The organism is Clostridioides sp. LIBA-6822, from assembly GCF_056688955.1.
The window spans coordinates 1-115,343 of record NZ_CP196996.1; the positions used below are offsets into that span (position 1 = coordinate 1).

115 protein-coding genes (1 of these 115 running past the window's edge) are annotated in these 115,343 nt (G+C 25.3%); 26 read left to right on the forward strand and 89 right to left on the reverse strand.

Annotation, left to right across the window (positions count from 1 at the left end; all coding sequences use genetic code 11):
• The coding region (locus ACTG48_RS20690; RefSeq protein ID WP_102822251.1) for a replication initiator protein A at positions 1-1,185 on the forward strand (1,185 nt) is incomplete at its 5' end.
• Positions 1,186-2,217: 1,032 nt separating this feature from the next.
• Positions 2,218-2,418: a hypothetical protein gene (locus ACTG48_RS20695; protein ID WP_479918812.1), complete on the forward strand. Its 201-nt coding sequence runs from the start codon at positions 2,218-2,220 to the stop codon at positions 2,416-2,418.
• A gap of 56 nt (positions 2,419-2,474) precedes the next feature.
• On the opposite strand, the gene ACTG48_RS20700 is transcribed toward ACTG48_RS20695, so the two are convergent.
• The 6 genes from ACTG48_RS20700 to ACTG48_RS20725 all read right to left on the reverse strand — a co-directional run bounded on the left by ACTG48_RS20700 (position 2,475) and on the right by ACTG48_RS20725 (position 7,504).
• Positions 2,475-2,861: a hypothetical protein gene (locus ACTG48_RS20700; protein WP_021383350.1), complete on the reverse strand. Its 387-nt coding sequence runs from the start codon at positions 2,859-2,861 to the stop codon at positions 2,475-2,477.
• 19 nt (positions 2,862-2,880) lie between these two features.
• Positions 2,881-3,585, reverse strand: a complete 705-nt coding sequence (locus ACTG48_RS20705; protein WP_021383423.1) for a geobacillin-26 family protein — start codon at positions 3,583-3,585, stop codon at positions 2,881-2,883.
• An 87-nt stretch (positions 3,586-3,672) separates the two neighbouring features.
• The gene (locus ACTG48_RS20710) at positions 3,673-4,092 is read right to left on the reverse strand and encodes a hypothetical protein (RefSeq protein ID WP_102822253.1); all 420 of its coding nucleotides are present in this window, start codon (positions 4,090-4,092) and stop codon (positions 3,673-3,675) included.
• A gap of 78 nt (positions 4,093-4,170) precedes the next feature.
• Entirely contained in the window at positions 4,171-4,875 is a 705-nt protein-coding gene (locus ACTG48_RS20715; RefSeq protein WP_021383420.1) for a DUF4367 domain-containing protein, read from the reverse strand.
• On the reverse strand, positions 4,868-5,416 hold the full coding sequence (locus tag ACTG48_RS20720; protein ID WP_021383439.1) for an RNA polymerase sigma factor: 549 nt from the start codon (positions 5,414-5,416) through the stop codon (positions 4,868-4,870). Before ACTG48_RS20720 ends, ACTG48_RS20715 begins: the two co-directional genes overlap by 8 nt.
• Positions 5,417-5,512: 96 nt before the next feature.
• A complete protein-coding gene (locus ACTG48_RS20725; RefSeq protein ID WP_021383351.1) occupies positions 5,513-7,504 on the reverse strand; it encodes an AAA family ATPase in 1,992 nt (663 codons plus the stop codon).
• Positions 7,505-7,702: 198 nt separating this feature from the next.
• Between ACTG48_RS20725 and ACTG48_RS20730 the strand changes: the two genes are divergently transcribed.
• Positions 7,703-8,233 (forward strand): helix-turn-helix domain-containing protein, encoded by a 531-nt coding sequence (locus tag ACTG48_RS20730; protein ID WP_021383392.1) that lies wholly within the window; start codon positions 7,703-7,705, stop codon positions 8,231-8,233.
• Positions 8,234-8,269: 36 nt separating this feature from the next.
• On the opposite strand, the gene ACTG48_RS20735 is transcribed toward ACTG48_RS20730, so the two are convergent.
• Together ACTG48_RS20735 and ACTG48_RS20740 are read right to left on the reverse strand one after the other, a co-directional pair.
• Positions 8,270-13,624: a DUF960 family protein gene (locus ACTG48_RS20735; protein ID WP_235684374.1), complete on the reverse strand. Its 5,355-nt coding sequence runs from the start codon at positions 13,622-13,624 to the stop codon at positions 8,270-8,272.
• 27 nt (positions 13,625-13,651) lie between these two features.
• Positions 13,652-14,614, reverse strand: a complete 963-nt coding sequence (locus ACTG48_RS20740; RefSeq protein WP_172693291.1) for a hypothetical protein — start codon at positions 14,612-14,614, stop codon at positions 13,652-13,654.
• A gap of 380 nt (positions 14,615-14,994) precedes the next feature.
• On the opposite strand from ACTG48_RS20740, the gene ACTG48_RS20745 reads away from it, so the two are divergent.
• Positions 14,995-15,363, forward strand: coding sequence for a BlaI/MecI/CopY family transcriptional regulator (locus ACTG48_RS20745; RefSeq protein WP_021383418.1), 369 nt, complete (start codon positions 14,995-14,997; stop codon positions 15,361-15,363).
• Positions 15,364-15,375: 12 nt separating this feature from the next.
• Entirely contained in the window at positions 15,376-16,617 is a 1,242-nt protein-coding gene (locus tag ACTG48_RS20750; RefSeq protein ID WP_021383427.1) for a M56 family metallopeptidase, read from the forward strand.
• A 46-nt stretch (positions 16,618-16,663) separates the two neighbouring features.
• Here the strand turns inward: ACTG48_RS20750 and ACTG48_RS20755 are convergent, their stop codons facing one another.
• The 12 genes from ACTG48_RS20755 to ACTG48_RS20810 all read right to left on the reverse strand — a co-directional run bounded on the left by ACTG48_RS20755 (position 16,664) and on the right by ACTG48_RS20810 (position 25,589).
• On the reverse strand, positions 16,664-17,419 hold the full coding sequence (locus tag ACTG48_RS20755; protein WP_021383434.1) for a hypothetical protein: 756 nt from the start codon (positions 17,417-17,419) through the stop codon (positions 16,664-16,666).
• Between the two features lie 305 nt (positions 17,420-17,724).
• Entirely contained in the window at positions 17,725-18,522 is a 798-nt protein-coding gene (locus tag ACTG48_RS20760; RefSeq protein WP_021383349.1) for a hypothetical protein, read from the reverse strand.
• 80 nt (positions 18,523-18,602) lie between these two features.
• Positions 18,603-19,286, reverse strand: a complete 684-nt coding sequence (locus tag ACTG48_RS20765; RefSeq protein WP_021383416.1) for a ThiF family adenylyltransferase — start codon at positions 19,284-19,286, stop codon at positions 18,603-18,605.
• 4 nt (positions 19,287-19,290) lie between these two features.
• On the reverse strand, positions 19,291-19,662 hold the full coding sequence (locus tag ACTG48_RS20770) for a hypothetical protein (RefSeq protein ID WP_021383437.1): 372 nt from the start codon (positions 19,660-19,662) through the stop codon (positions 19,291-19,293).
• A gap of 23 nt (positions 19,663-19,685) precedes the next feature.
• Positions 19,686-20,297, reverse strand: coding sequence for a hypothetical protein (locus ACTG48_RS20775; protein WP_021383417.1), 612 nt, complete (start codon positions 20,295-20,297; stop codon positions 19,686-19,688).
• Between the two features lie 14 nt (positions 20,298-20,311).
• Positions 20,312-21,001 (reverse strand): prokaryotic E2 D family protein, encoded by a 690-nt coding sequence (locus ACTG48_RS20780; protein WP_021383400.1) that lies wholly within the window; start codon positions 20,999-21,001, stop codon positions 20,312-20,314.
• Positions 20,982-21,767 carry a hypothetical protein gene (locus ACTG48_RS20785; RefSeq protein WP_021383367.1) on the reverse strand — a complete coding sequence of 262 codons (786 nt, stop codon included), beginning with the start codon at positions 21,765-21,767 and terminating at the stop codon, positions 20,982-20,984. Before ACTG48_RS20785 ends, ACTG48_RS20780 begins: the two co-directional genes overlap by 20 nt.
• Positions 21,767-22,054 (reverse strand): hypothetical protein, encoded by a 288-nt coding sequence (locus tag ACTG48_RS20790; protein ID WP_021383382.1) that lies wholly within the window; start codon positions 22,052-22,054, stop codon positions 21,767-21,769. Before ACTG48_RS20790 ends, ACTG48_RS20785 begins: the two co-directional genes overlap by 1 nt.
• 11 nt (positions 22,055-22,065) lie before the next feature.
• The gene (locus ACTG48_RS20795; protein ID WP_021383394.1) at positions 22,066-22,740 is read right to left on the reverse strand and encodes a hypothetical protein; all 675 of its coding nucleotides are present in this window, start codon (positions 22,738-22,740) and stop codon (positions 22,066-22,068) included.
• Positions 22,741-23,080: 340 nt separating this feature from the next.
• Positions 23,081-23,614: a hypothetical protein gene (locus ACTG48_RS20800; RefSeq protein ID WP_021383391.1), complete on the reverse strand. Its 534-nt coding sequence runs from the start codon at positions 23,612-23,614 to the stop codon at positions 23,081-23,083.
• Between the two features lie 241 nt (positions 23,615-23,855).
• On the reverse strand, positions 23,856-24,506 hold the full coding sequence (locus tag ACTG48_RS20805) for a YiiX/YebB-like N1pC/P60 family cysteine hydrolase (protein ID WP_021383440.1): 651 nt from the start codon (positions 24,504-24,506) through the stop codon (positions 23,856-23,858).
• Positions 24,507-24,554: 48 nt separating this feature from the next.
• Positions 24,555-25,589, reverse strand: a complete 1,035-nt coding sequence (locus tag ACTG48_RS20810; RefSeq protein ID WP_021383355.1) for a YncE family protein — start codon at positions 25,587-25,589, stop codon at positions 24,555-24,557.
• A 338-nt stretch (positions 25,590-25,927) separates the two neighbouring features.
• On the opposite strand from ACTG48_RS20810, the gene ACTG48_RS20815 reads away from it, so the two are divergent.
• Together ACTG48_RS20815 and ACTG48_RS20820 are read left to right on the forward strand one after the other, a co-directional pair.
• Positions 25,928-26,287 carry a hypothetical protein gene (locus ACTG48_RS20815; protein WP_021383381.1) on the forward strand — a complete coding sequence of 120 codons (360 nt, stop codon included), beginning with the start codon at positions 25,928-25,930 and terminating at the stop codon, positions 26,285-26,287.
• Positions 26,253-26,705, forward strand: a complete 453-nt coding sequence (locus ACTG48_RS20820; protein WP_021383353.1) for a BlaI/MecI/CopY family transcriptional regulator — start codon at positions 26,253-26,255, stop codon at positions 26,703-26,705. The genes ACTG48_RS20815 and ACTG48_RS20820 overlap by 35 nt, the downstream gene beginning before the upstream one ends.
• A 96-nt stretch (positions 26,706-26,801) precedes the next feature.
• Here the strand turns inward: ACTG48_RS20820 and ACTG48_RS20825 are convergent, their stop codons facing one another.
• The 9 genes from ACTG48_RS20825 to ACTG48_RS20865 form a co-directional block, all read right to left on the reverse strand.
• Positions 26,802-27,380: a hypothetical protein gene (locus ACTG48_RS20825; protein WP_021383346.1), complete on the reverse strand. Its 579-nt coding sequence runs from the start codon at positions 27,378-27,380 to the stop codon at positions 26,802-26,804.
• A 33-nt stretch (positions 27,381-27,413) separates the two neighbouring features.
• Entirely contained in the window at positions 27,414-27,926 is a 513-nt protein-coding gene (locus ACTG48_RS20830; protein WP_146026535.1) for a hypothetical protein, read from the reverse strand.
• A gap of 187 nt (positions 27,927-28,113) precedes the next feature.
• Entirely contained in the window at positions 28,114-29,994 is a 1,881-nt protein-coding gene (gene ltrA / locus ACTG48_RS20835) for a group II intron reverse transcriptase/maturase (protein ID WP_158245566.1), read from the reverse strand.
• Positions 29,995-30,689: 695 nt separating this feature from the next.
• Positions 30,690-31,007, reverse strand: a complete 318-nt coding sequence (locus ACTG48_RS20840) for a hypothetical protein (protein ID WP_102822257.1) — start codon at positions 31,005-31,007, stop codon at positions 30,690-30,692.
• Between the two features lie 228 nt (positions 31,008-31,235).
• Complete coding sequence (locus ACTG48_RS20845) at positions 31,236-31,574, reverse strand: BlaI/MecI/CopY family transcriptional regulator (protein WP_479918813.1); 339 nt, start codon at positions 31,572-31,574, stop codon at positions 31,236-31,238.
• A 77-nt stretch (positions 31,575-31,651) separates the two neighbouring features.
• Positions 31,652-32,233 (reverse strand): hypothetical protein, encoded by a 582-nt coding sequence (locus tag ACTG48_RS20850; protein WP_172693292.1) that lies wholly within the window; start codon positions 32,231-32,233, stop codon positions 31,652-31,654.
• 177 nt (positions 32,234-32,410) lie between these two features.
• Positions 32,411-32,758, reverse strand: coding sequence for a helix-turn-helix domain-containing protein (locus ACTG48_RS20855; protein WP_172693293.1), 348 nt, complete (start codon positions 32,756-32,758; stop codon positions 32,411-32,413).
• A 2-nt stretch (positions 32,759-32,760) separates the two neighbouring features.
• Complete coding sequence (locus ACTG48_RS20860) at positions 32,761-33,108, reverse strand: helix-turn-helix domain-containing protein (protein ID WP_021383402.1); 348 nt, start codon at positions 33,106-33,108, stop codon at positions 32,761-32,763.
• Positions 33,109-33,345: 237 nt separating this feature from the next.
• Positions 33,346-33,693: a helix-turn-helix domain-containing protein gene (locus tag ACTG48_RS20865; RefSeq protein ID WP_172693294.1), complete on the reverse strand. Its 348-nt coding sequence runs from the start codon at positions 33,691-33,693 to the stop codon at positions 33,346-33,348.
• A 165-nt stretch (positions 33,694-33,858) separates the two neighbouring features.
• Here ACTG48_RS20865 and ACTG48_RS20870 point away from each other — a divergent pair, with 165 nt between their 5' ends.
• The gene (locus ACTG48_RS20870; protein ID WP_102822258.1) at positions 33,859-34,446 is read left to right on the forward strand and encodes a hypothetical protein; all 588 of its coding nucleotides are present in this window, start codon (positions 33,859-33,861) and stop codon (positions 34,444-34,446) included.
• A gap of 34 nt (positions 34,447-34,480) precedes the next feature.
• On the opposite strand, the gene ACTG48_RS20875 is transcribed toward ACTG48_RS20870, so the two are convergent.
• From ACTG48_RS20875 to ACTG48_RS20890, 4 genes are all read right to left on the reverse strand, one after another.
• The gene (locus tag ACTG48_RS20875; protein ID WP_021383344.1) at positions 34,481-34,630 is read right to left on the reverse strand and encodes a cyclic lactone autoinducer peptide; all 150 of its coding nucleotides are present in this window, start codon (positions 34,628-34,630) and stop codon (positions 34,481-34,483) included.
• Complete coding sequence (locus ACTG48_RS20880) at positions 34,602-35,210, reverse strand: accessory gene regulator ArgB-like protein (RefSeq protein ID WP_021383425.1); 609 nt, start codon at positions 35,208-35,210, stop codon at positions 34,602-34,604. Before ACTG48_RS20880 ends, ACTG48_RS20875 begins: the two co-directional genes overlap by 29 nt.
• Before the next feature lie 86 nt (positions 35,211-35,296).
• A complete protein-coding gene (locus ACTG48_RS20885; protein WP_021383438.1) occupies positions 35,297-36,607 on the reverse strand; it encodes a sensor histidine kinase in 1,311 nt (436 codons plus the stop codon).
• Positions 36,604-37,335 carry a LytR/AlgR family response regulator transcription factor gene (locus tag ACTG48_RS20890; RefSeq protein WP_172693296.1) on the reverse strand — a complete coding sequence of 244 codons (732 nt, stop codon included), beginning with the start codon at positions 37,333-37,335 and terminating at the stop codon, positions 36,604-36,606. Before ACTG48_RS20890 ends, ACTG48_RS20885 begins: the two co-directional genes overlap by 4 nt.
• A gap of 303 nt (positions 37,336-37,638) precedes the next feature.
• On the opposite strand from ACTG48_RS20890, the gene ACTG48_RS20895 reads away from it, so the two are divergent.
• The gene (locus ACTG48_RS20895; RefSeq protein ID WP_172693297.1) at positions 37,639-38,325 is read left to right on the forward strand and encodes a hypothetical protein; all 687 of its coding nucleotides are present in this window, start codon (positions 37,639-37,641) and stop codon (positions 38,323-38,325) included.
• Positions 38,326-38,708: 383 nt separating this feature from the next.
• Here ACTG48_RS20895 and ACTG48_RS20900 read toward each other — a convergent pair whose 3' ends face one another.
• A complete protein-coding gene (locus ACTG48_RS20900; protein WP_021383398.1) occupies positions 38,709-39,509 on the reverse strand; it encodes an ATP synthase subunit B family protein in 801 nt (266 codons plus the stop codon).
• A 441-nt stretch (positions 39,510-39,950) separates the two neighbouring features.
• On the opposite strand from ACTG48_RS20900, the gene ACTG48_RS20905 reads away from it, so the two are divergent.
• Positions 39,951-40,529, forward strand: a complete 579-nt coding sequence (locus ACTG48_RS20905; protein ID WP_102822259.1) for a DUF1989 domain-containing protein — start codon at positions 39,951-39,953, stop codon at positions 40,527-40,529.
• Positions 40,530-40,707: 178 nt separating this feature from the next.
• Here ACTG48_RS20905 and ACTG48_RS20910 read toward each other — a convergent pair whose 3' ends face one another.
• The 4 genes from ACTG48_RS20910 to ACTG48_RS20925 all read right to left on the reverse strand — a co-directional run bounded on the left by ACTG48_RS20910 (position 40,708) and on the right by ACTG48_RS20925 (position 44,997).
• Positions 40,708-40,920 (reverse strand): hypothetical protein, encoded by a 213-nt coding sequence (locus ACTG48_RS20910; protein WP_235684378.1) that lies wholly within the window; start codon positions 40,918-40,920, stop codon positions 40,708-40,710.
• A 140-nt stretch (positions 40,921-41,060) separates the two neighbouring features.
• Positions 41,061-43,451 (reverse strand): CRISPR-associated helicase Cas3', encoded by a 2,391-nt coding sequence (cas3, locus tag ACTG48_RS20915; protein ID WP_235684379.1) that lies wholly within the window; start codon positions 43,449-43,451, stop codon positions 41,061-41,063.
• Positions 43,452-43,630: 179 nt separating this feature from the next.
• On the reverse strand, positions 43,631-43,774 hold the full coding sequence (locus ACTG48_RS20920; RefSeq protein ID WP_158245590.1) for a hypothetical protein: 144 nt from the start codon (positions 43,772-43,774) through the stop codon (positions 43,631-43,633).
• Between the two features lie 137 nt (positions 43,775-43,911).
• Positions 43,912-44,997 carry an Rpn family recombination-promoting nuclease/putative transposase gene (locus tag ACTG48_RS20925; RefSeq protein ID WP_102822261.1) on the reverse strand — a complete coding sequence of 362 codons (1,086 nt, stop codon included), beginning with the start codon at positions 44,995-44,997 and terminating at the stop codon, positions 43,912-43,914.
• A gap of 1,221 nt (positions 44,998-46,218) precedes the next feature.
• Between ACTG48_RS20925 and ACTG48_RS20930 the strand changes: the two genes are divergently transcribed.
• Complete coding sequence (locus tag ACTG48_RS20930) at positions 46,219-46,509, forward strand: hypothetical protein (RefSeq protein ID WP_102822263.1); 291 nt, start codon at positions 46,219-46,221, stop codon at positions 46,507-46,509.
• A 284-nt stretch (positions 46,510-46,793) separates the two neighbouring features.
• On the opposite strand, the gene ACTG48_RS20935 is transcribed toward ACTG48_RS20930, so the two are convergent.
• The 5 genes from ACTG48_RS20935 to ACTG48_RS20955 all read right to left on the reverse strand — a co-directional run bounded on the left by ACTG48_RS20935 (position 46,794) and on the right by ACTG48_RS20955 (position 56,782).
• The gene (locus ACTG48_RS20935; protein WP_102822264.1) at positions 46,794-47,315 is read right to left on the reverse strand and encodes a hypothetical protein; all 522 of its coding nucleotides are present in this window, start codon (positions 47,313-47,315) and stop codon (positions 46,794-46,796) included.
• 111 nt (positions 47,316-47,426) lie between these two features.
• The gene (locus ACTG48_RS20940; RefSeq protein WP_158245591.1) at positions 47,427-48,167 is read right to left on the reverse strand and encodes a peptidoglycan recognition protein family protein; all 741 of its coding nucleotides are present in this window, start codon (positions 48,165-48,167) and stop codon (positions 47,427-47,429) included.
• A 21-nt stretch (positions 48,168-48,188) separates the two neighbouring features.
• A complete protein-coding gene (locus tag ACTG48_RS20945; RefSeq protein WP_330400438.1) occupies positions 48,189-48,611 on the reverse strand; it encodes a phage holin family protein in 423 nt (140 codons plus the stop codon).
• A 181-nt stretch (positions 48,612-48,792) separates the two neighbouring features.
• Positions 48,793-55,896: a glycosylating toxin TcdB gene (gene tcdB, locus ACTG48_RS20950; RefSeq protein WP_172693299.1), complete on the reverse strand. Its 7,104-nt coding sequence runs from the start codon at positions 55,894-55,896 to the stop codon at positions 48,793-48,795.
• Positions 55,897-56,227: 331 nt separating this feature from the next.
• The gene (locus ACTG48_RS20955) at positions 56,228-56,782 is read right to left on the reverse strand and encodes an RNA polymerase sigma factor (RefSeq protein ID WP_102822211.1); all 555 of its coding nucleotides are present in this window, start codon (positions 56,780-56,782) and stop codon (positions 56,228-56,230) included.
• Between the two features lie 308 nt (positions 56,783-57,090).
• Between ACTG48_RS20955 and ACTG48_RS20960 the strand changes: the two genes are divergently transcribed.
• From ACTG48_RS20960 to ACTG48_RS20970, 3 genes are all read left to right on the forward strand, one after another.
• On the forward strand, positions 57,091-57,852 hold the full coding sequence (locus ACTG48_RS20960) for a response regulator transcription factor (protein WP_054269367.1): 762 nt from the start codon (positions 57,091-57,093) through the stop codon (positions 57,850-57,852).
• Positions 57,853-58,111: 259 nt separating this feature from the next.
• Positions 58,112-59,494 carry an ADP-ribosyltransferase gene (locus ACTG48_RS20965; RefSeq protein WP_102822212.1) on the forward strand — a complete coding sequence of 461 codons (1,383 nt, stop codon included), beginning with the start codon at positions 58,112-58,114 and terminating at the stop codon, positions 59,492-59,494.
• A 41-nt stretch (positions 59,495-59,535) separates the two neighbouring features.
• The gene (locus ACTG48_RS20970; RefSeq protein WP_102822213.1) at positions 59,536-62,181 is read left to right on the forward strand and encodes a binary toxin-like calcium binding domain-containing protein; all 2,646 of its coding nucleotides are present in this window, start codon (positions 59,536-59,538) and stop codon (positions 62,179-62,181) included.
• A gap of 299 nt (positions 62,182-62,480) precedes the next feature.
• Here the strand turns inward: ACTG48_RS20970 and ACTG48_RS20975 are convergent, their stop codons facing one another.
• Positions 62,481-63,596, reverse strand: coding sequence for a tyrosine-type recombinase/integrase (locus tag ACTG48_RS20975; RefSeq protein ID WP_102822214.1), 1,116 nt, complete (start codon positions 63,594-63,596; stop codon positions 62,481-62,483).
• Between the two features lie 431 nt (positions 63,597-64,027).
• Here ACTG48_RS20975 and ACTG48_RS20980 point away from each other — a divergent pair, with 431 nt between their 5' ends.
• Both ACTG48_RS20980 and ACTG48_RS20985 read left to right on the forward strand, forming a co-directional pair.
• Positions 64,028-64,396, forward strand: coding sequence for a BlaI/MecI/CopY family transcriptional regulator (locus ACTG48_RS20980; RefSeq protein ID WP_235684380.1), 369 nt, complete (start codon positions 64,028-64,030; stop codon positions 64,394-64,396).
• On the forward strand, positions 64,397-65,524 hold the full coding sequence (locus ACTG48_RS20985) for a M56 family metallopeptidase (RefSeq protein ID WP_102822216.1): 1,128 nt from the start codon (positions 64,397-64,399) through the stop codon (positions 65,522-65,524).
• Positions 65,525-65,678: 154 nt separating this feature from the next.
• Here the strand turns inward: ACTG48_RS20985 and ACTG48_RS20990 are convergent, their stop codons facing one another.
• Positions 65,679-65,924, reverse strand: a complete 246-nt coding sequence (locus ACTG48_RS20990) for a helix-turn-helix transcriptional regulator (RefSeq protein ID WP_021383412.1) — start codon at positions 65,922-65,924, stop codon at positions 65,679-65,681.
• Positions 65,925-66,035: 111 nt separating this feature from the next.
• Here ACTG48_RS20990 and ACTG48_RS20995 point away from each other — a divergent pair, with 111 nt between their 5' ends.
• Positions 66,036-66,245 carry a hypothetical protein gene (locus tag ACTG48_RS20995; RefSeq protein ID WP_021383397.1) on the forward strand — a complete coding sequence of 70 codons (210 nt, stop codon included), beginning with the start codon at positions 66,036-66,038 and terminating at the stop codon, positions 66,243-66,245.
• A 22-nt stretch (positions 66,246-66,267) separates the two neighbouring features.
• Here ACTG48_RS20995 and ACTG48_RS21000 read toward each other — a convergent pair whose 3' ends face one another.
• Entirely contained in the window at positions 66,268-66,513 is a 246-nt protein-coding gene (locus tag ACTG48_RS21000; protein WP_021383410.1) for a helix-turn-helix transcriptional regulator, read from the reverse strand.
• A 456-nt stretch (positions 66,514-66,969) separates the two neighbouring features.
• On the opposite strand from ACTG48_RS21000, the gene ACTG48_RS21005 reads away from it, so the two are divergent.
• Both ACTG48_RS21005 and ACTG48_RS21010 read left to right on the forward strand, forming a co-directional pair.
• Positions 66,970-67,422: a hypothetical protein gene (locus tag ACTG48_RS21005; protein WP_021383436.1), complete on the forward strand. Its 453-nt coding sequence runs from the start codon at positions 66,970-66,972 to the stop codon at positions 67,420-67,422.
• 47 nt (positions 67,423-67,469) lie between these two features.
• A complete protein-coding gene (locus ACTG48_RS21010; protein WP_102822218.1) occupies positions 67,470-67,817 on the forward strand; it encodes a hypothetical protein in 348 nt (115 codons plus the stop codon).
• A gap of 173 nt (positions 67,818-67,990) precedes the next feature.
• On the opposite strand, the gene ACTG48_RS21015 is transcribed toward ACTG48_RS21010, so the two are convergent.
• The gene (locus ACTG48_RS21015; RefSeq protein ID WP_021383390.1) at positions 67,991-68,212 is read right to left on the reverse strand and encodes a LexA family protein; all 222 of its coding nucleotides are present in this window, start codon (positions 68,210-68,212) and stop codon (positions 67,991-67,993) included.
• 59 nt (positions 68,213-68,271) lie between these two features.
• Positions 68,272-68,493: a hypothetical protein gene (locus tag ACTG48_RS21020; protein WP_021383424.1), complete on the reverse strand. Its 222-nt coding sequence runs from the start codon at positions 68,491-68,493 to the stop codon at positions 68,272-68,274.
• Positions 68,494-68,733: 240 nt separating this feature from the next.
• On the opposite strand from ACTG48_RS21020, the gene ACTG48_RS21025 reads away from it, so the two are divergent.
• The gene (locus tag ACTG48_RS21025; RefSeq protein ID WP_479918814.1) at positions 68,734-68,943 is read left to right on the forward strand and encodes a hypothetical protein; all 210 of its coding nucleotides are present in this window, start codon (positions 68,734-68,736) and stop codon (positions 68,941-68,943) included.
• A 438-nt stretch (positions 68,944-69,381) separates the two neighbouring features.
• Here the strand turns inward: ACTG48_RS21025 and ACTG48_RS21030 are convergent, their stop codons facing one another.
• From ACTG48_RS21030 to ACTG48_RS21050, 5 genes are all read right to left on the reverse strand, one after another.
• A complete protein-coding gene (locus ACTG48_RS21030; protein WP_172693300.1) occupies positions 69,382-70,410 on the reverse strand; it encodes a hypothetical protein in 1,029 nt (342 codons plus the stop codon).
• A gap of 93 nt (positions 70,411-70,503) precedes the next feature.
• Positions 70,504-70,818: a hypothetical protein gene (locus tag ACTG48_RS21035; protein ID WP_172693301.1), complete on the reverse strand. Its 315-nt coding sequence runs from the start codon at positions 70,816-70,818 to the stop codon at positions 70,504-70,506.
• A gap of 82 nt (positions 70,819-70,900) precedes the next feature.
• Entirely contained in the window at positions 70,901-72,160 is a 1,260-nt protein-coding gene (locus tag ACTG48_RS21040; protein WP_021383369.1) for a hypothetical protein, read from the reverse strand.
• Positions 72,161-72,181: 21 nt separating this feature from the next.
• Positions 72,182-72,484, reverse strand: coding sequence for a hypothetical protein (locus ACTG48_RS21045; protein WP_172693304.1), 303 nt, complete (start codon positions 72,482-72,484; stop codon positions 72,182-72,184).
• Positions 72,485-72,502: 18 nt separating this feature from the next.
• Positions 72,503-72,706 (reverse strand): hypothetical protein, encoded by a 204-nt coding sequence (locus ACTG48_RS21050; RefSeq protein ID WP_172693305.1) that lies wholly within the window; start codon positions 72,704-72,706, stop codon positions 72,503-72,505.
• A 307-nt stretch (positions 72,707-73,013) separates the two neighbouring features.
• Here ACTG48_RS21050 and ACTG48_RS21055 point away from each other — a divergent pair, with 307 nt between their 5' ends.
• The gene (locus ACTG48_RS21055; protein ID WP_172693306.1) at positions 73,014-73,484 is read left to right on the forward strand and encodes a helix-turn-helix domain-containing protein; all 471 of its coding nucleotides are present in this window, start codon (positions 73,014-73,016) and stop codon (positions 73,482-73,484) included.
• A gap of 120 nt (positions 73,485-73,604) precedes the next feature.
• Here ACTG48_RS21055 and ACTG48_RS21060 read toward each other — a convergent pair whose 3' ends face one another.
• Both ACTG48_RS21060 and ACTG48_RS21065 read right to left on the reverse strand, forming a co-directional pair.
• Positions 73,605-73,982 (reverse strand): BlaI/MecI/CopY family transcriptional regulator, encoded by a 378-nt coding sequence (locus ACTG48_RS21060; protein WP_021383393.1) that lies wholly within the window; start codon positions 73,980-73,982, stop codon positions 73,605-73,607.
• Between the two features lie 221 nt (positions 73,983-74,203).
• The gene (locus ACTG48_RS21065) at positions 74,204-74,533 is read right to left on the reverse strand and encodes a CPBP family intramembrane glutamic endopeptidase (protein ID WP_420314849.1); all 330 of its coding nucleotides are present in this window, start codon (positions 74,531-74,533) and stop codon (positions 74,204-74,206) included.
• Here ACTG48_RS21065 and ACTG48_RS21070 point away from each other — a divergent pair.
• A complete protein-coding gene (locus ACTG48_RS21070; RefSeq protein WP_228846498.1) occupies positions 74,505-74,645 on the forward strand; it encodes a hypothetical protein in 141 nt (46 codons plus the stop codon). The genes ACTG48_RS21065 and ACTG48_RS21070 overlap by 29 nt on opposite strands.
• Before the next feature lie 288 nt (positions 74,646-74,933).
• Here ACTG48_RS21070 and ACTG48_RS21075 read toward each other — a convergent pair whose 3' ends face one another.
• The 15 genes from ACTG48_RS21075 to ACTG48_RS21145 all read right to left on the reverse strand — a co-directional run bounded on the left by ACTG48_RS21075 (position 74,934) and on the right by ACTG48_RS21145 (position 97,633).
• Positions 74,934-75,569 carry a hypothetical protein gene (locus ACTG48_RS21075; RefSeq protein ID WP_102822224.1) on the reverse strand — a complete coding sequence of 212 codons (636 nt, stop codon included), beginning with the start codon at positions 75,567-75,569 and terminating at the stop codon, positions 74,934-74,936.
• Positions 75,570-75,635: 66 nt separating this feature from the next.
• Positions 75,636-76,649, reverse strand: coding sequence for a S1 RNA-binding domain-containing protein (locus ACTG48_RS21080; protein ID WP_102822225.1), 1,014 nt, complete (start codon positions 76,647-76,649; stop codon positions 75,636-75,638).
• A gap of 20 nt (positions 76,650-76,669) precedes the next feature.
• Positions 76,670-78,943, reverse strand: coding sequence for a VirD4-like conjugal transfer protein, CD1115 family (locus tag ACTG48_RS21085; RefSeq protein WP_172693308.1), 2,274 nt, complete (start codon positions 78,941-78,943; stop codon positions 76,670-76,672).
• A gap of 139 nt (positions 78,944-79,082) precedes the next feature.
• Entirely contained in the window at positions 79,083-79,946 is an 864-nt protein-coding gene (locus ACTG48_RS21090; protein ID WP_131793141.1) for a hypothetical protein, read from the reverse strand.
• Between the two features lie 378 nt (positions 79,947-80,324).
• Positions 80,325-80,921, reverse strand: coding sequence for a RusA family crossover junction endodeoxyribonuclease (locus ACTG48_RS21095; protein WP_172693310.1), 597 nt, complete (start codon positions 80,919-80,921; stop codon positions 80,325-80,327).
• On the reverse strand, positions 80,914-81,375 hold the full coding sequence (locus tag ACTG48_RS21100; protein WP_172693311.1) for a YopX family protein: 462 nt from the start codon (positions 81,373-81,375) through the stop codon (positions 80,914-80,916). The genes ACTG48_RS21095 and ACTG48_RS21100 overlap by 8 nt, the downstream gene beginning before the upstream one ends.
• 10 nt (positions 81,376-81,385) lie before the next feature.
• Positions 81,386-81,823, reverse strand: a complete 438-nt coding sequence (locus ACTG48_RS21105; RefSeq protein ID WP_021383343.1) for a hypothetical protein — start codon at positions 81,821-81,823, stop codon at positions 81,386-81,388.
• A 15-nt stretch (positions 81,824-81,838) separates the two neighbouring features.
• Entirely contained in the window at positions 81,839-82,225 is a 387-nt protein-coding gene (locus tag ACTG48_RS21110; protein WP_172693312.1) for a hypothetical protein, read from the reverse strand.
• 115 nt (positions 82,226-82,340) lie between these two features.
• Entirely contained in the window at positions 82,341-82,676 is a 336-nt protein-coding gene (locus tag ACTG48_RS21115) for a helix-turn-helix domain-containing protein (RefSeq protein ID WP_021383376.1), read from the reverse strand.
• Positions 82,677-82,921: 245 nt separating this feature from the next.
• Entirely contained in the window at positions 82,922-93,229 is a 10,308-nt protein-coding gene (locus tag ACTG48_RS21120) for an immunoglobulin-like domain-containing protein (RefSeq protein ID WP_172693313.1), read from the reverse strand.
• 119 nt (positions 93,230-93,348) lie between these two features.
• Complete coding sequence (locus ACTG48_RS21125) at positions 93,349-93,570, reverse strand: hypothetical protein (protein WP_146026533.1); 222 nt, start codon at positions 93,568-93,570, stop codon at positions 93,349-93,351.
• 19 nt (positions 93,571-93,589) lie between these two features.
• Positions 93,590-93,982, reverse strand: a complete 393-nt coding sequence (locus ACTG48_RS21130) for a hypothetical protein (RefSeq protein ID WP_172693314.1) — start codon at positions 93,980-93,982, stop codon at positions 93,590-93,592.
• A 13-nt stretch (positions 93,983-93,995) separates the two neighbouring features.
• Positions 93,996-95,522 carry a coiled-coil domain-containing protein gene (locus ACTG48_RS21135; RefSeq protein WP_172693315.1) on the reverse strand — a complete coding sequence of 509 codons (1,527 nt, stop codon included), beginning with the start codon at positions 95,520-95,522 and terminating at the stop codon, positions 93,996-93,998.
• Between the two features lie 87 nt (positions 95,523-95,609).
• Positions 95,610-96,209: a hypothetical protein gene (locus ACTG48_RS21140; protein ID WP_102822231.1), complete on the reverse strand. Its 600-nt coding sequence runs from the start codon at positions 96,207-96,209 to the stop codon at positions 95,610-95,612.
• 98 nt (positions 96,210-96,307) lie between these two features.
• The gene (locus ACTG48_RS21145; protein ID WP_021382332.1) at positions 96,308-97,633 is read right to left on the reverse strand and encodes a hypothetical protein; all 1,326 of its coding nucleotides are present in this window, start codon (positions 97,631-97,633) and stop codon (positions 96,308-96,310) included.
• Positions 97,634-98,015: 382 nt separating this feature from the next.
• On the opposite strand from ACTG48_RS21145, the gene ACTG48_RS21150 reads away from it, so the two are divergent.
• On the forward strand, positions 98,016-98,198 hold the full coding sequence (locus ACTG48_RS21150) for a hypothetical protein (RefSeq protein WP_021382331.1): 183 nt from the start codon (positions 98,016-98,018) through the stop codon (positions 98,196-98,198).
• A gap of 124 nt (positions 98,199-98,322) precedes the next feature.
• Here the strand turns inward: ACTG48_RS21150 and ACTG48_RS21155 are convergent, their stop codons facing one another.
• The 3 genes from ACTG48_RS21155 to ACTG48_RS21165 form a co-directional block, all read right to left on the reverse strand.
• Entirely contained in the window at positions 98,323-100,098 is a 1,776-nt protein-coding gene (locus ACTG48_RS21155) for a DUF8193 domain-containing protein (RefSeq protein WP_172693316.1), read from the reverse strand.
• 87 nt (positions 100,099-100,185) lie between these two features.
• On the reverse strand, positions 100,186-101,226 hold the full coding sequence (locus ACTG48_RS21160) for a cell wall-binding repeat-containing protein (protein WP_172693317.1): 1,041 nt from the start codon (positions 101,224-101,226) through the stop codon (positions 100,186-100,188).
• A gap of 23 nt (positions 101,227-101,249) precedes the next feature.
• On the reverse strand, positions 101,250-101,852 hold the full coding sequence (locus tag ACTG48_RS21165; protein ID WP_172693318.1) for a hypothetical protein: 603 nt from the start codon (positions 101,850-101,852) through the stop codon (positions 101,250-101,252).
• A gap of 213 nt (positions 101,853-102,065) precedes the next feature.
• Between ACTG48_RS21165 and ACTG48_RS21170 the strand changes: the two genes are divergently transcribed.
• From ACTG48_RS21170 to ACTG48_RS21180, 3 genes are all read left to right on the forward strand, one after another.
• Positions 102,066-102,275: a helix-turn-helix domain-containing protein gene (locus ACTG48_RS21170; protein ID WP_021382327.1), complete on the forward strand. Its 210-nt coding sequence runs from the start codon at positions 102,066-102,068 to the stop codon at positions 102,273-102,275.
• 438 nt (positions 102,276-102,713) lie between these two features.
• Positions 102,714-103,385 (forward strand): helix-turn-helix domain-containing protein, encoded by a 672-nt coding sequence (locus ACTG48_RS21175; RefSeq protein WP_172693319.1) that lies wholly within the window; start codon positions 102,714-102,716, stop codon positions 103,383-103,385.
• Positions 103,379-104,278: an IS3 family transposase gene (locus ACTG48_RS21180; RefSeq protein WP_235684371.1), complete on the forward strand. Its 900-nt coding sequence runs from the start codon at positions 103,379-103,381 to the stop codon at positions 104,276-104,278. The genes ACTG48_RS21175 and ACTG48_RS21180 overlap by 7 nt, the downstream gene beginning before the upstream one ends.
• Positions 104,279-104,725: 447 nt before the next feature.
• Here ACTG48_RS21180 and ACTG48_RS21185 read toward each other — a convergent pair whose 3' ends face one another.
• The 16 genes from ACTG48_RS21185 to ACTG48_RS21260 form a co-directional block, all read right to left on the reverse strand.
• On the reverse strand, positions 104,726-105,274 hold the full coding sequence (locus tag ACTG48_RS21185) for a hypothetical protein (RefSeq protein ID WP_172693320.1): 549 nt from the start codon (positions 105,272-105,274) through the stop codon (positions 104,726-104,728).
• Positions 105,265-105,708 carry a DUF4320 family protein gene (locus tag ACTG48_RS21190; protein WP_172693321.1) on the reverse strand — a complete coding sequence of 148 codons (444 nt, stop codon included), beginning with the start codon at positions 105,706-105,708 and terminating at the stop codon, positions 105,265-105,267. Before ACTG48_RS21190 ends, ACTG48_RS21185 begins: the two co-directional genes overlap by 10 nt.
• A gap of 11 nt (positions 105,709-105,719) precedes the next feature.
• Positions 105,720-106,583, reverse strand: a complete 864-nt coding sequence (locus ACTG48_RS21195; RefSeq protein WP_172693322.1) for a secretion protein F — start codon at positions 106,581-106,583, stop codon at positions 105,720-105,722.
• A 13-nt stretch (positions 106,584-106,596) separates the two neighbouring features.
• Positions 106,597-107,538, reverse strand: a complete 942-nt coding sequence (locus tag ACTG48_RS21200; RefSeq protein WP_172693323.1) for a hypothetical protein — start codon at positions 107,536-107,538, stop codon at positions 106,597-106,599.
• 14 nt (positions 107,539-107,552) lie between these two features.
• On the reverse strand, positions 107,553-108,935 hold the full coding sequence (locus tag ACTG48_RS21205; protein WP_172693324.1) for an ATPase, T2SS/T4P/T4SS family: 1,383 nt from the start codon (positions 108,933-108,935) through the stop codon (positions 107,553-107,555).
• On the reverse strand, positions 108,935-109,702 hold the full coding sequence (locus ACTG48_RS21210; RefSeq protein WP_021382321.1) for a CpaE/TadZ family protein: 768 nt from the start codon (positions 109,700-109,702) through the stop codon (positions 108,935-108,937). Before ACTG48_RS21210 ends, ACTG48_RS21205 begins: the two co-directional genes overlap by 1 nt.
• Positions 109,703-109,712: 10 nt before the next feature.
• Complete coding sequence (gene cpaB, locus ACTG48_RS21215) at positions 109,713-110,471, reverse strand: Flp pilus assembly protein CpaB (protein ID WP_021382320.1); 759 nt, start codon at positions 110,469-110,471, stop codon at positions 109,713-109,715.
• Positions 110,472-110,481: 10 nt separating this feature from the next.
• Positions 110,482-111,039 (reverse strand): prepilin peptidase, encoded by a 558-nt coding sequence (locus ACTG48_RS21220; protein WP_021382319.1) that lies wholly within the window; start codon positions 111,037-111,039, stop codon positions 110,482-110,484.
• Between the two features lie 11 nt (positions 111,040-111,050).
• Entirely contained in the window at positions 111,051-111,317 is a 267-nt protein-coding gene (locus ACTG48_RS21225; RefSeq protein WP_021382318.1) for a hypothetical protein, read from the reverse strand.
• Positions 111,318-111,439: 122 nt separating this feature from the next.
• Positions 111,440-111,637 carry a hypothetical protein gene (locus tag ACTG48_RS21230; protein WP_172693325.1) on the reverse strand — a complete coding sequence of 66 codons (198 nt, stop codon included), beginning with the start codon at positions 111,635-111,637 and terminating at the stop codon, positions 111,440-111,442.
• A gap of 16 nt (positions 111,638-111,653) precedes the next feature.
• The gene (locus tag ACTG48_RS21235) at positions 111,654-112,049 is read right to left on the reverse strand and encodes a hypothetical protein (RefSeq protein ID WP_154106800.1); all 396 of its coding nucleotides are present in this window, start codon (positions 112,047-112,049) and stop codon (positions 111,654-111,656) included.
• 305 nt (positions 112,050-112,354) lie between these two features.
• Entirely contained in the window at positions 112,355-112,558 is a 204-nt protein-coding gene (locus ACTG48_RS21240) for a hypothetical protein (RefSeq protein ID WP_021382315.1), read from the reverse strand.
• 435 nt (positions 112,559-112,993) lie between these two features.
• Complete coding sequence (locus ACTG48_RS21245) at positions 112,994-113,182, reverse strand: hypothetical protein (protein ID WP_172693326.1); 189 nt, start codon at positions 113,180-113,182, stop codon at positions 112,994-112,996.
• Between the two features lie 10 nt (positions 113,183-113,192).
• The gene (locus tag ACTG48_RS21250; RefSeq protein WP_479918815.1) at positions 113,193-113,963 is read right to left on the reverse strand and encodes a hypothetical protein; all 771 of its coding nucleotides are present in this window, start codon (positions 113,961-113,963) and stop codon (positions 113,193-113,195) included.
• A gap of 39 nt (positions 113,964-114,002) precedes the next feature.
• Positions 114,003-114,980 carry a hypothetical protein gene (locus tag ACTG48_RS21255; protein ID WP_172693328.1) on the reverse strand — a complete coding sequence of 326 codons (978 nt, stop codon included), beginning with the start codon at positions 114,978-114,980 and terminating at the stop codon, positions 114,003-114,005.
• A 225-nt stretch (positions 114,981-115,205) separates the two neighbouring features.
• On the reverse strand, positions 115,206-115,343 hold the 3' portion of the coding sequence (locus ACTG48_RS21260; RefSeq protein WP_021382309.1) for a C40 family peptidase. The gene runs 1,665 nt beyond the window's last position; 138 of the gene's 1,803 nt are visible here — the last part of the coding sequence; its start codon lies off the right edge, out of view; it ends in the stop codon at positions 115,206-115,208.

Below are 115,343 nucleotides of genomic sequence, written 5' to 3' on the forward strand. Positions count from 1 at the left end.
ATGGGAGATTATTTTACAGTAGAAGAAGATTTAAAACAATTACATATACAAATTCCAAAAGCTTTGTTTTATGAGGATAAATATATTAAGCCATCTGACAAGAAACCTCTTTCAGTTCAAGCTAAAATACTATATGGATTTTTATTAGATAGAACTAAGTTGTCCCTTTCAAATCAATGGTATGATGATAAAAATAGGTTATTTATTAAATGTGATCAGATCTCTATGAGTGAATTTTTAGGAGTAAGTGAGAAAACTGCACGTGGTTATAAAAATGAACTTATAAATTTTGGATTATTAGAAGAAGATAAAACAGGGCAAGGCAAATCTAATCTTTTATATCTTAAACAGGTTGATGTTAAAATAAATAAACTATCATTGTATATAGATAAATTTAAAGATAATGTTGAAGAAAAACGCATACTTGAAAGAGAAAGAATTTTAAAATATAGAGAAAAAGAAGAAAAAAATAAGTCCATAAACCTTAAAAATACTTTGAACGGTAGTTTTTACCGTTCAGAGAAAAAACTAAAAAAAATCTTGAACGGTAAAAACTACCGTTCAAGAACAGTAAAAACTACCGTACAAGAACGGGAAAATTTACCGTATAGTAATACTGATTCTAGTGATACTGATTTTAAGGTTGTTGTTGATGAAGAAAATAAAATCAATAAAATTGAAAATCTATATGTTAAATTAAAAGTTGATAAAGAAGTAAAACCAGGAATGAAAAAATTGATAGAAAAAAACATTGATAATTTAGATATAGAAATTTGGGAACAAATTTTTATAAATGTTTCTGAAAATGATATTAAGAAAAAATACAGCTACATAAAGAAAATATTAGAAAATTTAAAAGAGAAAAATATTAAAACAATTAAAGAATTTGAAAATGATAATAGATTATATAATGAACAAAAATCTAAGAGAAAATATTCAAAAAATAAATTTGATAATTTTAATGGAAGTTTAAAAAATAAAAATGAAAATTATATTAATGAAAAAATAAAAGCCTCTCAAGATGTAAAGTATGGAGAAAAAGAAGATATTTTAGAAGAGGATGATAATATTAATAAAAAAGTTTATGAAAAGGCAGTAGAAGATAAATGGAATTGTGGAGCACCAATTAAAAAAATTGCAATAGAATATGCAATAAAATATAATTTACCATATCCCAAAGAATAAATTTATATTTTATTAAGTTACTTTACTTGTATTATGTCAAATACAACTTACTTATGTATAGAAAGATTCTTCAAAAGTTTATATTCTATCTCATATAGTAAAATTAGATTAATTAGTGTTCAATTTGAAATGGGGGAATAGACTTTTATGTATTACAAAGAAAAAGACAAATATACATATTACATAATATTTATAATTGCCTTTCAGATAACGCTCACATTTTTAATGAGTTATTATTTGAAATCTCTTGATAGAGATATGAATATAGAGATATCTTTTATATTGTCTGTATCTTTAGTATTAAGTGAATGTTTTTTATTTACAATTTTATTTGGGTTAATAAAACGAGAAAAAATTAGCCTTAACACTGAATTTTCAAAAGAATTTAGGATTTTTCGGATATGTTTTAATATTCAAATTTTTGAAATTATGTATTTTTTCCTTTTTATAAATTATGATTTAGAATTTTGGTCTTTAAAAATTGGATTTTTTATAGAATTTCTATTTTTTCTTTTAGCATATTTTATTATTATATCATATAATTTTCTTAAAAAAGATGCTAGAAATGTTGTAACTAATTATTTATTGAGACTTGAAGAGTGCTTTCCTATTATTTTAGGCATTATGATTATATTAGAATTAAAATTAAGAGGTCTTTATCCTGGTAATTTTATTACTTATTTATACCTCTTATTGATTTTCATTTCAAGTATTGTAACATTTAAGAGCTTAAAAAAGAGATCTCTTAATAGAACAAATACAGGTTTTGAAGCTATTTTATCTATTTTAATTTTTTTAATGATAATTATTGTATTTTTTATATTGATTCTTTTTCTAATTATACTGTTACAAATAAAATCTAATTCATTACAAGATGATACTAAACTTTTTTGTTATGCTTTTACTCTAATTATAGCAATATATATATATATATTACTATATGCATTTTCTGATTTATTTAAGTTTAAATTTTTTGAACTAACAAAACTCTTAATCTACTTAATACTTTTTTTATCTTATATTCTTATGAAATTGGAGTTTTTTCATACAGATATTTTAAATAAAGCTTTTAAAATTATATCAGAAGATTCTTTTACTGAAGCACTTGTTACTTTCGTAGTTTTTGATTCTTTATTTCAAAATGGGCTTTGTTTATTTGAAGATTTAAAAAGTAAATATTATATTAAAAAAGCAAAAAAAAGTGCTAAATTAACATTTAAAAAACTTAAATAAAAAGAAATATCTAAAAAGATATTCCTTTTTATTTAGAACATGTAAAATCAACAAAATTATTTTAGTCTACTTATTAGATATTCTTCGCTTTCAATGCTTAAAGCTTTTAGATATATACAATAAGAGTTTTCATTTGTGAAAATTTCGATAATATTATCTTGTTTATTAACACTTATTATATCTTCAAATTTTATATGGTTTTTAGTATTTTTACCTCTGAAAATATATTTGTTATCAATTAAAATATCATCATCTGTAATTGAAATATAAAGTTTATTTTTATACTTTATTAAAAACTTATATGTTTGTTCAAAATAAAACCCTGCAAGTAACAAGAATAGAAAAGTTACTTTGAATGCACATATTATCGAAAATATTATCACAAGAATACTTGTAATATATATTTGTTTGAAATAACCCCTATCATAATAATTTATCAACATTGAAAACCACTCCTATAATTTATAACATACTAAATAGTCTGTCTGCTTCTTTTCTATACTGAAGAGAATCATAAAACTTATAAGCAGCACTTGAAGCTCCACCTATAGCTGTAAAAATACCAATAACAGCTCCAACACCTGTTTCAGCTGTAACTCCAGCAATAGCTAACCCAAGTTTAGTAGTATCCATACCACGAGAAGATGCATTTTCTAGTTTTCTGCAAGAATCTACTGCATCTTTAAATCTGTATAGATTAACTGAGTTCTTACTTGTTTCTGTGCGACCTTTAAGTGAACCTTTTGTATTTTTTATTGACCATTTCTTTCCATTAGCAGCATAATAGATTTTAGAAAATCTTGAAGAATTTGTAATTTGAGCTTTTCTTGAAGATATACTATTATCATTATCATATGAAGATGTATCGTTAAGATCAATATTTATATAATTCTTTTCAGCAGTATTTAAATTAACTTCATCTCCTGTAATTATATTATTAATTTTATCATATGTAACTACAGTTTTTGTATCATTACTAATTACTTCAACAACTCTTTTTTCACTATTATCTTCAAGAATATTTACAGAAATATTTTTATCTTGACTTAATATTATGTTACTGTCATTATTACTTAAAGCGAATGTACTAACTGGGAAACTAGAAATCATAAAACTACTTATCAAAACCAATGATATTGTACGCATTTTTCTGTTTTTTAAACTCATATTTACTCCTCCTCTAATGTAAAACAAATTTTTATTTTAATATTTTTATTAAATTTATAAATATCCAAGATTTTATGGAATTTATAACTAATAAACTCTAATAGGACTGAATATTGTTTTGCTCTCATTTCCTGCTTTTACAGTTACCGATAATCTATAAGAATGTCCTTTTGATACACTAACATCTTTAGATAAACTACAAGAACTTTTTTTAGAATTTGACCAGGTAGAAATATTGGTCCATGTTCCAGATTTATTTTTTTGTTGTAATTTTGCTGTAATAGATGTTGAAGTTCCTAATTTACCATCTACATAACATGAGATATGAGCTTTTCCAGAAGTAATTTTCAAATCACAACCAGCTCCTTTAATATTTACCATAAAAACAGTTCCATCTTCTAGATATTCACTAGTTTCTAAAGGCTCATATGCCAGTGCTTGTATTCCAAATGATGAAATAAGTGTTAAGGCACAAGCTCCTGTAAAAAAGATTTTTTTATAGTACAAAAAACCACCCCCTTATTTTCTTTACACTTAGATAACGAAATAAAAAGGTGGTTTGTGACACTTTCTGTAAAAATTTTTTTATTTTATGTTTTCTGCAATTTTCAGTAATTCTTCTTTATAATTTTTCAAGTGTTCTTTGTTGATAGAATCTAGATATATAGTATATGTATCTTTTTCATCATTCCAAAATAAAATTATAGTATCGTCTTTGACAACATACTTAGCTTTATTTTTGTTTATAGTTATATTACTTACTTCTGCGTTTTCTGTGTCTATTATTACAGAACTTGAATTAATTTGATTTGAACGGTATCTTATTTCATCACCTTTGGTATTTTCATATCCAATAAAAATACTTTCTTTAGAACTTTCTCTTTCAACTTCTTTGAAACCCTTTGGTATATATTTAGGTTCTTTTAATATAAAATCAAGTTCCTTATCAGTTTGAATATCTTTAGAAAAAATAAATTCTGTCAAATCTTCATAAATTTCTATTACAATTTTGATAAATTGATTTCGAAGAGCATCAACACTCATAGTTATTGTGAATAATCCAGTTACAACTATTAAAAATACAACTACAACTCGTTTTAAATAGATAACAGTATATTTAATGAAAGGATTTCTTTTTTCTTGACGAATTAGTTTTTTCATCTTCCTTTCAAATCTTTTAGAAAAAACATGATTTAATTCTTCGTCTGGTGGTAATTGATCTAGAATAATTTTTTCAGCATTTGAAGCATGTCTATAAAGCATCTCATCTGTAATATTAATTTTACTCAACGCTTTGCACCTCCAATTCAATTAAGATTTCTTTCAGTTTCTTTTTTCCTCTTTGTATTCTTTTACGTACATTATCCTGTGATATATTTAGTAATTTTGATATTTCAGCATCAGAATAATCATGACTAAATTTTAAGAGAATAACTTGGCGATAATTTGGTGGGAGATTTGCTATGGCTGTATCAATTTCATCATAATCTTCATTATTATTTTCAATTAGTGATTTTGATATTTCAGTATTATAGAAATCATCTTCTATTGATACTATATTTTGTTTTTTTCTCTTTCTATATAAATCTATTGCTGTTCTCTCAACTATTATAACGATAAAAGCTTTTGTTTTGGGACAATTAACTTGATTAATTTTTGATAGGTTTTTTATTATTTTTATAAAAGAATTATGTACAACATCTTCTGATAGATGCTCATCTTTTAATATATTATTAGCAGTATAAAACATTATTTGTTTATATTGTATGTAGATTTCTTCAAACTTTAATTTGTCATCTTCTGAATCAATTAATGATAAATATATTAGCATAGAATATGTCTCCTTTAAATTTTAACTCTACAATGGTACACCATTACATTATAACATTAAAAGGGAGAGGTATTATAATACCTCTCCCTTTTAATGTTATATTCTATGAATATTTATACTATTGGAGAATTCTTCTAAATTAAAGTGATCTAACACTCCTATTAGTATTATATTATCAAAGTATTTATTTAACTTATCAATGTTCTTAAAAATAAATGTTAAATTGTCATGGTCAAGTAATTCTAAATTATCTAGAGCAAGTAATTTAAAGTATGAATCATTGCTTTGATAGATAGCAGCCATCAGAGCAATTAAAAATATCAAGCTTTCACCAGTTGATAGAGCTTCAAAAGATATCTCTTTAGAGTTCATTATAAATCCAAAATCAACCTTATTCTTTTCATTTTTAATAAAAACAGTTTTATTATTAATCCCAATTTCTAATAAAACCTGGTTCATCAAATGTATAAAAGGTTTTATACCATTATTGATTAAATTGGATTTTTCTTGTTTTAAAAGCTTCTCTAATGATTTGTAATGTTCTAATTTTATTTCTTTATCTTCTCTAATAGATTCATTTTTTTCTAACAATATCATATTTTGTTTTATATCTAATTGTTGTTTCCATTTATCTTTTAAATCAATTAAATCTTTTTGAGATAAAGATAACATTTTTTCAAGTAAATCTATATTACCAGAGTTATTAAATAATTTAAGTGCATGCTCATATGCTTCCAACTCAGCTGTTAGATTATCTATATTCAGAATTTCTTTGTCAATATTATTAATTCTTTCTTTTATATTTGATAATTCAATGTTATTTTCTTTTATCTTATTTTCTTGTTCACTAATTGTTTCTAAAAGACTATTTTTAGTTTTACCAATTTCATGATAATCTTTTCTAGCTAAATTATACTTATTTAATATATCATTATAAATATTGGAGAAGGATTTTAATTCATCGTTTAAGGCATTTATTGATGAATTAAAGCCTTCCATGTTGTTACAGTATATATTTTCATCAATAATACATTTTTTCAATTTATTTCTCTCATTTATTGTTTTTATTAAATCATTATTAGTTTTAATTTTATTTTCTATATTAGTTTTTTTATTTTTAATTTCAATACCAGTAAGCTCTAGAGATTTTAAAGTATTATTTAACTCTGTTAGCTTTGTATTAATTTCATTATCAAATTTAAAATCTTGTAGTTTAAAAATATTTTTTTGCAACTTTTCCTTTTCACTATATAGGTCTTTCTTTTTATCTTTATTTACTTCAATTTTATTTTTGAGATTATTATATTTGTTTAATATCTCAGATTTTTTTAGAGTTTCTTTTTTTATATTATCTATATCATTTCTTAATTTATAAATTTCTGACTGCTTTTTTTCAATTTCATTATCTATGTTATTGTTTATATCAATTTTTGTATCACATTTTAATGATGTTAACTGAAAGATAATTGCTTTAATTTCTTTTATATCATTGGATATAATCTTTTTATTATTTGAAACATAATCTAATAATTTATTAAGATTTTCTTCAAATGAATATTTATCTTGATATGCATACATCAACTCATTTAATATGTTTTCTGGGATAATACTATCTAATTTTGAACTTAGATAATGTTTATCATACTTACCAGTCGATATTAAAGAATAAATTAGTTTAGATTTATCATTTGAGTTTAAAGAAAGAAAATTATTAATATCAAAAAAAGTTGTATTTATTCCAAGTTTATCTATTATATCTTTGTTTTTACCACTAAGTTTACTCTCTTTAGATTCTGAAAAATACAGCTCTTCACTACCACTTGATTTTTTTGAATTCAAGGATCTTTGTATAATTCCATTGTCTGTATATAATTTTACAGAAAATCCATTTTGATATTTTGATATTTTCATCATATCAGATGTTTTTTTATCGCAACCAGGTATATATCCTAATATTGCAAATATAAGACTTTCTAAGATAGATGATTTTCCTACTCCATTTTTACCTGTTATGACTATTGGCTTTGATAAATCTATTGTTTTATCATCATAACATTTTACATTTGTTAAGTTTAGTTTTTGAAACATTTTAATACCCCCTATTTTGTTAAGCTGATAAATACAGCTAATTTTTATTTGCTAAAATACATAGCTTATACTTTTATTTCTTCTTATAATATGGGGCTATTTAAAAAAAAATTTGAAACTTTTTATATTAACTACAGTAACATAAAGTATGTTACTGTAGTTAATATAAATATTTGTTGAAAGAGGTAAAAATAAATAATGAATATTGCTGAAAAAATAGAATTGAAGAGAAAAGACTTTGAGTTTACAAAAGGACAATTCTGTAAATATCTAGGAATACATAGTAGTACATACACAAGGATACTAAAAAATAAGATATCTACAACAACTTTAGTTAGTATTTGTAAAATCTTGGCATGGCCATTAGAAGATGAAAAAGATAAAAAACTCATCTTTGTAAAGAGTAAATTAAGGATTACATCATTAATAAGCATTCCATTAGCCTGGATAATATATCTAAATGTTAAAGAAAAAGATAAATTTAGATTAAGACTTTATAGTGATAAAATTACAATAGAAAAAAGTATAGACAATGAAGGTCCAGAAAATAATTTAATAGATGAAGTAGAAAAATTAATATACTTTCACCCTAATTCTGAAGGAAGAGTAAGTCCACGAATATTGATACCATTAAAATGGAGAAGAATATTAGAAATAAAAGAGGAAGATATTTTTACTATAAGTATTTATAATGATAAAATAACACTGAAAAAAATAGATAGATTATAAATCTATCTATTTTTTAAGTTTTATACATTATTTTATTTAATATTCACTACTTAATAGCATTGTAACATGATCAATATCATCTATTACAAAGATTGTTTTTTTAGCATCTATTTCAAAATTCACATCCGTACTTTGTTCTACTTTATAAGTAGATGTATACTTAGGTATTTCTTGTTTATGTGTAACAGACACATAACTAGAATTAATAGGAGTTATATCAAATACTTGAAGATAATCTTTTTTTATCTTTAACTCATCTATTAAATTCCACATAAATATTTGTAATTTAATTGGAATCTCACAATCTACTCCTTTAGTAAGGAACCTTTTGCCTGTAAATAGATAATTACTATCTGTTTTATCTTTTATAGGCATATTGTCAGGGTTAGTTATTAATTCACTTTTTTCTACTGCATTATGCTCTAAGTTGTTTTCTTTTATTACAGTATTTCCAATTCTTAACTCATTTTCAAGTTTAGCTTTTGAAATCATAAGAGTTTCTAATTTATCATCTTCTGTAAACTTATTTTTTAAAACTTCCTTAAGAGATACAAGTTCATCTTTCTTACAAAAATATATTCCTTTTAAGCTCTTTAATTTATCTGTGCTAGTTTTACTATACTCCATAAAATATTTAATTAAAGTCTTAGGAGTTTTCAAAGCAGAAAATTCAAATTTATAGTTATTACCAAGTGAAATAAATTCCCTAACTTTATTATCAAATGTAAACTCCTTCTCATAAACTATATTTAGGCCATAAATTTCACCTAAAAAACCAACTTTTCCACTATCCATAATTTCTCCAAGAGTTTCTATAGCTGTTTTATTATCAAAATAAGTTTTTCCATCTAATGTTATTTTAAAATCATTAGAATTAGAAGCATATACCTTAATATCTTCTTCTAATTTAGATATTGATATATTTAAAGCTTCTATAGAGTTTTCTATTGACTTTATATCTTGTAAAGTAAGTAAATTTTGATTTAAAAATGCTTTTTTGTTTAATTCAATTATCTGAATTTCTCTATTTATTTCACATAATTTTAAAATTCTATCATCAGAACAAGCACATGCTTTTGTTTCGGCATAACTCATAAGCTGATTACCTATATCTTCAGCAGTTCTAGAAGATGAAGAATTATTAAGAATCTGAGCTACATATTTTGCTTTTATTTCTATTGTCTGCCACGAATATGCATCAAAAGAACCCTCAACTACATATCTAAAAATAGATACTTCTTTATTTAAATTTCCTTGTCTTAATATTCTACCTTCTCTTTGTGAAATTGAAGAAGGTTTCCAAGGCACATCTACATGATGAAGTGATTTTAAATGTTTTTGAAAATTAGTTCCCTCTCCCATTTTAGAAGTAGAACCAATTAATATTCTAATAATACCATTATTAAAATCATCAATAAGCTTCTTTCTTTTTTCTGGTGTATTTGCATCATGTATGTATGCTATGTCTTTTTCTAAAACATTATTTTTTAGGAGTTCATTTTTTATATCATCATAAACATTATGTGAATTACCAGTAGGTGTTCCTAGATCACAAAATACTAAATGTGTACTTATTTTATCTTCATGATATAAAGAAGCTATATTTTCACCAACCTTTATTATTTTTGGTGATATACCACTAATTCCAACTAATGCAGGGCTCACAGCCATTAATCGACCATCTGTAGTTACATTTAACATATTATCTATTCTTGGATTATATGAGCCTTTATGAATTTTTTCTGCACGCTCTACAAGAGAATTTATATATTCTCTCATTTGGCTTGTAGGTTTTATAATTTCTACTATAGGTTTTCCTTCTGTCACTTTAGGAATATCTAAGTTTTCTATATCACAGATATTAACCACATCAGCAACTTGTCTAAATATATTAACTAATTCTGGAACATTACAAAATTTAGCAAACCTCTGTTGAAATCTAAAACCTTGTCCAGTTGGATCTACTTCCATTGAAGAAATGATTGAACCAAAGGTACTCGCCCAAGCATCAAAAGTATCTACTCCATAATGTTCTAGAGAAGGTTTATTTAAATAAGTAAGTAAAGTATACATTTCACAAATACTATTAGAGATAGGAGTTGCTGTAGCAAATGTAACACCTTTATTTCCATTCACAGATTTAAAATATCTTAGTTTATTGTATAAATCCTGAGTTTTCTTTGTTTTTAAAGAAGATATTCCAGGTACTTGCATAGTAGTATTAAAATATAAATTTTTAAAATTATGAGCTTCATCTATAAATAAGTTTGTTATACCAAGTTTTTCAAATGAAAGAAGAGCTTCATCTTTGTGCATGTCATTTAATTCCTTAATTCTATTTAAATAACTTTCTTTTATTGTTTCAAGTTTTTTTATAGAAAAGTCAGGACACTCATCTCTATAATACTTAAGCGTTTTATTTAACTCCTTTAGGTCTGATTCTACTAACTTTAGTTCTGTTTCAGCTTCTAAAGGTATTAATCCTAAAACAGAATGTGGAATTATTATACTATCCCAGTTACATGTAACGATTTTAGCTATAATTTTTCTTCTATTGGCTTTAGAGAAATCCTTTGAAGTAGTAGCTAAAATATTTGCTTGAGGATATAAATTAAAATATTCTTTGGCAAATTGTCCAGACTCACAAAGCGAATTTGGTATAACAAATAGATTCTTATTACCTCTTTTTGAATCTATTTTAGATATCCTATTTAATTCTTGTGCAGCTGTAACCATTGTATAAGTTTTTCCTGAACCAACACTATGACATAGAAGGGTGTTACAATCAGATGTAACTATTCTACTAGCCGCTTTTAATTGATGTTCTCGCAATTTTATATTAGGATTTATTCTAACATCATTTAGTATGTTTTTGTATTCTTTTTCTTTATAATCTATAAACTTTTCATTGTATATATCAAGTAATTCTTTATGAATATAGCTATTGCTTGTTACATAGCTATGAAAAGCTATAAGCCATTTATCTAATATATTCATAGCAAGTTGAGTTTCTTCTAAGTTTTTGACAGAAACTTCTTTACCATTTTTTGTTTCTTTATCAGTGATAGTTATAGTTTTCATGTTTAATGCTGCTTCAACAATAGATAGAGATTTTCTTCTTTTTGTACCCCATATGAACTCATTTTTATTTATAGGTATATAAGCAGAACAATTTATTGAATAACCAAGGTGTGTTGAATATAATAGTTGAATTGAATTTTTTCTAAGCTCTAATGTTTTTTCAATAAAATCAGATTTTACATTTGAAGGTATCCAAGTAGATGAAATATTAAAAAATACATCTGTCTCATATTTAGGCTGATTAGCTTCTAGTGCTTTAACATTTACTAAGAAAGCATTATTTTTTATTGATGCTTCTTTGGCTACTTTTAATTTTTCTTTAACATATCCACATAAATAACTATTTCTATCCACTAAATCTCCTGTCAAAGGGTCAATATAAGCAAGTTGTTTAGATAATAATTCATCTTTGATATTATGATATGATTTATTCATTATGCTACAGATATAATCCATATTTAAATATCCATAATTATTGAATGCAATCATAATAGCATCTTCTATTTTTTCAGGATTTTTTTCAGGCTTTGATTTACCTATAGTTCTTTTTGAGAACATATCAGCTTTTTTATATGTATCATTTTGCTTATCATATATTTCCAAAGATGCTACAAGATAGTATAAAGTATCCTCAGATAAAAGCTTCTTATTTCCTCTAGAACTTATGAAACCATATTCATTAATGTATTTATCATATTTAGTATTTAAGTTTCTCTGAAGGGCATTTAATTCGTTATCTGTACAGTTATTAAGTTGAGCTTGTATTATATTTTTTATAGTATCTTTAATTATTATAAACTGTTTCAACTTTTCTTTTCTTTTACCAATTAAAGAAGAAGGAATAAGATATTTTCCTTGCTTTTGATAAATCAATTCATTCTCTAATATGAACTCACCTTCTTTTAGTTCATCATCAGTACAAAGCGTTAATTCTTCTTCTTCATACATATATGCATCATTTAGAGGTGTTTCATAGATATCTGAAGGAAAGTATTTCAATAATTTATCATAATCACTAATAGATAAACTTTTTGTACTTTTAAGAACTTGTTTTGGACCAAATTGAGAAGAAACTATTTCCATCTCACCTAACATCATATGAGGATTATTTTTGTAATAATTATTTATATAGAAATCTTCATAGTTGACAACATCTATCCAGTTCTCAGAAGATAATTTATTTTTGTTCTTTCTTAAAAATATTATATCTGTAGTTGTATCTGTATCACAAAAAACTTCAATTGGTAATCTTATAGAGCCTATAAAATCACATTTTTCATTGATAATTTTTCTAATAGCAGTATCTGTTTTATCTAATGTCCCAGATGCTGTTATAAATATAATTAATCCCATATCTCTGACTTTTTCAATTGATTTTACAAAGTAATAATCATGAACATTTAAATTATATTTATTTAGATACTTATCCTCTACATCATATGGATGAATATTACTAAATGGAACATTTGTTATACATAAATCAATACTTTCATTTTTTATTTTGCTATCTTCATATTTAATATTTATTATTTTAGAAGATGGATATAAGTGTGTAGCAATATCAGAACTTAATTTATCCATTTCAATACCTAATATTTTAGAATTATAATACATATCTTCAGGCATGAATCCTAAAAATCTACCTGTTCCACAAGCTGGATCAAGTATACGGCCTTTTTCAAAACCTAATTTATTCAATACTCTATAGATAAACTTTATAACTATTGCAGGAGTATAGAAACTAGTTAAACATGAAGCTTTTGCACTGTCATAGTAATCACCTAAAAGCTTTTTTAATTCTTCATCACTTTTAGAACCTTCAGTAAACTTTTTTGAAAGACCACCCCACCCAACATACTTAGATAAAATAGTTTTATCATTAAGAGTAATATCCTTTTGTGAGTTATTTAATTTATTTAATACAGTTATAGCATTTAAATTATTTTGATAACGGTCTGAGTTATTAGTTGATAGATTTTCTCTTGATAAAAAGAAATCAGATATATCTGATTTCTTCTCACTAATTTTAGATTTTAGATTTGTAATTTGTTTAGTAAAATTATTTTGAAAACAGTTGTTTAAATCGTTCCTATAGGATTTTTTTATATCTTTTTTAATAATTTCTTTTGATTTATTATTGTCATTAGAACTTTTTATATTATTTGTTCTATCAAAATATAAATCAAATAAGGAAATTTGGTTTTTGATAAGTTTTTTCTTTTTATTTGACTTTTTTTTTGTTTTATTATGATTCCCATTTTGATTTATTTCATTAAATTTAGTTTTAAAAAAATTTATTAAATTACTCATTGTTTTCTCCTTATAAGTTAAATTATTTTATAATGTTTCTGCATACTGTATTAGAAGTTTTATTTCTTTATTATTTAAGCTTTTTACTCCTTCTAAATTGAGATCAGGGAACAATATGTTTATTGCTTTTGTTATTTTTTCTGGAATCTTCTTTTTACACTCTGCATATTTAGTTGACAATACTAATCTTTCATTTGAATATTCTTTTTTATTTATTTCTTCATCATAATTTTGAATAGATTTAAGATACTCTAAATCAACTGCATCTATGATTTCATCATTATCAATGCTTATAAGTTTACAGTTTAAAACATTAGCATTTAATGTTCTTGCACAATTGATGATTTCTTTAATTTCTTTATCATCATCATAAAAATAAGGAATTGTCATAATTGCCATCCTATATCCAGATGAACCAGTTATATTAGTAATTGGACAATTAAATTGAGGTAATTTTTTTAAAGCATTTCGTTGGCTTAAAGATTGAGCTTTTCTATCAGCAAGATTTTTATTAAATAAATATTGTCCTAAAGCTCTTTGAATTTCTGTATTTTTTAAACTTACACATATTTCTAATGTTGAGTTAATAGGCAATACATAATTGTCATCAGTAAGTTTTGAAGTACCTTTTTTAAAAATTTCACCAGCTGTATAATCTTCAGAAATAATATGGCCAAATGAATCTAAAAGATATGAATCTACATTAAAACTTACTGTTGCTTTAGTTACTATTTGATTGTTATTATAATTTGAAACTGCTAGTGAGGTAGAAATTACTTTAAAAATTGAACCATCATCATTATTAATAATATATGGATTTTCTCTATAATCTCCATCAAAATAAATTTTATCTGGTTCAAAAATACTTGCTCCTACTAGTTTATTTACATAAAATACACCTTTTAAAGTAAGACTTACTCTTTCATCTTTATCAAATACAATTTGTTCTAACTCTTCAGATAATTTTAATGAAATATTTATTTTTTTCATAATGTATTCCCCCCATTTTATGTAGCTGATTTATACAGCTTAAATTTAAGTTGCTAATTAATAGCTAATTTTTTTATTACATACAATATGGTTCAATTTTTAAAGTTTTTTGAATAAAAATTTGATTATATACTATGACATTTCATTTAACAGATTTTATAAAGTAACGAAAAGATTTTGAGATACTAGAAATTCTGGAATTGTAATGATATGGTGTTATATATCAATATCGCAACAATAGAAATTAAATATGGAGTGTAAAAAATAGAACTTTTTTACTTCATCTCTTTGTATTAATATAATATTTATATAACATGATATTTATATATTGACTTTTAGACATATGTCTAATAAAATAAATTTAAAGGTGTGTGATTAAATTGAAAAAAATACCAAAATCTGAATTGTTAGTTATGAATTTTATCTGGGATAAAGATATGGATAAAATACCTGCAAGAGAAGTAGCTCATTTTATGGAAGATTATCATGAATGGACAAAAGGGACTACAGGAAAAGTTCTTTCTCGATTAAGCGACAAAGGATTTCTAGAGTTTGAAAAAGATGGTAGAAATACTGTGTATACTGTTAAGGTTAAACGTGAAGAGTATTTGAAGTTTGAAACAAAAGATTTCTTTAAATTTATGCATAAGAATTCTATGCATAGCTTTATTTCATCACTAGGTTGTGAAAATGAAATATCAGATGATGATATAAAAGAGCTTGAAAAATGGATAAAAAAAAGAAAGTAGGAGAATTATCTTATGGAACTTTTTATCGAGATTTTGAAATTAAACATTTATATAAGTGTACCAATTCTTTTGTTTATTTTATTTACTAAAAAAGTAAATAGATATGGTTATAAGTTTTATTATTTAATGTGTATTTTAATAATATTTAGAATGTTATTTATATCTAAAATAAATTTAAATATATTGGCTATCAACAATAACATAATTAAGAGTTATAAACATAGTATTGATAGCTATATATCATATGGTTATAGTATTAATCTAGACATATTTATGTATATTTGGATACTAGGTATTATATTAATATCTTTTTGCCATCTAAAAGCTAATTATAAATTTTATAACTATGTAGAAAATTTACAAGAAGAAGTTTTGGATGCAGATATTATTAATGTATTAGATGCCCAAGTAAAAAAATTAAATATAAATAGAAGATTTAAAGTATATAGAGTTAAAGGGATTTATTCTCCTGCTATTATAGGATTAAGAGATTATAAAATAATAATTCCAGAAAAAGAATATAGTAGTAGAGAGTTAAACTTTATATTTAGACATGAATTAGTTCATTATAAAAGGAAAGATAACTTATTTAAAGCTATGGTTAGTATTGTATGTACAATACACTGGTTTAATCCAATTTGTCATTTACTAAAGAAACAATTTAATGAATTATGTGAATTATCCTGTGATGAAATTGTAATTGATGAATATACTTCAAGTGAAATCGAAGAATATGCATATCTAATATTAGATACAATAAAATATAAAAAAACATTAAAATATTCAACATGTGTATCTCAGTTTCGAAATGAAAAAAATATTATTTTAAAAAAGAGGTTGAATCGTATGTTTAATGAAGATAAAAGGAAAATTAATCTAGGTTTTAAGTTTTTATTAACTTTTATAATAGTTGGGTCTATGTTTTCTATTAATGCTAATTCTGAGCCAAATGAAAATATATTAGGAGATACTGATGGTAAGATTAGCTATAATAAAAATGGAGAGACATATGGTCCATCTGTAACAGATTCAAATGGAAATCTAATTGAGCCAGAACTTATACAAGCTCTAGGTATAGGAAAGAAAGTAGGGTATGTAAGACAAAGAGATTTGTACGATTGTGATAATCAACCGAGAACACCAGAAGAAGCCGTTTTATATACAAGAAAAAGAAGTTTTAATATATTTAAAAAAAGTATACCTCTTTATGATAAAGAAGGTGTGAAGATTATAGGAAGATTTAAAGTTGATTAAAATAAAAAACTGATAGAAAATAATTCTATCAGTTTTTTTATGTATATTATAAGTCTATATGATATTCTCCTATAATAGTTTCTCCATCTTTATCATAAAGAGGTATACTTTTATATTTTTCATTAGATTTTGCTATTTTATTCATATAAGCAACAGCTTCTTCTGGTGTATTTGGTTGACTGTCTTCAGAATATAAATCATCAAGAGATACATAACCTTCAATATCACCTACGCCAAGTGCTGATATCATATTCTTAGTTTCATATAAATATTGACGTTCTTTTAGTTCTTCATTTGAGATCTCTATATCTAAACTCTTCATAGTTGCAATTGGGCTTTGTTTTGCTCCAACTGTTTTATATCCACTTCCATTATAAGCTTTAGTAGTGCCTTTTGTATAATATGTTCCTTTTGAAGTAGTTGATCCTGTTGTAGCTGTAAATCCACTAGTTTTATTTGTATTATATTTCCAACCAGTAGTTTTAACAACAGTTCCATTTGTATTATATAGATTAGCATGTGCACCCATTATTCCACTATCAACAGATCCAGATTTGCAAGTTATTGTGGTAGCACCTGTAACACCTGCAACTAATTTTGCACAACCTGTATGATTAGTATAGTTTTTACCATTAGCTGTAAATGAAGTAGTACCACTAATTGCTTTTGAATCAATTGAATAAGAACTAGGCTGTTTAGAATGTGTATTAATGTTAATTGTATCAGCAAAAACGCTAGTAGAAAATAATGACATAACAGCTAAAGAAAAAGCGAATGTTTTTTTAATATTTTTCATATTCATAAAATAAAACCCCTTTTATAGTATTTTTAGACAATTGTCTTCCTTAATTAATATAATATTAGACTAATGTCTAAAAGTCAACTACTTTTTCCATAATATTACAATTTATCAAAGTGTTTATTAAATGAGAATAACCTAAAAAGAACATCAGACAAATAGGTAAGCTAATGGAAGAAATAAAAGAGAATTATTCAAATATTATGGTGTTTAGTCAAAAGAATAAGCAAAGCATTCAACCATTTAGTAATAAATAGCTAACAAAAAAGTCAAAAATGATATAAAATCATTTCTGACTTTTTTTAGTTCTATAAGTTAAAATAAGACTTATAACTTTTATTTAAATAAATTTCTAAATACCCTAAAATTATAAGTATAATACTATTTATGTTAATTGAATATGATTGAAATCCGATTTCACTAAGAATGAAGTATGTGTATCCATCTTTTATATAACAACTATTATAATCATCATCTAAAATAGGAAAAGAACAATTGATTAAATTTATTATATGTTTACTAAATGTTGTATTAATAGCAATTACATAAGAATCATTCTTATAATTTGAAAAAAAATCATCATGTGTAGCATTCTCGCCTATATCATCCTCTAAAGCAATAATGAAAGATTTAAATATCTCATAATCTTCATGACTAGATGGCATGTGTTCAACACCTAAATGACTAAGTGATTCATAACAAAACTTTATCTTAAAAAACTTCTCGAAATTTTTAAATAAATTAACAATGATATCTAAATCATAATTTGATGAACAATAATCATCGCAAAAGTCAAAATAATCTTCTAAATGATTTTGTATTTCACCTTGAATAACAAAGTCTATATCTTTTTTTAGAACTACATTATTTTTTATAAAATATTCTAATACTGTTTTGCAGATATATAAATATTCTAAACTATATATTTCATGGAACATATAATTTATTGAAAATTTTTTTGAATAATATTTTATAAGTTCATCTAATTGGAAAGTATGATTAATAATATCTAAGTCTAAATTCATACATATTTTTTTATATTTTAAAAGAAATTTAAAAAATTCTCTAAAAGCAATTTTTTCAGTATATCCAATATGTTTAAGCAATTGCTTTACCTCCTAGTATAATAATATAAACAAAGAAGCCTTTAAGAGCTTCTTTGTTTGTGCTATTTTTATTTGTTATTTTATAAAATAGAAACTGTATCTGAATTAAATACAAATAAATTTTTATTAAATTTATTTAAGCAAATGATATTATTTGTTATTATGAAAGCAGTTGTAGCACTTAGAATATTAGTTGCAAAATTTTGGGGATGTTTTTGTATTTCAGAACAGGAATATGTTTCATTTTTAACCTCTTCTTTTGAAGTCAAAATCTCTGGGAAATAATTGCAAACAGGTGGATGTATTATGTTATTTTCACATTTAACACCAATTACAGTTTGTCCAGTTCTTTCATCTCCTTCTCCATTACCAGTATCAATGTAAACTAGAGAATTAATACAACTATCATAAAATACATCATTTAAAACGATACGTGCTTTATTGTTATCAACACATCCAATAAGTATAAAATCATTTAAAGAATTTTTAATTAAATTTACAACAAGTTTTTTATCAACTAAATACTCATCAATAAAAGATACTTTTATACCTAATTTATTATATCTATTTGAAAGGACCTCTGCTTTATTTATACCTAAATCTTTAGAAGTAAACTTTTGATTACGATAATTTTTAGATTCAACTATATCACCATCAATGAGTATAATTTCATCAATTTTTTTTTCAGAAATGGCCAGTTGAGATAGCAATGTAATTAAATGACTTCCTGTTGCTCCACATCCAACTATTATTATTGAAATCATAGTACTACCCCTTATTTTTAAAGTTGCTATATGTAGCAGATAAATAAGCAACTATTTTATCATGACTAGGTTCCAATCTCCAATCAGGGGATTTACCCAATTCCTCGTATCCAAAAGTATAAAGTACTTCTTCTGTAAGACCTTTTATCTTTATATTTTCTATATCTTCTTCATTGTCTATTTCTTTTATAACTTTACCAAACACTTTTACTATAATCTTTGTGTATTCTTTACATTCTGATTCAAGCTTTAAGTATTTATTTACATTACCTGTATTATTTTTATTATCATTTATACTAGGTGTATTGTTTTTGTCCTCTTTAGGTTTTTCATTTAAATTTTTTAATTGTTTACTAAATAATTCTGTAAAATTCATTTTTATTTACCTCCATAAATGTATTAATTAATTATCTTCATTGCAAATTTTTTATTAAAAAGCTGAGGATTAAATAAATCTTCAGGAGAATACCAATATAGGCTTACAATATTTTTTTTATATTTAACAAAACATGCTAAATATTGAGTTAAGAAACAATCATAAGTAAAATTATAATATTCTGTTACTATAGGATACTTGTTTTTTCTTAACCAAAATTGTTGCATTTTTCTAGTCCAATTTTTAGGAAAAGAAATAATTTTAAGTTTGGTATTTTCAGTAATTTCTTCTTTTATAACACATACATTTCTTTTATCTATTTCTTTTAGCTCTTTCTTTGTTGATATTATAGGTGTTTTTTCTAAATCTGCACAATATAGATATAAATTTAGACTAGAATTTTCATTAATTAAATATTCTGAGAGATTCTCTATGTCTTCAATGATAAATTCTAAATAATTACCTTGATTATCTAATAATTCAAATAACATAGCCTTCTCACAAGAAACATATAAGTCAAAGAGTCTATTTGCATTGACAGCTTCTTCTATAATTTTTCCTTTATCATTAGTGTATTTTATATTTAATGAATTACGTTTTATTTTGAAATTATTTTTTCCACATATTAAAATCACATTTTACCTCCAATTTATAATTTATTTTGAATAAGTTTTTTGGTCCATTCGTTATAAGTATAATTTTTAATTAATAGATTACTGTCAAATTGTTTATGATTTAGATATTCTAGTAATTCTAAATAATCTAGATTTTGTGTGTTATTTTCTACAGAAAAGTAGTCAATAGTATTTGCCATGCTAAAAAAGATATTTGGTACTAGAAAAATATTTTCTATTTTGTTGAAATCTAAATTAATTTGATTAGAACCTAAACAAACATTTCCATTGTTATATACATTTGAAAATGGATAAATAAATAATTGAGTATTTTCATTTATATTTTTTGTCTTGGATACTGATACATATAATTTACTAAAGATATTATTAACAATTTTTATTGCAAACAATAAATTTGGCATACCTATATCACTATAAAAATCTTTACCAAAACTCATAGGAGCAGATAGTTCCTCTCGAAGTATAATATAGATCTTTGTTGTTTTATTTAATTGAATTGTCTGAATAAGTTTCATGTTATCTTTTTCTTGATATATAGGACTGAAGAAAGGTATATCTGACAGGTTTTTTAATTCAGAAGATGAGAGTATACTACTTATAAAATCTGAGACAAGCAATGTTTTAACTCTTTTTCTTCCATTATTATTTTCTATAAGGTTAACTGTGTTACTATTCTCTATTAATTCAAATAATATAGTTTTCATTATATCTCTCCTCCAAGATACTTAATAAAATCAATATAAAAACATCAGTTCTAATTCCTGATTTACTCAGAGTATTTGTAGAAATACGTAAAAAAGTATATCCGCTTGAACAATAGCAATCATCACCATAATCATCTATAAACAGGTTTTTTATTAGTGATATTATATTATTTTTTATAGCAATATTAATAGCTATAACCATGATATCATTAGTAAAATAAGAATAAAATTCATCATGAAATGTATAAGTATCTTCGATTTTTTTGGAACTAATTTCTAAACAATCTTCTATATACAAAATAATATCTTCAAATATTTTATACATATTAGTATCATTGTACATAAGAGTTTTTTCATAACGAGAAGTGATTAGATCATAATAACTAGTAAAAATATGATTAATATTACAGAAGCTTTCAAGTGTATTAAATAATTCTTCAACTAACTCAAATGCATTTTCATCTTGAGTAACTTCTGAAATCATATCACTAGTGCTTTTAAGAATAATGTTGATAATATTTGTATTTATCATATTAAAGTTTTTTAGATATTGTAAGATGATTTTATTTCTATTTACACAACAATAACAATTATTAGATTTTAATAAACTAATATAAAAATCTAAAGCATCATTAAATGATAATTTCATATTAATAAATTGTTTTGTATTGATATAATTTTCTTTGAAAGAGATCTTTATTTTTGAAAGTTCTTTTAGATTATACATCAATATATTTTTCTCAGATTGGCCAATATGTTTAAACATTAGTATATTTCCTCCTCTTCATCAGTAGATTGAGGAATTGATGATAAGTTTTCTTTTAAATATTCAAATTCAATCATGTCATTTATAATATGGTTCTCTTCAACATTATCTATAGATAGCATAGAAGATACTTTAACAAAAATTCTTGATGGTATCTTTTTTAATACTTTCTCATTAATTTTTGGAAGGGATGAGCACATTTCTAATAAATTTCTTATTAATATATCATCTCCTGATAATTCTATTTGGGAGTCCAAATTTTTTTGTAGTTCATCAAAATTAATCATATAAATCACTCCTAATTTTTATAATTTGATTTTTTTAGTTTATTTTCATAATAATAATTACATTTATGAAAATTCATACAATTATTAATTGTTTTATTAATAAAATCACAGCAAGGCATATTGAATCCTAATAGCTCATACAGTGAATCATCATAATGACCACAATTTATACATTTTACAAGATGGATTTCTTCGTCCAAAAGTCCTAAAGCATTTTCTTTAGAAATTATGATATTTCCATTTGTTCTACTAGATTTTAAATAAAGTAGTACAGCTGATTTTTTTTCAGCATTTTTTTTAAATATAGTTTTTCTAAATTTAATGTCTGTATTATTAGAGTGATTTACTTTAAATCCTAAATAGAATAGAATTTTTTTTACCCCAAAGATATTACCATCTTCCATAAGTATTTTTATGGTATTTTCTTTAGTAATGGTAATAATATCATTTGAATTGTCTGGTTTTGAATAAAATAAAGCAATTTCTTTTTCTATATTATTCTCTTTAATTTTTAATTTTTTTAATATAGTGTTTGCTTTAGCTGGATATCTTACTGGGAATCCTAAATTGAATAAAATTTTTTTTGTCTTAAAAATATTTTGTCTGTTAATCTCATTAAAGTTTTTAAATATCTCACCTAAATCTTTTCGATAGAGTGAAGATAATAATAAAGATTTTGATTTCATTAAAAAAACCTCCTTTTTATTTGTTATGCTGATAGTGACAGCTTATTTTTTTAGTGCTAGAAGATAGCTTTGATTTAATTCATATATAATATGGGGCATTTAGAAGTCTTTTTTGAAAATTTTTATAAGAAATAAAAAAACTGTTATTAAAATGATTTATAATCACTTAATAACAGTTTTAATTTTGAAAATTATTTTTTAATATCATAATTTAAATTCTTTTAATATAGAATGAACATCTAGTCTATATTCTTGAATAACTATTTCCTCTCTTGAAGTATATTTATAAAGTTAATACCATCAAAATTTATTGACTTTACATTACTTTATCTAAATAGATTTAAATTGATGTAAGATCTGAAAAAGAACTGCATTCTTGTAGCTTATAATAAAGCGTTTCAAGTGTTATTTTATCATTAAAATATATGTCTATGTTATTATCAAATACACATATTTTTGCTATAGTTCCATTATCATAATAAAATAATTTTACAGTAGTTATATCTATAACCATTTCCTCAAGATAGATTTTCCAATGCACTTTAAAATTATGTAATATACAATGTTCTTTTTTATCAATTATCTGATTGATGAATAAGGTATCTTTAAATTTAGATTCATGAGATTCATTGGTAGTTTCAACATTATTGAATGGTTCAGTATCAACTTCAATAGATTTATAAGGCTTGTTTTCATATAATTTGCTAATTGAATAAAATAATAAAGTTAATATAGAAATGTAAATTAGTTGTTTTGGTAAAACTAATAAAAAAAATAATAATGGTATTAATAGGTAAGTGCTTATACGTAATTTTTTAAGAATATTTACAATGTAAAGTATATTATATTTATTTAATTTTTTTGCTTTAATCAAGAAAATTCCCCCTTTATCGCTAACATGTATAGCTTATTTTTTATATGCATTAACTATGCTTAAATTTTTTATTACATATAATATGGTATAAAATTTAACTATTTTTGAAATAAATTTAAATTCTCTAATAAAAAATATGTTCCCTTAATGATAGTAGTTTTGTTTAAGCTATCTACCATAAAAGGAACATATTATCTGACTAATTATTTATTTTTATATATTAAGATAAAATTGTAATGAATTAAACACCTTTAGTATAAGAAGTATATGTTTCTCCTGATCTTACTAAATCATATGGAAATACAGCTCCTCCTCCATAATTTAAATTAACACCTGTTGTTGATTTATATGCTTTATAAACTAATTGAGAACAATAAAACGCATTTGTAAGTTCTGGTTGCTCAAATATCCAGTTATATGGAGAATTTCTCTTATTATATGCCCATGTTGCAGCAGTCTTATCTTGATTTGCTGTAGTACTTCCTACTCCTAAACCATAAATAGTATTATATCTATCACGCCAATTATTATTATATACTTTTACTCCACCATCAGAGAAAGATTCAACTGTAGTTTTAGCTGTATGAACTATTCCTGCATGACCTATAAGTTTTCCTGATGATCCATCTTTAGTAACAAGTATAGCACCTATTCTTGTTGGATATGTACCTGATGTTGCTTTAGTAAGATTTGGATCTTTATCTGTACTTTGTATTCCATTTTTATGCAATTCTTGGTCTATTTCTTTAAATCCATCTAATTGTTTCTGAATTATAGCTTCATCACTTTGACTTTCATTATGTTGGACTTCATTTGCGAATAATAACATGCTAGAATTGATAAGAATTAAGCCTAATACTAAAACACCTGAAACGTAATTTTTAATTTTCATAGTTCACATCTCCTTGTATTTATATATTTTAACCATTCAAAAGAACAGTTAATTATTAATAAAAAAAGATACAAAAGTCTTATTCTCATATTTTTTTAATTTAATAGATTTCTTCAATTTAAAATCACCTAAATTATAAATATAGATTTCTTCTCCATTAGAAGATAAAAATTCATCTTTATTTATACAGCTTGAAATATGCTCATTTTCAGTATCATATTGATTTATTTCTAAACTATCTATATTTAACCTAGCTACTCTATGTTGAGTTGTTTCACCTAAAGAACTGCTTTCAGTTATGTAAAGATAATTTTCATCAGCCAGTATCTGAGATAAGTTATCAAAGGGTAATTCAATGATTTTAGATGAATAGTCATCTAGATTAACTCTTATAATTTTATTTGAAAGCATATCATTACCATCTCTATTTTTTAATATATATAGGTTGTTATTTATAATTTTTGCACTTGTTGCATAACTTCCATCTGATATATCAATAGTTTTCTCGATACTTAAATTTTCTTTATTTATAACTGATAAAATTAATTTATAGGTGCTGGAAACTTCTTTAAAAGATATTAAATATACTTTTTCATTTTTTTCAACTAATACTATTCCTACACCTAGATTTTTAAATATTGTTGATTTTAATATTTCATTGGACTTTAAATTTGTTTTAGAAAGAAAAACTTCGTCTGGACTAGATGATCCTGAGTAGATATTTTTTTGATCAGATACAAAAAAAGTTGGATTATTACCTTTGGATGAGATTATAGTTTTAGGTTTTAATGTATCTTTGTTTATTTGGAGAACAAAGTCATTTGATTTATTGTTAGTTGCAGGTGCTGTATAGTAAATGTTTTCTTTGGTATCATCACCTGTTGTTTTGAATCCTGTTAATATTATTCCTCCATATTTTATTTTTTTATTACCTTTATAATTGCCTTCTGAATCATATAAAGAAATTACAGAGCTATTTTCCATAGAGGTATTAATAGTAGCATACTTATATTCCTCATCATCAGATTTTGAACAAGCAGTGATTATTATAATTAATAAAAATAGTAATATTAATTTTTTCATATATCCTCCTAACATTTGTATATATAAAAATAATTGTACTTAGATGTTAACAATAATTTTCTGAAAAGTCAATATTTTCGCATAACTGGTCGTTTAAAAGGTTAAAATGGGAGAATATGCAAGATAATATACTAAATTATTAATATAAAACATAAAAGGAACATATCAATTAATTTATTTTCAAAAAAATCTTTAAAATGAACCATATTTGTTAAGAGATAAAAAAATAGCTATTTATTAGTAAAAAAACACAAGTTGTAATTGTCAATAAAGAGAAAGGAGAAAAAGTATGGTTGAACAGTTAGAGATTTAGTAAAAATAATATAAAGGGTGATATTATGAAAAATAACAAAGAGAGCTTAAAGTTATTAAAAGAAAGCATAGAAAATGAAACAGGTGTTAAGTTGGATACTTTAGAAATAGGGGATATGCTTTTATCTGTAGATAAGGAAGAATGTGGACTATATGAGCTTTTTAAGATAGTACAAGTTGGTAAATTTTTATTTTTAATTGATTGTGATGGAAATGGAAATCTAATTAAATCTAGAAATGAAAAAAATACCTTGAATATAGACATAGAATCAGATAAAGAGTTTATTTTAAATAACCCTGACTATATGCAACTAAATATACTTAGAAAAAAGGCTTTTAGAGATTTAGCAAATGATTATTCATTTACTAAGTTTAGTAAAAAATAAAGAAGAAAAAATATATTTCCAAGAAGGTATGAGAGGAATGGATAGTATGATAACAAGAAAAATAGCACCAGCAGAACTAAAAGTAATGAAGTTTATCTGGGATTCAAATACTAAAATAGCATCAATTAATGCTACTAATGCTATGTATGAAAAATATGGATGGAAACAAACTACAACATTAACACTACTATCAAGATTAATTAAAAAAGGTTTTTTAAGCTCAGAAAAAATTGAAAGGTATACATATTATAAACCTACAGTTATAAAGAGTGAATATGCAAAATTTGAAACTAAAGAATTCATTGATAATGTCCATAATGGTTCTTTGGAAAGTCTATTAGATTCATTAATGACCTGTGAGCAATTAACAGATGAGGAAAGAAAGTACCTGAAAATTTGTATGGACAATTTAAAATAAAAAATCAAAAAAGCTATATTACTAGAAAATATTACTCTCATAGAATATAGCTTTTTTATTTAAAGTTTATAATATCAATTTTATAAAATAATTAATTTAGTATAAGGAAACTTCAGTAACTTCTATTAAAGATTCTGAAGGAAAATCAGGATGTATTATCTTTGGAATAAAACTGATCTGTAGATTTTCTTGGTTATTATAAAGATCACGAATACAAAAACCATTTTCTAATTCAGATAAAATTGAATTAGGGGTTTCTTCTGACCATTCAAAAATCCCAATACAAAAATCAATAGTTTCTCTTACCTCCTCAATAAATATATCATATGTATATATCTTACCAACCATATGTTTTAAGCTAGATATTATACTTGATACATTATATTGTCTTGTATTATAGTAATAAAGTAATGAATGAAGACGCTTTTTAATAGCATTTTTTAGTTCACATAATGATATTTGATGAGTTTTATACTTATTAAATAAATTGTGAAATAGCTCGAAATCATTATACATGCTTGTATCAAGATCTCTATCAGTAGGAGAAAGATATAGCTTTTTATTATCTATAAAAGCCCCAAATTTAAAAATTTCTTCGTTTAATGTGCAAGTTTCTATGTATCTATCTATGATTTTGTTGTAATATTTTATATTTATTTTTAAACTTTCAGCCATAAAAGTACCTCCTATAAATTTAAAAATCAAAATTTATGACATTGCCCAGACACCTTTTTCTTGCCTAATAAAAATATGATTTATTTGAAGTGTTTGTCTAACTTTTTCTCTCCAATATTTATTTGAATTACATTTTTTATGACCTTCGATTTCTTTATAGATATCTTCTAACTTTGCTACTTTTCCTAACTTCTCTATTACTGTAGCAACCAAGTCTTTCCAAGTTATGCTCATACTATTTCTTAAGTCACAAGTACCTTTTTGTACTATTGAAAAATCTAATGTATATGAATAATCCCTTCTAAGAACTATTGCTGTTTCATGAGCTATCCTTATGAAATTTTCTTTTTTATAAGATTTTGTATCACTAAGACAATTATTTTGTTCTTTTACAATTATTTGTTCCAAAGTTCCTATTTTATCCATATCTAGTAACATAGAATATAGTTTTCCTTGTTTTTTTATATCAGCTGTAAGAATTATGAGTCTACCACCTTTTTCTAATGATGCAAATTGCTTTGATAAACAATAATTTATTTTTTTCATAAATAGAGAATAGTCTTTAATGTGAGATAAATCATTTTTTAATGGAGTATTTCCATAAACATATCCACTATATTTAATAATAACAATAGGTAACAATCATCTTCAGCATTACCTGTTAAGAGTTGTTTTCCCCTGTTTCACACCGGACATGCGACTTTCATCGCATCCAGCGTTCCATCAATTTTATTTAATCAACAATTAGTTTTTTCCTAAATTTTATTGCGTTTTTGATTGCTTTATCTGAAAATCCATCTTGGCTTATATTTTCATGTATTAGCTTATTACATTTACTATGTGTAGATAATAGGTTTTGAACTTTGTTTATCTGTGATAAAGGAAGGTTTTTGCTTATATGGTGACAGTGAAAATTATCTCCATTTATTATAGGTTCTCCGCAAATTTTACATATTCCCTTATCTCTATTGAAAGCATACATTCTATTCATGAAATACTCATAATTATAGATTTCTTTGGACTTACCATACTTATTAAATTTAAGAATATCAGGAGCTTGTAAGATTTCTTCCATTCTTGCCAAAGGCAGTTGCTTACATGTTCTTTTGAAATGCAACTCCCTTCCTTTACTAGAAAATGGTGTTTCATCCTGATTCTTATTATAAATTTTCTGATATTTACAAAATGCTGGTGATGTTATACCTATGAATTGTTCATTGGGTAGTTTTATTGCTGGTATCCATGTTGAATAATTGGAATGCAATGCTATTAAATTATTTACTTCATGTGCAGGCTTAAAGATAACTCCTTTTCGCCTTAGTGAATTCATTGCAACTGTTGTTAATCTTCTATGGTATTTTGCTAAACTGAAATATACCATATTGGCTGCACTGTAATAATTTATAATACCTCTTATCTTACTGTTTATTTTGCTAATACGTACAATTAAATCTTCTTTATGCATTGATAGTCTTAATATTTTAATGTCTTGAATAATCTCTAGCATTTTATTATCAATTCTTTCTTGCTTTGGTTTTACAACTGGCTTATATCCTTTTCGCATTTTAGGCTCTTTAATTACTTTGTAGGTAAATCCAACAAAATGTATTGGTTTCTCTTTAATATTAGTTATTAGTGTTTTTTCATCTGATAGTTTTAGCTTTAAATTAGTCTCTAAGAATTTTGAAATTCTATATTTCCATTTTTCAGCATGTTCTTTACTATCAGTTAAGAGTATCCAATCATCTGCATATCTTATTAAATATGTAGGCTTAAGTTTTGAATATCTACGTAAAGATTGATATTGATTACGTTTACTAGAGTAGTTATTTTTAGTAGTTTTGTTTTCCCATTCCTTAGTAATCCATTTATCCATTTGATGTAAGTAGACATTTGCAAGAATAGGACTTATGATGCCACCTTGTGGTGCTCCTAGTTTATTTTTCTTACATTCATCCATTATTCCAGCTTTGAGCATTTCTTTGATAATCATTAGTACCCTTCTATCTCTTATACCCATGTGGTATAATTTTTTAAGTAATATTGTATGGTTAATATTATCAAAGAATTTACTTATATCTCCTTCAACTATCCAGTAGTAACCAACTCTATTAACTTGGTCTTTAATTCTTTCTAGAGCCATATGAGCATCTCGCCAAGGACGAAATCCATAAGAATGTTGGAAAAATTGAGCCTCGAGAATTGGTTCAATGATTAATCTTACACATTCCTGGATGACTCTATCTTTAATAGTTGGAATACCAAGTGGTCGTTTTTCTTGTTTTCCTGGTTTAGGAATCCATTTTCTTCTTACCATATCAGGTTTATAGTTTGTAAAACTATCTTGAATATCAGTTATAACTTTATAGTAATCTTTTTGCAAGTAATCTTTATCAATAACCTTTCGGTCAACTCCTGGAGTTTTAGAACCTTTATTTGCTTTAATATTATGGATAGCAGTCATTATGACCACTTCACTAGACATTATTTCTACTAGACCCTTAAACTTAGGTATTTCTTTAGCTTCAATGCATTTAGATGTTATTTTATACATTATATCTTGAATTTTCTTTAATTCTGTTTCATTTTCAGGTGCTTTGAATTTTTGAGCCATAAACATTCCTCCTTTCGGATTTTTGTTTAGGTTTTAGTCAGGTACGCACAACGGCTTCCTCAAAACTTACTAATTGATAAGTAATAAAATTGACTATGCCCCTTCGCCATGTAATAGGCTTTCCCCATCTCAGACTACTACGGGCTGCTGCCACCCAATTTCAATAGTCATTTCCTACTATTTAGATACATCACATTCTATTATGTTTAACATTATCTATCAGGCTTCTTTTGTTCCCTACAATCTAGCTTTGCATATTACCTTAGTGTCCGTGTCTACTCCGTCAGCCATTCATTTATCCTCTGTAGGTGGATTAAGAACTTATATCCTTTTTGGATATAAACAGTAACAAGGAGAACATAAGCCTTTACTGTGACTGAAATCCCTTTTGGGATTATAAATCTTCAGTTCGATTTACCCTACTTTACGAAGCGTGCCTCCCACGATTTTTCCTAGCTATCGAGCAGATAGCTCCAATACACATAGTAATTTTATAGCACCCCACATTACTAACTACCATCTCAGGTCGATTTTTATGTGACTTCACCGAGCTTCATACCAACTATTAATAGAAATGGTCAGCATGTCGGAGGATTAGGTTCTAGTGTACCTACATTTACACCATTCAGGTTTTTCACCTGCAATCTCAATTATAGAGTTCATGAACTTCTATTCTAAGAATTTCATGTCTGCTTTTAGTTCTTGTTTCCAAGAGTGTTGTGCAGAAACAAAACGCACATATCCCAATATGGTGGATGCCAAAATATAAGTTTATTTCGCTCCTTTATCTCATCTGTCATTAAATCAAATCCCATGTTTAAATCATAACAATTAGACTGAATTCCTAATGTATCTGCTACATCTTTAGTTGTATTACTTCCACACATATAATCACTAATACAATCAGAATTATAAACATTAAGTAAATCAACTATAAGTTTACCTGATGTATTTCCACGATAACTAGCATTTCCATAATCTCCTCTTTCTTTATAGCTTACTAAACTTCTCATATCTAAATACCTCCTTATAACTGACATATGCAGCTTATTTTTTATTTACTGTAAATCAGTTTTATTTTTTAACTAATATGGGGCATTTAGAGGTATTTTTTGAAAAATTTTTATTTTAGAAGGTTATTATATTCTGAAGTCATATTTGAAATGAGCTAATGTATTTTATAAAAATATTGAAGAAGAAAAACTGAATACTTGTTTACTTTTCTTCTTCAATATTTCTATTTAAATATCATTGATGAAACCACAATCTTTTAAAGACTTGATTAAACTTTCGATTGAATTAGAATGTATAGTACAAAGGAAATATTTAGTTTCAAATCGCAAGTAAGCCTTTTTTTTGATAAGTATATTGTAGTATGTAAGTCTCTTTATCTTTTTAGCTTCTAAAAACCCTCTATTAACTAACTTTGATAGTAATGAAAGTGTTGTAGAGGCATTCCAATTGTATTCATTTTCCATTGCACTTGTTATATTTTTAGAAGATATTTCATAATCTGTATTCCAAATAAATTTCATTATTTTTAATTCTGATTGTGGTATCTTTATTATTGTTATAGACATATAAAATAATATTCCTTTCATATAAACTATATATAAATTGATGTTATCTAATTTTATAAACTTTAATATAGAAACTTTTATATTTGCTTTTTAGTAAAATGAATATAGTTTTTATGACATTTTATAATATAGTATTTGAGTATAACTATGTTTTTGATGTATAGAACTTTATAAAAAGTAGAAGTTCCAGTAAATTTATTTGAATGTGCTGGATAGTTATTATTTTTCAACCAAATCATTTTCATGCATTTTGTCCAAAACCTAGGAAATATAAATCTTTTAATTCTCACCATATTTTTTGTATCTTCAAAAATAGTTAAGATAGGAGAAATCTTTATATTAGCCCTATTGATTTGTTTCAATATTGATTCTTTTTTATAAGAAAAAAACAAATCTGGGCAAAACGCAGAAATATACACTGTAGAATCTCTAGTTGACAAAGTAATAATTTTTTCTATAGAAATTTCAAATTTGCCTCCTCCTGGACCTATAAAATGCAAAGCCTCTATATTATTATCAAGTGACACTTCTTTAAGCTTAAAAGCACATACATTTTCATTTACTAATTCTCCAACATTGTTCATATTAAAATCTATATACTCAATTTCAATTTCCTTTTTTATAATTTTTTTACCATCTTTTCCTTCTATTTTTATCATATTGAACTCCTTTTAAGCACGTAAAGACACAAAAAATATAATATATATACTGTAAGTATATATTAACATAAAATGAGCAAAAAAGGCATGTTTATATTAGTAAATAAAATCAAGAATAATTTAAAATAAAAAAGATGCCTAAATTTATTAAGACATCTTTTTATAATGAAATTTCTATTATTTTAAATTTCTATTTTTTTTAATTGAACTTATAATATCAATTAGAAGGTTTAATTCTTTACCATCTAAATCATTTATACTCTCATCTATATTATCAGTGCTGATTTGAACTTTATTAAGTTCATTTTTCTCTTTTAAAATATAATCAGATGAGATATTTAACACATCAATAAGCTTTATAAAAGTAAGAAGACTAGGAGATTTTATTCCCTTTTCAATATTTGAAATATATCCTTTTGATAGACCTGTTAAGTTAGCAATATCTTCAAGAGTTAAATCTAGTTTTTTTCTCTGTTTTTTTAGCCTATTGCCAATTTCAATTAAAATTTTACTTTCAGTATCCATATTTATAGTTTCCTATATTCAATGATTTCTTGCAACAATTTAAGAATAGACTTTTGTTCTTTTAGTTCCAAACTGTCAACTAATTCATAACATTGAGAGGAGATAGTATCAATATGATCTTCATTTTGTATGATATTTTCAAATAAAACTTCAAGAGGCATTTCTAGTGCATTTGCAATTTTTAATATTGTGCGAAGTGATGCCTTTCTCTCACCTCTTTCAATTTGCCCAATGTATGTAGGAAATAAATCAATTTTTTTAGCTAATGCATCTTGACTATATCCTAATCTTCTCCTTTGATTTCTTATTCTTTTTCCAATTATAGATTCTATTTTATCTAATTCTAACATCTGTACCCTTCCTAATTAATTATATAAGTAGTTTGTAATATTTTAAAATATTATATCTAAATAATATACTATAAGTGTCATTATAATGTGCTAGTAGCGTGTTATTATAAAAATATATATACTATTTAGGCTGAATTAAAAAATATTACTCATTAATAAATCTTATATAAATATATAAAACAAACTACTATTATAGAATGAATGACAGTAGTTTAGAAAAAACTGACAATTCATGTTTTATAAATTTCTATATTCGATAACATCTTTTAGAAGTTTAAGAATAGCTTTTTGTTCTTTTAATGTCAGACTATCAATTAACTCATAGCATTGAGAAGATATAGTATCAACATAGTTGTCATTTAATACAATATTTTCAAATAATATTTCAAAAGGCACCTCTAATGCACTTGCTATTTTTAATATAGTTTGAAGAGATGCTCTTTTTTCGCCTCTTTCAATTTGTCCAATATATGTAGTAACTAAATCTGATTTTTGTGCCAACACTTCTTGGCTATATCCTAGTTTTTTTCTATAATTTCTTATTCTTTTACCGAGTATAACTTCTATTTTATCCAATTCTAACATTTACATCCTTCCTGATTAAATTTTAATAATTGTTTATAAAATTTTATATTCTTCATTGAAGATGATTTATTTTAATGATATACTATACGTGTCAAAAAAATATACTAACAGTATTTTTAATATTAATATATATACTATTAATGCGTGGATGGGGTGCATGAAAAAGTGGAAGATATAGTTTATAAATTTAGTATCAGTGAAGAATTTGATAATTTCTTAAGCGAGTGTCAAAACAATAATTTAATAGAATTAAAAAGAAAAAATAAAGCACTTTTTAATTCATATTTTGAGCTTTTTAATTCCATATATAATAAACTATCATTAACTGAAAGAGAAAAATTTGATTTTTATAGAGATCAAAAAAATATCATTAATGGCATAGAATTTGATTTCCAATATAAAAAAGGATATAAAAATTTTATTAAATTGTATATGCTATCTAAATTTGAAAGCCTTGAAGATTTAAATAAATTCTCAAATATAGCAATTAAAAATTTTCGAGAAAAAAATTCTGAATACTTAGAGGCTGCTGAAGTTATTTCAAAGATAGATATAAATGATTTTCTATCACATATAGATAGAGATATATTAAATGAGTATATTAGATTAGATGATGAATTAAATAACTTAATAATAAAAGATTTATTTTTAAAAGGTCATATAGATTGTATGAATTTAGCTATAATGTTAGATGTACCTATTGATAAAAATAATGAGTATATAAAGTATTTTTTACTTAAGATAGAGTATTAGTGTTTTTATACTCTACCTTATATTATATTTTCATCTACTTACCATAACTTTTAAATTTTCTTAAATCATCAGGTAAATTTGGTTGATGATTAAACCAGGTGCATGTTGTATTAACTGACATAAGAGCTGTTACTAAAGATAATAAACTTAGACATTTAAGTATCTTTAATGAATATTTGTTCATTTTTATCCCTCCTTATTTGTATATTTCCTAAAATTAGCATTATATTTATCCAAAATAAAGCTGATAAACAAAATAAAGTATAGTCAGTTTTAGTTCTTGAAATGAAGCTTGCAACTACAATAAATAAAATTATTGTTGCTAATAACTTTGATATTTTACTATATCTTCTTTTTTCATCCAAGTTTAAAGGATTATTTTTATGTTCAAGAGGAGCTAAAAAAAATATACCAAAGTAATTTAATAGTGAAAATATAATAATTGGAATGTGATTTACTGTGCTTATATAATTTGAAGCATATATAGTAATTAATACAATTGATAAAAAAATAAATATACAGTTTTTGTGATTATTAGCATGATATCCACCAGAAAATTGCCTTACTGAGCAATAACATATTAAAAATAGCAATATATGAATAAATTTATGAAGTATAAGTGCTAAAGTTAATGCTAATATTATATTTATGAATGAAGCAATTATTACCTCGAAACCATAACTATAAATATTGTATTCTTTAATAGTAATTAGTTTGTTTTCAACTAATGCAGTTGTAATCTTTATAGCCATTTTTTTGAACATTATTTTCACCTACTTTTTTGATATATAAACAATATCATTTTATAACTGTAGTTTCAATAATTTAGCACAACTGGACAATATAAGGCTTAACTGGGCATAGGTATAGAAATTATCATAGTAAATCTACTTTTATTATGTTCAATTAAGCATGTTCCATCATATTTATTAATTGAATTTTTTATACTTTTTATTCCAAAACCATGTTTTAATGTATCAGTTTTGTCGGTTAAAATGTCATTGCCTTTAATTAAGATGTCATTTATTTTAGTATTTTCTGCTTTAATTATATAAAAATCGTTTATTACATTCCCCTTTAAAATAATTTCTTTAGGATCTAAAGTGATTTTATTGCAAGCCTCTATTGCATTATCTAATATGTTAGAAAATATATCGCATATATCTATATCTTTAATAAATTTACATTTGCTAAAATCTATTAATGCTATAAAGTTTATATTATATTTATCACAAAGATCTTTCTTATCGTTTAGTATAATATCCAATGTAACATTCCCTGTATGATATATATTATTATTTCTAATTGTTTTTTTTATATTATTTAAATAAGGTCTTATATCAATGTTGTTTTCATACATACCTTCTATACATGAAATATGATTTTTCATATCATGGCTTAACAACTCTATTTTAAGTTGTTTTGATTCAATGTTTTTGTAATATTCATTTTTCATGCTAGATATTTTCTCAATCATATTATTTTCCATGAGTAATTTATTATCTGTTTGTATTTTCTTTATGAGAGAAATCAATGAAATACTAGATAAGAATAATACTGTAGCAATTGTAAAAAGCTGGTTTTTGTCTATTAAAGTTCCTTCTGAATACTTAAAGATATATTTAAAAATTATGAAAAATAAAACTATATTTGTGAAAATAGGAATTGACATATAAGTTAATATTTTTCTGTTCACATCTGAGTCAATTTCAAAAAAGTATGATTTGTATAAATATAAAACAGTAATTAAAAGAACTTTACCAATTATAATTGACTCAATTCTATAAATATTATTTGTTAGTAGAATACTCATATCATTTATTAGATTTATCCAGATTGTAAAGCTCATACTTAAGGCATCTATACAAATCAATAACATCCAATATATGATTGAGATACAAATTGCCTTTATTAGTTTTATATTATATCCAAGTTTAGCTATTATTATGGTCGTAAATATAGATATTATAACTCTAGTATTTGGAAATATATCTAAGATGTATAGTGTATTTGCAAAAAAAATTACCAGAATGAACATAAATGTTATCCTGGAATTACTTTTACTCTCACTATTGTAATCTAATGTTTTTTTACACATAAACCACTCTATGCAAAAAGATATAAATATAAAAACTGTCCAGAAGAAGTTGTTTTTTATCATAATAATCCTCCTAAAAATAAAGTTATTTTATTTTTAAAATCTTTGACTTTATATTTACTTACTGGTATTTCTATTAATCTATTGTCATATTCCATAAATGCTGTATTTTTTTCGATTTTTACTACTTTTCTTAGATTTACTAAAAAACTATTATGGCATCTAAAAAATCCATAATCTTTAAGCTTATCTTCTAAACTGCTTAAACTAGTTGATAATACATGATTTCTTTTTTCTGTATGTATAATTACTGTTTTTTTCATTACTTCTATATAGATAATTTCACTTGTTTTAAGAAATAAACTTGAATTGTGTCCTACATGTTTTGATTCAATATGTATATTATTATTTCTAAATATGAAATCATTTATAAATGAATCTATATAGTTTTTAAAGATTCCATAATCAATAGGTTTTAATAAATACCTATAAGCTCTCACATCAAAAGCATCTAAAATATGATTTGTCATTGAAGTAATAAAAATAATATCTACTATCTTGTCAAAAGCTCTAATTGTCTTTGCTGCTTCCATGCCATTAATACCTTCCATTTTTATGTCTAAAATAAGTAAATCTAATTCATTAGGATAATTTTTAATAAGCTCTTCAGCTGAATAAAATAGATTTATATTATAATCTATTTCAATACCATTGATAATTTTATCAAGATATTTTTTTATTATATCCATGCAAGATTCTTCATCTTCACAAATGGCTATTGATAAAAACATAAATAATACTTCCCCCTATTCAAAAAGTTATCTAAAAGATAAAAAAGTATGCTTATAGCATATATATTATAACATGATTTTTATACAAATATCTGAAATCAAATATATTTTCAAAAAAAATCAAGAAATGCCCCATATTACTTATAAGAAAAAATAAGCTGATTTTCTAGTAATTATAAGTAAGCTGTATATGTCAGCAATAAGAAGGAGATGTTTAGATATGAATAATTATGAAAAAGATAAAAAATGAGAACTATTGTGTCTTAAGTAATAAAAAATAATTAATTATGAGAGGTTGATAAAATGGAAAGTAAAAAAATGAAAGAGTATGATTATTTTGATATGTTTGGAGTAGACATAGAAAACAAATTAAATAGTATGTTAGAACGTGTTGATTATGAAGATTTGGGAGAAATAACAGGAGGATTTTTTATAAAAAATGAAAAAATGTTTTTCTTTTATTATTATAAAATGAATCCACACAATTATATAAATCTAAATGAATTATTATATGATGTTATTATTATTTTTGATGATATTATCGAAGATGTTATAGAACAAGAAGAAGTAAGTGAATTTTCAGCAAGAGAAAAAATAAAGAATGATATTTGTACTGAAATATATCAAATGCTTAAAAGATATGTGAAAATTAAAGGTTATAAAGATAATTTTATAAAAGAACTAAAAAATTATCAAGGTAAGACTCTATACAAATTAGAAATAGATGATTTAGTTGAAGAGGCTTATTGGAGAAATTTTGAATGTGATTATGAAAATGAAATTGATAAAATTGATGAAATTGATGAATATGATGTTCTTGAATATAATCTACAAAACAAATTTGAAGAATTTTTAAATAATATATATTTATCTATTAAAGTTTTAGAAAAAGGAGGAGAAGAAGAATTTTTATATACAATAACTGAAGTAGATGTTATTTATCACAAAAACTTTTTTAAAATTATAGAAGAGGTAAAAGAACAGGAGTAATATATTTTATGTGATATTAATATAAACATTCCTAGTAGATATAATATTAATTATAATAAATTTTAAAAAACTTAATTATAGTTTTTGAACACTAAATTATAAAGACAAGATAATAAATTATAGTATCTTGTCTTTATTTATATCTTTCTTATTTCTAGATTTTAGTATCATATATCTTTCTAATATGCTTATTAATCCTAGGTAATAAAATCTATTAAATATAAATACTGATACTTGAATCTAATCATTTTGTAAGTCTCTATTTTCCACTTCTGTTTTTATAATAATAACTGTTAAACTATATTCTTATATTAATTTAAAAAAGGCTGTACACTTAATTTTAACATACAACCTCTATGTAGATATCTTCTAACACTTATTGCTTAATATGTGTGGCTTCTAATTATCTCTATTTTGCCATTTTCGTCTATCATTTCCGTCATTATATCTAAGTCGCAAGCTTCATTTGGGTCGTTGCAAGATACAGCCCAACTTTTTACTACTTGCTTTTGTCCTGTTCTTTTTGCCTCTTCAATTAATCTTGCTATTTCTTCCTGTTCTTTTTGCTTTCTATCTTCTTTTTGTTTCTCAATTTTTTCTTGCTTTTCAGCTAAAATTTGTTTTGCTTTTTCTGCTGCTTCCAATAAAGTTTTTTTAGTAATTTGGCAAGTATCTGCAAACTCGAAAGTTTTCCTTTTTTTAAATATTCCTCCTACCTCATATGCAACTTTATCTATTTCATCCATTAATTCTTTTAAATTAGTGCTTTGATTTATTTCTTTGTTGTTAATGTAAAAACGAGATGTTCCAATTACTAATTCAATAGTTTCATCTTCGCCTAAATTTTCCCAAACATTGTTATAATAGTCTCTTTCTATTTTATAAGCTTCTTTTAAAAATGCTTCTCTCATTTTTTCAAGTTCAGGTGGAGCTTTAATATAAAATTTCTTTTTTTTCATATTAAATAATTTTCCTGCTTGTTTAGCAACCTCATGCCCAAGTTCAATTACAAATTCCATGCAGTAATAAGTAAACTCAGCCCACCTTTCTCCTCTATCTTTTAATAAATTCCCATCTATCACCAATGTTTCGATTTCAAATTTTTTTCCCTTTAAGTTTTTTGATATTACAAGTTCGCAAATTCCTCTCGATGTTTCAAATTCATATCTCATTTCTTCATTCATTTTTTCACCTCATACAATTATTTTTTATTTTTACGAATTAGATTATTTTTATATAATTTTAAGTTTAGGTTCTTCTTAAACTTAATTCCTTTACTTATTTTATCATATTTACACCTCTTTTTTTATTTAGCTGTCTAATGCAACTTAGTTTTTTATTTGCTAAAATTAGCTTATTTTTTCTTATAAATAATATGGGGCATTTTCATATTTTTTTTGAGAAAATATTTTTATAATTAAGTAAATTAATTTTTCTAAGTTATCTTAACTTAATTATAACAATGCTTGTGAACTATATCTGTACCAAGTAAAATATTTTTTTAAAATATATAATAATTATTTAAAAACAGGGTAAAAAATAGGTAACTATTGTTTTGAGTTGCTAATAGTATTGAATAGCTGTATAATATCCTCATAAATTAGAATTTGTGGGGGGGAAGGAGAATGAGTAAAGAATATATAATACCAGCATGTTCAGGAATAAAAATTGATGTTAAGCAAGGACAAAATATTACAGTGATTGATATTGAAGGCGGTCAAGTGGTTGATTTTTTTGCAGAAGTGACAGGTAGTCCAAATGAATTTCTTTCAACTGGAGTGACGATTGATTGTAACGAGTCTTTGAAATTAAAAATTGGAGATATTATTTACACCAATCTATACCAACCTATGATGAAAGTCCTTTCTGATGATGTTGGAGAACATGATTTATTCCACCCATGTTGCCGACTAGAAATGTATGATTTCTTCTACCATAATGGCGAAGGACACCCAAACTGTTTCGACAATATCAATAACGCCCTTGAAGAACAGCGAGCCATTATTACACCTGTCAATTTATTTATGCACACGAAAATCAATACTAATGGTAGTATTTCAGTGGAAACGCCTATTTCTAAAGCCGGGGATAAAATCATAATAAAAGCATTGTTGGACATTACATTGGGAGTTGCCGCTTGTAGCGTATCTGAAAGCAAATGTAACAGCGGGAAATGTTCGTCTATTAAAATGATTATTGACTAAAGTAAATCCCAGCTTGTCTATAACTTCATATTAAATACCATAAGCAGTTAGTCTATATGATTGACTGTTTTTCTTATGCCATGAAAGGAGGAATTATATCATTTTACAAAAACAAAGGAAAGCGTATTAGACATTAATTTTATGAAAAAACATTAGCTATCTAGCTAATGTTTTTAGATTAATTGTTATTATAGATCTCTTTAATTTCATCTTCACTTAAATCAAAATCGTCAAATTTGCTTAATATATCATCTAATTTAAAACCATTTTTCTTTAGCATTACAATTAACTTATGATCTTTTCTTCTAGCTTCTTCTCTTTTACCTTTTTCAATACCTTTTTCGATACCCTCATTAAAAATTTCTTCCTTGAAGTTTCTACTTTTATTCATAATATATGCACCTCTTTTCAGATTTAATAAATATTCTTCATTTCTTCCTAGATCTTTTAACCTATCTAAAGCTTTCTTAATAATAAAGACAATACACTAAATTATAGTATATTGTCTTTATTTATATATTTGATATACATTTATTGTAAGATTAGACCTACAGTACTATTATATTCAAACTTATTGCTAGATTTTAGTATCATATATCCTTCTAATGGAGTTATTAATCCTAGATAATAAAATCTATTAAATATAAATCCTGATACTTGAATTGAATCATTTCGCAAGTCTCTATCTTCCTTATAAAAATCTTCTTCTAGAATTATTTTACAGCTTATTTCAGTAGATTTGAAAAGCTTAGATGCTTCTTTCTCATTATCAATAATATTTTTATAAGGTTCAAAATTAAATATTAGGTCTAAACCATCAAAATGAGTTTTATATATACCAAAAATATTCTTAATTTCTTTATCACAATTGCTAAAACTGTCTTCAAAATATTTTTTAACTATACCATTATCATAATAATAATCCAAAATATTTTTTCTAAGACTCATTGTAAAAATAGAATTAGTCTTTAAGGTATTATTTAAGATATCTTTAGTTGTATTCTTAAGTTTATTATCATAAAAGTTATCTTCACTAGGTAGAATATAAAAATTTCCATATTCATATTTATTATTTATATTACATTTACCCATCCTTTGTATTAAACAATCCATATGTGCTAAATCACTTATTACTATATTGAAATCTAAGTCTAATGATATTTCTTGAGTAGATATCAAAATATCCCCTTTTCCATTTAATATTTTACTATATTTATCTTTTTTATCTTTGAATTTAAATCTATTATGCAAAACATTTATATCTATACCATTATATTTATCTGATAAGTTTTCTTTTAAAAACTCATATGAACTATTAGCTGAATCAATAGTATTTTTTATTATTAGAATCCTTTGTTTCTTTTCTAAAGCTTCTTCAACTATTAACTTAATTTCTTCTTCCTTTATAAAAGAGACCTTTACATTTTTACCTTCACAAAGTTCTTCTTCCTTGTTGCTCTCAATAAAAACTATTTCTCCTTTAGCAGTAATGTTTTCATTACATTCTTCTTGAAAAATAATGCCCTTACTTATCATTTGATCTTTATACGGTTTTGGAAGTATAGTTGTCATTAAGTGAAAGTCAACGTTTAAATATTTACATGCAAATTGCATAAAATATATTAAAATCAAAAATATCTTTGGATGCAACAAATGTACCTCATCAACAGTTATAGATGAATTTTTAATAGCTGCAAATGTCATTTCATATCCTGGAAATTTAAACATACTAAGTAATAACTGGTCAATTGTTGCAATTATATATGGTTTACAAAAGTTTACACTTAAATCTATATCCTTTGATGTTACTACAAAATCTAGTTCTTTATTGTTTTCAGTATATGAATATAAGTTTATATCACCATCAATTAACCCAATACAATCATCATTTCTTCTATCTAAATTATTTTTATTCTTAAATATATTTTTTATGTAAAGACTTTCTAATGATAATTGATTTGAAACCAAAAATAATTTTCTTTTAAATCGTTTTCTATCATCAGCATACATTTTTACTGAGTTTGTAAAGTCAACAGTCAATACATTTTTTCCAGATAGCTCTCTCAGTCTTTTTTGTATAATATTAAATTCTACATTACTTTTTTCTAAATCAGAATGATTCTTACAGATATCAATTAAAATCATCTCATCAATTTCTTTATCTGTAAAATCATTATAGAATTTTATATCTTTATTTATACTTTGAGCTCTATGGTCTATTAAATTTAACATTCCTTTATAAAAAATATGTTTAGACCTTCTATCATTTAAAACCGAGTCATCTATTTGACCATTGTTATAATCACTTTCTATAACCATATTCTCGCTTACTTTGTCTAGATAATCATAATCTAACATATCTTCATTGAATTTAAATTCTATATCTAAAATGTATTTTATATAATTTTCTATATCTTCTAGATTGAAAGAATCTTTATTTTCTAAAATTCCACTCTCAATATACTTATAAATTTCTTCTTGCACTTTAGTAGTAGTTAATTTCATATAATCTATATAGTTTCCATGATGTAACATTATAGTTTTATATATGTATAACTTATCTTCTTCTGATAAATTCATTTTTTCCAATATTGATTGCAAAAATGCTCCAGAAAATACATTGTGTCTTGCTATCTTTTCTAAAGATTTTTTTTTATATTCTAATTTTTCTATTTCTTCTTTTGAAAAACTAGATGATATTTTATTATTAATCTCTATTTTTTGTTGAACAATTAAATTAATTTTTCCTAGATCATGCAAAGCACAGCATATCTTTAGTATTTCTATATCTTTATATGAATACAAATCTGGGTCTAATATAGATTCTAATACTTCAAATAAATCTTTAATATGTTCAACTAATGTTTGCTCTTTTTTATTGACATTTAAATTACATGGTCCAGCTAATAGTTCCTTTTTCATGTTAAACACCTATCCTTTAAAGTAGTTTATAATTTTTTTCTTTTGCAACTCTAATAGTCATCTATCTTTCGTACCTTCTTTAAAATTTCTTCTTATATTTTAATATCTTCATTTATCTAATACAAAATGAACACTCTTCTATACAATATCCTCCCTTAATACCTGGTTTACTTTTGATGTCAACTCCAGCCTTTCTTAGTTGACATATATATTCCTTTACTTTTCTCTCCAGTATACCTAGTTTTGTATATTTCACTAGAGTTTAAATTTTCATTTTTTCTTAGAAGTAATATAATTTTAATTACATTTTCTATTTTACTCATATAAATATACCACCTTTATTCAAGTTTAACATTTCTTGGTGAACTATTATTTTATGGAGTAAAATATAACTGCGAAACTATTACATTTAGATTTAAAGAAATAAAACATTAACTATTTAGTTAATGTTTTATTTTTATTAGTTTTGATTATATACTTTTTCGACCTCTGATTTATTTAAATCATCTATAATGTCACATATTTCATTTAAATTATAACCTTTATTTTTTAACTTTATGATAAAATTAAATTTCTCTTCTCTTTTCCCTTTTTCAATGCCTTCTTTAAAAATTTCTTCTTTGAAGTTTCTACTTTTATTCATAATATATGCACCTCGCTTTAAATTTAATAAATAGTCTTCATTGCTTCCTAGCTCTTTTAGCCTATCTAAAGCTTTCTTAACAACAGAATCATTCTTAGCTATAAACCTAACATCTAAATTAGAAGGATTACTAATTAATTTTCCCCACAACATGATTCTATTTACTATATTGTTATGTCTGTTAATTTTAGGAAGCTCTACAAAGTACAATGCCGTTTTTTCTGAATAAATATTTGGATGACCATCCATAGTTAGTCTCATACAATTTATATAATCATCTATTTGATTATATTTTACATGATTTAATATGTGTATTCCAATAGTTTTTCCAATTTCTTTGTATTCTTTACCTTCTTCTAATTTTCTACCATGCACACGACTAAGATAATATTCAGCTCTTTCTAAGTAATCGTCCTCAAAAGCTCTTTGCATCTCAATATTAATGTGATTATTTTCTTCATCTTCAGCCAAAATATCAAGTCTAGGTCTTTTCTCACCAACATAATTAATCGTTGGATCAGTTTCAACTCGGATTATTTTTTTTATTTGAGTAAAAGGTTTAATATTTCTATTAGCATGTGGAGCATCTTTGAGAATATCATTGATAAAGTTAATGAGTAAATCGTAATCATTATTTAAAGTAAATAATGATTTAAATACTTCGTCATATTCAGGCTTAGCGTAACCATCTTCTGTCACAACTTCGCCAACATTTTCACTAGTCAATATCTCTTCTGGAATTAAATTTTTGATTTTATGTAATTCCTCATTAGAAAAATCACCCTTACTGAGTATATCATTTAGTTTTTGAGTCCATTCTCTGTTTTTTTCTTCAATTCTAGTTCGCTTATATTCCTTTGATATTTTAGTAATTTTAGATTTTTCTTCTAATATCTGTTTCATTTTAACACCTCTTTTTTTTATTATACCAATTTTTTCTTAATTAATCTCTTTTTAATATAATTACCCCCCTCATTATTTAATTGACTAATGCAATTTAATTCTTTGTTTGCTTAAAATAGCTTATTTTTTATTTACATAAATAATATGGGGCAGATTTATTTTTTTTTTGAAAAATCTTTTAATATATTAGGACCTACTGCACTTTAATATAAATGTTTTTGAGGTATAAAAGTAATTGAATTATTTAAAATTGAAAAATGCAGGAAAGCAATTAGTCAGCATATATGACTAAACACTTTAAACAATAAGCTCTATATTACTAATAGATTAAAAGACGAGTAATTGGGAATATATTTATTAATATATTGGAGTTTAAAAGGTTAAGTAACGAAAAAGAAGGAGTAAAGGTAAGAAAAGCTGAATAAAGAAATGAATTCTTAAAGCAGGACTCATTTCCTTATATTGATAAACTATCATTTGTTTTAAGTATATTATTTTGTAGGCTCAAATCTCTTAATCCATCTATTTGACAAAGAATCTATATCAAATATAGGAGTTATATTTATCATAGCTAATGGAATGATTGTAAAAAAAACATTTCTCACTAAAAAAACTGTGTCATTTAAATCTTTTTTATAAAAAAAGCCATTAATATTTAAATAGATAAAGAGTATTACAAAAATTAAAATTAAATGGTATCTTAAAATATTGAAATTATATTCAATATTTTTTAATGCATAAAATTTTCTACTAAAAAAGATAAGCATTATTTTATTAATAAAGACACCAAAATATAAGTATGCAATTAATGAAAATGTAGGTATAAAGTATACTAATATTGATGATTTCATAAATTTATAATTTATTAAAATGAATAAACTTATAAATGAAATTAAAAATGTGTAAAAAGTTAATGTGATTAGTGTACACATAAAAGTAAATTTGTTTTTAAAAAAAAAACATAAAATAAAAAATACTATGCAGATAAAAATTATATTTAATAATAGCATAAAATTCTCCTTTATCAATTTCTTATTAAATTATACATTAAAAAACCTAATTCGAATCAGATTTATTAAAAAACTTTAAAAATAAAAAAGCAAAAAAATCAGCAATTTTTTTTTCATATTTTCTTGATATATATAGCAATGTAAATTTCTGTGATTATTTCGATTAATTATTACGAATTTATGTTGACTACAAATAACGGAGGAAAAAAATATGAAAAAAAGAAAGATTAAAACTAATGGGATGGGTAAACGTAAATTAAAATTAGTTTTAAAATATTGCGATGGAAAACAAAATTGTATTAACTTTAATTTAAAAGTAAACAAAATATTAATAATGAATCATAAAATACCTTATAAATTTCCGAGGTTTATAAATATTTTCTTAGGTAAAGTGATTGAAATTCTTATCTCCCATATATTAATGGATTTAGGAATCGAGCCTGAATTTAAATGGTTTGTAGCAAAAATATTAGCATATATTATAATTAAATTTATAAATTAGATAAATATAACAAAGCTAAAACTAATCAAATAAATAATAACTTAAAAAGCTACAGATTTTCTTATCCTGTAGCTTTTATTTTAATTTTAATCAAGTAACTCTCTATACAATACTAAATTAAGATATTTTATTTCTCTTTATATGTACAAATCATATATCTAACTCTATAATATTATCAGTGTCAATGTATTTTTTAAAGCTACATTGTCATTTATTTTCACATCTTCTTTGAATAAAACATAATTAATTTTTTTTGCAATGATTTATTAATACTTATATTATAATTACTGTTTTCTTTCAAACTTAGAATATGCTCCTGCTAATTTTTTTATTTCTCTTGAGTTGTATTTTCTTTGTATTTCCTTGATCTTTCTCACATGTTCATCCTTATTAAAATCATGTGATAATTGTTCCATTGCACATTTTTTTAAATATTTAGATGTATTTACATTAAGACCAACACGTCTGAAACCTTTTACAATATTATTATTAGCTTCTACTAACATTAGATCCATTGCATATCCTTCATTTTCTTCAAGTTCTTGAAATTCTTTACATTTAGATAAATGAATTGTAAATGGTATATCTGCATCTCCTATACCCATTGTATTTGTAAATACGAAGAAAATAATTTTGTCTAAAAAAGATACATCTATTCTTAAATTACCTTTTCGAAATTCCATTATTTCTTTTTCTGATAAATTGTCTAATTTAAATATAGCTCTAAATCCAGTTTCACTAAAAGTAATACTTAAACCATCTGGTACTTCTGCTTCTAATTTTTTACCAACTTCTATTTGAAACATATTGGTCTATCCCTCCAATTATTTATATTCTACATTATAAGTATAGCTTACTTAATGTCATTTTTCATTACTTTAGACAAATTTACTGAATATATGTTAAAGCTGCCAACTCTATCTATTAATGAACTTTAATGCCTTGTAAAGTGTATCAAATTTATCTTCGCCTTTTATCATAGTATATTTTTCTTTAGTTATAGAATTTATCTTCTCACATGCTCTTCCACCTACAACATATAAATTTTGTGTCATGCCTGGTTTGTAATCTCTTATATCACATACTAAATATTCTTCTTCTTTATAATTCCAACTAATGACTTCAGCTGATATTTTATCCACTTCTCCATCATAAACAATTGTGTATCTTATTATTTTATCATCCTTTTTACTATTTTTTATTTGATTTTTAAAATCTATCCATAGAGAAGGATTATCAAGTATATTACGAGGACAATATTTTTTCTTAGCATCATAATGCCTAATCACTTTGTCTGAACTTATATTTAAATCTTTCATTAACTTTTTAGTTAAATCTATTGCATTTTGTCTTGCTTTTGTATAATTTCCATCTTTATTTACACATATTTCTATGTTTATGCTATTGTAGTTTGTTACTCCTTGAATTAGTGCAGTACCATAGCTTTTACCAACTGCCCAAGCTCCATTTTTGTGGTCTAGTGTTTGATATATTACTTTATCATCAACATAATAATGAACACTTGCTTCTAAGTTACCATTATTAAGTGCTTGTGCATGTCTCTTAGCATCTGCTCCCTTGTCCTCATTGTCAGTCTCATGTATAACTATAAATTTGGGGCTATTTTTGTTTGGATAACACTTTTTATTTGTTAACATCTTTATTATATCTACCATTGCTTACTTTCCATCCTTAACATTCAATTCATCTGTTATTGTATCTAGTAAAACTACTATTTTTTCCTTTAATCTCTTAGGTACTGGTAATCCACATAAATACATATTTTTTAATATACTTACACTTTCATATAAAATGAATAAAATAGAGAAAAATTCAGATATTCCAAGGCGATTTAATTTTAGAAAGTTGATCCAGTCCTGTGGTAGCATAAATAAGAAGTTGAAATTTGTAAGAACATCAAGCACTGACAAAAAAAATACACATGCTATCATTGCTACTTTTCTAATTCCTCCATCTATTCCAAGACTTGAATTAAACTTATGATTTTTTATTGCATTTAAGCATCCCAATAACGTATCAAATGAAATGGTTAAAATAACTAATTTTATAAATATATTATCTACCAAAGAAAATACTGTCATGTTAATGATTCCTCCTGGTTTTATAGTAAGATAAATTTTTCCTACTATTATGGATATAAAAGGTGAACTACTATATATTAACTATAGTTCACCTTTTTATTCTCAAATCTCTATTTTAGATAGAAAACTTTATTTGATTAATCATTTTTTCTATATTCAAGTATAAAATCATATAGTTGATTTATTCACTAACTACTAATTCAGCTGTGTCAGGATCAAAATAATACTCCTCATCATCAATTGTAACTGAACCAGTTGTTGCAATATATTCCTCTGTGAAATAGTATTTTTTACCATCCAGATCTAACCAACCAGTATAGTTTATTGATTCTCCTTCAAAATTCTCATCTAAAGTATTTTGATGTGCAAAATATTTAAATCCATCTGGCGTATTAAATACTCCAATCTGCATAATACCATCTTCACTAAAGTAGAACATCTTATCTTCTATATTTAGATAACCATATTGCATAACACCATCTTCATTAAAATAGTAATGATTATCTTCAAATGTTATAAGACCTGTTCTCATTATGGCATTCTCATCAAAATAGTATTTTATATCATCAATTACATTAATACCTTTATATGCTTTTTTAGTTTCTGGATCGAAATAATATTTATCACTTTCATTTTCCATATCATATATCCATCCAGTCTCAATTGTATATGTTTCTCCAAAATAATATACATCTTCACCAACTCTAACTAAGCCACTATATTCAACTGCTTGTCCATAAATATTATCATTTACAGTATTAGCTGGAGCAAAGTATTTATATCCATCTGAAGTGTCAAACACTCCTATTTGAACTAGACCATTTTCACTTATATAGAAATAATTATCATCTATATTTTGCATTCCAGATTCTACTATTCCAGAATCAGAGAAATAAAATACTTTATCATTGATAGTGACAAATCCAATTTGCATAATTCCAGAATCATTAAAATAATATTTACCATCATTGATTATTGATATACCTATAGATGCCTCTGCTGTATTCTCATCAAAGTAATATTTTGAACCATCTTCTAAATCTTTCCATCCAACTATTGCTGTAAATGAATCATCAAAATAATAAATCTTATTGTTGAAATTAAGCATACCAGAATATGAAAGTGCTTCACCTTCTTCATTTCCTAAATCTTCATCATGATGAGCAAAATACTTAAATCCATCTGCTGTATTAAATACTCCTATTTGCATTTCTCCATTCTCAGCAAAGTAAAAATATTTTCCATCTATTTCAGTATATCCTGACTTCATCACACCAGAATCATCAAAATAGAATGTCTTATCATTTATATTAACAAATCCTTTTTGCATAATACCATCAGAGTTGAAATAGAATTTATCATCACCTATTTGATTTAGCCCTTTAAAAGCTCTACCTGTATCTGTGCTAAAATAGTACACTTCATCATCTAATGTTTGCCATTCTTCAGCTGCTCTATAATTATCTCCAAAATAATAAATATTTTCATCAATAATTAGTTTGCCAGTAAAATTAATTGCTTCACCTTCTAGATTTTCATCAAGTGTATCTGCTGGAGCAAAATATTTAAATCCATCTTCTGTACTAAATACACCTGTTTGTAACACTCCATTTTGGCTGAAATAGTAGTTTTTGCCATCAATTATTGTTTCTCCAACTGAAGCAGCACCTCCATTATCTGGATTAAAGTAGTATTTATCATCACCTATAGTTGTAAATCCAGTTATCAAGTTCTTTATTGGTGGCTTGAAATAATATAATGAATCATTAATATATACTAATCCAGACACCATCATTCCAAAGTTATTAATATAAAATTTCTCATTGTATAAAGAAATCAGACCTAAATCATAATTAAGTAATCCTTCCACATAATATGAAGGGGTAAATGTTGAAATAATTTTATTTATAGATACATCTTGCTTATCACTAAAATTAAAAGATATCTTATCTGATATAGTATTACCTTTAAAAACATTAGTGAATCTTATTTTAACTTGTGATACCTTGTTCTCTTCATCAGTTGACATAAGAATAAAATCACTTCCATCATTACTCCATACATATCGTATAGATAAATCATTGATATTAATATTGATTTTTTCACTTATATAATTTGTATCTAATACAATCACTTCTGGATAAGTATTATTTGCTTCATATATAGGTGTTATGTTTATTTCATCTGTATATATATTTGGCGAAATTATAACTTTATTAACACAACTGTCTATTCCATAAAGGTATTTCTGAGAAAAATTAATGACAGTTGAAGAGATATCTCCAGAATCATCTAAATCGTAATTTGGTTCTACTATCATATTTTGTCTATTACCTACATATAGAGTATATTTAGTTTCTAACGTATTAAACTTAATGAAATATGGTTGTATATTATTATCTTTATCACAAATAAACTCAAATTGACCAATAGAAGTAGTAGCACTTATTATAAAATTAGTATCTAATATAAGCTTAGCATTAGATTTTAAGGATTTTATGAAAATACTTTTTATATTCATACTTTCTAAAAAGCTCATTAAAGAATCTGAAGTATTTGTACTACCTTTTTTATTCATAAATTTCAATATTTCAGCTACTCCATTTTCATCTAAATATACTCCATTTAATTTTATAGTATTTTTATCTTGTATAGTAAAAGAAAGAGAGATTTTTATATCATCTTTTAAATAATACCCTGTTAATATAATAACATCATCTTTAGTTATAGCTTTAACATCTTTCAAATCATTACTATAATATCCAAATGGAGGTTTACTATTGTCCATATAAACTTTAATTATGAGAACTACATCAGATAATTCAGATACAAATAAACCTTCTTTTGTAGAACAATTAATAAATCCATTTTCTTTTCCTTTATCATCCATAAAACTATAAGGTATATTTTTTTGTAATTCGCTGTTCAATCCTATATAATCTATTTTCTGTTGAACAGAATTTGAATTTGCCATCAATGTTTTTAGTTCACCAGAAATAAGAACTTTATATGATTTAGATAATAAATCAACTTCTATAACTGCATTTATTCCTTCTAAGATTGAGAATGTTAAAGATACAAATCCATTACCTCCATTTAATGTTCCAGAGAAATTAATTTCATGATTATCTAAAATAATTTTATTGTCTTCAATACTTAATTTAGATAAAATATTTTCTATTAAATCTCCTTTTTTAATTTTATCAGATTCTATAGTGACATCTCTTACAACATTGTCGACATCTATAACCCAAGTATCATTTTCATTTAATTCTATGTTTATATTCATATTATATTGAGAAAGAGATAATGCATAAGTTCCTCCCGAACCATAAAAAGAATATGATAATTTCTCTCTTATATATTCTGTAGTTATCACTGGGACTATAAAGCTTCTAGTATTACTGTCTAAACTTATTCTTACATTAGTATCTTCATATCTTGGTTTTAATGTTGTTATTAAAGCATCAGCTATAAAAGCGAAAAATCTCCAATAAAACTGGCCTTCATACTGGTCTCTTATACGGTCTAACAGTTTTGTACCATCATTTTCTAAGCCTCTTAAACCTGGTGTCCATCCTGTTTCCCAGCCAAACACTCTATTTGGAGCATTAGGTAATACCATTAAATCTTTTGACAAATCAAGTTCTTCTTTTTTAACTTCTAATACATCATATATAGATAAATGTGGTTCTCTATATGTTATTGATGGTGATGAAAAGAAGTGATCTATATCATTAGTTACAGTATGACCTGAACCACCTTCCATTCTCCATATTTCACATTTACCTAAAGTTATTGAATTGTTATTAAAGTCTATCTCAGATATTACTAAATCATCTTGTGGCATCATTATTTTATCATCTAATGAAGTAAATGCTCCTTCAGACTCAGCTAATGATATATGACTAAAATAATCTACAACTTTTGTTGCTTTATCTCTTAGGATAAGCTCATTGTTTACTAAACTTGGTATACCTGCTGAAATTCCTGCTAAAGGAACTAAAAGTATACTAAATCCACTAGCTATTCCTAAAGATGAAGTAATTATTGCAGTTGTAGCTGCTGTTAAATTTACTGCCATTATACCTATCTTAGCTTCTATTTCTTGTCTTAATAATGGGTCACTTGTTTCACTTAGCTCTTTGATTGCTGCACCTAAACTTACACCATCTATGATAGTTGCAATTACAGGTAATCCTTCAGATAATGTAGGAAGTAAATCTATAGTTTCATCTAATGCAGTTGATACTAATTCAACAACTTTGGCTGCATCTGTAATGGTATTCAAACCAGTACTAAATAATTGAGCATAAACTTGAACTTTCATTGCTACACTTAAATTACTAAGAGATTCTTTAGAACTATTATATTCTATTAATGATTGTATAAAAAATGCAGCATTTAAAGTATTCACTTCATGTGTAGCATCTAAATTTACTTTTTTTACTAACTTACCATTTACAGTATCAAATATAGTACCTTTTATCTTAGAAATCTCTTCAGTTATATGATTAGCATATTCAGAGAATATTGCCTTTTCAGTTTCTACAAATATAGATTCTCCAGTTTCTTTATCAATAAATCTTATACTAAAGCCTTCATCAGTCTCCGATATATCCTCAAAAGATATAAAATGAGAATCTTCTAATTCATTCTGTTGTTTTAAGTCGTATAGTGCATCAGAAATAGATTCTATTAGTTTAAATTCATTCTTTATATAATTAATAGAGTCAGAAGTTAAGCTTTTAGCTTCTTCAATCCTTTCTTCTACCACTTGTGTCTCTATATTTGAAATAACATTTATCTCACATTCTGCTAACATTACTTTTTCTTCTAGTTCAATATCACTTGAATTAGACTTGTTTCTAATTTCTTGTAATAATGTAGATAATTCAGGTAAATTTTTAGATTTTACTATAATTTTATTTTCTTTAGGATTAAATGATATATATTCTTTTGATGAAATATCCTTTATAATACTTTCTTCTTTATTTATCCATTCACCAGAATGATCCAATAATTCTCTTCTTCCTTCACTATTTATTCTAACTTCATATTGATTTGCACTTACTATAATAGAGTCTTGACTTATAGATGGCATTAATTCTGATACTTTATCTTTAACTCTAAGTAATAATTTTCCAGGATAAGTCTCTTCTACATTTACAGAATAGCTAAACATGTTACATCCCAGTAAGTTTATTTCTATAGATTTAGGAGAAATATCTGCTTTAGCTAAATCTATTATTGTTTCTATTTCTGAAGATAATGAATCCACATCAAGACCTGCAAATATATCAGTATTAAACTCAGCTTTGCCATGACCAATAAGTGTCAATTTAATCTTAGGTCTATCAGAAATTCTATCAGGAATTCTATACTTATCAATTTCTTGTATTTCACTATCTGTAGGATTATAGTAATATGCTACTTCTGAATCTTCTATATTTTTTTGAAATAGTATACTGTCATAAGGATTTTTTGCAAATAAGTTACATGCTGCTTCATAGCTAATTTTATCTCCTTGTAATTGAACAATATAATGAACATATCCTCTTTCTGAACTCTTCGTTGATGAAGAGATCTTTTCTAAAAGATATTCTTTGTCAGTTACTGTATTTTGAGAAAAATCAAGATTATCATCTTCTCCAAGCGCACCTTCAAAATAATTTTTCTTGTATTCTTCAAATTGAATTTTAGCTCTTTCTTCATTAAATTGCCATAAACTACTTTTCTCTTGTTCTGTTGCTTGAGATATATTAACCTTAGGAAATTCAAAATTTCTTAACTCAGATGACAATATAGAAGAATCTATGCTCATCTCTTTAAATGTTAATAAATCTTTATAAGCTCCTGCATATATTGTAGGACCACTTAAAGTAATTGTAGTATTAGCTTCAGGATAAAATCCAACCCTTAAATAACTTCCGATTTTTGCTATAAAACTTATATTCTCTTCATTAGCTATAGCTCCCAAACTTTCACCAAAATTGTTCATTGTAGTATTAAAATCATTACCTTGACTAATAATTGGACCTAAAGTATCATTCAGTATCTTATATCTGTTTTGGATTTGTTTTATTAGTAAGTCACTACAATATGAGTCTTTTGCAGAAATTAGAGCTTGATTTATAATAGAACCTTTGGCAAATGCAATTTTTACTTCTAAAGGTGATACCTCTATATCTCCTAGTGGTAAAAATATTTCTGACTTATCAGACTTAGAAGCTAGAACAGATTCAAAGCTACTTTGAACTTCTTCATTCAATGTATCAAAATGTTTTGAAGTATATTCTGGTATATATTCTTTATATTTCATTATGGCTTCTAATTGTATTTCTTCCCAATCTACAGCTGTCTTTACTGAATCAGGCTTGTTTATATCTTTAAATAAATCGGGGTGTATTCCTGGTAACATATCAACATCTAGATAGACTCCACCAATATTTTTCAATATAGCGACTCTTAATATATCAGATGCACCAGCAAGATTCCATCTTTCTACTAGCTCTTGTTCATATAAATTGAATACTTCTCCAGTTTTAAATTCTTCAAAGTCTCTAACATCATTTCCACTATTTTCTGTGACTTTGTTTAATGACTCTTCAATATAAGCATTAAGTTCATCTATATCTTTTGAATACTCATCTGAAAGATATGATTTCACAATATCATCAATTATAAGGTCAGGATTTTCTTCTTTCTGAGCCTTATAGTAATTTATGAAATTTTGCTGTTTATCATAGATTATTTGCATACGCTTTCTGAAAAATGCAGTGTGGTTAAATTCAGGATCATTTAAATTTTCTCTAAATGATTCAAGAGTGTCATTTGATGCGGATTCTATTATAGTTTTTTTCAATGTATTTATCAAAAATGCATTACTATCATAAAATACATTAACATTATAGTCACTATTTACATCTTTCCACTGGTTTATATAATTAATAGCAGTATCATTTATTTGCCCTCCAATCCATATAAAATGTAAATTTTTCTCGACTGGAGTTAAATTGCTATTTTTTAATTCTAATATCTCTGTAACTAAGTACTCTTTAAATTTTTTTAAGGCTTTATTTCGACCAGATTTTTTATATGTATCTATATAGGTATCTGTTAAACTGTTTATATCTTTTAATTTTAGATACTTTTCAACTATAGTATTTTCTGACATATTATGATATTCTTCTAATGCATCTAATATTGCTACATATTCATCTTCCTGAACACGAAATCTCACATTTGCCATTTTTTCTAATTGCTTTCTGTTAACTAAGCTCATAAAAACTTCTCCTTTACTATTTATTTTTATTGGATTATTCTACCTATAAACTATAAAATTTTATTATATATCCTCCTTTCTAATTGAAGAATAGATTAATCTTAATTTAAGTTTTCATATATATTCACTTCCTAACATTTTAAATTGAAGATATTAAATTGATTAATTTGATCTTCTATTGAATAAGGATATTATTTTAGACAAATGTGTAAACATTTTTGTAAGTATAATATAAAAAATTAAGATATTCTTGAATTAAATTATCAGTTTTAAATTAATTTTAATTTTAAAATCTTATTTCAATGAGCAAGCATTATTTTAAATACATTAGTTATAAATTAAAATAATCTTCATAGTCCTTTTTTATTTTTTTAAAGGCTCTATTTTTAGCTTTATTGACAGCTTGCCTTGATATTTTTAATTTTATTGATATTTCTATGTCAGAATATCCTTCTAAATATTTATAAAAAATAACTTTTCTCTGAATACCAGATAGTTCGTTAAAAATATATTCCTGAAAACAAATATCTTCTTCAAATATATACTCATTTGGATAATTATTTCTTAAATTCAGCATATTTTCATTAAGTTCTAAGAACTGAAGTTTTGATCTAGATTGTTTTTTAGACAACTGAAACATCTTATTTAATAAAGATTTATGAATATATTTAACTATAATAGCATCATTTTGTTTTGTGAAGTTATTTAAATTAATACTTTTTATTAACTCAATAAAAAATATTATTAAGTCTGTTTCTCCCTCTTCATAATATAAAAATTTACTAAGTTTTTTTATTAATGGTTTAAATGTAATTAGAAGTTCTTGTAAATTTTCTGCTGAATTACTTCTTGATAAAATAATTAATTCATAAAAAGACTTTTGCATAAAATCATCCCCTTTTATATGTATAATGATATTTTTTTTTGGGATTTGACAACATTTATGCATAAATAAATTATATAGTTGCAATAGTTTCTAGAATATATATAATTTAAAAATTGACTTAATTAACAAATTTAGAAATGTATTTTAATAAATTAAGTGAATAAAGAAAAAAAATATTTTATTTGTAAACTACAAAAATAAAATATTTTATTGATGTAGTTTGCAAAACGTTATATTATATATATATATTTATATATTTTTCTTTTTTTTGAATATTCGAAAATTTTATTGTAATAGGAGGAATATGAATGGATATATTATTGTTTGATAACGATGTAAATTTTGGAAGAAAGTTAAAAGACTGTATAAATAACATACTAATTAAAGAGGGATTTGATAATGATATTGTAAAACTATATCATAATGTAGATTTATTGTTAAAGGATATTGATGCAAAAAATAAAGTAAGGATATTTTTTATTGGAGTTGATTTTGAATATAACTTAAATAAATATATGTGTGATGGACTATGGTTGGCCCAAGAAATTAGAAGAAATGACTATTTAAGTCCTATTATATTTATTTCAAATTATGTTGAAATAAGTATGAGTATTTTTTATTATAGGCTTGAAGCTATGGATTTTATATCTAAATACGATATGGATATTGCTGAAGGCAGAATAAGAGCTTGTATTAAAACCTCTCATGAAAGATATTTAAAGGAAATAAATTATCCAGAAAATTTTTTTGTTATTTATAGAAAATTTGAGCTTTGGAGAATCCCATTTAGCGATATAATTTATTTTGAAACATGTACTGCCCCTCATAAAATAAAATTAGTAACTGAAGAACAAGAAATCGAATTATACAGAAGTTTAAAATCTATAGTAGATTTAGATGAATGTCTATTTCGTATACATAAATCATTTATAGTTAATAGAGAGCATATAATTTCTCTAAATGTAAAAGGAAAATTTGTAAAAATGAGTAATGGAGATAAATGTCCTATATCTGATAGATCTCTACAATCTGTAAAAAAACAACTTAGAATGAAAGAAGTATCAGTTTAAGATATAAAAAGGTGTAAAATAATACGTTATTTTATACCTTTTTTAATATGCTATTTTACATAAATTATTATATTATTTCCTAAAAACCCGTTTTCAAAGCAGAAAAATTATTTTTTTATATTTTAAACAATTTCTTTGTGTCGAATAAACTATTTAATGACCACTAAAATATTGATTTTGAAATCTAACTAATATTTTTATATTTAGATTATATAATTAAATTAATAAATATTTAAAATAATGTGAGGAGGTATTTTAAATGAAAAAGATTAGAAGTTATATTTCTAAAATATTAGTACTAAGTCTTATTTTAACAAGTCTCTTATTCAGTGGAGGAACTTATGCTGAAAATTTAGTAGAATATTCACCTCAAAAAATAACTACCACTGCTTATAAGGCAGGAATAGAAAGACCAGAAGATTTTTTTAAAGATAAGGAAAAAGCTAAAGAATGGGAAAGAAAAGAAGCTGAAAGGGTTGAAAAGGGTCTTGAAAAAGTAGAGAAAGAAGCTTTAGCAGAATATAAGAAAAATGCATCAGAAATAAGTAAGTATTCTAGAGAAAGAAATTATTTTTATGACTATGAAATAAAAGAGAATCCTTTTGAAAAAGATTATAAGGATCTTAAAAGTGCGATATCAAAAAACAAGCTAGATAAACCTATGTATGTTTACTATTTTGAATCTGCTGATAGATTTGCTTTTAAGGGCGAAATTAGAGGAAATACAGAAAATGAAATCAGTTTAGAGAAATTTAATGAATTTAAAGATACTGTTCAAGACAGATTATTTAAACAAGACGGATTTAAAGATATATCTTTATATGAACCAGGCAATCAAGACAGTAAACCTACACCATTACTTGTACATTTAAAATTACCTAAAGGAACTGGGATGTTACCATATCAACAAAGTAATGAATCTGTAAGTACACTAATAGAACAAGGATATAGTGTTAAAGTTGATAAAACAGTTCGTATAGTTATAGGCGGAAAACAATATATAAAAGTTGAGGCATCTTTAGTAAGTAGCCTTGATTTTAAAGAAGATGTAGCCAAAGGAGATTCTTGGGGAAAAGAAAATTATAATGACTGGAGTAATAAATTGACTCCTGAACAACTTGCTGATATAAATGGTTATATGCGTGGAGACTATGTCGCTATCAATAAATATCTGTTAGAAAATGGGCCAACAAATAATCCTGACCCAAAATTAGATTCTCAAATAAATAATATAGAAAATGCATTAAAAAGTAAGCCTATTCCATCAAATTTAACTGTATATAGAAGAGCTGGAGCTCCTGAATTCGGTTTAGAAATTTCATCACCAGGATACAATTTTAATATAGAAGCAAATGTAAATGCATTTAAGGAAAAATGGGAAGGACAAACATTAACATATCAAAATTTTGTAAGTACTAGTATAGGCAGTGCAAACATGAGTGCATTTGCTCCTAGAAAAATAGTACTACGTATAAGTATACCTAAAGGTTCTCCTGGTGCTTACTTATCAGCTATACCTGGCTATGGTGGAGAATATGAGGTTTTATTAAACCATGGTAGTAAGTTTAAGATTAATAAAGTTGATACTTATAAAGATAAAACTACAACAAAATTAATTGTTGATGCAACATTATTAAATTAACAATTAATTTAATAATATTTCTAATATAAGGGGGAGAAAAAATGAAGGTACAAATGAAAAATAAAAAATTACTGAGTTTTTTAACACTTACAGCTATCGTTAGTCAAGCTCTAGCATATCCTGTATATGCACAAACTAATAATAATTATCACTCTACTAAGAAAAGAGAAGTTGTAAGTGAAGATACACTCCCAAGTAATGGATTAATGGGATATTATTTCACAGATGAACATTTTAAAGATCTAGAATTAATGGCTCCAATAAAAGATGGTAATTTGAAATTTGAAGAAAAGAAGGTAGATAAGCTTTTAGATAAAGATGTATCAGATGTAAAATCTATACGCTGGACAGGAAGAATAATTCCATCAATGGATGGAGAATATACACTGTCTACTGATAGAGAAGATATCTTGATGCAGATAGATGCTAAAGGTGATGTTGCAAACACAATTAAAGCTAAAATGGAAAAGGGTAAGGAATATAAAATTAGAATAGAATTGCAAGACAACAATCTAGGAACTATAGATAATCTATCGTCACCTAAACTTTATTGGGAATCAAATGGTAACAAAACCATTATACCAGAAGAAAATTTATTTTTAAGAGATTACTCAAAAATAGAGAAAAATGATCCATTTATTCCAAATAATAATTTCTTTGATCCAAATTTGATGTCTGATTGGGAAGATGAAGACTTAGATACAGATAATGATAATATACCAGATGCATATGAAAGAAATGGATATACTATAAAAGACTTAATTGCAGTAAAATGGGAAGATAGTTTTGCAGAACAAGGATATAAAAAATATGTATCAAACTACTTAGAGCCAAATACTGCTGGAGACCCATATACAGATTATGAAAAGGCATCTGGCACATTTGATAAAGCGATAAGTAAAGAAGCAAGAGATCCACTAGTTGCAGCTTATCCAGTAGTTGGAGTTGGTATGGAAAAATTAATATTGTCTACAAATGAGCATGCATCTTCTGATGTTGGTAAAACAGTTTCTAGAGCTACTACAAACAGTAAAACTGATGCAAATACAGTAGGCGTATCTGTTACTGCTGGATATCAAAATGGTTTCACAGGAAGTGTAACAGCAAACTATTCTCATACAACAGATAATTCAACAGCTGTACAAGATAGTAATGGGGAATCTTGGAATACAGGTTTACAAATAAGCAAAAGTGAATCAGCATATATAAATGCTAATGTTAGATACTATAACACAGGTACTGCACCTATGTATAAAGTAACACCAACAACAAACTTAGTGTTAGATGGAGATACACTATCAACTATTAAAGCACAAGAAAATCAAATTGGTAACAATTTATCTCCTAATGACACATATCCTAAAAAAGGGGTATCTCCTTTAGCACTTAATACAATGGACCAGTTCAGTTCTAGATTAATACCATTAAATTATGAACAAATGAAAAAATTAGATTCTGGGAAACAAATTAAACTAGAAACAACGCAAGTAAGTGGAAACTTTGGTACAAAAAACAGTCAAGGACAAATAGTAACAGAAGGAAATAGTTGGTCAGACTATATAAGTCAAGTTGATAGCATATCTGCATCTTTTATACTAGATATAGGAAATGAAACTTATGAGAGACGTGTTGCTGCTAAAGATTCATATGAGCCAGAAGATAAAACTCCAGAACTTACAATTGGTCAAGCAATTGAAAAAGCATTTGGTGCTACTCAAAAAGATGGTTTATTATATTTTAATGGGACACCAATAGATGAAAGTTGTGTTGAACTTGTATTTGATAATTATACAGCTGATACAATTAAAGAGAGATTAAAATCTTTAGATGATAAAAAAATATATAATGTTAAACTTGAGAGAGGTATGAATATACTTATAAAAACACCAACATACTTTACTAATTTTGATGATTATAACAATTATCCTAGTGAATGGAGCAATATTAATACTATAAATAAAGAAGGCTTACGAGGGGCAGCAAATAAACTCAATGGACAGACTAAGATTACAATACCAATGTCTAAATTAAAACCTTATAAGCGTTATGTTTTTAGTGGATATTCAAAAGATCCTTCAGTATCTAATTCAATATCTGTAAATATAAAAGCAAAGGAAGATAAAACAGATTATTTAGTACCAGAAAAGAATTATACAAAGTTTAGTTATGAATTTGAAACAACTGGAAAAGATTCTTCTGATATAGAAATAACTTTAAATGGTAGTGGAGCAATATTTTTAGATAATTTATCTATTACAGAATTAAATAGTACACCTGAAGTACTTAAAGAGCCAGAGATTAAAGTCCCAACTGATCAAGAAATAATAGATGCACATAAAACATACTATGCAGACTTTGAATGGAATATGAGTACTGGTCAATCTTATTTTAAAGGATATTACTTTAAGCCTACTGATACTAATAAAGATGTACTTAATTATATTAATAAATACCATGTATATGCGACTCTTGAAGATTCTACAGGAAATGGAGTGTACAAAGACATAGGTACTAGAGAAAAAGAAATGCGTAATTATGGAGGAGATGAAAATCAACCTAAAACTAATTATATAAACTTTAAAACTTATGATACAGATTTAGCAAATGTATTAACATATAAGCCAATGAAAATATATGCTGTTACACCTGATAATAGAGAAGTACTCGTTTATGAATATCATAAATAAATATAATTCTCAACCTATTAAACTAATTTAAATAAGGTTATAAGATATAAAAAATTTAAAATATATGAAGTTACTTTAGATAATAGAGAGATACTAGTACTTAGTATTAACTAGTATAAAATAAAGCCACTTCAAACTCCCTAAAATACAATATATAATTTATACCATAAGAAAATTATATTTTTCAACGATTTTCTTATGGTATTTTTTTATTAATTTTAAATATTAGTAAATTTTAAAATTAATTTTATGAAAATGACTCTCTATCTTCCATTTATAGCTCTTTGTAAATCTTCCCCTTATGATTCATCCTTATATAATTTGCTTGCAATTTTATCTGAAGCTTCTCTATCCATTTCATCAAGTACATGAGAATATATATTCAGAGTGGTATTAACATTTGAATGGCCAACTCTTTCTGAAATAACTTTTATAGGTATATGTGAGTTCATAAGTAACGTAACATGTGAATGTCTTAAATCATGAAACCTAATATGAGGAAGTTGCTCATATTCCAGGAATCTTCTAAATCTATGACTTATAACACTTTCATCTATAGGAGAGCCCTTCTTATTAATAAATAATAGATTATATTTATTTTCTATATCAATATTCAGTAGCTCTCTTTCTTGCTCCAATTTATGTTTTAATATGAGATTCATTATTTCATCTGGAGCCGATATCTTTCTGATTGAACTCTCAGTTTTGGTATCCTTCAGTATGACTTCTCCATTAACTTTTGCAGTGATTTTCTCTATTGAAATTATTTTTCTCTCAAAGTCTATATTTTCCCATGAAAGACCTAATATTTCAGATATCCTCATACCAAGACCAACACCTAAATTTATATGAAGCTCTAAAGCGGTATTTTTACAGGCTTCTAATAATCTTATTATTTGTTCTTCATCATAAATTTCATTTTTAAATTTCTTTGATTTAACTATATCTATTCCTTTAGTTGGATTTTTATCAATTATTCTTAAGTCAAAAGCATTTTCAAATGCAAGTTTCATTATATTAATGTGTATTTTTAAGGTTTTAGAACTTAGAGTATCTGACAAGGTGTTTATATAATTTTGTATATGTATTGTATCAATATCTTGAACTCTCATTTTACCAAGATATTTTATTATATATTTATTACATATATTGATATATTTACTATAGGTAGTTATGGACCATTTAGATTTATATTCTTCTATAAATGTTTTTAAAAAATTCTCAAATAAAATATTATTTGGGATTAGTATGTTATTTTTATACATACTATCTTTTACTTCGGCCAATCTTTTATTAGCTTCTCTTTTTTTAGTAAAAGAACCCATGTTCTTTTGTTTTTTCTTACCAGTAAGTTCATCTTTATATTCTAAGTAGACTATGTACTTTTTATTTACAATTCTTATGAACCCAGTCATAGAAAACCACCTTTCTTAAAAAGCTTTATATGTTAATTATACCATTAAAAAATAAATAAAAGTGTGATTTTGCTGAATTATAACTGAAAATTATAAGAATATTAATTATATATCCTTGTAATATAAATAGTTATAAAAAAATATCATAGAATTAATAATTCTATGATATTAGTTATTATTTTAATAATTAAATATAAATTTCGATTTTAAGGCATTATAATTTGCCATAGGATAAATTATAAAGCGATAAAAAATATTCGTTTCTAAATGGCTATTAGAAGGTCATTATTTTTTATAGTGACTAATATTAAATTTTGTATAGAATATTCTTAATTATTCGTGTACTATTATCTTAATAGATAAGATTTTTATTAATATAATTATTTTTATTTTACAGTATTAAAATGCAATATACTTTAGGGGGATTTATTATGCAGAAAATACCAGATGCAGAATTAAAAGTAATGAAATTTATTTGGGAGAAAAATGATAATGTGATTTCTAAAGAGGTTATTGAAGCAATGCAAAATGAATATGATTGGAAGCAGACAACTACGCTAACACTTCTATCAAAGCTTGTTAAAAGAAAATTTTTATCAGCTGAAAAAATTGATAGATATACACATTATAAAATTATAATTGAATATAGAGAATACTTAAACTATGTAACAAAAGATTTTGTAAGTAACTTGCATAATAATTCAGTAGGAAGTCTATTTCTTTCATTATATGAAGATAATATCTTAAAAAAAGAAGAATTTGAGCATCTTATAGAAATAGCGAATGATTTGGAGAAATAAATGAATGTTTTATTTGAAAATTTATTAAAGACAACATTAATAAGTAGTTTAGGTATTTGTATATTGATAATTCTCAAAACATGTATATTTAAAATATTTAGTAAAAAGTTTAATTATTATATTTGGCTAATTATTCTTTTTAGAATGTTACTTTTTCCTGTTTCTTGTTCAATTGAATTTAAAACAAAAACAAAAGAAAGTTATACTCTAATTGATAATATAACTAATTTTAATAATAATCATCCAAACAAAAACCTTACACTTTTATTTATATGTATATGGATAATTGGAGTTATATTTTATTTAGCTCGTCTATTAATTAAATATGTAAAATTTAAGAATCTTATTGTTGATACTTCTTTCGAGGTTGAAGATGAAAATATAAATAGTACTTACAGAGAGTTATTATCTGAATTAAATATAAAAAACAATATTCCTCTAAGGTATACAGATGAATTAGCCAGTCCAGCAGGTGTAGGATTATTTAAACCATATATATTTTTATTGGACCTTCCATATGATGGAGAAAATATTTATTGGATTTTAAAACATGAGTTAACACATTTTAAACATAGAGATATCTTGATAAAATTTATAGTAGTCTTTGTAAAAGCTATTTATTGGTTCAATCCTTTTGTTTATATTATGAGCAAGAAAATTGATTCTGATTGTGAACTATGTTGTGATGAAAGTGTTATTAATGAATGTTCATCTAAACAGAAAAAAGAATATGCACTAACTATTTTACGTGCAATTGAGCTAAATAATCTCAATAAAATGGGTATGTTGGCAACAGAGTTTACAAAAACAAATTTAGAGATAAGAATAAAAAGTATTGGAAAAAGAAGAGGTAAACGTGGAATAATCCTTGCTATTCTAATATTTATAGGTTCATGTTTTTCTTTTATTGATGTGAATGCACAAGCACCACTAAAAAAGAAAAGTTTATCTGAAAATAAAACTGTTGTACCAAGTACTGGATTTAGTTTTGAAACTACAGATTATACATATGCGACAGCTCCAGAACATGTAAGAAAACTTTATGAAGAAAAATGTAAAAAAATAGGTGAAGTTCCTAGAGATACTGATAAAATAGAGATATATAATACAGACAATACAATAGAATAATATTCTATATAAACGTTTTTATTAATGTTTTATTTTTAATTATTACTATGATATAATCAGATATATTTATAAAAATTTCACACTGACTGAGTAAAGGTATGTGCTATACATACCTTTTTATTATTAAGGGATATAATACATATTAAATTTAATTTTAAGGCAAGTCTGAAAAGAAATCTTTATACTCTGCATTGAATATATATTTAAGTGCAATTAACACACTTAGCCGAATGCCATATGTACCTGTCTCCATTTGAGCATATGCTGCTCTAGAAACATTGCACCCCATTATTTGTAACTTTGAAGATACTTGCTCTTGTGACAAGCCTGTTTTTTTACGTAACCTTTTTAATGCATTTCCTATAGTATAATTATTTTCTTGATAAAGCCACTGTGACATGGTCTATCCTCCTTAAGTATTTGTAACCGTAGAATTACATATTTTACTTGATATTAGCATAAATATTAGCTATAATTGTAATTGTAGAATTACAATAGGAGGTGTATATACTTGAATAAAAAAAATATAGAGTTATCACAATGGTCAATAGAATATCCACATGAATGGGAAATTGTATGTGGCACTAGAGAAACAGGACCTCAAAATAATTACAAAATTATGTTACTACTTGAAAAAGCTGGTTTTCAAGAGTTAAGTTACATGATTTCGTGTAGACTAAATTGCCTTCTTAATGATGAGAATAAAATAGACATAGAATAAATATTACTTAGGCTTACTTAACTTAAGGCAAGTCTGAAAAAAAATCCCCATATTCTGCATCAAATATCTGTTTAAGTGCAACTAACACACTTATCCGAATACCATATGTACCTTTTTCCATCTGAGCATATGCTGCTCTAGAAACATTGTACCCCATTGTTTGTAATTTTGAGGACACCTGTTCTTGTGATAAACCCATTCTTTTACGCAATCTTTTTAATGCACTTCCTATATTATAATTGTCGTCTTGATAAAACCATTGATGCATAGTCTATCCTCCTTTTAAATTTTGTAATTGTAGAGTTACTCTTTTTGAGTTTAACAGAAAAACAGATTATAATTGTAATTGTAGAATTACAATTATATATATATATAAATAATTTTTTAAGATATGTTTTATTTAAGAATTTGTTGATTTATCTATAATGAAGAATTTAATTCAAATATATTTTGACCTATATAGAAAAATTTATGTTATTAATATAAAATATAAATTAAGAGGAAAGTTACATGCGTTTAGATGAGTTGGTAATCTGAAGATCCAATGCTGAAAAACTGATATTGTTACTTATAGAAGAGCCTTTATAACATGAAGAATATAAAGTACTTATAAGCTTTATCCTTATATCTATTATTTATGTTTATACTGCTTCATGTATAAATACAGAATTACAAAAAGTATGTAATAGATAAAATTAATTTAAAGTGAACTGGAGGACAAAGAATGTCTTACATATATGAACCAAGAGATGATTATGAAAAGAAAATACTAAAAGAATATGATAAATTAAATAAGAGAAAATATGAGGATAAATACAGAAATTTTGATGTTTCTCAATTATATAGAGATATAACAAGTGAAGATGTATTTATACGAATTTGTATGAGGGAAAGAAACTTAAAGCGAAAAATAGTTTTTATAATTATAACAATTATAAGTATTCTGATGTATTTATTTTTAAGTATTAATGTCTATCATGCTTCTAATTCACCATTACAATATTTATTTGTTTTTGGTATAGTGTTATTTACTTGTTTACTATACTTAAAGATAAGGGAAATAAATATAAAATATAAACATTATGATTTAATTGATTTTAGTGCATTAAATGTATTAGAGGATATAAAAAATACCAGGTGTACAGAAATAAAAAAAGAGTTCTTTGAAGATCTTTAAATAAATAACATGTACTCAATAATACATAATAAAGGAAGGCTATATATATGTCATATATTTATAAATTTGGTAATGCTGAAGAGCAAATGATGAATGATTTCTATAAAAATTATAGAGCGGATTATAAAGCTGATTATTGTAATTTAGAACTACATGAATCTATAGAAAAAATAGAAGAAGATAAACTAAACATAGGTATGTTACTTGAATATAATAAGAATATTGAGTTTGGTTCCTATATTAAAATTGCTGTTATAGCGATTCTCTTTATTAGTATTTCAAGCTTTTTAGCATATAATACTTTTAATTCATTAATAAGGATTTTATTCATCATAAGTATAATCACTTGTATATATATCGTATTTAAGATTAAAGATAATAAAGTCAAAATATAGAAAATATGAATTAATGGCATTTGGCAAATTAAAAATATTAGATGAAATCCATCTAGAAAATCTTGAAAAAGTAAAATTAGAACATTATTAATAGTAGGCTATTTGAAGGGTAATATAAATTTACTGCCTTTCAAATAGTCTACTTAATTTTTAGATATTTTTTCAATTCATCATTATCTATTTTTTAAAATTTGAATTGCTCTTGGTTTGTTTGATTCTCTTTTAATATATCCTTTAGCTTCTAGCTTATTTAAGTTCTCATATACAGATGAAGTTGAACTAAGACCAACAGCATGGCAAATATCTCTGATAGAAGGAGGATATCCTTTTATTGATATTTCTTTTTTTATCACATCTAAAATTAGAAGCTGATTGTCTGATAAATCTTTACTCATATATACACATCCCTTTACTGTTGTAAAACGTACGTTCGATTATAAGGTAAAAATAAGTGTTATGCTAATTTTATATATTCCTCATAATCTATCTCACATCCAGAATAACCTTCAGAATATGGATCTTGATAGCATAATATTTCTTCATTACATATAGCATTATTTAAAATCTTTTTATTAAGTAGTTTAATATAGCAATCATTTTCATACTCCCAAGCTTGAAGAATTTCAATATGTATCCCATCATCTGTTATATAATCAGTTATATAATATTTTGTCATAAAGTTCACCTCTCATTAATAAAATAATATATTTTACTATATTATAACATATAATTGTCCTGTTATTGTGTATTTTAAGAAGATTATAAGTTGCCTTAATAATAATATATTGCTATAAAAATATTTTATTTCAACATACAAAATAAGAGTGTGAACCTATTCTAAGACAAAATACTAAAACAAACTTAGATTAAATGCTATAATAAAGCTAAATAAATTAATGTTGAAAGGAGTAATATTATGAAAGAGCATGAATTAGAGCTGGATGTAAGTATCTCCATACCAATTTTAACAGTTATCTTTTATATGACTATAGTTTCAAGTTTATCTGCTCTGAATAGCTTTAACAACATAAAATATATACCAATAAATGAACTAGGTTTGACCATTGGATTTGTTATATTTAACCTTATACTGAACTCTATATTTATAGAATTTACCTACATTTAATTATAGCAGCTATTGATGAATTATTTCTGCTATAATTCAAATTTATTTTGACATACCAGATTATTTTTTATATAATTAAAGCATAAACATTCAATGTTTATACTTGCGATATACATGTTTAAATTGTACTATGTTAGTTATAAAATGCCATGCTTAAATTATATGGAATTTTGTTTAAATTGTACTATGTTAGTTATAAAAGACTATGCTTAAATTGCATAATATTTTGTTTAAATTATACTATGTTAGTTATAAAACCTTATGCTTAAATTGCATAATATTTGTTTAAATTATACTATGTTAGTTATAAAATTCTATGCTTAAACTATAGTTATATTGCAAGTTGTTTAAATTATACTAAATTAGTTTTATGTAAAGAGTTGTAAATATATTATATTTACAACTCTTTTTTGTTACAATATTTTTTAATTTAACAAATTAGTTTTCATAAACTATATTTTGATTGTAAATTACACTATACCATTTTCCATCACAATATTTATAAATTTCTTTATTAGCATACCTTCCATCACTATATTTCACTGCATAATAGCCATCTTCAAATTCATATTTTTCAAATTCATATGTTACTGTTGCACCACTTCTTGATCTATCTATTATTGTTGTTAGAAAAGAAATTATTTCACCATTTTCATCACATTTAGCAACATAATAGCCAGGCATTGATTTAAAAGTCTGTCCATTTAATTTTTTTAATTCATATGGAATATCATTGAACTCTTTTAGTTCAATAGCTTTAACAAACTCCTTATTTAATATCTCATATTTTATATTGTATTTCTTCAATTTATTCAAATTTATTTTATATTCAAATTTATTTTCATTCGTTGATGATTCTGATAGTTTACATATTTTAGTATCCATCAATACACCAAATAAAGTATGGTAGTCATCTTCATTTATAGATTTATGCTTGTCTCTATCTAAACAAAATGAATTTTTATTAAAATAATTAACATATACAATATTATTATCTAAAAATTCTCTATTTCTTTTGATAACATTTTCTATTTTTCCTACATATTCGCTACACACATTATTAAATTCTTTTTCAAAGATTTTTTCATATTTCTCAATATCTGATATTGAAATAATATTATTAGAATCAATATCATCTTTTAAATCATTTTTAATTTTCTCAATATCATAATTAATCAATATAAGGTCACCTAGTTCATCTAGACTAGTTTCGATTGCAATAAGAATAATATGCTTAGCTTCTTCGTCTTTCTCATTAATATTTTTTAATTTTTCAATACATGAAGCTAATAGAAACTTCATTCTTTTTATGCTTGCATATTTAAAAAGACTATCTGCATATCCTTTATCAATCGAATTATCCATTGAAATGAATTTTAACATAGACTTTACCATATAATAGTGCCTATCTAACATTTCATTTAAGATTCTTTTTTTTAAGTCATTTAAAGTTCTTGTCTTATCCATTTAAAACAACTCCTATTTTTTATATTTTAATTATAACTCTTATTAGTAAAATTGTTATTGTAATAGGTATAAAAAGTTAAATAAATTAACTTTTTACACTTCTAAATTATTTTGACTCATATAACCTATTAAACATTTAATTATGGTATCTTCATATTCATAAATAGTTTCTATATTGTAATCTTCCCAATCTCCATACTTGCAACTATCAATACTAATATATTTAATTTTTTCTGTCATTCTTAGATATATATTTGTATCATCATATAAAGTAATGCAAACGCTATTACTTGTTTTTCCATTCCATGTTTTTTGCAAGTAAAGATATTCATTCACATTTATATAATCATCTTCTAACATTGCTTTTTTTACTAATTCAGCTATTGTATTTATCTTATTTTCATTCATATTATTATCTCCTATTAACTTTGTTGACAAGCAGCTTATTTTTAATTGCTATTAATCTAGCTACACTATAATGCATGTTTATTTAAGGTATATAGTTGAAATCCAAAACATATGTTTGTATATATTTTACTTTAAACCATTCTGTACTATCATATTTATATATAGATTCTTTATCTCCATATTTTATGATATAATACCCAGGTATAAAGTCATATGTCCCAAAATCATATGTATAATTTTTATCATTTATTGGAATTGTTTTTAAAAGAAATGATTCTATTTGTCCATATTCATTACATTTTGCTATATAAAACTCAGAAGGTTTTTTTTGTAGTGTTAGAACAGTATTATTTAGTAAATCTAAAATTATAGGCATGTTATCCAGTTTGATTAGATTTTTTGTAATCCCAGTTTCAAGAAGTTCATAATTTCTGTTATATAAATCTAATCCCTTTAAGTATACTTTTATATCATATTCACTGTCACTAATTTCTCTTATGTGCTTATCTATACCTGAGTTGATTATAAAATTTTCTATTTTATTTAGTGTATTTACTTTACTTTCAAGTATAAAAGAATTTATATTTATTGAATATACAACCTTGTCTTTCATAAATTCATATTTTTCATTTTTTTTATGTTCTAAAATTCTTTCACATCTTTTTTCAAGTTCTTTAGTGTCATAGCCTAAGAAAGAGAGTTCTTCTATTATGATATCATATTCCTTAGCATCTTTTAGATTAATAAAATCTAAATTGCTTATTTTAGCCCAATATTTAGTAATTGAATTTAAAAGATATTTTATTCTACAATCTTTAATTATATTTTTTAACTTTTTTTTAAACTCATTAGTATTAAATCCTAATTCCTCAAGATTACTAATATATATAGATATTAATTTCTGGTATGATTCTAGATTATTATAATTAATCATATCAAACAGTCTATTACAAGAGTTTATTAAATAATCTACCCTAAGTTTTTCTAGGTCTTTAATCTCATCATCTCTAATTATACCCTTCATTACAAGTTCTATAGCAAATGTTAGAGCATAATTGTATGTAGATTTATCCATATCATATTGTTTAATCTCATGAAATTTATCTATAAACACTTGATTTTTATATTGCTTACTATAGATATTTTTTCTTATACACTTAAATTCTTTTAAACTTTCTACCCCACAAAAATCAAATATTTTTCTTAAAAGGACCTTATCTTTTTCTATTCTTTTTGAGCTCCAGTGATTCAATTTTATGTCATAAAAGCAATTGGTTTTATTATTGTCTATATTAACATATAAACAATGTCTAGGTTTTGAATAATATACTCCTAGTATCATTATATATTCCTCCTAATTATTCTATTGTTTAAAATATTCCTCAAATATACTTAATATAATCTTTGATTGTTTAGCTGTAAGTTTGGGTAAACGAGGATCTCGGATTGTAATAGGTTCTTCACCTAAAATTTGATATTTACTATTATCTTCATCATTAAGCCAGTCTAAAGCTTCTTTCTCAGTTTTCTTTTTTTCCATCCAAAGTTTGCCTAATGAGTTGTCTATACAGATATAGTATTTATCATCCTTATACAGATATAAACCTATAATATTATTTTTTACAATACGATCAAACGCATCTTTATCTACATTTTGTATATTCATACCTCTTCCTCCAATTGGCTAATATCTATTAAACTCAAATGGTTCTTTATGACGTATCTCACACTCTAATATTTCTGCTACAAAAACTTTTTCTGATACATCTCCTGGATAATTAGATATAAAATATTCTTTAAATGCATCTCTATAATCCTCTAAATACACATAAGGTGGTAAATACCTTTTCCAATCACTCATTTTTAATAATTCATCAAAATACTCCATTATTTTATCTCTCCTTTTAATTTTGCTGACAAGCAGCTTATTTTTATTTGTATTAAAAAAATACATTATTTCACCTCATATATAATATGGGGCAAATATAATTTTTTTTTGAAAATAATATTATTGTAGGAATTCACATTATAGAGTTTTAAAATAGCACTTGATTTACTTTATGAATACTGTAAGTTAAGAAAAATACTTATTTTACAGGGATGCAACTCAAGGTTGACAAAAAATATAGTCAAATTGATAGTATGCAACCTGCGTATTTGTTAAGATTTTAGTATAAAGGTTGAGGAGGAGAAAAATGGATATATCTGAAAAAATCTTAAAATTAAGAAAAGCACATAATTTATCTCAGGAACATTTAGCAGAGCAGCTTAGTGTGTCAAGACAAAGTGTATCAAAATGGGAAACAGGTCAATCAATACCAGAAACAGAAAAATTAATAGCTTTAGGTGAAATATTTAATGTTACAATAGATTATCTTTTGAAACCATCTGAAATAGATGAAATATCAATTAGAACAGAAATTTTAGAGAAGCAACAACAACAGTTAGTCGAAAAGGAAAGAAAAAATGATAGGGTTAGATTTATTGTATTAAGTTGTCTCGCAATATATTTAATTGCATTCTCTATCTATATTATTGGCCACTTCTACTTTGAAATATGGAATCCAAGTATAATATTAAGTGAATTTGCAATAGCAACTGCAATAGCAATTGCTATTAATTTAAAACATAAGTATAGAACTAATAAAAATTCATCAAATGGCTAGATATATTGATTATTATTTATAATAGAATTAAAGTCCTTACAATCCATTTATTTAGATTATGAGGGCTTTTTTACTAGATATATTTAAATTGGTGTTTAGAGAATAGTATAGGTGAAATTTTTAGTCATCTTCTTCCCAGTTTTTTACCCACTCTTCTAATGAGGTTAACTTTTCATCTGTTAATTCTTCTTGAAATAATGACACTAAAAGGCTTTTTATAGAGTTGCACCCTAAGAGCTTATGTATTTTTTGCGATATAAATTCAGAATACTTATCTTCTTTAATTGAAATTGTATAGTATGTACATTGACTTGTTTCTTGAATATATAAGAATCTTTTATTTGATAACTTAGACAAAGTCTTTAGTGTTGTTTTTTCTGACCAGCTATATTTTTCTTTCATATAATTAACAACATCATATGATTTTACCCCTGTATCTAAACTCCAAATAAATTTCATTATAATTAATTCTGATTTTGATAATCTTCTCAAATACATAATTATCGCCCCAATCATTTGTTTATTTAATTAAATGTTACAGCAATAATTTTATATAATCAAATCCAATTATTACCATATATTTACTGTGCATTGAATGGCTATATCTTCTGAGTCTTTATTCTTAATGTCAACTAAATCAATAACTTCATGCATATTATTAACTTGTTCTATAGCATAAATGTCATATTTTAAAATGTTTTAGAAAAACTAAAGATTTTTTATGTAATATAGATTGTCAAAATAATGAAGTTAATAAAATTATTAATAAAATGTAATAAGATACATATATTAATTGAACAAGTCCTATGGTATAAATAGCCTAGAAAGACACCTATTATCATTGCATTGATGCCTTGTAATAGATTTAAATGATATATACTAAATAAAAAAGAAGATAATATTATAGACTTGAAAGCATTACAATTATCAAGTAGATTATTTAATATAAATTTCCTATAAATTAATTCTTCTGCGATAGGAGCAATTAAACAAGTCTGAATAAATAAAGATAATAAATAAATGATAAGTTTAGATGAAGTATCAAGTATTAAGTTTAATTTCGGGAGTACAGAATATAGACTTAAATTTAAAAAAGTATTTTCAAGTTTACTTAGTAGTATTGAATTTGTAACCATTATAAAAAGTAGTATTGTTATGTAGTGTGTAATTTTCTTTTTATTATTTTTATATTTAATCTTAATGATATCTACTGGGAACTTATATATTAAAACATACATATTGTAATATATTAGTACTAATAGTACTATATTTAAAACCGAATACACATACACATTAGTAACTCTATTTGTTATTATAGTTACTAACGACGTAGATGTCAAAATTAATATTGTATGTATGATTGTTATCAAAAAAATGTCTCTATACTTTCTCATAAAAGCTCCTATTCATAATTATTGGCCAATAAAACTTATTGACCAATAATTTATATCATTTGCATTTATTATAATTATTATATTTTTGTACTATATCAGATAGCTTATCACTTAATAGTAATCTTCTATCCTTTACTAAGACAAATGCAATCATTTTATTTTTAAATAATTTAAATTCTCGATAGCTGGTAAGACTATTTTCATTTAAAACTATTAATATATTTTTTATATCTTCTTCTGTCTGAATTAATATTTCTACTAGATTTTGCTCTGAAGGATTGCAATAAATAATATCAAATCTTTTCAAGTCTTCCTCATCATTGTTTTTATAGAGTTGGTAAAAATATATCCTTGGAATAACACCATTATCTTTATTGAAATAACATATATTCATCATATTTTTAAACTCTATATATACATTAGTTAATATTAACTCGTCTTGATTAATTTTATCCTGGTCTGCTAATACATCTATAAAAATATCATTCTCATTATCATAATAAAAACTATATCCTGGATTTATAATTCTTTGCCCTCTTTTTAATGCAAATTTTTTTATATTATTAATCTTTTTGATTTTACTTTTGGGAGTTACATTTTCTATATCTTTTGGATCTAGTCTTATAAGCTGTTCTGATGTACAAAATCTAAGTATTTTAATATATTCATCCACTGAATAGCTTTTTAACATTGATTATATTCCCACCTTCTATATACATTGTTTTAATTAAAAAGAGATAGCTCTAAGTAGAACTATCTAAAATATACGACCAGATAATTGTTTCTTTTCTTTATCTATTTTTCTTAATAATACAGTTATTTCTTTTCCTATTTCTAAATTAACATTTCTTTTTACAGGATAATTACATGCTATAGTTAATCCTCTTCTAAGTTCAAGATATATTAGTTTTTCTGAAAGCTCCTTTATCTTTGCTATATATACACCTCTTTCTGAATAATATTTTTTATCAATAATATATTTATCAAATATGTCTTCTTCAAGTTCTTTTCTACTTAAAAAGCATCCTTCTTCATCTAATTTTAATATCTTTAAATTTACTTCATCGCCTATTTCAAAGTAATCTTGTATTCTATAAACTCTAGAGTTAGATATATCTCTTTTTCCAATAGTACCTATTTGGCCATCAAATTCTGTCACAGCATAATAATCATTTACATCTATAACTTTAGCTAATACAATATCATTTACATTATGAGGTCTAGCTTTTCTTAATATTTCTAATGCTCTTTTTCTAGAAGCATAAACAACCTCATTTTCTTCATCTATAGATGTTACCAAATATGATACAGTAGAACCAACCATTCTTCTTAAACCTCTTACTTTAGCAGCTATAAGTTGACTCCCTTCCAATTTTCTAACAGATAAAGGTAAATATAAATCCATTTCTTCTACATGTATTTTTATCTTTAATTCATCTTTGTAAGCACAAGCATATATATCACCATTTTTGTTTTCTCTTTCTACAGATTGTATTACACAAGTATCAATATATCTTTGATACATTAAATCTCTATATTCAGATATTTTTTGTCTTTCTCCAGTATAATTATTTCTTCTTTTAGGTTGTTCAATTAATGTATTTTCTTCTTTAGTAGTTACATTTGTACTATCAACATTTACTTCTTCAATTTCATTTATTTTGTCTTTCTCCATAAATTGTATCAACTCTGAATCTGGAAGCTCGATACTTCTAACTTCATTACTTTCCTCTATTTTTACTGTTTCCTCATTTATTCTTATTTCTTCCATTTTTTTATCCTCCAAGTTTTTTATTTGTTGAACATAGATAAAGACATCAATTCTTTTTTATTTTCTATATCTATATCATCATTTTCATCTTCTTCATTGTTTAGAGCTATATTTATATGTATATCTCCTCCAACATCTTCTACAACTAAATCTCTTTCATTAGAAATCCCTTTATCTTCATGTATTTCTAATTCATTATAATATTCTTCTTCTAATATTATTTGTTGTGCTTCATACTCATAAAATTCTAAATTATACTCATCCTGTATGAGATTACTTTTTTCTAAGTTTATTTTTATATCTTTTTCAGGATTAGTTTCATTACTAATAGATTTTATATTAAATATCTGATTACTTAATTCATTGGTATTAAAATTACTCTGTTCAAAAGATTTATTTTCACATTCTGCTATCAACATATCTAACTCTTGAAGAGCTTTTATATTTCTTTCTTTCATATCTTCTTCCATATGTTCATCAATTGTTATTTCATCTCTAAAAGAATATAGCCAATCTTTATGGAATTCTTTGGACCATTCTTTGAGCATATAATATATTGGTATTTCTTCCATTTCATCACTAAGTTCATGGTTTGTGTAATCCATCTTGCTCATTTTTATAGGATTTTGCCCTTTTAGCATTAATATAGAATGAAACGGATTTATCCTTCTAACCTCATCCATATTTAAAATATTTCTTTTTACATATTTTTCGGATATTTTCTTTTCTAATGGATTAAAACTATATTTATCTTTACTTTCTGAAAAATCTTTAATAGTCATAGAACCTAAAGTGTCTGAGATAAATTTAGCAGTTGTATTTTCATTACATCCCAAAAATATATGATTATCACAATTTCCTAAAATATCTTCCCATTTTCCTTCTGGATATCTATTTTGAAGTTGTGTTATATTTTGAAATATTACAAACGCATTTATACCCCTTGAACGTATTGTAGCCATTTTCTTTTCAAAGTCAGGAATCTGAGCTATATTAGGAAACTCATCTAATATGAAATTTACTTGTTTATCTAATTTTCCTGTTGGTTTTCTATCTGCTATTGATATCAATTTTATAAAAGCCATAGAAAAAAATAAACAGGCCATAAAATCAAATGAAGCATGTGAATCTGGTAAAACAGCAAAATAAGCACATTTTTTTCTTCCTGGAAGCCCTAAGTCTATCTCATTTTCTGAGGTAAGCATTTTAAATTTTTTAGACTGGAACAATTGTAATCTAGTTGCTAATCCAGAGATCATTCCAGATCTTATTTTAGTATTTTCAGAGCTTTCTAAAAATATATTATATGGCTGAATCGCAATATGGTCTTCTCTAAGAAATTTAAATCTCATTTCTAGTTTTTTAGCTGCATCTTTTGCAGTTAGAAAACTATATAGTGAAGTCATATTTCTTTCATTTTCTGGAAGTTCTTTTATTATGTATAAAACTAATGCCTTTAATAAATTTTCTTGTCCTTTTTCCCAAAAATCACCTCCAGCTTTTTTATTTTCTTTTGTATTAAGCATAATTGATTGTGCAAATGTTATAGCACTCATATCATCTTCTACAGTTGATAATATGTTCCATTGATTTGAGCATTCAATATTGTTTAAGTTTAATGCCTTTACTATGTAACCAAACTTTTCTAATATACTAGAACATTTTCTAAGAAGCTCTCCTTTTGGATCTGTTATAAACATACTTTCTTCTGAGCGAATGAGATTTAAAATATTTGGAATAACAAAACTACGAGACTTCATTGAACCTGAACTTCCAAATACAGCTACATTTCGATTATTGAATGTATTTTTAGGCAAGGTGATTATATCCTTTGTACCCCTAAAATATCCAAATATTATACCTTCATTTGTATTAATTGAAATATAATCCTGTAATTTGTTAATTTCGCCTCTTCCCATCCATTCAGCAGTTCCATATGTCCCTAAATTTTTTGCACAATCTATTTTTTTCTCTTTCTCCTCAAAATTAAAAGAACCGGATTTATTTACAATGAATATGGCTCTTATTATGAATCCAAATATTAAGAAAGTTATATTAAGATTTATAAGTGTAAATATTATTTGGAAATTAAATAACTTAAACAAAACTTTAATAGGAGAAAAATATAGCTCTAATAAATTTACATTAAAGAATCCTTCTCTAATCATAATTACAATAGGAGCTTCCATGTATATTATTGTAGCTATAAGTGCTAAATACTTTTTTTGACTACTTCTTGGTATCTTTTTTAATATATTACTTAAAATTAGATAAATCTTTGATAATTTAATCACCTCCTAAAAAAAATACAATATTCAGTTATAGAATCTGAATATTGTATTTAATAAATTGGATTTATTTAGTTAATTAGCTATTCATCATGTAAAAGATTAGAAACATTTATAAAATAGCTTTAAATGGGTATTTAATGCCTTATTTGTATATAGAATTAATATCTAGACTAACTATCTTTGCATTCTTAAATTCATTCTTTACTTTATCTCTTTGATGTTCAAAGCATAGGATATAACAACTATCAATTGTCTGCTCCTGTATAAAATAATTAACTAGTTCCTCTTTTACAAAATCATTTTCTAAAAAATTAAATGTTATTATATTATTTATATAGAGATAGTTATTTATAAACTTTATATTGATATTGCTCTTTAGCAAATCAAATATATTTTCATTATTGAGCATATCATCAGAAATTAAATTTAATACTTTAAATGAATCCTCTTTCAAACTCATTAATATTTCTTTTTTGATAAATTTTTTTTGAATGTCTATTGATTTATAATATCTTAAATTATCTTCATTTTCGAAGAATATAATTACATTTTCTATCATTAGATCATTAATCTCATTTATAACTTTTTTAATATAAAAATTGTTTGAATTTCTTTTTATTTTATATACAAAATATTCTTTGTCATTATTACCAATAACTTTCCCATAAAATAATTTTATAAACTCTGTTCCATCTTTTATATATTTACCATTCTGTATTTGTGAACGTCCTAATCTTTTTTTGAAATTTTTAAAACTATACAATAACTCATGAATCTCTGCTAAAAATCTTCTTTTTTCCATTCTCAAATAATTTTTATAATGAATTTTTTCCCCAAGCAATTTTAAATAGATACGACCTTCATTACCTAATGTGAACATTTTATTATTTTCCTCAATATATTGTTCTTCTTTAAGTCTATTTATTCTTGCATACTTATACTGATTAGAATATTTATTCTTTGGGTCTTTTAACTCATAAAATTTATGTAAATACTTTCTTTTCACAGATCCATACTCATTTAATAATTTTAAGCATTCTAGATCTCGTTCTTTAATTGTTATATCACCCAATTGTATAATTTTCCTTTCTTTATTCAAATTTTTTTATCTGAAATATAACTCTTTTTTATTTCAATTTCCTAGCAAATTTTTTTAAAGTTATTTGAGATTTTATCGGTACACAAATCTCAGCTTTTTTTGTTAGCATACCTAAATCTGTACCTATTTTGTCAGGAAATTTTTTCATGAAAGCATTGCAAATACTACATTTAACTCCTTTTTTTTGTATTGAAATTCAATACTTTTTTAGAATAAGTATTTCAATATTGAAAAATGCGATTTTTCAATATTGAAAAATTATCATTTTGTATATTAAAAAACTCATTATAATATACAAATCTCATTTACATATTCTAAGGAAAAATCTTGATTATAAATTGTTATTTCTAGACCTATATTTTCACTACTTTCACCAGTCATTAGTATTTTTACTTGCTCAAAATTATCATCCTTGATTAAATTAGATTTCATAATTGCATCTGTATATGTTTTAAAAAAATAGTTATCAACATCATACTTTAGATAATCTAAATACAACTTATATTTTATGATAATTTTGTTGAAATGTTCGTTAAATCCACTTAATTTATAAATTATTAACTGTTGAATCAATTCTTTATAATCAGAATAATATCTTGAAGATTCTACTGAAAATAAATTTGGTGGCAACATATCTGTCCATATTTTTATTTTTTTGTTTTCTACATATTCATTTACTTCGATTAACTTATCAGAATAATTACTCACATCATCTAATTCTAATCTTTCAGCTACCTGTTCATTTTTCATTATTTGTTGTACTAAATGATACTTTGTATTCTCTAATGTTTCTAAAGCCTTAAAGATATTTCCATTATTTAAATTTATTTTATCTCTTATGTCTTTTAGCGAATGGTCTATAATATAACTTTCTTCACTCAAATAAATCACCTCTATTCTTGGTACATAAATTATACTTTTTTATCAAATCTTCATTATCATATTTATTTCCTATAATGGTTATCTCATTTGACTCATTAAATAATAAATAGTAACTATCACCATCATATATTTTCCAACTTCCATTATGAAATTTCACTACCCCTATTATTGATTTTTTATCAAAATACAAGTCTTTCATATCATTTTTAGCTATATATACTATTGAATGAACTATATCATCAGAATATATATTAGTTCCATCAGAATCCTTTTTAAATGTAATTTCTCCTAGCGTATTTCTTTTTATTGGTATATGATGATCTATTAAATCTGATTTTCCTGTGTTATATACTATCTTATGTATTTTAGTATCATTAACTCCTGTTGAATAATAATGTCCATATATCCAGTGATTATTTTTTATAGATTTTCCTCTAAATGTTTTTATTTTCATCTGCTCACCTTTAAAGTTCTGTAATTTTATAAGTAATATTATTTAATTCAAAACAATCTGAATCACTATATTTCTTCTTAAGAGTATTAAAAACAAAACTTATATCCTCATTTATAATTTCAAATTCTTCATTTCCTATAACTGATTTATACAACTCGCTTTCATTTAAACTTGTTATATAATCTTCAGCTATTGTATTTTTCTTTATTAATTTTTTAATCTCATACTTATGTCTAAAACTATTCTGTATAACTGTAGTTCCTAACAGATTACTGTTTATATAAATACAATCTGACAAAAGCTTTATTTCACTATAATTTCCTAGCTGAAAAAGTGATATCTCTGATACTTCTTCTATCACAAGTTTTTTATAAATTGTTATATGAATAAATATCTCCTCAATATTAGCTACAAATTCTATTTTGTATTTTCCAAATTTATTTAACATATTTCCTCCACAATATTATTCATTATTTGATGTTGTTAGTATAGATGATTCATTATCTATATTATTTCTGTATTCCTTAGGATATAGCTCGCCATTAGTTAATATCTCTTTTGCCTTTTCTATAGATAGAAATTCACTTATTATAACTGTATCAATTAATAGCTCTTTTGATTCTTCTTCATATTTGCACAACCTTCCCCAATAATATAATTTTTTATTTAAATATTCATTTGATTTTTCATCAACATATACAACACCCCAATTTGTTTGTCTATTACATTTAAATAGAATAGAAGGATACTCTATCCCATCTATTCTGCAATTAGCTAAAATCACATTATAATTTAGTTGACTTTCTAATTGTTTTTTAAAGTTCTTTCTTTCATTTTTATCGAAAAACATTTTTATCACCTCTTAAAAATATTCATAAAAAAAGTTATATTGTAGGCTATATAAAGCAACTACAATATAACTGATGAACATAAAAAAAGAGTTATCTTATTAAAATAACTCTTTTTTAATCCTTATTTTCTAAATATTTTAGATTTTTAATTAATACAGTTAAAACTTCTTCTACAGTTCTCAATTGATCAGGATTCAAATCTTCCAATTTATTTGTTATTTCATTTAAAACATTTGGTTTAACATGCTCAACTGAATCTTTAAGAATTATATCTGCTGATATGTCTAAAGCATTTATAAGTTCTAAAAATGTACTCAAACTTGGTATTTTTCTACCTCTTTCAATATTACTGAGATGGTTATACCCTATATCAATTTTTTCAGATAGTTGTTCTATTGTGAGTCCTAATTCTTTTCTTCGTTCTCTTATTCTAGTACCTAAAAATTCCATGATGATCTCTCTCTTTACATAATTTTATTCATAGTATATATTTTTGAATTTTATTTTGTAACACCCTAGAAGAACGCATTACGTTCTTCTAGGTTTAATTACTATTAAATATCTTATGCTTTTTTCTAAAAATTATGCTTGATACAGAATAAACACTATAACTTCACAACCATCTTATGTTTTAAAATGATAATTACTTGAAAAGATAACTCTTCTAAATACTATTATGATATAAAATAGTTTAATTATTTTTTTCTTCTATTAAAAATTAAACCTATTGTAGATAATATTCCTATACCCCAAAATATACCTATCCCCGTATCACCTGTAGGAGGATTATTTTTCTCTATATTATTATTATCAATTTCCTTTTCTATCTTCTCATCATTTATAAGAGAACTTATACTATTTGAGGATTCTTCTTTAGAATTATTATCTTTGTCTTTTACTTCTTCATCTTTTTTAGGATATATTATTACTCCATCTGGTTTAAGTATTGCTCCACCTTCTGGTATTTGAATTGTCCCATCTGGAAATATAATTATCCCTCCTGGTGGTACAATTATATTTCCATTATCATCAATAGTTGGTTTTTCACCTTCTTCATTTGGTTTAATTTCTGTTCCATCTGGTTTTTCAATTGTTCCATCTGGAAATACCTTGTTTCCGTCTTTGTCAATGAATATATCTTTATTATCATCTTTACCTGCATCATCATCTATATTAGGAAGCTTATCACCATTTACGTTATCTTCATCTTGATTTGGTTGGTCTGGTCTAGTTGGAATGTGATTATTATGTGAATCATCATTATCATTATCACCCCAATCTGGATTTGGATTAGGTTCCTCACCATTATTATTGTCCCATCCACCATCTTTTACAAATATTGTCGCTCCTGCTACAGTTGTATTATTATCTGAATTTTTTACTTTGTAAGTCACATTGTATGCACCAGGTTTAATTGTATTTACAATACCAGACGCTTTTATTTGTGCTGTTATGTCTCCATCTACATCATCATAAGCATATACTCCACTTTTTATATTAAATGTATCTCCTACATTTAGGTATTTATTATAAGTTTTTATTCTCGCCCATCTTCCATTTTGCCAATTTTCATTATTATTACCTAAATTTGGTTTATCTGCTCCTTTTTCTATGACATACACAACTCTAGTAAATTTTACTTTATTACCATCACTATCACTTACACTATAAAGTATTACATATGTCCCAACTGCATTAATATCTAAGTTAGTTTCATAAGTTATTTTATTTGTTATGTCTCCATCTTCAGCATCAATAACTCTTATACCATTTAAAATTCTATCTTCTCCATATTTTTCGCCTACATAAATGTAATCTTCATCCCAAAAATTGACTTCTGGAGGACTATTTATTTCATTTGGTTTGGAATCTGGTAATTGCTCACTATAGTCTATAACTCTTATCTTACATACTCTTGAAGTTTCTTGACCTTTAAAATCTGTTACTGAATATACTAACTCATATTCACCTTTTTCATATCTGTTTACAAATCCTTTGACTTTGATAAAATTGGTTAAATCTTGACCTTTGTAATCTTTTGCAGTAACACCTTTCATTATTTTAAATTCATCACCAATCATTATGGTTGCAGTACTCACTCCATTTATAATTGGAACTCCAGTTATATTTATAATAGGTGGCTCAATTACTTCCTCAGCAGGTGGTTTACCAATTTCATAATGTACAATATCTCCTTCATTGTCATAAGAATCAATTGGCACAACATGAATATATTTATATCCTTTATGTTCAAATTCTATTTTATTAGTAGATATAGATGTGGTTATCATACCACTTTTTAAATTATCTTCTCTTTTATTGCTTAATTTCCATTTAAAAGATTTAACAACTCCACTTATACTTCCTGTAACTCCCCATTCATTTCCTTCTTCACTTGTCATATCCCTAAGAATTAAGTTATCTTCCTTTAATCTAGTTCTAACTTGATACTTTTCAGAAGCTCCTACATCTCTAGCATTTATATTAAGTGTAATTTTATCCTTTAATTCATCTGTATCCATATCACTACCATGTATATTATTTACTTTTGGACCATAAATATCTTTTGCATTTTTATCTACAAAATTTAAATCTTCTGTATATCCAACAGTTTTATAGTTTCCAATTTCATAATCATATTTTCTAACTTCATAAAATACTTTTTCTTTTAAAGGGTTCTCTTCCCAGGATATGACTAAATTATTTTCTTCAAAGTCTGGCGTTACTTTAATTTCCATATCAGCATATACAATTATATTTCTTTTCACTTCTCTTTTATTCCCTTGAGAATCTTCAACTTTATATGTTAATAGGTATTTTCCATTTACATCTGAATTTACTTTTCCCTCAATTTCTATTTTAGACGTTAAATCTCCATCTTCTGTGTCATATGCACTTATTCCTTTAAATGGGTCAAATTTATCCCCTTCTTTAACCCTTATAGTGTTCACACCCCTTATAACGGGAACATGATTAGTATCATATTTGCTACTTATTAAATGATGTGCAGTTTGGCTTACATTTCCATTTAGGTCAATAGCTCTCACATGTAGAAATTTGAACTTACTATTAGATATATCTATATCGCTCACATTTTTTGCATTTACAAAATTGGCTGCTTCTGTATCTTCCTTATCGTCTATTATATAATTGAACCCTGCTAATCCAACTGAAACAGAACCATTTTTAATTTCACTAGAGTTTATAACATTACCATTTATGTCTATTGCTTCAACGAAGTATCTATATGTTGATGCTAAATCTCTTGCTAATAATTTTAATTCAGTATTTTGTTCTGAATCTTTATTGATTCCTTTATCTGCTAATTTTATTATATTTTTAGTTAAAATAGTAAGTCTACCAATTTTACTCGTTTCTTCTCCGATAATTACTTCATTTAAATAAGTTATTATCGGGGAACTTACATCATTGGCTGAATTATCTATAAATGTGGTATCATTGAAAACTCCTTTTTCTTCAAAATCATACCCATTTATATTTGTTCTATATAATTTATACTTAACAGCATTTTTTACCTCATTCCAATTGATTACCAATTCATCTTTTTTTGGTTCTTCTATATTTAACTTCATATCACCTGTAACATTTACTTTTACAATTACTTCTGATTTTAAGCCTTTACTATCTTCAACACTGTATTTAATTTCATATACACCTTTTATTTGATTATTGACTTCTCCTTCAACAACTAACTTATCTGTTAAATCTCCATCTTCTAGGTCATATGCTTTTACACCATCCAGTTTATTAAATTCTTCTCCTATTTTAATAACTCTATTTTTTCCTTTTACAGTTATTCGTGGCTCATTATTATGTGTTTCATCAGCAAGTTTAATATGTTTTGTTTTTGTAGCATTACCTTGCTCATCTATTGCTTTTATATGAAGATATGTATTATAAGTTATATTTTCAAAAGAAAATTTTCCATCTGTATTATTTATAATATTATCATCAAGCTCTGTATCTGGATTTTCATCAACAATGTAGCTATATCCTTTAAACTTAGATGTGACTGTAGCTTTAGAAACATTTGAATATGCAGTTTGATAATCGTCTTTATCATAACTTTCTATTTTATATTCATATGTCGTTCCAACTTCTTCTGCATGAAATTCTAATCTCGAACTCATTTCCTTATCAAATATTAAAGAAAAATCGTATACTGGAGGTGTTATATCTTTTCCATCTACATCTTTAAGATAATTTTCTTTTGTACTCTCTGAGATAGTTTTAAATTCATCTGAATTACTATTCAACTCTCTTCTAAAAACTTTATAATATTCTGAATCTTTATATTTATTCCAACTCAAATTAACACAATTACTTTTATTATCATTTGTAGAATTCAAAACAATATCTTGATTTGATACTATTTTTTGTATATGTGCAGTATCTTCATATTTATATATAATGCTACTATCATTATTTTTATCATTTTCAAATTCAACAACAAACCCCTCTATGTCTGTCCAATATGGGTCAGGTGAGTTGTTTGTGTCATTCCATAAACCTTTTGAATTTTTAATAGACACCATATAATGTTCAGTTCCTCCAAAATTATTCGGTTCTCCAGAACACCAATTTGTAAATTTAACAAGCTCTCCTGTAACCCACTTCCATTGACCTTCTTTTTCCTCATCTGTTGCTCCAAGCCAAGTAGTTTTCGTTGTTAAAGAGTTAAACAGGTCTAACTCATGTTTTGATTTAATTGTTGCTAAATGTCCTTTTAGACCCTTATATTCCATTTTTTCAGCTTCTAATTTAGCATTTTTCCAACTTATTCTTTTCGCTTCTACAAATTGATAATAATTACCATTTTGGGGATTATATACCATATCATCTACATTATTATTTTGTAATCTTACATTAAATGTAAAACTTGTACTATTATCATGTTCTATCTCAATTGATTTAATTAATTCTTCTGCTTCTTCTGTAGTATATTTATCTTTTAATATTACCTGTTGCCCTTTTACAGATTTCTTTACACCTTTGTCATTGTATTTAATAAGTATGCTATTATTAAATCCTTCATTTATATAAAGTTTAATACCATTTATTAATTCATTGCTATTATTTGTAATTTTTGCATCAGGAAAATTAACTAGGAATCTTTTCTTATTTGCTTCACCTAAATCAAGATTTAAATAATCAAAATCTTCCTTTACTGTAATGTATTTTATAACCTTACTCTCTTGTTCTTTACTATCTTTCACACTATATTCTATTGTCCATTTTCCTAAGATATTTGTATCAAATTTATCAGTTATTTTACCATTTGGATTTTTAATACTCACTTTTATATCTTTAGTTAAATCTCCATCATAATCATCTTCTGCTGAGATATTTTTCATAACATCATACTCTTCATTTTGTGAGACTGATATGTTTCCACCAATTCTTAAAACTGGTGGGTTGTCTATAAATAATCCTGTTATTGGTAATGTAACTATCTGACTCTTATTTCCTGCTTTATCTATAGAGATTATATGGATATATTTTTTACTTGCTAATTCTTTTGCAGAAATAAATCCATCTGAACTATTTATTACATCCCCCAAATTTGATGATGGAGTAGCGTTATCAGTAACTTCATAGCTAAAACCTTCAAGACCAGATTTTATTTCAACCATTTTTTTATTTGAAGTATGCGTTACATCTCCAAATTCTGATACACCTTCCACATAATATTCAAATTTAGAAGCAACATCCTCAGAATCGAATTTTAAACCCTGTTTTATTCCTGTATCGTATAATTTATATATAGGAGTTGTTGGTTCATTTATATCTTTTCCTTCAATATCTTCAAAATAACTTTCATTTTTATCTGATGAAATTACTTGAAAATCCCCTATATCATTTTTCTTTTGAAATACTTTATAATAACTTATATCTTTAACATCGTTCCAATCTAGTATTACTTTATTTTCTTTTTTATCTACTAATGTATTAAGTACTATATCTTGTTTAGACTTAAAAGGTTCAATATTTATAATGCTTTCATAGTCAAAAATATTTATTGTATCTGGAGAAGGAAGTTTATCTTCCATCCCAAATTCTACTACAAAACCATTCTTTTCTTTATTATCTGTTGATGCTTCATTCCAAAATGATTGTTCTGTTAACATACTTAAAACTTCTTTTTCGCTTTCTGAATCTATTTTTACTAAATAACCTTTATTACCTAAAAACTCTTGTTTACTTGCTTCTTTTTTAGCATCTTCTAAGCTAATTCCCTTCGAATAAATAAATTTATAATAATGATTATTTTCATAATTATAAATTATACTTTCAGCATCATTACTACTTAAAACTATATTAAAGTTAAATTTCTTACTATTATCATGTTCAATTTTTACTGATTTAATTAAATTTTCAGCATCTTTAATGGTTAATTCATCATCTATAACTATACTTCTATTAGTTGTTATTTTTTCAATTCCATTTAGTGTATAATGAACTTTCATAGAATCATTAAACTCATTGCTAAAATACATCTTAATTCCATTTACTTTTTCATTTTGCTCTTTAGATTCTATTTTAGCATTTGGAAATTGTGTAAACTTACTTGTTGTTAATAGTTCTCCAACATTAAGTTTTAAGTTTATATTCTTTATTACATTTATTTTTCTGATATATTCTGTAGTTTGACCCTTGCTATCAGTTACCTTATATTCTATAATCCAGTTCCCTAGAATATTTGTATCTATATCAGATACAACTTCCCCTTTAGGAGATATAATTTTAGTATTAATTTTACTTGTTAAGTCTCCATCTATTTCATCAGTAGCAGACACTCCCTCATTTACATCTATTTTACTATTTGCTTTTAAAGAACTATCTCCAGGTACATTTATAACAGGAGGTTCATCTACAAACAGACCTAAAATTGGAATTGTTTTTATAGCACTAATATTTCCTGCATTATCAACTGATGCTACATATAAATAATTTTTATCTACTAAATCTCTAAATTGTATAAAACCATTACTTTTATTTTTTAATTCAAGTGGTATTGTAGAACTATTGCTTACCTCATAAACAAATTCTTTAAAATCACTTTGTACATTTATATTTTCAACATTTGATGTTCCTATTTTATTTCCATTTCTGTCAATTGCATTTATATAATATGAATATTCACTTCCTAAATCGTCTGAATTTAATTGTATTCCTTTTTTCAATTCATCTTGTATTTTATATTCTGGAACTAAAGGGGCTACTGAATCTTTTATACTATAATCATCTATTTCATTAATATCTGATGTCACACTTTTAGATAAGGTCCAACTCTTATCATCTTTTTTCTTAACATAAATATTGTATGCATATGCTTCTAAATCACTATTCCATTTTAATTTTGCTTTTTCTAAATTATCTACTAAAGTAACTTTTAAATTTATATCTGGTTTAATTTTAATATTAGTAGAGACTTTATCTAAAAATCCAAGTTTGCTAACATTTGCACTCCCCCATCCGTTATTTACGACATAATATATAGAAATTGCATCATAACTATCTCTTTGTACATCAATTTCTCTTAATTTAGTATAATCGTAATTTGGATAGAATATTGTAAAATTACCTATATCTTTCCATATGTTATTTTTTAACCCCTTAATATAAAAGCGATTATCTACTCCAGAAGTTTTTGATATACTTACAGTACTAATTTTTAATGGTGAATTAAATGTTATTATTGCAGTATTTCCACCTTTTCCAGAATACCAGCCTCCTGTTAAAGCTTCTGGTTTATCTGATGTAGTTCCCAAAGGAATATATCTTTCTTCTGCTAAAGTAATATTTAAATTATATTCTAAGCTGCTATCACATTTAATTTTTAGTGTCTTTAATACTTCATCCAACTGTTCTTGATTAGAAAGTGCTATAGATAAGCTATTTTGTTTTTTAGTATATTCAATGTCATTTAATTTATATTTTATTTCTATATCGTTACTAAAACCCTTCTCAAAGTTTATATTTAAGTTACCTTTTCTATATAGTAAGCCTTTAGCATTTGGAAATAATACATTTCCGTTTCCATCATTCTCATAGTCACCTAAATCTAGTTCTAAATTACCTTGAACTTGTGGTATGCTATAATTTTTTGTTATTGTAACTGGCTTACCTAATAGGCTAATAGAAAATTCACAACCTTCATATTCATCATAACTTATAGAAAAACTTCTTAGAAGCTCATTTAAAGTATCTTGTGTTAATCCTTCGATAACTATATCTTTTCCCTTTTTAGTTATCTCTTCGCCATTTATACTATATCTTATTTCTAACTCAGTTTTTGAAACAAAATTTAAATCTGCCTTATCTCTTATTTTTCCAGTAGCATTTTTGAATGTTATTACTCCATCAGAATGTTGTATCTCACCCATATCCAAGCTATCATCCATTTCAATTTTAATATCTTTTGTAATCTTTTTCCCAGAGTTGAAATTTAGAGAAAAAGACATATCTAAATTAGATGTGTTATCATGTGATATTTTAAGACTACTTAATACTTCTTTTAGTTGCTCATTATTTTCTATATTAATAACTATATTTTCATTGTTTTCTTTTTTTTCTTCGCCATCTACACTATAAGTTGTTACTAAATTTCTATTATATCCATTTTTAAATGATATACTTAAACTAGTATTTGTACTTATTTTGCCAGCTGCACTTGGAAATGTTATATTCCCTTTTCCATCGCTATTAAAATCACCTATTTCAAAATTAGCTTTATCTATAGATATGTTTAAACATTCCTTTTTTTTATCAGACATAAAAAACTCTAAATCATAGATATGAGCCCAATCTCTTCCATATGAATAGAATTCTAGCTCTTCATAATTATTAGGAACGACATCGAATTTTGCATTTGATTGATTTGCCCCAAATGAGCCAATATCTTTCCAAGTTCCATTATTTTTCCCCCTAACAATTAAAGCGTTTTTAGAATTATATCTTATTGCAGATAGATATACATTATTTATATTTTTTAAATACATTGATGTATTATAAGTTCCTGCGTTCCATCCTACACTACCTTTAAAAACATTGCTAGGTTGATTATTTCCATAACCTATTCCTGAAGCTACAAAATTTTTAGGAATCTGCCAAGATAAATTTTCCATATCTGCATCTGAAGAAACTGAAAATATCTTTAAAGAACATCCTTCAAGTTCATCAAAAGTAATTTCTAAGCTTTTTAATATCTCATCTAGTTCCTTTTGAGAATTTATTTCTATTTTAACAATCTTATCTTTTTTTATTATTTCCTCTCCATTTAATTGATACTTTATAGACGTATCCTGATTTTCTACATCATTGAGCTCAAAGACTATACTAGAACCAAATCCGACTGTATTTCCCTTAGCATCAGGAAATGTGATTTTATTATTTATTACTTTCTTTTCTCCAAGCTCTAAATTTAACATACTTTCAATTTTATCTACTGTTACAGAATCTGAAGCAAGTTCTTCTTCTAAATTAGAGTTTAATATAACTTCATGTATAGTAGCCCAAGCACTTCCTAATCCTCCAGTAGCTATCCAAGACGAATTTACATTAATTTCATCATAATCACCTTTTTTTATAATAGGGATATCAACTGTATTCATCTCATTCCCTTTCACTATTTCAACTGTTTGACCAATTACCTCTGATGACCCTCCTTTCTTACCAGTTATAGTGTATTGATTTTTTATGGTTGTTGATGGAGATACTTTTAATTTTATAGTATCAACTTTAGTTTGACTTGGAAATTTGAAATTGATATTTCCAGATTCACTAGGAGCATTCCAATACGTGTTTACATTACAATCAATCACATTCGCTGGATAACCTGCACCATAATAAGTTCCTGTTGTAACCGTTCCATCAGGAAAAGTTTTCTTTAGTTCCATATCTACAAGGCTTACATCAATTTTAACTTTTTGGTTTTTTGTATTTAACTTCAATGTTTTTAGTATTTCATTTATTGTTTTTCTATCATATGCCTCTGTAATTACCACTTTTTCATCACTATTTATCTTATTTCCATTAACTTTATATTCAGTTCCTATAGGTGTCGAATATTCAAGCTTTAGATTCAATTTATCAAATCCATTTACAACTGCACTTGGAAAAGTAACAAAAGAGTCATTAATAGATGGCTCGCCTAAGTTTAAACTTGGAGAATCAGTATAGTTAAAATGCTGTGCTTCAGTTTCATCAAATGAAATCTCGCAAAGTCTACTCATATTATCGTCAGATAAATTAGGGATTACTTTTACTCCTTTATAGATACCTTTATCTACTTTAATAGTTTGAGTCTCTCTAGAATAGAGGTCTATAGCGTAGTCATTGGCTTCACCTATCTTTGTCCAAGTTCCATCCTTAAGTCCTTCTATTATTGCACCATTTTTTCTTCCAAAAGTTAGGTTTATTGTATCTAACTCCGTCTCTTTATCAAATATTAATTGCCACCATCCTTTGCCATCAGCACGAAAATGACTTCCTAAGTCTCCATCTACAGCCTCTTCTTGTCCAATACCATTTGAACTTATAATTCCTTTTGGTACACTAGTCAATTTTATTGAGAAATTTACATTCGCATCACATTTTATTTCTAATGATTTTAATACTTCTTCTAACTCTTGTTGATTTTCTATTCTTATATTTATAACTCGACTTTTAAGAGAAGGTTCATATGTTATTCCTTCCATTTTATTTCCATTTTTTATATAACTAATTTTCACATTACTTTCACCATCAAAATTAAAAAATAGATTAGCTTGTTCTTTTATAACTCCCTTTGCATCAGGAAAACTTAGAATTCCATCATCATTTTCATATTCACCCATATCAAGTAAAAATTTTTCATTTTCTAAATTATTTTCATAATTCTTATTATCAGCAAAAACATTAATACTAGGTGTAATGCCTAAACCAGTTGAACTTGCAATTATAGTAGATAATAAAACTGAAATTACTTTTTTGTTGTACATACACAACACCCTTTCTTTATATTTGTTAATTAATTTTAATTGCTTTATTCTTGATAGGATCTTTAATCAATACTTAGTAATATTGAATTTTCCAAATTTAATACTATAGATTTCTATCACTATACAAAACAATCAATCTTATAATCTTTTGCTTTACTTTTTTCCCCATTAAAAAAACGACTTACAAAGTCGTCTTTATTTTTATCAATTACTTTTATTTTTTGTAATTTTTTTAGTTCACAAGTGTTTTGTAACTCTTGTATCAATTTTTCATGTTTCATTTTTTCATCTTGAAACACTATTTTTATTACTATTTCTTTTACATTAGATTTATCCATCATACATAATATCCTCATTATTTTATTTTGTATCATTTATCACATCAGAATATCCATCAACATGTGTAACTCCTGTTGTTATTCCATCTAGTATGTCTTGTACCGATGCCAAGTCATCATTAGCTTTACTTATTTCATTATTTATAACCGTAATGTCTGTGGAATCATCTTCACCACCAGAATTTCCTTTTAGCTCATTATATTGTTCAGTTAACTTAGCTCTTTCTTCTTTTAATCTATTTACTTCTGCTATTAGCTTTGTTTCTCCTTCTGATAATAGATTTGCATCATTATCCAATCCTAGTAATGTATTTATAATATTATTGGCTGTATCGCCACCTGTGTAAGTCATTGCGATTACAGAAACAGATGCTGTTGCTATGCCTAATGCAGCTAGCTTTTTAAGATTTTTCATAATACTTTTCCTCCTAATCTGTTAATGCAGGGAAATTATCATCATCCAAATCAAATATTCCCATATATCCAGTATAACTATCATCATTAGTGCCTGTCATTCCAGTAAAAGCCACTTTATTCCCAGCTAATAAAGACATATTTGTTATTTTTAAATCATCTTGAGGTTTTATGGTTTTCTTTAAAGTACCATCTGAAGATATTACCATTATGCTACTAAAATAATTAGATACTAATATATCACCATTGTTTAATGCAATGTCATACTTATTTCCTATTAAATCTTCAGTTGGGATTGTACTTTCTATTGTTCCATCTGTCGTTATTGTACTGATTGTTTTTACTGCATAAATTACACATTTCTCATCTTTTTCTTCAACTACACATGTTGGTCTTGAACTATTTCCATTATAATAAGTGTAATCATCACTTATTTTAATTGTCCATGACTTTGTCCCATCTTTTGTATACTTTGTAGCAAAAGGGAAAGCTGTACTAGAAGTTATACTATCGTAGGTTTTATTTGCATAACCTACCACAATTATATCTCCGTTTGACATTTCTATTGCATTTCCAATATTAACATTCCCACCATTACCATTTATTTTAGATTCCCATTGTTTATTCCCTGTATTATCAATACATAGAACCCTTGAATAAGCACCAGCTGACATACTACCAACACATAGATAGTTCCCATTTTTAAGTTCTATAACATTTTCAATTGTCTCAGCCATTGTATCTCCACTATCAAATTGTGTTGTTAACTCTATTTCACCTTGGGAATCTAATTTTATTATGTGTATTGTATTTGTTGTTAATTTTCCTAGCGAACTTGTTAAGCTTTTATCTTGAGAAGTAACAAGTATTAAAGCTCCACCATCTTTTGTTGCTTTGCATAGATTTATATTACTTACACTAGTATTATTTAATTCCTTATGCCAAACCTCTGTTCCATTAAGATTCACCTTTTGAAATATAGTCTTTCCAGCCTTTGTACTATTATTAAATTTATTTAATACTAATAACATGTTATTATCTTTCAGTAAACAGCTTCCTTTTACTGCATTTATATCATCTATTCCTTTTAATTTTCTTGCATAATTTTCGCTTCCAAACTCTGGTAAAACATAATCATCATTCATAGCTTCAGCATAACCTGCAATATGCCCTTTAATTGGAGTATATTTAGATAAAGCTTCTTGTATCCTATTTGCATCACTATTAGCTTTATTTAGTTCTTCCTTTGCCTTCGCTAATTCACTTGTAGCCTTTCTATATGCCATAGAACTTGTCCTACCATTATTTTCTAATTTAGCTATTTCTGATTCTAAAGTACTTATCTGACCTTTTATTTCTTTTGCTTTTGCTACTAAATTTTTCTCTCCTTCTTTTAATAAAGATACTCCTTCTTTCATTTCTGTTAGCTTTGTTTTAGCTTGTTCTATTATTCCACTACCATTCCATGTCACTAATAAAGCACTAGTGGCAATTGTCGCACTTATACCTAATGCAACTAATTTTCCTTTAGAACCTATCATAAACTTTCCCTCCTTAGATGTTGTCTAATCCTCTTTTGATATAAGATATTTACATTTAACATACATATCTTTTTACTTCTTTGTATTCTACCAACCTATTATTTCTTTTATAATAGTTGTTATTTCATACATCCATTCATCACTATCAAATTCAATTTGTTCACATTTAAAGGTGTTTCTAGTCCTTGTATATAGAAATTTCTTTGAGGAATAACTATACTCATCAATATATAAAATTAAACTTAGGTATATGTCTCTTGCCTTTTCTTTTTGTTGTATTAACTTTAATAACTCTTGTTTACTTCTTCTAGTAATTACAAACATTAAAATGGAATATTCTTCTGCTAAAATTTTTAATTTTTTATAATCAATACTATCTTGAAATTCTGTAGCATCTATACATATAATTTCATCTTCTTTATCATTAATTATTGCTTTCAATAAATTCTCTAATGAATAAAAAGATAATGTATCATCATTAATCTTAAGTTGAAACTCATTATATTCGCCATCAAACTTATAATTAATAGCTATATTGTCTCCTGATACTTCCATATTATCTTTAGTTAAAAATAAAACTTGCTTATCAGTTGGAAGATTCTTTATTATAGATAAAATAAGCTTCTTGTTTCCACAACAAATATTACCTTCAACTGAAATCATCATTCCTGTATTTTTGGTTTCCATATTACCCTCCATAAAATATAAATCTTAATTCGTACAATTTAATTTTTTACTTTAGTACTATATAAATAAAATTAAGCAAAAAAATAAGTAGAATAAACCTACTTATTTTTTTGCTTAATTTTACTATGTACTTCTATATTATGTTTTTTTAATACCTCTATATATTGTGTTCTAAATTCTTTATTAGTATCTAGTAAATTATCTAGACCACGATAAACTTCTCCATGTGGAACTTCTCTATACAATTTTTCTAATAATATTATTTCATTGTCCTTTATACCTAATTTTACTATAATACCTTTTAAAGCATACCAATATTTATCTAAATCATTCAGGGGAGTTGTATTATGTATAGGATCAAATATTACCATTCTCATTACATTAAAATATTGATAATTATACATAAGCTCAACCATATTATAAGGCACAGAACCAGGATATCCTTTTCTTGACCATATTAAACTTAAAAAATTATTAATTTCGTTTTGAGGTATTATATTTTCTTCAAGCAACTTCTTAACACATATCCAGACACTACTTTTATCTCCTTCTTCTAAAAATCCGTCCATATCTACCCACATAAAAAATCTAAACATGTCCGTTATCCATTCTGTCCAAATCTTTCTAGCAAGAGCTTTATCTGATAAATAAGTTGATATTTGTTCAGGGTGATAGCTTATAAATTCAATAAATAAATCTTTGTCTTTTTTTACAAAATTCATCATAGCATCTCTCAGGATTTTACTTTCTGAATGAATGATGCAATGCCAAAAACCATGCTTAGGGTTTTCACGACTAAACACCCTACTTTTATCATTTTCTTTAAACATGTTATATATGTCTTCTAATAGTATCTGAAGTTCTTCCACTTTAACCGAAGATAGTATATTATCAACTATATAATTTAAATCCTTATCTAGTTCAGTATACCTTATATCATAATGATTTCTTATTTTATCTAATAGTCCTGCTTTTCCTCCATTAATAACAAACTTATTATAATTTGATTCTATAAATAGCCAAAATGACTCTATATGAGGATTGCTTATAATTTCTCCCTTTGCATGAGCACAATCATTTCTTATACTTCTCCAGTAATCATATTTTTTTCTAATATCATCATCTATTAAAAATATGTTATCAGGTTTTGTTCTATTAACTATATTAAATACTTCTGTATCCCAACTATTATCATCTTGAACTTTTTCTATTATTTGCTTCCAATAACTATCTTTTATATTATCTGGCTTATTATGAGATGTAACAATTCTATTTCTTAACTCATGTTGAAAACCTAGATAGGTCATTATAAATGAAGCTCTATATGCTCCAATCTTATAACATATAACTCCTTCATTAAATAACTTCAAAGTCTCCCCTTTAACATTATTTGCTTCACACCATCTTTCAAACTGAAGTTTCAATTAATTCATCCCTCTCTTACTAAAATATAATATCTGCTTAATATTATATTATCATAATTTGGATTGGATAAAATAACTCTTATACTCCATAAGGATTTCTTTTATATAGTCCCATACAACAACTTCTCCATCTACAACCTCAAATACTTTTCCATGAGATTTTTGTGCATCTGTTTTTATTTGATTGAAATTTCCTCCGGCTTACTATATAACCAGTTTTACATTTGTAATATCCAGTTTTACATATCCACTTGTAAAAATTATTAATCCAAAGTATCATAATATTGTGAATTCATATTATATAGGAACATATAAGCATATTTAAATAATTAAATTTAATGGCTGGTATTATTATTACTTTTATTTATTGGGGGGATATACTGTGTTTGGAAATAAAGCAGATGAATGTATTCATATAATGACTGCATATATAGCAAGTATAAAAGAATACTATCTATTTATTGATACTCAGATGGAAAGTTTCATAAAAAAATATGGTGAACAAGTGGTAGAGTTTTGCTTGCACAGAGTAATGCTTTTGTTATGTAACTGTGGACTAGCATAAAACATAAATATTTTAAAAAGGTAGCTTTAATTATATAAATAATATATAAACAAAAGTAGAGAACTCTAATACATAAAGTTCTCTTTTTTGTTTTTTAAATATATTTAATTCTATTTTTTAAAAATTAATCTTTAAGTGGTCCTATATGCCAATCTTGAAATAGATTTCCTTTTATTGTCATGGCATTATTAACATTTGTTCTTAACTCACCAACAGGTGTCCACACATCCATCACTTGCCCATAAACATTGTATGCTCCATCTTTATACCAAATAGGTGTAAAATGAGCTTTTTGATTATATGTAGAGTACTTATTATTTTTTAGTTCAAATTTAGAACTTAAACCATTTTGAATCCTTTGTAAAACTCTGTTATATGTTTCATATTTAAATTCAGGATATAAAGTATTTACGTTCTGAGCACCAGTAAAACTTGTTTCAGGAGCATCATAATTCATTTTTGAATCTACATTTATATTAAACCCATATCCTGATTTCATTTCTTTTCTATCAGATTTAGATGTAGGTACTTTTGAATCAGCTTTAACTTGCATATTAGCTGTTAAAGAAACATTGTAACTTAGCCATTTCCATTCATACCATCCTTCATCTACCCATTCTCCGCCTCCATCACCATCTGAATAATATACCCAATGTGGAACCCAATAACAATCCCATTCCCCATAGGTAGTATTAGTTTTTACATATGGATTAGGTAAATTTGGAGTTTTAAAATTATCATTCCTGTCTTTTGCTTTAGGATCTGGCGGAACTTTTTCTTTTAAATCAACTACATTTGCAATTATGGTTGCTTTATCTGTAGTAGCATTTGAACTTACTTTAATAGTTATTTTCTCAGGAGTTTTTGGAGTATGCCATTTAACCCAAGCATATTGCTCTCCCCCATTTTTGGGAAGATATATGTTATTCATAGAATAATCTTTCCCCTTAATATTAAAAATCACTTTAACTGGATTTTTAGGTGTTCGATTAGATCCTTTTATCTTTATTGAAGTTATAACATCTGTATCTGTCCTATACTCATAATCACTTTGACCACCTTCATCTGGTTTAGATGGTTCTTCTGGATTAGGTGGTTTTACTGGAGGAATTACAACTTCATCATCTTCTTTTGGTTCATTATTAAAGTATACTATACCTAAACCTAGCATTTTAATTATTGTATCATCATCCTTTGCCTTTGCTTTATCTGTATCTGAAATGCCTTTCCAAGCTTTGAAACCTAAATCATCGTTTTCTAAAAACATAGAAAGAGGTAAGTTTTTATGTGATATACTTGCTAGTTTATTTCTTAGTTTATTACCACCAAGTTTTTTATTATACAATGCAGCCTCAGTTGCTGTCATAGCCATCTTATTTCCACCAAATGTAAAATAGGCTATAGGTTCTAGAAGCAATTTATATTCTCCACCTATCATGTCCTCATATTTTATATTTGTTTTACTTGCTATAAGTTTTTGAGTCCAATCATTACAAAAATATCTTTTTATCTTATTTATATCACTCTTTCCATATTTATTACTTGATATAATGACAGGAAGCTTATTAGTAGGCTTTATATATTCATATCCTGTTGAAGAAAGATTTAATTGACGTCCATTTCGATATTCAATTTTATTAGTTTTTCCAAAATGAAATTTCACTTTAGGATCTCTATTAGTCAAATCAATAGACTTACTAACTCTTTTTTGAGTTTTTGCATCAACTATTGTAATCCTTACACCTTCATCACCTGAAGACCATTTATTTTGTGATGTTCCACCTCCCCCAGTTCCACCACCTCCTCCATCCATATTTCCATCACCATCAGCGATAGAGTTTGTTATAGAAGTAATCACTACAAGTATACAAATTATAATTGAAATAAATTTTTTTTTCATATTTAGACCTCCTTAAATTACCCCAAATAAAAAAAGTCATGAGATTATAAGTCTCATAACTTTTTATAAACATTTTAAATATTATATTTACATATCTGCAACTATCTTATCAGGGTCTCCATCAGAATTACCATCTTCTCCATGACTTTCTGTAGGATTCTGTGGGCCAAAACCAGGTACATCTACTACTTCTTTATCTGAATCAGGCTCATTTGATTTACCATTTACTGCGTTTATAGCTTCTTTTATAACTTTCTCATCCAAATTCCCAATTAATGTTATTTTACTAGCATTTTTTAGTATGGATTTATCACTACCACTATTAATTAAAACTATTGGAGTATTCTTTGATATTGTTGAACCAACAAGTGAATATACTAAATCAACTCCACTAGCTATATAGAATTCTTTAGAGGTATTATAAAAATACTTTATAACTTCTGAATTAGTATCATATCTATCAATTCCACCTATTCTTGTAGCTTTAGTAGATTTTATTAATGAATTACTTATACTTGAAAGACCTCCTATAGCAAAACACTTAATTCCATTTGGATCAAAAGGAACACTTTCTCCATTGGTAAGTATTATAGGAGATTTCTCTCTGACAGCTACTTGAGAAACACTCATTGCATCTGGTTCACCTTTATAAGCATTTGTTAACATGATTTTTTCCACTTTGATTTTATTATTTATCTCTTTTGCCACATTATAACTTGTTTTTATTCTATCTTCTCCACTTATTCTATGTATCTCTATATTTTTTTCTTTAAGAACTTTCTCTACTTCTTCACTTATTGAACTTTTTCCACCAATTATATAAACTTTTTTAACTTTATTTAATCTTTCTACTGTTGAACTTGGAATGCTATTTTTTTTAGTTAATAATATTGGAGCATTTTCCACACCTGCCAACCCACTTGCAGATAAACCATCTGCTAGTGTATCATCTGAATTTATAATAATTGCTGTTGTATAACTTTGCTTGTCTGCAATAAGAGCTGCTGTTTCATATTTATCTTTCCCTTGAATTTTACCTATAGATGACAAAGCAAATACATTAGATGAACCAACTACAAATATCATTACTGACATTCCCAATGCCAATAATCTTTTACTAATTTTCATATAATTATCCCCCTTAATATGAATTACATATCTCCCACAATTTTATCCCAGTCTCCATCAGATTCTCCACTTTCTCCATGACTTTCTGTTGGTTTGTTAGGTCCAAATCCTGGTACATCAATCAACCCATCATCTTTGTCTAATGGTTTTTCTTGATTATTTGAATTATCTTCAGGCTTATTAGGCTTGTTTATTTTATTGTCTTCAGAATCCTTAGTAACTTCTGGATTAACTAACTTGTTATTATTTGAAATTTTTGGTTTTGGTTCACTTTTTTTCTGAACTTCTCCTTTGGTAGGTCTATTGTTTTTAATTGTATTATTGTTAGTTATATTATCTATATTCTGAACTTTATTCTTTTTCTCAGAATCCTTTCTATCTTTTTCTTCTTGTATAGTATTTACATTATCCCTTAAATCAATAGTTGGAACGTTTACACTTCTATTTTCTAAGTTATCATTATTAGAATTTTCATTATTTTCTATCTTATTAGAACTTAATTGTGAGACCTTAGATACCTTCTTGCCTAGTGTACTTATACTAAAAATTCCAGCACATCCAATTACGATACAAGCTACAACTAAAATAGATAGTTTATTTTTTTTTATTATCTTTAAAAATTTCATATTATTTCACTCCTTTTGATTTAGTTCATAGGAGTGATTACTTATTATATCTAGATGATAATCCATTTTTTACCATAAGTCAATAATTCCTAATATAAAAATTCACTCCTAACGTTAATAATTCACTCCTAGCGTTAATAATTCACTCCTATTGATATTTTTCTTTAGAATAAGTATAATTAATTTATTATTAATTATTGGGGGGGATTTTAAATGATCAGAATAAAAATATCAGAATTGCTTGGTAAATGTAAAATGTCTAGAATAGAACTAAGTGAAAAAACTGGTATTAGACCTAGCACAATTACTGCTCTCTACAATGAAACGATTAAAAGAATTGATATTGATATGTTAGATAAACTTTGTGATGTATTTGATTGCAATATAGAAGACATAATTGAACATGTAAAAGATGTCGATTAATGTTATAATAATAATTAAGAAACTATATTCAAATATACATATTATAATGGTTTTGGCATCTTTCTTAAATAGAAAGGTGCATTTTTTCGTATGTCTTTTATTAGATAATAGCTTCAATGACACTATTGAAAGTTATATAAAATTTAATAAAAAAAATATATTTGACTAGAAATATAATTACTATATACTTTTTCATTTTTAGAATTAAATAAAAAAGATATGATATAAAATCGTATCAAATTTAACTTTTTGTGATATAATAAAAGCAAGAAGAATTACAATCTATTTTGCTGTAGAGTGGAGTTCTTTAAAAATGATTATTTTTTGAGTTTAAACATAAATTTAAACTCAACTCTTAGGTCACTCTTTCGTGAACTATACCCCTCTTAGGAGACAGTTGAAATATGTAAAACTGTCTAAAACTAGGAGGGTTTTGTTATGTCCAAAACTAAAGTATCATCAGAACAAAAAATTAAAGCGATTGAATCATATTTAAAAGGTGAAAAGTCAGTAATAAAAATAATGGAAGAATTAAATATTGGGAAGCGTACTTTCAGAGAGTGGATGCGAAGTTATGAAACTTTCGGAAATGATGGCTTAATTAAACAAAATCATAAATCATACTATTCTAAAGAGCTTAAGTTAAGTGCTATAGAAGATTATCTAAATGACGAAGGTTCTTATGACACAATAGCAAAAAAATATAAAATGAGGTCTGTTAATCCACTAAAAGCTTGGGTTAAGGAGTATAATCTTCATAAGGAGATAAAAGAAACCCCGAAGGGAGGACTCTTTATGGAGACTAGAAAAACAACATTAGATGAAAGGGTTGAAATTGTTAAAGATTGTATTGAGCATGATTTTAATTACAATTTAATAGCAAAAAAATACTTTGTTTCATACAGCCAAGTTAGAAGATGGACTCTTAAATATAAAGAAAATGGTATAGTTGGTTTAGAAGACCGAAGAGGTAAAGCAAAAAAAGAAGATGAGTTAACTCAATTAGATGAAATAAAGTTGGAATTGAAAATTGTAAAAGCAGAAAAACACAAATTACAACTGGAGAATGCATTCTTAAAAAAGTTAAAAAACATAGAAAGAGGGTGGTAATTACACTATCCAAGAATGAAAATAAATATAAAGCTATTCAATCCTTATTCAATGAAAAAAAAGCTTCGCTTATGCAATTATGTGAAATCGCTAAAGTAAATCGTTCTGGATACTATAAATGGCTCAATCGAGATAAAAGTAATTTAGAACTTGAAAACATTGAATTAGCAACTTTGATAACTAAGATATATGAAGAAAAGAATGGAGTTTTTGGCTCTTTAAGGATGACCTTGCAGTTAAACAGAGAGTATAAACTTAATGTCAATCACAAGAGAGTGTACAGGCTAATGAGAGCCGTAGGCTTAAGGTCTATTTGTAGAAAAAAGAAATTTAGTTATGTTAAATGTACACCAGAAGTAATTGCTGAAAATGTATTAAATAGAAAATTTAGTGCAGATAAAACTTCTCAAAAATGGTTAACAGATGTAACTGAATTTAAATTAACTAATGGGACAAAGGCTTATTTAAGTGCAATTCTGGATTTAGGTGATAGAAGCATAGTTTCATATGTTATTGGAAAATCAAATAACAATAACTTAGTATTCGAAACTTTTAATAAAGCAATAGAAGTATATCCAAATGCAAAACCTATCTTTCATAGTGATAGAGGCTATCAGTATACTAGCAGGGTGTTTAAATCAAAACTTTTAACACAAGGCATGATACAAAGTATGTCGAGAGTTGGTCATTGTATTGACAATGCTCCTATGGAAGGATTTTGGGGAATTTTAAAAGTGGAAATGTACTATTTAAGGAAATTTGATACATACGAACAATTAGTCAAAGCAATAGATGATTATATATATTACTATAATAATTTTAGATATCAAAGGAGATTAAATTCTATGTCTCCACTTGAATTTAGGAAATATTTAAGTACAGAGATAGCATAATTTATTTTAAGTGGCTCTAAAAAAATTTAAATATCTAGGGTTTTATTTGACGCGCTCTTTTTTAGATAGTAAACTTTAAAATATAGATATTAATTATATGAATATAATAAAAAAAGTACTAATGATTGACACTAGTACTTTATAACTACTTTTACATGTTTTAACTGTATAAAACAGTGGGTATAGTTCATCGCACAGAGTGGCCTTTTACTTTTGTAAATATTTTGCCAAGTAAGCAAAATATTAAACTGGCAATAACACCAGCGAAAATATTAAGTAAAAATTCGTTCATACCTACACCTCCTTTCTTTCGGAGGTTATTTCTTTTGTTTGTATGAACTCCACTCTAATAAATTATATATTTTTCTTCTTGCTAAAAATATTATACCACTCTTTACCATAAATATCTAATTACTAAATTATTTTATATTTTTAAATAGTTTAACCTTAAAATAAAGGAGTATACCCTGACACAGAATCTAAATTTATTTTTGTAGTCTCTGCTCTTGTAAATCCAAATGAAGGAGGTATTTTTAAAATAACTGAACCTCTTACTTCATACTTTTTAACTTTACTGCTATCATTTGGAGCCAGTTGTCTATTGGTTACTTCTACTTTTAAGTCTGAAAGCGTATACTCAACATTTGAATCATTATATTTTATGTAATATCCTTCTTCTTCAGTTAATTTTAATGCTTCTTTCAGTTTATTCTCAACCTCTCCTCTATCAACATTCTCTTTCCATTCATCAGTTTTATTTAATTGATATGCAGCACCATATCCTTCTCTTAGACATGGATATGTTTCATCATAATTTTCTGTAGCTACAGCAATAAGAGACTTTTCAAAAGCATCTCTAACACCTTTAGTTATTAGTGCTAATCTTAAATATTCAGCACAAATGCAAAAGAATATCATAATAACCACAACAATTATACATATTACTATAGAGGTCGCATTACCATCTTCTTTTTTTAAGATGTTCTTTATTTCCAATATGCCTCACTCCTTCCAGTCGCATTTGAAACCAAAGGTACTGGGAAAGAAGCGAAATCAAAGAAACTTAAATCCATTGTTTTTTTTACAGTCACCTTTATTTCTTCATTGAGCTGGACTTTGTTTGTTCCATTTATATACTTTGTTGACCATTCAATTCTGTCTGGCTCAACTATACTCTTATTTAATTTTTCTATTTCATTATCAACATCTTTTCCAACCTCGCCACTTATTTCTGCAATTCTAACAATCTCATTTGCATAGTGGTTTAATTGACTCTTTGCAATGATAACTGGTAACACATTAATTACAAGTCCAACTAAAAGTGCTACAATAAATATTATTATTATAATCCAAATAGATTCGTCTATAGCTCCTTTTTCATTTCTTATAGGCTGATATAAATCTTTTTTGCTTTTTAATATTTTTTTCATCCCAATCCTCCTTAAAAGAAATTGTTTAAGGATTTATAAACTTCAATGCCTAAAGCAACAAACATATTCATTATTAGACAACCAAGCATAAGCATTGTGTACTTTCCAATTTTACCTGGTCTTTTACTCGCAATAGCTTCCACTCTTTGTAATTTTAAATCATTTAACTTAGTAGCCAATTTTTGAAAATACATAATCTCATCATTACCATTTAATACACCCACTAGCCCTACTATTATTTCTGATAAATTTGAACTATTAACTCTACTTTCAAATCTAATTAAAGCTTCTTTCTGAGAGCTAGATTTCATATCAGCTAACGTAAATTTAAGTTCTTCAGCTAATGTTTCATTTGCTGTTTTTATATACTCAGAAATTATATATAAAAGATCTCTAGTTCCACTTAATTCTATTGCTAATGTTGATGCAAATTCTGCAAGTTCATAATCAATTCTTTTTATTTTATCTGCAACAATTCTATCTGCTCTTTTCAGCTCTTGAAAAATAGAATAAATAGAAAGAGCCATCCAAATAATACATCCTTTTGGATAAATTATATAAGTTGGAATTGTAAGAGAAAGAACAACACAAGAACTTACAAAAGCATTTGCAATATAAGTTTCTGGAGTTAAGTTTATATTAGCTGATTTCAAGGTCAATAATAGTTTTTTTCTTTTATACTCATTAATCTTTACAAATTTTGATACTCTCATTGCTACTTTCGTAGTTAAATCATCTAATGTTTTCTTTTTTTTATTTGAATTTATAACTGATGATACAGTTTTTGAATATCTTGCTCCTGGCATATTTAGTATTCCAGCTAAAATCATATAAATACTAAATACAAATAAAGAGAAACAAATTAATAGTATCAATTAATCACCCCCCTTATTCATTTATTGATTTATAATCAATTGGTTTTATCAGTTTACTAATTTGTATAATGGAGAAAAACGTTAATGAAACAGTAATACAAATAGAAATTTGTCCTGGTAATGTGTACATTAAATTTTTAAACCAATTTATATTTAAAAATTTCAACATAAAAATTGAGCCATATAATATAAATGTCATAGTTAAAAAACTTTTTGCTGGCCCCATTAATTTACTATTTACTTTTTCATTTAGTATCTTTACATTTGAAAACTTACTTACAGTTGCTCTAAGTGGAGACTTTAGTGTTCTATTAGTTTGACATTGTATAACTCTATTTACCCATTCTACAAATATGTCATTATCAATACTATCTCTTAATTCTTCTAATGTTTCTTTTATATCAGGAGATAGTTTAATTTTATATAAACATTTTCTAAATATATTTTCTAAAAGAGGATTAAAACAGTCAATATTCTCCTCTATAGCTAGTATTATATCCTCATTTCTTAAATAAGAATTTGTAATCATAGATAAACCACTTTCTAACTCATCATTTAATTGCCTCTCATATGAATTAGCAGTTATCTTTATATATAAAAATGGCAACATCCCAAATCCAAATGCTAATATTGGTATTAAAAATAGATTGCCTATGCTAAGTGCTAGAAATATCCCTACTATCATTAATACAATAGCAATGATACATATATTTGAGAATTTTCCCTTACTTTGAGTCCGTTCTAAGATATTACTAGTATCTTTTATTAAGCGTTTTATTCCCTTCTCTTTCTTTTTGCCTGTTAGAATTTCTACTTTATCACTAATAGAAGGTGCTTTTTGCTTTCTTTCAAATATGGATACTATTTCTCTTAAAAATTCAATAGGAGATATATTCAATAATGTAAATATCCCTCCTGTAATCACTAAAAACAAAAATATATTTGAGAATCCCATTAAAAAACCTCCTTTCAATTACATAAATCAGATACTTCATAATAATTTAACATTTTATTTAATTCTTTTTCTGTAATCCCATTTTCAAGTAAACGTTTTTGAATATTCTCAGAAATATTATTTACCTTTTCAAAATATCCTGTGATTACTTTCTTGTTTCCTTCAAGTTTTATACCAGTTCTAACAAAATGAAATAATGTTTTAAACTCACGTTTTCCATCTTCATGAACAATGCACTCTGTTATTTCCATTATTTTTCTTGATTTATCTTTCAATTGTTTTACAAAACATGCAATAGGAAAAGCTTTAGTTACATTTTTCATTAGAGTATCATCGTCCATATTTGACTTTGTCTTACACAAATCTAACATTCTTGAATAAACATCAATACAAGAGTTTGCATGTATAGATGTAATAAAAGGATTACCTGTATTAGCAGCTTTTTGTACCTCAAATGCTTCTCTACCTTTCATCTCAGAAATCACTAAGTAATCTGGGTTCATTGTAAGAGAAAACTCCAATAATTTTTCTTGGTCTATATCCTGCTTAGGGTCATCACTATGTCTTGTTCTTAGGTGTATTACTTCATTTATTACCTTACCATTTTCATCTCTCTTGACCATATCAAACTCTCTAACATCTTCTTCTATTGTTATTACTCTATCATCATTATCTACAGATTCTTTGACTAATGAATCTAGAAGAGTTGTTTTTCCAGAATTAGTTGGTCCTACTATACACATACTTGCTCCATATTTAAAGAGTCTCTGCATGATATAAAATATTTCTACTGTTCCTGTACCAAACTTTATAAAATCATCTATTTTTAACTTCTGAGGGTTTATAATACGAATAGATACAGCAAGACCCTTACTCTCATCAATTAAACCGTACCCTAGAGCTGTTATCCTTATTCTCTCTGATAAATGTCCTCTTACACCAGGTTGAGCATTGTCAAATACCATATGAGACATTTGTAACATTCTTTTAATAACATCTATTGCATGTTTTGGATTATTAAATGATTCTTTTGTAAATTCCTTATGCCCATCTTTAAACGTAATTCTAGTTGAATCCCATTCATTTATATTTATTTCTTCAACATCATTTCTATAAAGATAGTTATCTAAAAAATCGAATCCTAACATTCCAGATAATAATTTATCAATTAATTCTTTCTCAGATAATCCTTTTACTTTATAAGAATAATCAACAATAAATTTTTCAACAAATGGTCTTACTGATTCTCTTTGCTCCAATATATTTTTTCCTGCCATAATTGAAAAGCATTTATCTAAAATATAACTTTGAGTTTCCTTTAATACATCTGAAAATTCTTTTTCTTCCTTATCTTCATTCAAGAAATTTTTAAGAATTTGTCTATCACCAAAAGCCATTATTTATTTCTCCATAATTTACATTTTTTTATATCATCCTCATTTTTTAAGGTACTGGCTAATTCATCAACAGTTTTGTTGTATTGGCTCTTTTTCTTACTAAGTTCCTGAAATAAATCTCCAGATAGAGTTTGCTCTCTTATTTCTTCAAGATAAGGTAATTCGTATTTTATTCTATATATTTCTTTTACTTCCCTTACTGATTCATCTTCCCTGAAATTTGATAACACATTTATATGTTTATTTATTTTAAATTTCTGTAACATCAACAATTGTAAATTAGAATCAAAATAAGATATAGCTTTTAAACTAGGTTCTACAAGCCTAAAAATAGTATCAGAGTATTCTAGAACTGTAGATGTCAATAAGTCTGTAAAAAAATAACTTGTACAATCCACAATAATATAATAAGCCATGTTTTCCAATGTTCTAAATAGTTCTAATACCCTTTCTATATTATATTGTGCATAGGTTGATACATTTTCTCTCTGTTTGTATCCCAGTATATTTATATATTTGTTTTTCCCATTTATTAAATTTGTTAAAATTACTTCTTCTGATAAAATTGGAGCTGACAACACATTTCCTAATGACTTGTCTTTAATTTTTTCATTCGGTAAAATAGTATTTATTGAAGGACAGATTAAATCAGAAAAAACTAAAATTACATCTTTCTTTTCCTCTGCTAGTTTTTTTGCTAACTTTATACTAAAAGTAGTTTTACCTGAACTTGGGCTTCCCCAAATAGCAATTGTTTTACCTTTCATTTCTATTCCCCTATTCTTTTATTGGTGTAGTCATGTTTCTTGATGCCAATAAATTTATTGTTTCTTCTTGTTTTTTTATAAATTTTTCAGCATTATTAGTTGTACCACGATACACTAGTGTTACATGCATTTTGCTATTTTCTTCTAGCGTAGCTAGTAACTTAGCTTGGATATCATTTACTTGCACTGTAATAGTTGTCGGAAGCTCATTTTCTTCTTCATTTCCTTTTTGTACTTTTTCATCATTCTTATCAGAACCTTTTGCATTAGTAACAGCTAATACTCTTACATATTGCAACTCAGCAGGTTTTAGAGTTTCTTTATCTTCTCCATAATCAGCAGCTAAAATTGATATAATATCTCCTGTTTCTAGCTTTCCTGATAGTCCAGCCGCAAAATTTTTTATTGTAAAAGATATGGCTTGATTCTTACCATCTAATCCATATAAATATTCATTTTCAGCCACACGATTTTTTGAAATCTTTGTAGTCAACACATTATCATCTTTGTTAATATCTGTTATTGCATACTTCCCAACAACACTATCTTTTGTTTTAATACTTGTCTGAGGTAAACTCTCAGAATCTGTTGTTTTAATTTCCCTAACTTTTGTGGAGCTTATTTTTTCTCCTTTTTTTATTTCTTGTGTTGCTCTAACAAAGGTTGTTTGTGATTTCATTTTCTGTAAATATGGAGAAACAAAACAAATGTATACACCTATTAGTAATGCAGAACAACCAATTATTATTCTTTTTGTCGCTAATTTCATATTTTTCCTCCTATAATAAATATGATAAAAAACACCCTACAGAAATGTAAGGTGCTAAAGCAATACCATTTTTATATGTATCACGATTGATTGCAAATGCCAAGATTAAGCTAATTAGAATAAAAATTAAAACTTCTATACCTTTAAACCCAATTAAAAATCCACTACTTCCCATAAGCTTTATATCCCCTCCTCCAATACTTCCATTTTTCAATATTGCTGATAAATAAAGAGGTAACGCAAATAAAAATAAATTTATTATAGATAAATATAAATTCATTTTTATAAAGGATACAAATAATATCAATACCTGTATTTTATTAGGTATTAATTTTGTTCTATAATCTACATAACTAGCATAGATTAATATTTGAGCATATAAAAAACCTTTTATTATTAATGCTATATTATTAATATGTTTAAATAGGCTTATGATTAATAAATATTCTATTAAAAGCAATATCATTTTTTGTTCTTTGCTTAATACAATTTTTTCACCTGTTGGCAGAAATTTTAAATCATAGAAATAACTGAATATGCTATTAGAACTAATATTATTGAAAGACATAATATAAAATCCTATCCAAACATATTTACAATTGTAGATTGTGCTTTTGGTAAAATAACATCTTGTAATGCTCCAGTTGCCCAAGCTAACATCAGTCCACCTAAAAATACTGCAATAACTACCCAAATAGCCTTAGATACATTTTCATCCATACCAGATTCATTATTTAATACTTCTCTTAGATGTCTTTCTATACACATTATTTTTTGTCCTATATAGGATTCTAAAAAAGTATTTCTTTGTTTTCTTTTTTCTTTTTGAAATAATAAATTCTCCATGTATATCCTCCTTAAGTTTTAAAATATATATAAAAAAGCATCTCTAGAAAATGCTTTTATTAACACATATACTTGTTGTAAAGAAATTTATTTCATATAAATCATGAATTAGCTAAGTACCTTTAAGATTTTTCAATCATTTCTATTATTTTTTCTTGCATAAGGGGAGATATGTATTCTATTGCTTTTCTACCCAGTAAAGGCCCTAGTAAAATTAAAAATAAAATTATTATACATTCAATAATTGCTCTCTGACGTTCTGACAAACACCTCTTCTTTTTGTCCTTACTTAAATCAATATTTTTCTTTTTTTCTTTCATATAAATCTCACCTTTTTCAATCTAAAATTTTCTTAACTATACACAAAATTAATGTTATAAATGTAAGTACAGCTGCCAAACATAATAAAAACCCTAATATTCCCTCAAAAAACGAACAAGCAGTATGTGCTAAGTTTACTACCATATTGTTTATGATGTCTCTATCATCCCTAAGAAAAGTCGCTCGTTTATCCATAATTTTATTTATGCAAAGAAGTACTAAACATAGAAACACAGCCAATGCTGAAAAAAAAACAGGTTTAATAAAATCCAAAAAATCTATCCAAAAATATTCTATACGTTCCTTGATCCTTGTACCTATACTACTCAGTATTTGAAATATACTCTTTTGTTCACAAACAACTTTTTCTTTAATAGTTTTATAATCAGACTCGTCTTTTTTTATTTCCACCATGATCCCCCCTACATACTAATATCTTGTATATACAAATTCTTATCTATAAAGTAAAAAGGAAGATAGGTATTCTATCTTCCTTCATTAATATTTAGCTAAGTTTTTTTATTCAAATAAAAAAGCTCTTAATATAGATACTTTTTCAATGTGTAAAATATAGGGGTGAGATGGCTTTAAGCCACCTCAATTTGTTATGAAAAACCAAAAAATGAACCTGTATATGACATCTATTACTAGATGTCATATATAGTCTCACTTTCATATTCATGTATATTTGCATATGTGTTTTTATAACTTATATTTTATCTATCATTCTTCATCACTATATTTATTATTAAAACTAATATCACAAAAATTTGCACCCCAACAATGTTAGCAAATGATTTAGGATCTGTTAGTACTGGTAAAATCATAAGAAAGATTAATAGAATAGCAACTTTTATATAATCAATTATACTATGCTTCTTAGATGTATTTTCTTTAACTGTTTTTTCATCATCATTCATGATTTATATTCCTCCAATAATTTATCATTTTATTTTTTAATAAAATGATAATATAACTATAAGTCAGCTATCTGTTTGATATAAAAATAAAAACTTTCTTAAACCACTTATAGGAGCTACCTTTCTTTATGTCTTTAATATTCTCTGAAATATATCCCTTTGATTTATATATAATACTATCCATTTCTTTAGATACAAAATTTATAGAATTCTTTTTTTAAGGTTCATAATTATTCTCCCTTCAATATAAATGTAAATGTATCAAAATTAAAAAACACCCCAAATGGATGCTTGATAATTAAACTTATTTTAGATTGAAAAAACATAAATCTAAAACAAATCAAGTGTAATTGATGTTGCCTTTGCTAAACACTATCTCTATTATTGGGTTTCAGTATTGAAAAATACCTTATCTATGTTTTTATTACTTTATTTTTAATTTAAATTTTTTATTTGAATATGTAAAAGAATAATGATCATAAAAGGCATTACTATTCTTTTTATATCTATTTCAGATATAGCCACAACTAATAAATCTCCTGCTTCATAAAATGTTTTTGAATCTATCAAATATAAGGTAATACCAAATATAATTGAAGCAACTGCTATAATACAATCTTTCATATTAGACTCCTTATAAATAAATATTTCGTACTTTAGAAAACTCTTCTGATAATATTTTTTCTATTATCTTAAAATACAATGCATTCATAGTTTCTGCACAATACAATTTAGAAATAATAATTTTTATATTTTTATTATCTATCAAAAAAGTAATCAAATCCTCTTTATCAAGTAAGTCATTTTCATTTAAGATAGTGCTGTTTCCAAAGCTTTTAGAATCCTTCAATGATAAAATTGTCTCATTATATATATTTATTAATGCCTCATAAGCTCCCTCTTCATCACAAAAAAATTCAATACTATTTTCGTAAATTTCTTCAAGTGAGTATTCACATAATCTTCTATAGTCTAATTCTACAACATTGTGTTTAAAATGATATTCAACTTTTTCTAATATATAATTTACTTCTTTTTCTATATCTATATTTGAAAATAATTTAACTTTCTGCAAGTAATTTAATTTTAAAAATATATAGTTTGAGCCCACATATTTTATATTATACATATAGATATCATCTGTCATTTTTAAGCCTTTTTTGTGCAATACAATATTTACTTTCCATTTTATTTGTTCTATAGCGTTTATCTTTTTTTCATCTATTTTGACCAGTAATAATCCTAATAAAATTGAAGCTAAAGAATAAAAAAACAGTAAAGCTCCTATTATTGAATATACTATTTTAAATTTTTCTGGAGTAAATGTAAATTTTGTAACAAAAATTAGAGCACAGCCCATAATAAAACTGAGCAAAGTATATTTCCCATATTCTGGTTCAAGCAAAATAACATCCCCTTTCAAGTGCTTACTTATAATACTTGTTTAGCTTTGCTCTAAAAAATCTTCTATATTTTGTGTCCTAATAAGAGAAAATTTATTTTTAAAGTTAAAAAAAGCTGACATCTTAGTCTTTATAAATAAAAAACTTATGAAATTTGGATCAGCTGTATTTAATATTTCTCCAACATAAGATGTTATTATATCTCCTATACTTGTTTTTATAAAAGAAAATATTTCATTTGAATTATCAAAGACAATTAAGTATTCAGCATTTTTTTCTCCAAACAAATAATTTTCATTAATAAAAGTAAGAATATTTAGTAATAGAACACCTAATATTTTTTCATCATCAACTAAATTTAATTTATTAAAAGCAATAAATTTATTATTGTGTACATGATTTATATTAGAATGTATATTTAGTAAATACCCATAATTATCTATTATTTTATTAAGTTTCGAAATAATTGTGTCTATAACATTTATTCTTATGTTTAATATGTCTTTAATACTATTTAACTCTTTAAATACTTCAAATACCTTTTCTTTATTTGGAGATTGCATACAGTTTATCATTCTATGTGTTCCTTCTATATATTTTAAATAATTTAGAAAATCAGATAAAATAGGGTATTCATTTTCTTTATATTTTGTACACTTTTTTATATCTATTCCAAAATATTCATAAAATTTAGTTAGTAATATATCTAAACTAGTTAATTCTTCTTCTGTGTATTCACTTACTAAAATACAATACATTCTTTGTATCTTTTTTAAATGAGTGCCAAATGAAAATATATCAAAATCTTTTATTGTTGAATAAATTTGCAATGGATTTATTATTTCTTTATTCTTATCAACTTGTACTACTCTAACATCTTTTATATCATTAAATTTCGCAGATTCTGTATTTACTAGTATTATTTTTTTGCCTAATTTTATTTGTTCATAAATAATATCTTTTCCAGATATTTTGTTTTCATTTTTTATTTCACTATTCATTTTATATGCTAAATTCATTAAAATCCCCCCAAAATTATAATTAATTTTACTCACTTTACTTATATATCTCCTTCTTCCAATTCATCAAGAATCAAAGATACTTCAGTACTTAAAACAGAAGCATAAATAAGCACTCCTAAAAAAGCTATAGCTATTGTTAAAGCAACAAACATAAATTAATCACCTCAGTTTTTTATAATAAAAAAAGGTATCCCATAATTGGAATACCTTTTAAACAACAATTTATTTTAAACCAGGAAATCTACCATAACTCACAGGCCCTTTTCTCATGTCTGTTATTCTAACATCTTTTCCTGATTCTGGAGCTTCTATAACTTTTCCTCCTCCAATATACATTTGAACATGATGCACATTCCAAGG

Bases quoted from the DNA above. Each gene is read 5' to 3' on its own strand.
- ACTG48_RS21175 (WP_172693319.1), top strand. From the start codon at position 102,714: ATGTCCAAAACTAAAGTATCATCAGAACAAAAAATTAAAGCGATTGAA.
- ACTG48_RS21115 (WP_021383376.1), bottom strand. From the start codon at position 82,676: ATGGAATTTTTAGGTACTAGAATAAGAGAACGAAGAAAAGAATTAGGA.
- ACTG48_RS21220 (WP_021382319.1), bottom strand. From the start codon at position 111,039: ATGTCTTTCAATAATATTAGTTCTAATAGCATATTCAGTTATTTCTAT.
- ACTG48_RS20975 (WP_102822214.1), bottom strand. From the start codon at position 63,596: ATGACTGGGTTCATAAGAATTGTAAATAAAAAGTACATAGTCTACTTA.
- ACTG48_RS21075 (WP_102822224.1), bottom strand. From the start codon at position 75,569: ATGTTAAAAAGCTATTCAGTGGATGAATATATTAAAATACTTAGATTT.
- ACTG48_RS20855 (WP_172693293.1), bottom strand. From the start codon at position 32,758: ATGGATACTGAAAGTAAAATTTTAATTGAAATTGGCAATAGGCTAAAA.
- ACTG48_RS21050 (WP_172693305.1), bottom strand. From the start codon at position 72,706: ATGGAGTATTTTGATGAATTATTAAAAATGAGTGATTGGAAAAGGTAT.
- ACTG48_RS21200 (WP_172693323.1), bottom strand. From the start codon at position 107,538: ATGGGATTCTCAAATATATTTTTGTTTTTAGTGATTACAGGAGGGATA.
- cas3 (WP_235684379.1), bottom strand. From the start codon at position 43,451: ATGAAAAAGGAACTATTAGCTGGACCATGTAATTTAAATGTCAATAAA.
- ACTG48_RS20990 (WP_021383412.1), bottom strand. From the start codon at position 65,924: ATGTCACAGTGGCTTTATCAAGAAAATAATTATACTATAGGAAATGCA.
- ltrA (WP_158245566.1), bottom strand. From the start codon at position 29,994: ATGGCTCAAAAATTCAAAGCACCTGAAAATGAAACAGAATTAAAGAAA.
- ACTG48_RS21130 (WP_172693314.1), bottom strand. From the start codon at position 93,982: ATGAAAAATCTTAAAAAGCTAGCTGCATTAGGCATAGCAACAGCATCT.
- ACTG48_RS20820 (WP_021383353.1), top strand. From the start codon at position 26,253: ATGATTATTCATTTACTAAGTTTAGTAAAAAATAAAGAAGAAAAAATA.
- ACTG48_RS20940 (WP_158245591.1), bottom strand. From the start codon at position 48,167: ATGTTAACAAATAAAAAGTGTTATCCAAACAAAAATAGCCCCAAATTT.
- ACTG48_RS20705 (WP_021383423.1), bottom strand. From the start codon at position 3,585: ATGAGTTTAAAAAACAGAAAAATGCGTACAATATCATTGGTTTTGATA.
- ACTG48_RS20785 (WP_021383367.1), bottom strand. From the start codon at position 21,767: ATGTTTAAACATATTGGCCAATCTGAGAAAAATATATTGATGTATAAT.
- ACTG48_RS20735 (WP_235684374.1), bottom strand. From the start codon at position 13,624: ATGAGTAATTTAATAAATTTTTTTAAAACTAAATTTAATGAAATAAAT.
- ACTG48_RS20860 (WP_021383402.1), bottom strand. From the start codon at position 33,108: ATGTTAGAATTAGATAAAATAGAATCTATAATTGGAAAAAGAATAAGA.
- ACTG48_RS21060 (WP_021383393.1), bottom strand. From the start codon at position 73,982: ATGTATTTGAGAAGATTATCAAAATCAGAATTAATTATAATGAAATTT.
- ACTG48_RS20930 (WP_102822263.1), top strand. From the start codon at position 46,219: ATGAAAAAAAGAAAGATTAAAACTAATGGGATGGGTAAACGTAAATTA.
- ACTG48_RS21170 (WP_021382327.1), top strand. From the start codon at position 102,066: ATGATCAGAATAAAAATATCAGAATTGCTTGGTAAATGTAAAATGTCT.
- ACTG48_RS20880 (WP_021383425.1), bottom strand. From the start codon at position 35,210: ATGTTCAAAAAAATGGCTATAAAGATTACAACTGCATTAGTTGAAAAC.
- ACTG48_RS21210 (WP_021382321.1), bottom strand. From the start codon at position 109,702: ATGAAAGGTAAAACAATTGCTATTTGGGGAAGCCCAAGTTCAGGTAAA.
- ACTG48_RS21080 (WP_102822225.1), bottom strand. From the start codon at position 76,649: ATGGAAGAAATAAGAATAAATGAGGAAACAGTAAAAATAGAGGAAAGT.
- ACTG48_RS20910 (WP_235684378.1), bottom strand. From the start codon at position 40,920: ATGAATAAAAGTAGAAACTTCAAGGAAGAAATTTTTAATGAGGGTATC.
- ACTG48_RS21040 (WP_021383369.1), bottom strand. From the start codon at position 72,160: ATGATACTAGGAGTATATTATTCAAAACCTAGACATTGTTTATATGTT.
- ACTG48_RS21035 (WP_172693301.1), bottom strand. From the start codon at position 70,818: ATGAATGAAAATAAGATAAATACAATAGCTGAATTAGTAAAAAAAGCA.
- ACTG48_RS21010 (WP_102822218.1), top strand. From the start codon at position 67,470: ATGTCATATATTTATAAATTTGGTAATGCTGAAGAGCAAATGATGAAT.
- ACTG48_RS21205 (WP_172693324.1), bottom strand. From the start codon at position 108,935: ATGGCTTTTGGTGATAGACAAATTCTTAAAAATTTCTTGAATGAAGAT.
- ACTG48_RS21045 (WP_172693304.1), bottom strand. From the start codon at position 72,484: ATGAATATACAAAATGTAGATAAAGATGCGTTTGATCGTATTGTAAAA.
- ACTG48_RS20865 (WP_172693294.1), bottom strand. From the start codon at position 33,693: ATGTTAGAATTGGATAAAATAGAAGTTATACTCGGTAAAAGAATAAGA.
- ACTG48_RS20960 (WP_054269367.1), top strand. From the start codon at position 57,091: ATGGATATATTATTGTTTGATAACGATGTAAATTTTGGAAGAAAGTTA.
- ACTG48_RS20985 (WP_102822216.1), top strand. From the start codon at position 64,397: ATGAATGTTTTATTTGAAAATTTATTAAAGACAACATTAATAAGTAGT.
- ACTG48_RS21160 (WP_172693317.1), bottom strand. From the start codon at position 101,226: ATGAAAATTAGTAAAAGATTATTGGCATTGGGAATGTCAGTAATGATA.
- ACTG48_RS20920 (WP_158245590.1), bottom strand. From the start codon at position 43,774: ATGAGTAAAATAGAAAATGTAATTAAAATTATATTACTTCTAAGAAAA.
- ACTG48_RS21000 (WP_021383410.1), bottom strand. From the start codon at position 66,513: ATGCATCAATGGTTTTATCAAGACGACAATTATAATATAGGAAGTGCA.
- ACTG48_RS21070 (WP_228846498.1), top strand. From the start codon at position 74,505: ATGATAAGTTTAGATGAAGTATCAAGTATTAAGTTTAATTTCGGGAGT.
- ACTG48_RS20875 (WP_021383344.1), bottom strand. From the start codon at position 34,630: ATGAACAAATATTCATTAAAGATACTTAAATGTCTAAGTTTATTATCT.
- ACTG48_RS20795 (WP_021383394.1), bottom strand. From the start codon at position 22,740: ATGAAATCAAAATCTTTATTATTATCTTCACTCTATCGAAAAGATTTA.
- ACTG48_RS21245 (WP_172693326.1), bottom strand. From the start codon at position 113,182: ATGAAAGATTGTATTATAGCAGTTGCTTCAATTATATTTGGTATTACC.
- ACTG48_RS20700 (WP_021383350.1), bottom strand. From the start codon at position 2,861: ATGTTGATAAATTATTATGATAGGGGTTATTTCAAACAAATATATATT.
- ACTG48_RS21155 (WP_172693316.1), bottom strand. From the start codon at position 100,098: ATGAAAAAAAAATTTATTTCAATTATAATTTGTATACTTGTAGTGATT.
- ACTG48_RS21230 (WP_172693325.1), bottom strand. From the start codon at position 111,637: ATGAAAGAAAAAAAGAAAAATATTGATTTAAGTAAGGACAAAAAGAAG.
- ACTG48_RS20925 (WP_102822261.1), bottom strand. From the start codon at position 44,997: ATGAAACAGATATTAGAAGAAAAATCTAAAATTACTAAAATATCAAAG.
- ACTG48_RS21100 (WP_172693311.1), bottom strand. From the start codon at position 81,375: ATGAAAATAAAAACATTTAGAGGAAAATCTATAAAAAATAATCACTGG.
- ACTG48_RS20845 (WP_479918813.1), bottom strand. From the start codon at position 31,574: ATGTCTATAACAATAATAAAGATACCACAATCAGAATTAAAAATAATG.
- ACTG48_RS21015 (WP_021383390.1), bottom strand. From the start codon at position 68,212: ATGAGTAAAGATTTATCAGACAATCAGCTTCTAATTTTAGATGTGATA.
- ACTG48_RS20750 (WP_021383427.1), top strand. From the start codon at position 15,376: ATGGAACTTTTTATCGAGATTTTGAAATTAAACATTTATATAAGTGTA.
- ACTG48_RS21120 (WP_172693313.1), bottom strand. From the start codon at position 93,229: ATGTACAACAAAAAAGTAATTTCAGTTTTATTATCTACTATAATTGCA.
- ACTG48_RS20895 (WP_172693297.1), top strand. From the start codon at position 37,639: ATGGAAAGTAAAAAAATGAAAGAGTATGATTATTTTGATATGTTTGGA.
- ACTG48_RS20730 (WP_021383392.1), top strand. From the start codon at position 7,703: ATGAATATTGCTGAAAAAATAGAATTGAAGAGAAAAGACTTTGAGTTT.
- ACTG48_RS21190 (WP_172693321.1), bottom strand. From the start codon at position 105,708: ATGAAAAAAATATTAAAAAGCAAAAAAGATTTATATCAGCCTATAAGA.
- ACTG48_RS21225 (WP_021382318.1), bottom strand. From the start codon at position 111,317: ATGGAGAATTTATTATTTCAAAAAGAAAAAAGAAAACAAAGAAATACT.
- ACTG48_RS21135 (WP_172693315.1), bottom strand. From the start codon at position 95,522: ATGATAGGTTCTAAAGGAAAATTAGTTGCATTAGGTATAAGTGCGACA.
- ACTG48_RS20810 (WP_021383355.1), bottom strand. From the start codon at position 25,589: ATGAAAAAATTAATATTACTATTTTTATTAATTATAATAATCACTGCT.
- ACTG48_RS20885 (WP_021383438.1), bottom strand. From the start codon at position 36,607: ATGATAAAAAACAACTTCTTCTGGACAGTTTTTATATTTATATCTTTT.
- ACTG48_RS21110 (WP_172693312.1), bottom strand. From the start codon at position 82,225: ATGTTTTTCGATAAAAATGAAAGAAAGAACTTTAAAAAACAATTAGAA.
- ACTG48_RS21125 (WP_146026533.1), bottom strand. From the start codon at position 93,570: ATGATGGATAAATCTAATGTAAAAGAAATAGTAATAAAAATAGTGTTT.
- ACTG48_RS20815 (WP_021383381.1), top strand. From the start codon at position 25,928: ATGAAAAATAACAAAGAGAGCTTAAAGTTATTAAAAGAAAGCATAGAA.
- ACTG48_RS20900 (WP_021383398.1), bottom strand. From the start codon at position 39,509: ATGAATGAAGAAATGAGATATGAATTTGAAACATCGAGAGGAATTTGC.
- ACTG48_RS20935 (WP_102822264.1), bottom strand. From the start codon at position 47,315: ATGTTTCAAATAGAAGTTGGTAAAAAATTAGAAGCAGAAGTACCAGAT.
- ACTG48_RS20755 (WP_021383434.1), bottom strand. From the start codon at position 17,419: ATGAATATGAAAAATATTAAAAAAACATTCGCTTTTTCTTTAGCTGTT.
- cpaB (WP_021382320.1), bottom strand. From the start codon at position 110,471: ATGAAATTAGCGACAAAAAGAATAATAATTGGTTGTTCTGCATTACTA.
- ACTG48_RS21005 (WP_021383436.1), top strand. From the start codon at position 66,970: ATGTCTTACATATATGAACCAAGAGATGATTATGAAAAGAAAATACTA.
- ACTG48_RS20780 (WP_021383400.1), bottom strand. From the start codon at position 21,001: ATGAAAACTATATTATTTGAATTAATAGAGAATAGTAACACAGTTAAC.
- ACTG48_RS20725 (WP_021383351.1), bottom strand. From the start codon at position 7,504: ATGTTTCAAAAACTAAACTTAACAAATGTAAAATGTTATGATGATAAA.
- ACTG48_RS21165 (WP_172693318.1), bottom strand. From the start codon at position 101,852: ATGAAATTTTTAAAGATAATAAAAAAAAATAAACTATCTATTTTAGTT.
- ACTG48_RS20720 (WP_021383439.1), bottom strand. From the start codon at position 5,416: ATGCTAATATATTTATCATTAATTGATTCAGAAGATGACAAATTAAAG.
- ACTG48_RS21025 (WP_479918814.1), top strand. From the start codon at position 68,734: ATGAAAGAGCATGAATTAGAGCTGGATGTAAGTATCTCCATACCAATT.
- ACTG48_RS20830 (WP_146026535.1), bottom strand. From the start codon at position 27,926: ATGAAAAAAATAAATTATTGTTTATCAAAGCAATTTGCATCATTAGAA.
- tcdB (WP_172693299.1), bottom strand. From the start codon at position 55,896: ATGAGCTTAGTTAACAGAAAGCAATTAGAAAAAATGGCAAATGTGAGA.
- ACTG48_RS20770 (WP_021383437.1), bottom strand. From the start codon at position 19,662: ATGAATTTTACAGAATTATTTAGTAAACAATTAAAAAATTTAAATGAA.
- ACTG48_RS20790 (WP_021383382.1), bottom strand. From the start codon at position 22,054: ATGATTAATTTTGATGAACTACAAAAAAATTTGGACTCCCAAATAGAA.
- ACTG48_RS20805 (WP_021383440.1), bottom strand. From the start codon at position 24,506: ATGAAAATTAAAAATTACGTTTCAGGTGTTTTAGTATTAGGCTTAATT.
- ACTG48_RS21020 (WP_021383424.1), bottom strand. From the start codon at position 68,493: ATGACAAAATATTATATAACTGATTATATAACAGATGATGGGATACAT.
- ACTG48_RS21240 (WP_021382315.1), bottom strand. From the start codon at position 112,558: ATGAATGATGATGAAAAAACAGTTAAAGAAAATACATCTAAGAAGCAT.
- ACTG48_RS21255 (WP_172693328.1), bottom strand. From the start codon at position 114,980: ATGAATTTAGCATATAAAATGAATAGTGAAATAAAAAATGAAAACAAA.
- ACTG48_RS20740 (WP_172693291.1), bottom strand. From the start codon at position 14,614: ATGAAAAAAATAAATATTTCATTAAAATTATCTGAAGAGTTAGAACAA.
- ACTG48_RS20955 (WP_102822211.1), bottom strand. From the start codon at position 56,782: ATGCAAAAGTCTTTTTATGAATTAATTATTTTATCAAGAAGTAATTCA.
- ACTG48_RS20965 (WP_102822212.1), top strand. From the start codon at position 58,112: ATGAAAAAGATTAGAAGTTATATTTCTAAAATATTAGTACTAAGTCTT.
- ACTG48_RS21140 (WP_102822231.1), bottom strand. From the start codon at position 96,209: ATGGAAACCAAAAATACAGGAATGATGATTTCAGTTGAAGGTAATATT.
- ACTG48_RS20905 (WP_102822259.1), top strand. From the start codon at position 39,951: ATGAGTAAAGAATATATAATACCAGCATGTTCAGGAATAAAAATTGAT.
- ACTG48_RS20890 (WP_172693296.1), bottom strand. From the start codon at position 37,335: ATGTTTTTATCAATAGCCATTTGTGAAGATGAAGAATCTTGCATGGAT.
- ACTG48_RS20945 (WP_330400438.1), bottom strand. From the start codon at position 48,611: ATGACAGTATTTTCTTTGGTAGATAATATATTTATAAAATTAGTTATT.
- ACTG48_RS21030 (WP_172693300.1), bottom strand. From the start codon at position 70,410: ATGGATAAGACAAGAACTTTAAATGACTTAAAAAAAAGAATCTTAAAT.
- ACTG48_RS20840 (WP_102822257.1), bottom strand. From the start codon at position 31,007: ATGAGAAGTTTAGTAAGCTATAAAGAAAGAGGAGATTATGGAAATGCT.
- ACTG48_RS20980 (WP_235684380.1), top strand. From the start codon at position 64,028: ATGCAGAAAATACCAGATGCAGAATTAAAAGTAATGAAATTTATTTGG.
- ACTG48_RS20970 (WP_102822213.1), top strand. From the start codon at position 59,536: ATGAAGGTACAAATGAAAAATAAAAAATTACTGAGTTTTTTAACACTT.
- ACTG48_RS21055 (WP_172693306.1), top strand. From the start codon at position 73,014: ATGGATATATCTGAAAAAATCTTAAAATTAAGAAAAGCACATAATTTA.
- ACTG48_RS20825 (WP_021383346.1), bottom strand. From the start codon at position 27,380: ATGGCTGAAAGTTTAAAAATAAATATAAAATATTACAACAAAATCATA.
- ACTG48_RS21105 (WP_021383343.1), bottom strand. From the start codon at position 81,823: ATGTTAAATAAATTTGGAAAATACAAAATAGAATTTGTAGCTAATATT.
- ACTG48_RS20850 (WP_172693292.1), bottom strand. From the start codon at position 32,233: ATGATAAAAATAGAAGGAAAAGATGGTAAAAAAATTATAAAAAAGGAA.
- ACTG48_RS20765 (WP_021383416.1), bottom strand. From the start codon at position 19,286: ATGATTTCAATAATAATAGTTGGATGTGGAGCAACAGGAAGTCATTTA.